The 82839-nt window shown below is 73.5% G+C and carries 80 protein-coding genes, 2 rRNA genes and 2 pseudogenes (1 of these 84 only partly in view); 40 read left to right on the forward strand and 44 right to left on the reverse strand.

Annotated features, from left to right (window positions below; all coding sequences use genetic code 11):
- Window positions 1-68: 68 nt before the first annotated feature.
- Window positions 69-1019 (forward strand): Gfo/Idh/MocA family protein, encoded by a 951-nt coding sequence (locus J2S41_RS20675; protein WP_310376434.1) that lies wholly within the window; start codon window positions 69-71, stop codon window positions 1017-1019.
- On the forward strand, window positions 1012-2088 hold the full coding sequence (locus tag J2S41_RS20680; RefSeq protein WP_310369609.1) for a zinc-dependent alcohol dehydrogenase: 1077 nt from the start codon (window positions 1012-1014) through the stop codon (window positions 2086-2088). The genes J2S41_RS20675 and J2S41_RS20680 overlap by 8 nt, the downstream gene beginning before the upstream one ends.
- A 46-nt stretch (window positions 2089-2134) precedes the next feature.
- On the opposite strand, the gene J2S41_RS20685 is transcribed toward J2S41_RS20680, so the two are convergent.
- On the reverse strand, window positions 2135-2557 hold the full coding sequence (locus J2S41_RS20685; RefSeq protein WP_310369610.1) for a MarR family winged helix-turn-helix transcriptional regulator: 423 nt from the start codon (window positions 2555-2557) through the stop codon (window positions 2135-2137).
- A gap of 86 nt (window positions 2558-2643) precedes the next feature.
- Here J2S41_RS20685 and J2S41_RS20690 point away from each other — a divergent pair, with 86 nt between their 5' ends.
- The 4 genes from J2S41_RS20690 to J2S41_RS20705 are packed head-to-tail and all read left to right on the forward strand — an operon-like array spanning window position 2644 to window position 4907.
- Window positions 2644-3348 (forward strand): dioxygenase family protein, encoded by a 705-nt coding sequence (locus J2S41_RS20690; RefSeq protein ID WP_310369611.1) that lies wholly within the window; start codon window positions 2644-2646, stop codon window positions 3346-3348.
- A 15-nt stretch (window positions 3349-3363) separates the two neighbouring features.
- Window positions 3364-4170 (forward strand): SDR family NAD(P)-dependent oxidoreductase, encoded by an 807-nt coding sequence (locus tag J2S41_RS20695; protein ID WP_310369612.1) that lies wholly within the window; start codon window positions 3364-3366, stop codon window positions 4168-4170.
- 32 nt (window positions 4171-4202) lie between these two features.
- Entirely contained in the window at window positions 4203-4496 is a 294-nt protein-coding gene (locus J2S41_RS20700) for an ArsR/SmtB family transcription factor (RefSeq protein ID WP_310369613.1), read from the forward strand.
- A complete protein-coding gene (locus tag J2S41_RS20705; RefSeq protein WP_310369614.1) occupies window positions 4497-4907 on the forward strand; it encodes a VOC family protein in 411 nt (136 codons plus the stop codon).
- Between the two features lie 181 nt (window positions 4908-5088).
- Here J2S41_RS20705 and J2S41_RS20710 read toward each other — a convergent pair whose 3' ends face one another.
- Together J2S41_RS20710 and J2S41_RS20715 are read right to left on the reverse strand one after the other, a co-directional pair.
- Window positions 5089-6237 (reverse strand): hypothetical protein, encoded by a 1149-nt coding sequence (locus J2S41_RS20710; RefSeq protein WP_310369615.1) that lies wholly within the window; start codon window positions 6235-6237, stop codon window positions 5089-5091.
- Between the two features lie 546 nt (window positions 6238-6783).
- Window positions 6784-7155 (reverse strand): hypothetical protein, encoded by a 372-nt coding sequence (locus J2S41_RS20715; RefSeq protein ID WP_310369617.1) that lies wholly within the window; start codon window positions 7153-7155, stop codon window positions 6784-6786.
- A gap of 268 nt (window positions 7156-7423) precedes the next feature.
- Here J2S41_RS20715 and J2S41_RS20720 point away from each other — a divergent pair, with 268 nt between their 5' ends.
- Window positions 7424-8656: a sulfite oxidase gene (locus J2S41_RS20720; RefSeq protein WP_310369618.1), complete on the forward strand. Its 1233-nt coding sequence runs from the start codon at window positions 7424-7426 to the stop codon at window positions 8654-8656.
- A 172-nt stretch (window positions 8657-8828) separates the two neighbouring features.
- On the opposite strand, the gene J2S41_RS20725 is transcribed toward J2S41_RS20720, so the two are convergent.
- Entirely contained in the window at window positions 8829-10355 is a 1527-nt protein-coding gene (locus J2S41_RS20725) for a PP2C family protein-serine/threonine phosphatase (RefSeq protein ID WP_310369620.1), read from the reverse strand.
- Window positions 10356-10467: 112 nt separating this feature from the next.
- On the opposite strand from J2S41_RS20725, the gene J2S41_RS20730 reads away from it, so the two are divergent.
- Window positions 10468-11214 (forward strand): AfsR/SARP family transcriptional regulator, encoded by a 747-nt coding sequence (locus J2S41_RS20730; RefSeq protein WP_310369622.1) that lies wholly within the window; start codon window positions 10468-10470, stop codon window positions 11212-11214.
- On the opposite strand, the gene J2S41_RS20735 is transcribed toward J2S41_RS20730, so the two are convergent.
- Complete coding sequence (locus J2S41_RS20735) at window positions 11184-14690, reverse strand: glycoside hydrolase family 9 protein (protein WP_310369624.1); 3507 nt, start codon at window positions 14688-14690, stop codon at window positions 11184-11186. The genes J2S41_RS20730 and J2S41_RS20735 overlap by 31 nt on opposite strands.
- Before the next feature lie 478 nt (window positions 14691-15168).
- Here J2S41_RS20735 and J2S41_RS20740 point away from each other — a divergent pair, with 478 nt between their 5' ends.
- The 4 genes from J2S41_RS20740 (at window position 15169) to J2S41_RS20755 (ending at window position 20372) form a co-directional block, all read left to right on the forward strand.
- Window positions 15169-17466 (forward strand): rhamnogalacturonan lyase, encoded by a 2298-nt coding sequence (locus J2S41_RS20740; RefSeq protein ID WP_310369626.1) that lies wholly within the window; start codon window positions 15169-15171, stop codon window positions 17464-17466.
- 209 nt (window positions 17467-17675) lie between these two features.
- On the forward strand, window positions 17676-18245 hold the full coding sequence (locus J2S41_RS20745) for a TetR/AcrR family transcriptional regulator (RefSeq protein ID WP_310369628.1): 570 nt from the start codon (window positions 17676-17678) through the stop codon (window positions 18243-18245).
- Between the two features lie 111 nt (window positions 18246-18356).
- A complete protein-coding gene (locus J2S41_RS20750; RefSeq protein ID WP_310369630.1) occupies window positions 18357-19505 on the forward strand; it encodes an acyl-CoA dehydrogenase family protein in 1149 nt (382 codons plus the stop codon).
- A gap of 90 nt (window positions 19506-19595) precedes the next feature.
- On the forward strand, window positions 19596-20372 hold the full coding sequence (locus J2S41_RS20755) for a flavin reductase family protein (protein ID WP_310376435.1): 777 nt from the start codon (window positions 19596-19598) through the stop codon (window positions 20370-20372).
- 345 nt (window positions 20373-20717) lie between these two features.
- Here the strand turns inward: J2S41_RS20755 and J2S41_RS20760 are convergent.
- Window positions 20718-21002 (reverse strand): annotated as a pseudogene (locus J2S41_RS20760) (glycoside hydrolase domain-containing protein); the annotation flags it as partial.
- A 118-nt stretch (window positions 21003-21120) separates the two neighbouring features.
- Window positions 21121-22251 (reverse strand): annotated as a pseudogene (locus J2S41_RS20765) (glycoside hydrolase domain-containing protein); the annotation flags it as partial.
- On the opposite strand from J2S41_RS20765, the gene J2S41_RS20770 reads away from it, so the two are divergent.
- Entirely contained in the window at window positions 22225-22728 is a 504-nt protein-coding gene (locus J2S41_RS20770; protein WP_310369633.1) for an RDD family protein, read from the forward strand. The pseudogene J2S41_RS20765 and the gene J2S41_RS20770 overlap by 27 nt on opposite strands.
- An 88-nt stretch (window positions 22729-22816) precedes the next feature.
- Here J2S41_RS20770 and J2S41_RS20775 read toward each other — a convergent pair whose 3' ends face one another.
- Both J2S41_RS20775 and J2S41_RS20780 read right to left on the reverse strand, forming a co-directional pair.
- The gene (locus J2S41_RS20775) at window positions 22817-24025 is read right to left on the reverse strand and encodes a DUF808 domain-containing protein (RefSeq protein ID WP_310369635.1); all 1209 of its coding nucleotides are present in this window, start codon (window positions 24023-24025) and stop codon (window positions 22817-22819) included.
- 90 nt (window positions 24026-24115) lie between these two features.
- The gene (locus J2S41_RS20780; protein WP_310369637.1) at window positions 24116-24529 is read right to left on the reverse strand and encodes a hypothetical protein; all 414 of its coding nucleotides are present in this window, start codon (window positions 24527-24529) and stop codon (window positions 24116-24118) included.
- Window positions 24530-24586: 57 nt separating this feature from the next.
- On the opposite strand from J2S41_RS20780, the gene J2S41_RS20785 reads away from it, so the two are divergent.
- A complete protein-coding gene (locus J2S41_RS20785; RefSeq protein WP_310369640.1) occupies window positions 24587-25714 on the forward strand; it encodes an NAD(P)/FAD-dependent oxidoreductase in 1128 nt (375 codons plus the stop codon).
- On the opposite strand, the gene J2S41_RS20790 is transcribed toward J2S41_RS20785, so the two are convergent.
- On the reverse strand, window positions 25708-26292 hold the full coding sequence (locus J2S41_RS20790) for an ATP-binding protein (RefSeq protein WP_310369642.1): 585 nt from the start codon (window positions 26290-26292) through the stop codon (window positions 25708-25710). The two genes, J2S41_RS20785 and J2S41_RS20790, sit on opposite strands and share 7 nt — an antisense overlap.
- Before the next feature lie 508 nt (window positions 26293-26800).
- Complete coding sequence (locus J2S41_RS20795; RefSeq protein ID WP_310369644.1) at window positions 26801-27643, reverse strand: CE1 family esterase; 843 nt, start codon at window positions 27641-27643, stop codon at window positions 26801-26803.
- A gap of 85 nt (window positions 27644-27728) precedes the next feature.
- Between J2S41_RS20795 and J2S41_RS20800 the strand changes: the two genes are divergently transcribed.
- The 3 genes from J2S41_RS20800 to J2S41_RS20810 are packed head-to-tail and all read left to right on the forward strand — an operon-like array spanning window position 27729 to window position 31240.
- Window positions 27729-28295 carry a TetR/AcrR family transcriptional regulator gene (locus J2S41_RS20800; protein ID WP_310369646.1) on the forward strand — a complete coding sequence of 189 codons (567 nt, stop codon included), beginning with the start codon at window positions 27729-27731 and terminating at the stop codon, window positions 28293-28295.
- 24 nt (window positions 28296-28319) lie between these two features.
- Window positions 28320-28901, forward strand: coding sequence for a MerR family transcriptional regulator (locus J2S41_RS20805; protein WP_310369648.1), 582 nt, complete (start codon window positions 28320-28322; stop codon window positions 28899-28901).
- Window positions 28898-31240 carry a VIT domain-containing protein gene (locus J2S41_RS20810; RefSeq protein WP_310369650.1) on the forward strand — a complete coding sequence of 781 codons (2343 nt, stop codon included), beginning with the start codon at window positions 28898-28900 and terminating at the stop codon, window positions 31238-31240. The genes J2S41_RS20805 and J2S41_RS20810 overlap by 4 nt, the downstream gene beginning before the upstream one ends.
- A 60-nt stretch (window positions 31241-31300) precedes the next feature.
- On the opposite strand, the gene katG is transcribed toward J2S41_RS20810, so the two are convergent.
- The 7 genes from katG to J2S41_RS20845 all read right to left on the reverse strand — a co-directional run bounded on the left by katG (window position 31301) and on the right by J2S41_RS20845 (window position 38689).
- Window positions 31301-33571, reverse strand: a complete 2271-nt coding sequence (gene katG / locus J2S41_RS20815; RefSeq protein ID WP_310369652.1) for a catalase/peroxidase HPI — start codon at window positions 33569-33571, stop codon at window positions 31301-31303.
- A gap of 23 nt (window positions 33572-33594) precedes the next feature.
- On the reverse strand, window positions 33595-34020 hold the full coding sequence (locus tag J2S41_RS20820; protein ID WP_374728259.1) for a Fur family transcriptional regulator: 426 nt from the start codon (window positions 34018-34020) through the stop codon (window positions 33595-33597).
- Window positions 34021-34076: 56 nt separating this feature from the next.
- The gene (locus J2S41_RS20825; RefSeq protein ID WP_310369656.1) at window positions 34077-35036 is read right to left on the reverse strand and encodes an alpha/beta hydrolase; all 960 of its coding nucleotides are present in this window, start codon (window positions 35034-35036) and stop codon (window positions 34077-34079) included.
- 10 nt (window positions 35037-35046) lie between these two features.
- Window positions 35047-35838 carry a hypothetical protein gene (locus J2S41_RS20830; protein WP_310369658.1) on the reverse strand — a complete coding sequence of 264 codons (792 nt, stop codon included), beginning with the start codon at window positions 35836-35838 and terminating at the stop codon, window positions 35047-35049.
- 82 nt (window positions 35839-35920) lie between these two features.
- The gene (locus J2S41_RS20835; RefSeq protein WP_310369660.1) at window positions 35921-36301 is read right to left on the reverse strand and encodes a hypothetical protein; all 381 of its coding nucleotides are present in this window, start codon (window positions 36299-36301) and stop codon (window positions 35921-35923) included.
- 2 nt (window positions 36302-36303) lie between these two features.
- Entirely contained in the window at window positions 36304-38148 is a 1845-nt protein-coding gene (locus J2S41_RS20840; RefSeq protein ID WP_310369662.1) for an EAL domain-containing protein, read from the reverse strand.
- Complete coding sequence (locus tag J2S41_RS20845; RefSeq protein WP_310369664.1) at window positions 38135-38689, reverse strand: RNA polymerase sigma factor; 555 nt, start codon at window positions 38687-38689, stop codon at window positions 38135-38137. Before J2S41_RS20845 ends, J2S41_RS20840 begins: the two co-directional genes overlap by 14 nt.
- A 281-nt stretch (window positions 38690-38970) precedes the next feature.
- Between J2S41_RS20845 and J2S41_RS20850 the strand changes: the two genes are divergently transcribed.
- Complete coding sequence (locus J2S41_RS20850) at window positions 38971-39153, forward strand: hypothetical protein (protein ID WP_310369665.1); 183 nt, start codon at window positions 38971-38973, stop codon at window positions 39151-39153.
- A gap of 61 nt (window positions 39154-39214) precedes the next feature.
- Window positions 39215-40042 (forward strand): ATP-binding cassette domain-containing protein, encoded by an 828-nt coding sequence (locus J2S41_RS20855; protein ID WP_310369667.1) that lies wholly within the window; start codon window positions 39215-39217, stop codon window positions 40040-40042.
- On the opposite strand, the gene J2S41_RS20860 is transcribed toward J2S41_RS20855, so the two are convergent.
- Genes J2S41_RS20860 through J2S41_RS20870 form a run of 3 tightly spaced genes read right to left on the reverse strand, consistent with a single transcriptional unit; the run spans window position 39957 to window position 42292 of the window.
- Window positions 39957-41402, reverse strand: coding sequence for a hypothetical protein (locus tag J2S41_RS20860; protein ID WP_310369669.1), 1446 nt, complete (start codon window positions 41400-41402; stop codon window positions 39957-39959). The genes J2S41_RS20855 and J2S41_RS20860 overlap by 86 nt on opposite strands.
- Entirely contained in the window at window positions 41399-41737 is a 339-nt protein-coding gene (locus J2S41_RS20865; protein ID WP_310369671.1) for a PadR family transcriptional regulator, read from the reverse strand. The genes J2S41_RS20860 and J2S41_RS20865 overlap by 4 nt, the downstream gene beginning before the upstream one ends.
- A gap of 57 nt (window positions 41738-41794) precedes the next feature.
- Window positions 41795-42292: a VOC family protein gene (locus tag J2S41_RS20870; RefSeq protein ID WP_310369673.1), complete on the reverse strand. Its 498-nt coding sequence runs from the start codon at window positions 42290-42292 to the stop codon at window positions 41795-41797.
- A 65-nt stretch (window positions 42293-42357) separates the two neighbouring features.
- Here J2S41_RS20870 and J2S41_RS20875 point away from each other — a divergent pair, with 65 nt between their 5' ends.
- From J2S41_RS20875 to J2S41_RS20895, 5 genes are all read left to right on the forward strand, one after another.
- A complete protein-coding gene (locus J2S41_RS20875) occupies window positions 42358-43266 on the forward strand; it encodes a phosphatase PAP2 family protein (RefSeq protein WP_310369675.1) in 909 nt (302 codons plus the stop codon).
- A gap of 75 nt (window positions 43267-43341) precedes the next feature.
- The gene (locus tag J2S41_RS20880; RefSeq protein ID WP_310369677.1) at window positions 43342-44256 is read left to right on the forward strand and encodes a tetratricopeptide repeat protein; all 915 of its coding nucleotides are present in this window, start codon (window positions 43342-43344) and stop codon (window positions 44254-44256) included.
- A gap of 157 nt (window positions 44257-44413) precedes the next feature.
- A complete protein-coding gene (locus J2S41_RS20885; protein ID WP_310369679.1) occupies window positions 44414-45400 on the forward strand; it encodes an efflux RND transporter periplasmic adaptor subunit in 987 nt (328 codons plus the stop codon).
- Window positions 45397-46083 (forward strand): ABC transporter ATP-binding protein, encoded by a 687-nt coding sequence (locus J2S41_RS20890; protein ID WP_310369681.1) that lies wholly within the window; start codon window positions 45397-45399, stop codon window positions 46081-46083. The genes J2S41_RS20885 and J2S41_RS20890 overlap by 4 nt, the downstream gene beginning before the upstream one ends.
- Window positions 46080-47348, forward strand: a complete 1269-nt coding sequence (locus J2S41_RS20895; protein WP_310369683.1) for an ABC transporter permease — start codon at window positions 46080-46082, stop codon at window positions 47346-47348. The genes J2S41_RS20890 and J2S41_RS20895 overlap by 4 nt, the downstream gene beginning before the upstream one ends.
- A 70-nt stretch (window positions 47349-47418) precedes the next feature.
- Here J2S41_RS20895 and J2S41_RS20900 read toward each other — a convergent pair whose 3' ends face one another.
- Entirely contained in the window at window positions 47419-48084 is a 666-nt protein-coding gene (locus J2S41_RS20900) for a TetR/AcrR family transcriptional regulator (RefSeq protein ID WP_310369685.1), read from the reverse strand.
- A gap of 108 nt (window positions 48085-48192) precedes the next feature.
- Here J2S41_RS20900 and J2S41_RS20905 point away from each other — a divergent pair, with 108 nt between their 5' ends.
- Window positions 48193-49131: an SDR family NAD(P)-dependent oxidoreductase gene (locus J2S41_RS20905; RefSeq protein WP_310369687.1), complete on the forward strand. Its 939-nt coding sequence runs from the start codon at window positions 48193-48195 to the stop codon at window positions 49129-49131.
- Window positions 49132-49367: 236 nt separating this feature from the next.
- Window positions 49368-49928 (forward strand): NADPH-dependent FMN reductase, encoded by a 561-nt coding sequence (locus J2S41_RS20910; RefSeq protein ID WP_310369689.1) that lies wholly within the window; start codon window positions 49368-49370, stop codon window positions 49926-49928.
- A 235-nt stretch (window positions 49929-50163) separates the two neighbouring features.
- Here the strand turns inward: J2S41_RS20910 and J2S41_RS20915 are convergent, their stop codons facing one another.
- The 4 genes from J2S41_RS20915 to J2S41_RS20930 all read right to left on the reverse strand — a co-directional run bounded on the left by J2S41_RS20915 (window position 50164) and on the right by J2S41_RS20930 (window position 52189).
- Window positions 50164-50358: a hypothetical protein gene (locus tag J2S41_RS20915; protein ID WP_310369692.1), complete on the reverse strand. Its 195-nt coding sequence runs from the start codon at window positions 50356-50358 to the stop codon at window positions 50164-50166.
- Window positions 50331-50546, reverse strand: coding sequence for a hypothetical protein (locus J2S41_RS20920; protein ID WP_310369694.1), 216 nt, complete (start codon window positions 50544-50546; stop codon window positions 50331-50333). The genes J2S41_RS20915 and J2S41_RS20920 overlap by 28 nt, the downstream gene beginning before the upstream one ends.
- 17 nt (window positions 50547-50563) lie before the next feature.
- The gene (locus J2S41_RS20925) at window positions 50564-51634 is read right to left on the reverse strand and encodes an NAD(P)-dependent oxidoreductase (RefSeq protein ID WP_310376437.1); all 1071 of its coding nucleotides are present in this window, start codon (window positions 51632-51634) and stop codon (window positions 50564-50566) included.
- A 183-nt stretch (window positions 51635-51817) separates the two neighbouring features.
- Window positions 51818-52189 (reverse strand): tautomerase family protein, encoded by a 372-nt coding sequence (locus tag J2S41_RS20930; RefSeq protein WP_310369697.1) that lies wholly within the window; start codon window positions 52187-52189, stop codon window positions 51818-51820.
- Between the two features lie 68 nt (window positions 52190-52257).
- Here J2S41_RS20930 and J2S41_RS20935 point away from each other — a divergent pair, with 68 nt between their 5' ends.
- The 3 genes from J2S41_RS20935 to J2S41_RS20945 all read left to right on the forward strand — a co-directional run bounded on the left by J2S41_RS20935 (window position 52258) and on the right by J2S41_RS20945 (window position 56664).
- The gene (locus J2S41_RS20935; RefSeq protein WP_310369699.1) at window positions 52258-52692 is read left to right on the forward strand and encodes a MarR family transcriptional regulator; all 435 of its coding nucleotides are present in this window, start codon (window positions 52258-52260) and stop codon (window positions 52690-52692) included.
- A gap of 18 nt (window positions 52693-52710) precedes the next feature.
- Complete coding sequence (locus J2S41_RS20940) at window positions 52711-53502, forward strand: SDR family oxidoreductase (protein WP_310369701.1); 792 nt, start codon at window positions 52711-52713, stop codon at window positions 53500-53502.
- A 168-nt stretch (window positions 53503-53670) separates the two neighbouring features.
- Entirely contained in the window at window positions 53671-56664 is a 2994-nt protein-coding gene (locus J2S41_RS20945) for an AfsR/SARP family transcriptional regulator (RefSeq protein ID WP_310369703.1), read from the forward strand.
- Here J2S41_RS20945 and J2S41_RS20950 read toward each other — a convergent pair.
- Window positions 56636-57118, reverse strand: coding sequence for a helix-turn-helix domain-containing protein (locus J2S41_RS20950; protein ID WP_310369705.1), 483 nt, complete (start codon window positions 57116-57118; stop codon window positions 56636-56638). The genes J2S41_RS20945 and J2S41_RS20950 overlap by 29 nt on opposite strands.
- Here J2S41_RS20950 and J2S41_RS20955 point away from each other — a divergent pair.
- Window positions 57117-57902: a class I SAM-dependent methyltransferase gene (locus tag J2S41_RS20955; protein ID WP_310369707.1), complete on the forward strand. Its 786-nt coding sequence runs from the start codon at window positions 57117-57119 to the stop codon at window positions 57900-57902. The two genes, J2S41_RS20950 and J2S41_RS20955, sit on opposite strands and share 2 nt — an antisense overlap.
- Here J2S41_RS20955 and J2S41_RS20960 read toward each other — a convergent pair.
- Window positions 57886-58506, reverse strand: a complete 621-nt coding sequence (locus J2S41_RS20960) for a DUF998 domain-containing protein (RefSeq protein ID WP_310369709.1) — start codon at window positions 58504-58506, stop codon at window positions 57886-57888. The two genes, J2S41_RS20955 and J2S41_RS20960, sit on opposite strands and share 17 nt — an antisense overlap.
- Before the next feature lie 89 nt (window positions 58507-58595).
- Here J2S41_RS20960 and J2S41_RS20965 point away from each other — a divergent pair, with 89 nt between their 5' ends.
- From J2S41_RS20965 to J2S41_RS20985, 5 genes are all read left to right on the forward strand, one after another.
- Complete coding sequence (locus tag J2S41_RS20965) at window positions 58596-59213, forward strand: TetR/AcrR family transcriptional regulator (RefSeq protein ID WP_310369711.1); 618 nt, start codon at window positions 58596-58598, stop codon at window positions 59211-59213.
- A 173-nt stretch (window positions 59214-59386) separates the two neighbouring features.
- Window positions 59387-59878 (forward strand): sigma-70 family RNA polymerase sigma factor, encoded by a 492-nt coding sequence (locus tag J2S41_RS20970; RefSeq protein WP_310369713.1) that lies wholly within the window; start codon window positions 59387-59389, stop codon window positions 59876-59878.
- The gene (locus tag J2S41_RS20975; RefSeq protein ID WP_310369714.1) at window positions 59862-60920 is read left to right on the forward strand and encodes a hypothetical protein; all 1059 of its coding nucleotides are present in this window, start codon (window positions 59862-59864) and stop codon (window positions 60918-60920) included. The genes J2S41_RS20970 and J2S41_RS20975 overlap by 17 nt, the downstream gene beginning before the upstream one ends.
- On the forward strand, window positions 60917-61828 hold the full coding sequence (locus J2S41_RS20980; RefSeq protein WP_310369717.1) for an ABC transporter ATP-binding protein: 912 nt from the start codon (window positions 60917-60919) through the stop codon (window positions 61826-61828). Before J2S41_RS20975 ends, J2S41_RS20980 begins: the two co-directional genes overlap by 4 nt.
- A complete protein-coding gene (locus J2S41_RS20985) occupies window positions 61825-62667 on the forward strand; it encodes an ABC transporter permease (protein ID WP_310369718.1) in 843 nt (280 codons plus the stop codon). Before J2S41_RS20980 ends, J2S41_RS20985 begins: the two co-directional genes overlap by 4 nt.
- On the opposite strand, the gene J2S41_RS20990 is transcribed toward J2S41_RS20985, so the two are convergent.
- A complete protein-coding gene (locus J2S41_RS20990) occupies window positions 62664-63386 on the reverse strand; it encodes a HEAT repeat domain-containing protein (RefSeq protein ID WP_310369720.1) in 723 nt (240 codons plus the stop codon). The two genes, J2S41_RS20985 and J2S41_RS20990, sit on opposite strands and share 4 nt — an antisense overlap.
- A gap of 89 nt (window positions 63387-63475) precedes the next feature.
- On the opposite strand from J2S41_RS20990, the gene J2S41_RS20995 reads away from it, so the two are divergent.
- The 4 genes from J2S41_RS20995 to J2S41_RS21010 all read left to right on the forward strand — a co-directional run bounded on the left by J2S41_RS20995 (window position 63476) and on the right by J2S41_RS21010 (window position 67163).
- A complete protein-coding gene (locus J2S41_RS20995) occupies window positions 63476-64453 on the forward strand; it encodes an ABC transporter substrate-binding protein (RefSeq protein ID WP_310369722.1) in 978 nt (325 codons plus the stop codon).
- On the forward strand, window positions 64450-65193 hold the full coding sequence (locus J2S41_RS21000) for a methyltransferase domain-containing protein (RefSeq protein WP_310369724.1): 744 nt from the start codon (window positions 64450-64452) through the stop codon (window positions 65191-65193). Before J2S41_RS20995 ends, J2S41_RS21000 begins: the two co-directional genes overlap by 4 nt.
- The gene (locus tag J2S41_RS21005; RefSeq protein WP_310369726.1) at window positions 65190-66209 is read left to right on the forward strand and encodes a FecCD family ABC transporter permease; all 1020 of its coding nucleotides are present in this window, start codon (window positions 65190-65192) and stop codon (window positions 66207-66209) included. The genes J2S41_RS21000 and J2S41_RS21005 overlap by 4 nt, the downstream gene beginning before the upstream one ends.
- A 222-nt stretch (window positions 66210-66431) precedes the next feature.
- Window positions 66432-67163, forward strand: a complete 732-nt coding sequence (locus tag J2S41_RS21010; protein WP_310369729.1) for an ABC transporter ATP-binding protein — start codon at window positions 66432-66434, stop codon at window positions 67161-67163.
- On the opposite strand, the gene J2S41_RS21015 is transcribed toward J2S41_RS21010, so the two are convergent.
- The 13 genes from J2S41_RS21015 to J2S41_RS21075 all read right to left on the reverse strand — a co-directional run bounded on the left by J2S41_RS21015 (window position 67153) and on the right by J2S41_RS21075 (window position 79743).
- Window positions 67153-68118: a Clp protease N-terminal domain-containing protein gene (locus J2S41_RS21015; RefSeq protein ID WP_310369731.1), complete on the reverse strand. Its 966-nt coding sequence runs from the start codon at window positions 68116-68118 to the stop codon at window positions 67153-67155. The genes J2S41_RS21010 and J2S41_RS21015 overlap by 11 nt on opposite strands.
- A 78-nt stretch (window positions 68119-68196) precedes the next feature.
- Window positions 68197-68853, reverse strand: a complete 657-nt coding sequence (locus J2S41_RS21020) for a response regulator transcription factor (protein WP_310369733.1) — start codon at window positions 68851-68853, stop codon at window positions 68197-68199.
- Complete coding sequence (locus J2S41_RS21025) at window positions 68853-70376, reverse strand: sensor histidine kinase (RefSeq protein ID WP_310369736.1); 1524 nt, start codon at window positions 70374-70376, stop codon at window positions 68853-68855. The genes J2S41_RS21020 and J2S41_RS21025 overlap by 1 nt, the downstream gene beginning before the upstream one ends.
- Window positions 70349-72343 (reverse strand): S9 family peptidase, encoded by a 1995-nt coding sequence (locus tag J2S41_RS21030; protein ID WP_310369737.1) that lies wholly within the window; start codon window positions 72341-72343, stop codon window positions 70349-70351. The genes J2S41_RS21025 and J2S41_RS21030 overlap by 28 nt, the downstream gene beginning before the upstream one ends.
- Window positions 72344-72587: 244 nt before the next feature.
- Window positions 72588-73460, reverse strand: coding sequence for an SDR family oxidoreductase (locus tag J2S41_RS21035; protein WP_310369739.1), 873 nt, complete (start codon window positions 73458-73460; stop codon window positions 72588-72590).
- Complete coding sequence (locus tag J2S41_RS21040; protein ID WP_310369741.1) at window positions 73457-74188, reverse strand: SDR family oxidoreductase; 732 nt, start codon at window positions 74186-74188, stop codon at window positions 73457-73459. The genes J2S41_RS21035 and J2S41_RS21040 overlap by 4 nt, the downstream gene beginning before the upstream one ends.
- Before the next feature lie 110 nt (window positions 74189-74298).
- Entirely contained in the window at window positions 74299-75108 is an 810-nt protein-coding gene (locus tag J2S41_RS21045) for an ABC transporter ATP-binding protein (protein ID WP_310369743.1), read from the reverse strand.
- Window positions 75105-76139 carry a FecCD family ABC transporter permease gene (locus J2S41_RS21050; RefSeq protein WP_310369745.1) on the reverse strand — a complete coding sequence of 345 codons (1035 nt, stop codon included), beginning with the start codon at window positions 76137-76139 and terminating at the stop codon, window positions 75105-75107. The genes J2S41_RS21045 and J2S41_RS21050 overlap by 4 nt, the downstream gene beginning before the upstream one ends.
- Entirely contained in the window at window positions 76136-77170 is a 1035-nt protein-coding gene (locus J2S41_RS21055) for a FecCD family ABC transporter permease (RefSeq protein ID WP_310369747.1), read from the reverse strand. Before J2S41_RS21055 ends, J2S41_RS21050 begins: the two co-directional genes overlap by 4 nt.
- Window positions 77167-78204: an iron-siderophore ABC transporter substrate-binding protein gene (locus J2S41_RS21060; protein ID WP_310369748.1), complete on the reverse strand. Its 1038-nt coding sequence runs from the start codon at window positions 78202-78204 to the stop codon at window positions 77167-77169. The genes J2S41_RS21055 and J2S41_RS21060 overlap by 4 nt, the downstream gene beginning before the upstream one ends.
- Before the next feature lie 84 nt (window positions 78205-78288).
- The gene (locus tag J2S41_RS21065; RefSeq protein ID WP_310369750.1) at window positions 78289-78927 is read right to left on the reverse strand and encodes a nitroreductase family protein; all 639 of its coding nucleotides are present in this window, start codon (window positions 78925-78927) and stop codon (window positions 78289-78291) included.
- A 34-nt stretch (window positions 78928-78961) separates the two neighbouring features.
- Window positions 78962-79324 (reverse strand): hypothetical protein, encoded by a 363-nt coding sequence (locus J2S41_RS21070; RefSeq protein WP_310369752.1) that lies wholly within the window; start codon window positions 79322-79324, stop codon window positions 78962-78964.
- Between the two features lie 38 nt (window positions 79325-79362).
- Window positions 79363-79743 (reverse strand): nuclear transport factor 2 family protein, encoded by a 381-nt coding sequence (locus J2S41_RS21075; protein ID WP_310369754.1) that lies wholly within the window; start codon window positions 79741-79743, stop codon window positions 79363-79365.
- An 85-nt stretch (window positions 79744-79828) separates the two neighbouring features.
- Between J2S41_RS21075 and J2S41_RS21080 the strand changes: the two genes are divergently transcribed.
- Window positions 79829-81121: a WYL domain-containing protein gene (locus J2S41_RS21080; protein ID WP_310369755.1), complete on the forward strand. Its 1293-nt coding sequence runs from the start codon at window positions 79829-79831 to the stop codon at window positions 81119-81121.
- 61 nt (window positions 81122-81182) lie between these two features.
- On the opposite strand, the gene rrf is transcribed toward J2S41_RS21080, so the two are convergent.
- Window positions 81183-81299: ribosomal RNA gene (rrf, locus tag J2S41_RS21085) — 5S ribosomal RNA — on the reverse strand.
- Window positions 81300-81387: 88 nt separating this feature from the next.
- Window positions 81388-82839 (reverse strand): 23S ribosomal RNA (locus tag J2S41_RS21090) (it continues 1625 nt past the right edge of the window).

Consider the following 82839-nt stretch of genomic DNA (forward strand, 5'->3'; position numbering starts at 1 on the left):
AGCGCCGGACCGAGCAGTGCAGTGCCGTACGAGTGCCGCCGAGGAGCGAGGAGACGCCGGTGACGAGAGTGGGACTGGTCGGTGCGGGTGGCGTGGCGCAGCGCCATGCGAGAGTGTTGTCGAGTCTGCCGGATGTGCAGGTCACGGCCGTGACCGACGTGGTCGCGGAGGCCGCCACGGCGCTCGCCGATCCCTATGGCGCGCGCGTGCTGCCGGACGTGGCCGCCGTGATCGACAGCGGCGTCGACGCGGTCTACGTGTGCGTTCCGCCGTTCGCGCACGGGCCCGCGGAGCGCGCCGTGGTGGAGGCCGGATTGCCACTCTTCGTGGAGAAACCCATTTCGCTGGATATCAGCACGGCCCAGGAGATCACGGACTTGGTCGCCGAGCGGAAGATCCTTACCGCGGTCGGTCACCACTGGCGCTACCTCGCGGTGGTCGAGCAGGCCCGCGACCTGTTGGCGGGCCGGGACATCCGGCTGGTCTCCGGCGCCTGGCTGGACAAGGTGCCGCCGGTCGCCTGGTGGCCGCTGCTCGGCAAGTCCGGCGGCCCGATCGTCGAGCAGGCCGCGCACGTGCTCGACCTGGCGCGCCACCTGGTCGGCGAGGTCACCGAGGTGACCGCGGCCGGCAACGGCACTCCCCCGGCCGAGGGCGCGGACATCGACGGCGCGACCGCGGCCGTGCTGCGCTTCGCCGGCGGCGCGGTCGGCACGCTGTCCGCGACCTGCGTGCTCGGCTGGAAGGAGCGCGCCGGCCTGGAGATCTACGCCGACGGCCTGGCGCTGCACGTCTCCGAGACCGGCCTGACCGTACGCGACGCGGACGGCACCCGCACGGTCGACAGCGACCCGGAGACCGCTCGGGTCGCGGTGGACCGCGCGTTCATCGCGGCCGTGCGCGGTGAGGCGGACGACGTGCGCGTGCCCTACCCGGAGGCGCAGCGCACGCACGCGCTGGCGCTCGCGGTCGCCGAGTCGGCCGCCACCGGCAAGACGGTGGTGACCGCGCATGCGTGACCGCAACCTGATCGTCAGCAAGCCCGGCCACCTGGAGATCGTCGAGGAGGAGGTGACGCCCGGCCCGTTCCGGGTGCGCACGCTGTTCAGCGGCGTCTCCGCCGGCACCGAGCTGAGCTTCGTCAAGAACACCAACCCCGCGCTGCACCACGGCTTCGACACCGACCTCGGCCTGTTCGGCGGGCCGGCGGACGACGCGTTCCCGGTCACCCGGCTCGGCTACATGGAGGTCGGCGTCGTCACCGAGAGCGATACGCCCGCGGTCACCACCGGCACCACCGTGGCCATGACGTACGGCCACCGCACCGGCTGGACCGGCGACCCGCTGCGCGACCGGATCGTGCCGCTGCCCGCCGACCTCGACCCGATGCTCGGCATCTACGCCGCCCACATGGGTCCGATCTGCGCGAACGGCCTGCTGCACGCGGCCGCCGCGCGGTTCGGCCCGGCCGTGCGCGGCCTGGACGACGGCGTCGCCGGCCTGCGCGTGGCGGTCACCGGCGCCGGCGTGGTGGGCCTGCTCACCGCGCTGTTCGCCCGCGCGCACGGCGCCGCCTCGGTGATCGTGCTCGACCCGTCGCCGGAGCGCCGCGCGATCGCCGAGTCGCTCGGCCTGGAGACGCTGGACACCGAGGGCGCCGACCCTGCGGTCACGCTGAAGACCCGGTGGCGGCACTGGCCCGGCGACCGCGGCGCGGACGTGGTGTTCCAGTGCCGGGGCCAGGCCTCCGCGCTCCAGCTCGCGCTGCGGCTGCTGCGCCCGCAGGGCACGGTCATCGACCTGGCGTTCTACCAGGGCGGCGCGGACGCGGTACGGCTCGGCGAGGAGTTCCACCACAACGGGCTGAGCCTGGTCTGCGCGCAGATCGGCCGGGTGCCGCGCGCGCTGGCCGGCTCCTGGGACCGCGAACGGCTCTCCGCCGCCACCGTGGACCTGCTCCGCCGCGACGGCGACGCGATCCGCCGGCACCTGATCACCGCGGTCGTCCCGTTCGACGAGGCCCCCGCACTGCTGGACGACCTGGCCGCCCGCCGCCGCCACGAGGTCCAGTCCGTCCTGTCCTTCTGAGTGCCGGCGTCGTGGCGTCCCGTCCGCGGGGCGCCACGACGCTCGCTCATTCCCGCCGCATCGCCGTCGTGAGCAGCGCGTGCAGCCGCCGCTGCTCGGCCTCGCCGAGCCGGGCGATCGGCGTCCGGGTGGTCGCGGCCGCCACCAGCCGCCGTCGCGCGGCCCGGCCGTCCTCGGTCAGGTGCAGCACCTTGGTGCGCCGGTCGCCCGGGTCCGGCTCCCGGGTCGCGTATCCGAGCTGCGCCAGCCGGTCGGCCAGGAACGTCACCGTGGACGGGTCGCAGCGCAGCGTGGCCGCCATCCCGCGCATGGTCGGCGCCGGCGCGGCCGGGTCGAGGTGCCAGAGCGCGTCGGCCAGCGCGTGAGTCAGCCGCAGCTCGGCCAGCACGTCGTCGATCGCCGCGTTGGTGGCGCCGTCCATCGCGTGCACCAGGCGCAACAGCTCGTAGGTCAGCGACTCCCCGTCCATCCCCACACAATACTTGAAAACTCCAAGCTTCTCCGCCATCATTCCGTATTACTTGGAGAGTCCAAGCTTTGACGCGAGGAGCCGATGTGCTGCCCGACCGCATCCGCCGCCGCCTGCTCACCTCGGTGCTGGGCCGCATCGACAACCGGGAGCGCATCCGCCGCGCGGCCGTGCTCGGCCCGGACCGGGCCACGGCGCACCAGGGCAACGGCCCCTACTACGTGCCCGGGTCGCCGCACCGGCGTGACATCCGCGAGGACCGCGCGGGCGTGCCGCTCACGCTGGGCATCCGGGTGGCCGCGACCGGCACCGGCGCGCCGCTGCCCGGCGCGACCGTGGAGATCTGGCACTGCGACGCGGACGGGATCTACTCCGGATACCAGCGCTACGGCGCCGACCGGTTCCCCGCGCTGGTCTCGCTGACGCTGCGCGCCTTCCGACCCTCGGACACGGCCCGGTTCCTGCGCGGGCAGCAGGTCACCGACGGTGCCGGGCAGGTCGAGTTCCGCACCGTCGTGCCGGGTTGGTACACGCCCCGCACGCTGCACATCCACGTCCGGGTCAGCCTCGCCGGGAAGCCGCTGCTCGGCACGGAGCTGTACTTCCCCGACGAGTTCGCCGCGCGGATCCAGGCGCTGCCGCCGTACGACCGGCGCGGGCGCGGACCGTACGTCAACGACCACGACATCGAGATCCGGCTGGCCGACGGCTCACCGGGGAGCTGGCCGGACGTGCGCCCGGACCCCGACGGCGGCCACCGCGCCGACATCACCCTCCAGATCGCCCGCTGACCGAGGAGTCTCACCGTGACCACACGTACCGCCGTCATCACCGGCGCGGCCGGCGGCCTCGGCCGCGCCACCGTCCGGCGGCTGCTCGACGCCGGCCTGCAGGTCATCGCCGTCACCCGCGACGGGGCGAGCCTTCCGTCGACTCGCACGCTGCACGCGGACCTCACCGACCGGGACGCGGTCCGCGCGCTCGCCGCCCGGCTGCACGACACCGCCGGCCGCGTCGACGTGCTGATCAACAACGCCGGCGCCGCGTTCGCCCGGTACGCGGCCACGCCCGACGGCACCGAGCGCACCCACGCGCTCAACCACCTGGCGCCGTTCCTGCTGACCCGGCTGCTGCTGGACGGCGGCACGCTCGCGCCCGGCGCCCGCGTCATCAACATCTCCAGCGACCTGGTCGGCCGCGGCCGCCTGGACGCCGCCCACCCGGACGTCACCGGCGCCTCCTGGCGGGACAGATACGCGCAGATCCCCGCGTACGGCACCGCCAAGCTGCTCAATCTGATGGCGACCACCGCGCTCGCGGCCCGGCTCCCGGACGGCATGACCGCCTACAGCGCCAACCCCGGGCTGCTGCGCACCGGCTTCAACGCCCGGTCCGGCGGCGCGCTCGCGGTCGCCGCGGCCGTCGGCGGCCTCTTCGCCACCGCGCCGGACCGCGCCGCGGCCTGGCCGGTCGCGCTGGCCACCGCCCCGGTCGCGCCCGCCGCCGGCCTCTACGTCAAGGGCCGGCCGGCCGCCCCGCCGAAGCCGGCCCGCGACCCGGACGCGGTCACCGCGGTCTACGAGCACACCGCACGCGCGCTCGGACTCCCTTGATATGCAAGTCACCACTTGCCTATCATCGGTTCGTGGACGACGATGAGGACGTCTTCAAGGCCCTGGCCGACCCGACCCGCCGCAAGATCCTCGACGAGCTGGCGGAGCGGGACGGCCAGACCCTGTTCGAGATCTGCGCGCGGCTGACCATGAAATACCAGCTCGGCTCGTCCCGGCAGGCGATCTCCCAGCACCTCGAGGTGCTGGCCGCCGCCGGCCTCGTCACCAGCCGCCGCGACGGCCGTTACAAGTTCCACTACATCGACACCGCGCCGCTGGACCACCTCACCGACCGGTGGCGCCGCCGCGACCCCGAGGAGACCTAGATGCGCATCACCATCACCAGCGTGCTCGTCCACGACCAGGCCGAGGCCGAGCGGTTCTACACCGAGGTGCTCGGCTTCGTGAAACGCCACGACGTCGACATGGGCGGCGGCGCCCGGTGGCTCACCGTCGTCTCCCCCGACGACCCCGACGGCACCGAGCTGCTGCTCGAACCGGACGGCCACCCCGCCGCCAAGCCGTGGAAGGCCGCGCTGGTCGAGGACGGCATCCCGTACACCCAGTTCTCCGTCGACGACGTCCAGGCCGAGTTCGAGCGCCTGCGCGCCCTCGGCGTCCGCTTCACCCAGGAGCCGATGAACATGGGCACGTTCAGCACCGCGGTCCTGGACGACACCTGCGGCAACCTGATCCAGATCATCCAGCTGCACCCGCCCACGGCGGAAACCGTTTGAGTTCCTCCCATTCCCACTCCCGGCGTGGTCCCGGCCCGCACGCTCCCGCGGGCCAACCTCGCGCCGTCTCCGCCGCCGCTCCGACGCCGCATCGGAGCCGGTCCCGCCGCACTCACCACGAGCCGCGACATCCGCTCCCCCGGCGCCGGCCGCGGCGCGAGCCGCCGGCTCCCGGCCGCGGTCAGCAGGAGGCGGCGGTGACGATGCCGGTGTAGGCGTCGAACTCGTCGCTGGAACCGTTGAAGACGACGCGGAGGGACGCACTGCCGTCCAGGGCGGAGCGGGGGACCTGCCAGCGGAACGTGGTGCCGGTGCGGGAGGTCTGCAGGCCACTGTTCTCGATCGGGTCCCAGCCCCACTCGGCGCTGTTCGAGCGCCAGTACGTGTCGTTCTCGACCATGTAGTCGGCGCCGAGCCGGCCCTCGATGTCGGGCACGTCGTAGCCGGTGGACGCGTTGCCGTCCACGTCGATGTAGGCGTGGTGCCACTCGAACGTGCCCGCCTCGAACGTGACGGCGAAGACCGCGGCGCTGCCGGTGGTGCACGCGGAGTAGCCGGTGATCGGGCCGTTCGCCGCCGCCGGGCGGGTGGCGGCCGGTGCCGGGGGCGGGGCGCCGGGCGCGGTACGGGACGGCGTCGGCCCGGCCGAGGCCGAGCGGGACGGCACCGCGGACGACGGCGCGGCGCTCACTGACGACGGCGCGGCACTCGGGGTGGCCGACGGCGTCACGATGGTGACCTGGCCGGTCGCGGGCGGGCCGAGCGTGTACGGCGGTTCCGCGACCGGCGCCTCCGGTACCGGCGTCGTGGGCGCGCGCCCGGACAGCGCGGCCGCGGTGATCACGATGACGCCGATCAGCACCAGCGGCACCAGCCACAGCCGCCAGCGCGGCGCCGGACGCGCACCGGGAACGGTCTCGGTGCCGGTCGCCGGCCGGCGGGGCAGGGGTTCCAGCGCGAGCGCCGGCTCGCCGGCCGGGCGGCCGTCCTCCCACAGGCCGACGGCCTCGGCCGGGGACGCCCACCCGGGCACGGCACCGGGCGACGTCGCGGCCGGCGCCCGGAGCGGCTGCGTCGCACCCGGCGAGCCGGCCGCCACGGATTGCGTGGCGGTCGAGTCGGCTTGCGTGGCGGTCGAGTCGGCGGCCTCGGGTGCGGTCGCGGCCCCGGGCATGGGTGACGCGGTGATCGCGGCGGTGGCCTCGGCGCTCGGCGTGGTCGCGGCGATGGCGGTGGCCTCGGCGCTCGGCGTGGTCGCGGCGATGGCGGTGGCCTCGGCGCTCGGCGTGGTCGCGGGGGCCGACGCGGGCGATGCGGCCGTCGCGGTCACGGACGGGGGCGAGCCCGTGGCCGGCTCCGCCGCCCGGGACGCGACGGCGGAGGCCGCGGACGCGGCTGACCTCGATGCGGCCCCTGACCGGTTGCCCGCCGGGGATTCCGTCGCCACCGCCGGATCCGCCGCCGGCACCACACCGCCCGGCACCGCACCGGCCGAATCCTCCGCCGCCGCCTCGAGCCCGGACGACTCCTCCGCCGTCCCACCGCCGCCGGGCTTCGGCCTGGCGCCGGAGGGCTTCGCCGGCCAGGAGGGGAGCTTCGGCGTACCCCAGGAGCCCGAGTCGTCGGGGGTTTCGGCGGGTCGGTCCGAGGGTGGCAGGCCGCGCAGCGGGATCGCGCGCTGGAACGGTGGACGGTGGTTCGCGTCCTGTTCCGAAGGGGGAACACCCGGTCCCGTCACGGGAGCGCCTCCGGCGTCACTGAGCAGCGGCTGTCGTCCGCCGGCGTGGTCCGCGAACCAGGACATGGTCGGGGTAGCACTGTGGATTGTCAATGCCGCGCGGGCGGGCGTGATCCGTGGCACGCCCACCCGGCCGGGTCAGACCTCGAGTTCCGCCTCGACGCGGCGCAGGCGGTGGCGGGCCAGGCCGAGGTTGGCCCGGGCGCGGTCCAGCACCATGTAGAGCAGCAGTGCCTCGCCGGGGCGCCGCGGCTGCATCAGGCGAATCAGGTGGTACTGGCTGTCGAGCGTGATGAGCAGGTCCTCGATGCCGTCCGGCAGGCCGAGCATCTCGAGCGTGCGGAGCTTGGCACGTACCACGTCGGTGTTGCCGGCCGCGGCGACCGTCATGTCCATGGTGCCGCCGCCCAGCACACCGAGCGTCAGGCCACTGGTGTAGTCGACGAGCGCGACGCCGATGGCGCCGTCGATCGTCATGGCTTCCTTGAGTGCGATGTCGATGCTGGCCATAGTTCTTCCCCGCTGGTTGCTTCGCCTTTTCGCGTCCGTGCGACTACCGTCCGTAAATAGATCTTGGAACGGTTCATCGCAGCCTCGCACGGCCCCCGCGAGCGGTGAAATCGGGACGCGAGAACTGCCCGTCCGTCCCCTCAGGACCGGATAACGACGTCGCCGGACACCGCGACGGCCGATGGCACGCCACTGGAAGATCTGGTACCGGACGGTTCCAGCCACCCGGATATTCCTATCTGACCTATAGATATGGTTGTCTGGCCCGATGGACGAGACGACATATGACCGGACACGGCTGGAGCAGTGGCGGGACGGACGGGCGAGCGGCCGGGGATTCACCCGCCGCGACCTGATCCGGCTGGCGACCGCCATCGGCGCCGGCGCCGCGATCGGCGCGGGCACGGCGGGCGAGGCGGCGCGCGCGGCGGCCGGCCCGATCGTCAAGCCGCTGCCGCCCGAACTGTTCACGGTGTTCGGCACGAACGCGGAGACCAGGTGGGACGCGCTGCGGGACACCGGCTACCTGGTGCCGGTGGACCGGTTCTTCGTGCGCAACCACACCAGCACACCGATCATCGACCCGGCCGCGTACCGGCTGAGACTCTTCGGCAGCGGGCTGCGCGCGCCCGCCGAGTTCGGCCTGGACCAGCTCAGACGGCTGCCGCGCAGCACGATCACGGCGGCGATCGAGTGCGCGGGCAACGGGCGCAGCTTCTTCACCACGCAGCAGGGGCAGAGCGTCTCCGGTACGGCCTGGCGACTCGGCGCGATCGGCGTCGGGCGGTGGCACGGCGTCACGCTCGGGACCGTGCTGCGCGCGGCGGGCCTGCGCCGGGACGCGGTCGACGTGCAGCCGCAGGGCCTGGACGCGAACTTCGTCAGCGGTGGCGTGGACCTCGGGCCGGTCCGGCGCCCGCTGCCGATCGCCAAGGCGCTGGACGACGTGCTGCTGGCCTGGGAGCTCAACGGCGCACCGCTGCCGCCGGACCACGGCGCGCCGCTGCGGGTGGTCGTACCGTCCTGGATCGGCATCTCGTCGATCAAGTGGGTCGGCGCGATCGAGGTGTCGGCCGAGCCGCTGTTCTCGCCGTGGAACACGCAGTTCTACCGGCTGTTCGGCGACGCCTACCCGGCCGAGGGCACGCTGATCGACGAGCAGGTGATCAAGAGCGCGTTCGAGCTGGCCTGGGACGCCACGCTGCCGCTGGCCGGCACCACGCTCACCGGACGATCCTGGTCGGCCAACGGCCCGATCCGGCACGTGGACGTGAGCACGGACGGCGGCACCACCTGGCGGCGCGCCCGCCCGGTCGGCCCGAACGTGGCCACGGCCTGGCAGCGGTGGCGGATCGACTGGGCCCCGGCCGCGCCCGGCCCGTACACGCTGGTCGCCCGCGCCACCGACGTCACCGGCGCGTCCCAGCCGGTGACGGTGCCGCACAACACGCTGGGATACCTGTTCGGCGCGCAGGTGCGCCACCCGGTCACGGTCGCATGAGGAGGTGCCCGGCCGCCCCCGAGGGCCGGGCACCCGGCAGCCGTGGCCGCCACCGACACAGCTTCGGCGGTACGGACGGCAACGGTCAACGGTTCGGGACGCCGGGACGGATAGAGCGCCTCTGACCTGCTGTGACGCCGCCGGGATGGGACGCTGGGAAGACGAGTGGTGGTCAGCGCACCACGGTCAGTGCGATGTCGTCCTCCGCGCTCCGGCCGTACCGGTCGAGCAGCAGGTCGCAGAGTTGTTCGGCGTCGAGGCCGCCACGGCCGGCGAGCGTGTCGGTGAGGTCGCGCAGCGACTCGTCGAATCCGGCGCCGCGGCGCTCGATCAGGCCGTCGGTGTAGAGCACCACCGCGGCGCCGGGTTCGAGCGTGACCTCGTGGTCCACCCGGACCGGCGCGTACGGCGTGCCGAGCAGGATCTCCGGGGAACGCCGCAGCAGCTCGGCCGCGCCGTCCGGGTGCAGCAGCACGGGCGGCGGGTGGCCCGCGTTCGCCCAGCGGAACGTGCGCCGCCCGGGCCGGTCCTGGACCTGCGCGAGCACCACGGTGGCGAACCGGTCGACGCCGAGCCCGAGCATGGCGTCGTTGAGCGTGGACAGGATGCGCGACGGCGGCCACTCCACGGTGTACGCGATGCCGCGCAGCAGGTTGCGCACCTGCGCCATCACGGCGGCGGCGCTCCGGTCGTGCCCGGTCACGTCGCCGACGGCCAGCGTGATCAGGCCGTCACGGACGACGAACGCGTCGTACCAGTCCCCGCCGATGTGCGCCTGCGCGATCGAGGAGTGGTAGCGGACCGCCACCCGCAGGTGCTCCGGCTGCGCGGCGCGGGTGAGCAGGCTGTCCTGCAGCGCCTCGGACATCGCCCGCTCCACCGACGCCAGCAGCCGTTCCGTCTCCCGGGCCTGGATGCGGTCCAGCGCCTGGGTGAGCGTGCCGCCGATCAGGCGCAGGAAGCCGTGGTAGTTCTCGTCGACCGGCAGGTACGGGCTGAGCCGGGCGGTGAACAGCCCGGCGCCGTCGCCGAGCTCGATCCGCGCGACCGCGCCGTCCGGTCCGGCACCGGCCTGCGGCTCCGGGTCATCGGGGGCGAGCGTGAGCGTGACGTCCGTCAGGTCGTCCGGCACCGAGCGCAGCACCGGCAACGCGCGGTCCAGCAGCGCCGGCCGGTCGTCCACGTCGGCCAGCCGCTCGTTGAGCCGGTAGAGCAGCGCCAGCCGGCGGTTGCCGATCACCTGCGCCGTGGTCTCCGACGCGATGTCGATCACGCCCTCGACCGCACCGTCCGGGCCGGCCACCGCGGAGTAGGAGAACGTGAAGAACGTCTCCTCGGGGTAGCCGTACCGGTCCATCAGCAGCCGCAGGTCACTGACCCAGGTGGCCTGCCGGCCGGTCGCGGCCTGGTCCAACATCGGGCCGACCGTGTCCCAGATCTCCGGGAAGATGTCCCGGGCGGGCGCGCCGAGCGCGGCCGGGTGCTTGTCGCCGATGACCCGCGCGTAGGCCTCGTTGTAGACCAGCACGTACTCCGGGCCCCAGAGCAGCGTGACCGCGAAGCGGGTGCGCAGCGCCATCCGTACCGTCGAGGTCAGCGTCGGGCTCCAGGACGAGACCGGCCCGAGCGGCGTCGCCGCCCAGTCCACGGCGGCATACGCCTCCCGCAGCGTGCCGGCCGACTCGAAAACATCATCCACCAGCAGAATCTAGCCGTCCCATTCCGTCGCGGGACGCACACCGGCGCTCCCCGCGTCCCGGACATCGACGGAATACCATGCCGGTACGTCGTCGATCGGGGGAACCACGGCAATGAGCGAAGCGCTGGAGTTCGGCGTGCTGGGACCGCTGCGGGTCTGGCCGCCCGGCGCCGACGCCACGCTGACCGCGCCACGGCTGCGCGGTCTGCTCACGCTGCTGCTGGTGGAGCCGGACCCGGTGCCGGTCGCGCAGGCCGGGCCGGCGTGCGGCGGGCCGGCCACGCCCGGGCCGGTACACGTGGCGGTACACCGGCTGCGCCGCTGGCTGAGCGCGCACGGCGGCCTCCGGCTCGACCTGACGCCGGCCGGCTACCGGCTGGACGTACCGGCCGAGGCGGTGGACGCGGGCCGGTTCCGGCGACTGGTCGCGGACGGGCGGGCCCGGCGGGACACGGACACGCTCATCGCGGCGCTGGAGCTGTGCCGCGGCCCGGTCGCGGCCGACGCGCCGCAGAGTCTCCGCCAGCGGTACGCCGTGCGCGCGCTGGACCGGATGCGCCGCGAGGTGACCATCGAGGTCGCCACGGCGTGCCTGGCCGGGGGGACGCCGTACCGGGCGCTGCCGCTGGTCGAGCGGATGGCCGAGGCCGCGCCGCTGGACGAGCCGGCCGCGTCGCTGCGCGCGCTCACGCTGGCCGCGTGCGGGTTGCAGGCGGAGGCGCTGGACGTGATCGACCGGACCACCCGGCTGCTCGCGGACGAGCTCGGGGTGGATCCGGGCCGGCACCTGGCGGAGGCGCGCCTGCGCGTCCTCCGCCAGGATCACTCTCAGTTGCCGTTGATCAGCCACATGGCGTAGTCGGGGCTGAACGTGCCGGCCGGGAGGTCGCGAATCCGCCCGCACGTCGCGCCGTCGGAGTCGCCCGGCACCTTCAGCCAGAGCAGCATCTCCGCGCCGGAGGTGTTCAGCCGGGAGGTGACGCCCAGCTTCACGCCGGCCGGGTTGCACCAGTCGTCCTTGTGCCCGTTGCCGTTGCGGCTGGTGTCGATCACGTACGGCTTGGCCGTGGCCAGGTCCGCGTTGATCGCGTTCGCGTAGGCGGTGGACTCCGCGGTGGTCCAGAAGTTGGACGTGTTCACCGCGAAGCCGTGCGCCCGCGCGATCCCGGCCTGGGCCAGCCGGTCGGCCATCACGTCGGCCGCGACCCAGCCGGCGTTGCCCGCGTCGACGTACGTCCAGGCCTGGCCGCCGAACGCGCCGACCGCGTGCGAGACCAGCCCGAACCGTTCGGTGACCTGGGCCGCGGTGAGGCAGTCGAGCTGGGTGACCGCGTCCGGCTCGATCACCACGACGGCCGGCCGGCCCGCGACGCCCGCACCGAATTCGGAGATCCATTGCCGGTACGCGGCCGCGCTGGCCGCGCCGCCGGCGGACTGGCCGTCGCAGTCGCGCTTCGGGATGTTGTACGCGACCAGGATCGGTACCTGCCCGGCCGCGGTGGCGCCGTCGACGTAGGCGTCCACCGCGGTCCGGATGTCGCCGCTCCAGTCGCCGAACCAGCGCGCGCCCGGCTTCGTGGCCAGCGTGTCGCGGATCGCCGGCATGCGCGCGTCCGCCGGGTTGTCCGCGACCCACCGCATCGGGTTGGAGTCCGGGTCGGTGTAGAAGCCGTTCGCGGCCGCGATCTGCGCCGGGGTCCCCGTGCCGGGCGGCGCGTCCCGGACGAAGTCGCCGGCCAGCGGCCGGTCCGCGCTCTGCCCGAACGTGAACCCGGCGACGTCGGCGTTGCCGGACGCGTTCGTGTTCCGCAGGAACCAGCTGTTCTCCGTCCGGAACACGCCCACGGTGTCGTCGCCGTCGCCGTCCCAGTCGCCGACCACGGGCTTGTCGCCGGTGGCGCCGTAGACGAACGAGACCTCCGGCGCGCCGCTCTCCAGCTTCTCGCGCAGCACGAACGTCCGCTGGGACGTGCGGTGGTAGCCGAGGCTGTCCTTGCCGTCGCCGTTCCAGTCGCCGACCAGGATGGTGTCCCCGGTGTCGCCGATCGTGACGCCGATCTGGGTGGCGCCGCTGCCGTGGTCGTTGCGGATTCGCACGTTCCGGTCGCCGGGCCGCCAGGTGGCGAACGTGTCCGTGCCGTTGCCGTCCCAGTCGCCGACCAGCGGCACGTCGGAACTGGACGCGTAGGACGCCTGGAACGTGTGGTCGTAGGCGCCGCCGCCACTGAACGCGTTGCGCAGGTGGACCATCCGGGACGACGGCACCCAGTAGCCGATGCCGTCCACGCCGTCGCCGTCCCAGTCACCGACGAAGCCCACGGCACCGGACGGGACGGTGGCCTGCGCGGTCGCGGTGCCGGTGGTCAGGCTGTCGCGGACGAAGACGGTGGACGCGGACGGGCGGAAGACGCCGATCGTGTCCCTCTTGACCGGGACCGGCTCCGGGCCGGTGCCACCCTTGCCGAGCAGCGCGAACGCGAGCAGGCCGGTGGCGGTGAAGTCGATCGCCGGTTCGTTGCTCATCCACGCCTCGGTCGCGTCCAGGAACCGCGCGCCGTTGCCGGTGAACGCCGCGTACGCGTCGGCGCCGTCCGCCGGGCAGTCGCCCAGCTCGTCCAGGTCGAACGTGTCCTCGCCGTTCGGCCCGTTGACCGCGGCGCCGGTCAGGATCGCGCCGGAGCCGGTGTGGCTGCCCTTGAGGTTGGCGACCTGGTGGTGCGGGCACCGCGGGAAGGTGTCGCCGACGCCGACGATCAGCGACACGCCCCACGGGTTGCCGCCCAGCGCCCAGTTCGCCTGCGACTGGGCGAACGCCGCGTAGGTGCTGGTTCCGCTGACCTCGTCGTACCGGGTGGCCTGGGCGATCAGGCCCAGCGTGTACGAGGTGGAGTCGTAGTTGGTGTACGCCGCGCCGGCCCGGAAGCGGTCGGCCTGCGCGCGGGCTACGGCCTCGTCCAGCCGCGCCGCCTGGTGGTCGAGCAGTTGCTCCGGCGTGACCGCGAGCCCGGTGGACTCCGTCTCGGCGATCTCCTCGGCCAGGTCGGGCAGCGCGATGCCGCCCACGTCGTACAGGTTGAGCGTGCCGCCCCCGTCGTCCATGTACTGGTCGGCCCAGAGCGCGGCCTCGGCCAGCCAGGTGACGGCGCGGCCGTCGCCGAGCGCGCGGGCGGCCCGGGCGAGTTCCGTCGCGCCGTACGCCATGTCGTCCTTCCAGGCCTTCTCCGGGTAGAACGTGTACGGGTACGCCGTGACCAGTTGCGCCGGCACGTTGGTGGTCTGCGCCTTCTGGTAGAGCAGCGCGGCCTTCGCCAGGTCCTGCGCCGCGCGGCCGGGGTCGCTGGTCGCGTGCAGCTGCGCGGAGAGCGCGAACGCCGCGGAGACCCGGCCGGCCAGGTTCGGGCTGATCCGCGCGCCGGGCGCGTTGGCGCGCAGGACCGGGCGGTAGCGCAGGTAGTACCCGTCCTTGCCGGGCTCGGCCCGGATCGCGTCGTCCGCCTCGGGCAGCCGCCACACGTCGTGGTCGCCGTCGAACGTGTCGTTGCCGCCGCCCAGGCCGACCTGGACGTAGAGCACGCCGTTGGTCTCGTCCCACATCTTGTCCAGCCAGGCCATGGCGTGGTCGATCTCCGCGGCGCGGGCCGGGTCGGCGCTGCCGGAGCGCTGCGCGACCTGGAGCGCGCCGGCCGCGTACGCCGTGGTGTGGGTGAACTTCAGGTAGTCGCCCGCGTCGAACCAGCCGCCGGCGACGTCGACCTTGGGCGCACCGCTGATCGGCGTCAGGTTGCCGGCGATCGCGTCGCTGCCCTCCTCGAACGTGGGCACGTGGTAGACGGTCGCGGACGAGTCGGCCAGGTGCGACGGGCGCCGGTCGAGCGCGCCCGGGATCACGTTCTGGCCGTCGCGCTGGGTCTGGAAGAACGTGCTCATCGCGCGCGAGACCGGCGCGTACAGGTCCGCCCGGCCGGCGATCTCGAACTCCGGCGAGGTGGTGACGCCGGAGATCTGGATCGTGTACCGGCCCGGGGTGGTCACGGCCGAGAAGTCGATCTCCGACACGCCGGTGTACGCGCTGTTCCAGCCGCCGCGGCTGGCGCCCGCCGTGCCGGTGCGCACGGTGGTGCCGTTGGCGTCGACGACCCGGAACGTGGCGCCGGCCTGCGCGGCCGTGCCCATCAGGTACGCGATCTTGGGCTGGCCGGTCTGGTAGCCGACCTGGTTGAGGCGGATGTAGGAGGTCACGGCCGCGGCGGCGGGTGACGGGGTGACGGTCAGGCCCCCGGCCGCGAGCAGCAGCGCGGCGGCGAGGGCGGTGGCGGTTCGTACCGGAGGTCTCATGGGTGTCCCCATTGCTCGGTGGACGCGGAAACGCTCACCTGAAGCTAGGAAGAGGGGACTTACCGGCGGCTTACCGATGCCTTTCCGGCTCGCACGGGCGCGGTGTCGCAGACCGGGACGCCCGCGCGCCGCACCACCGACCACTCCGGACAGCCGCGGGAGACTCCGGGATCACCGTCCGCCGGCTCGTGTCCGATCGGGCTCCACCATACCGGAGGACTCCGGAATTCCGGAGTCCTCCGGCGCCCCGGAACGCCGGAATTCCGGAGGAGATCACTGGTGGCCGATCACGGCCGGGCCGATGAAACGTTCGACATCGCCCTATAGACCGGCAATCCGGGCCTTGAGCCTCACCGGCGCCGCCCCGCCGCCGTTCACGTGCGTGAACGGCGGCGGCTTCATGGCGGCGAAACAGGCCCGAAACCTTGACAAGCACATCGAGCCATTCATAGCCTTCACAAAATTTTATCGTTTCACTGTGGCTGGAGACCCCGAGATGAGTCCTGGCACGACGAACCGGATCGCCGCGGCCTGCGCCGCCGCCGTCCTCCTATCGATAATTCCGGCATCCGCGTCCGTCGCCGCGCCCGGGCGCGGCGGCCCCCGGCTCGAACAGCTCGACCGCGGCCTGGTCGCCGCGTCCACGGCCGACGGGGTGTTCCTGAGCTGGCGCCTGCTCAAGAGCGAGGCGACCGGCCACTCCGCCACCGGGCTGACCGGCGTGAACTTCCACGTCTACCGGGACGGCCGGCGGATCGCCACGGTCACCGACAGCACCAACTTCCTGGACCCGGCCGGCACCGGCGCCTCGCGATACCGGGTCGCGGCCGTGTCCGGCGGGCGGGAGCGGGACCGCAGCGCGACCGTGACCGCGTGGTCCGCCGGCAGCTACGACCTGCCGCTGCGCAAGCCGGCCGACGGCGTGACACCGGCCGGCGAGGCGTACACGTACTCGGCGAACGACCTGAGCGTCGGCGACGTGGACGGCGACGGGCAGTACGAGTACGTGGTCAAGTGGGACCCGTCGAACTCCAAGGACGTCTCCCAGGTCGGGTACACCGGGAACGTCTACGTCGACACGTACGAACTGGACGGCACGCTGCTGCACCGCATCGACCTGGGCGTCAACGTGCGGGCCGGCGCGCACTACACGCAGTTCCCGGTCTACGACTTCGACGGCGACGGCCGGGCGGAGATGATGATCAAAACCGCGCCGGGTACGAAGATCACCCGCTACGCGCGGGACGGGCGCGTGCTGTCCGAGCGCCACATCACGATGCCGCGCGCGGACGTGCGGGCCGGATACCGCCACACCGACGACTACCGGCTCAGCGCCGCCGGCTACTACCAGCATCTGGTGGACATGTTCCTCGGCTGGCACGCGCACCCGGAGGTGGTCGCCGGGCGCTGGCCGGCCACGCTGGAGGCGGCGTTCGGCATCGCGCCGCGGTACGCGTACCCGCTGAGCCGCACGGACGCGGAGGCGCTGGCCGACCACTTCATCGACGTGTACGCACCGGCCCGCAGCACCCGCAACGCGTTGCGCGCGTTCCAGGGCTTCATCCTGGACGGCCCGGAGTACCTGACCGTGTTCGAGGGCGCGACCGGCCGCGAGCTGCAGACCGTTCCGTACAAGCCGGGCCGGCACGACGACGGCCTGATGTGGGGCGACTACGCCATGGCCCGGATCGAGCCGGGCAACCGCGTCGACCGGTTCCTGTCCGGCGTCGCCTACCTGGACGGCAAGCGCCCGTCCGCGGTCTTCGCACGCGGCTACTACACGCGCAGCACGCTGGTGGCGTACCGGTGGGACGGGCGGAGGCTGATCGAGGACTGGTACGTCGACAGCGGCTGGACGCCGATGACCAACCCGTTCAACGACTCCCCGCACGGCCGGAACGGCACCGACCCGGAGTTCGGCACGCTGACGACGCAGGGCTTCCACTCGCTGTCCGCCGCGGACGTGGACGGCGACGGCAAGCAGGAGATCGTGTACGGCGCCGCCACCATCGACGACGACGGCGACCTGCTCTACTCCTCGTTCGCCACGATGCCGCCGGGCAGCGCGGCGCCGGGGCAGAGCGCGCGGCTCGGTCACGGCGACGCCATGCACGTCACGGACATCGACCCGGACCGGCCCGGCCTGGAGATCTTCACGGTGCACGAGGGCGCCACGTCCGCGCCGTACGGCATGGCGATGCGCGACGCGCGGACCGGCGAGGTGCTGTTCGGCGTCTACTCCGGCCGCGACACCGGCCGCGGCATGGTCGGCGACGTGCTCCCGGAGTCGCGCGGCCTGGAGGTCTGGGCCAGCCTGCCCGGCGGCACCGACTCACTCGGCCTCTACACCGCCCGCGGCGTGGTCACACCCGGCCCGATCCCCGGCACCAACCAGAGCATCCGCTGGTCCGCCGACCTGACCACGCAGATCCTCAACGGCTCCGGCGACGCCGTCCCCACCGTCGACGACTGGAAGCGCGGCACGCTGCTCACCGCGGACGGCACCCGCGCCAACAACGGCACCAAGGGCAACGCCGGCCTGATCGCCGACGTCTTCGGCGACTGGCGCGAGGAACTGCTGCTCCGCACGGCCGACAGCTCCGCGATCCGCGTCCACCTGAGCACGGAGATCACCGCGCACAAGCTCTACACGCTGATGCACGACCCGCAGTACCGCGTCGAGGTGGCCCGCCAGCAGACCACCTACAACCAGCCGTCCCACCCCAGCTTCTACCTCGCCTCCGACACCGTCTGGTCCCGCGTCCCCCTCCCCTGACCCTCCCCTCCCTCCCCTCCCCCCTCTCCCGCGCCGATCTAGGGTTTGTTCCAGCGGTGTGATCTCCGATCGCGCGAACAAGTCCTAGATCGACGTCGAGCGGCGGGCGGCGGGGGGCCGGGGCCGGGCGGCGGGGCGGCGGGGCGGCGGGGGCGGGGGCGGGGCGGCGGGGGGCCGGAGGGCGGGGGCGGCGGGCGTATCGTGGGTGGGTGCGAGCGGATGCGGTTCGTAATCGGGTCCATATCGTTGACGCGGCGCGTGCGCTGATGGCGGCGAAGGGGACCGGCGTGACGCTGCGCGCGGTCGCCCGGCACGCCGGCGTCGGGACGGCCACGCTCACCCGGCACTTCCCCACCCGCGAGGCGCTGGTCGAGGCGGCCGTCGCCCGCCAGATCGACGTGTGCACCGAGGCCACCGAGCGGGCCGCGGCCGATCCGGACCCCTGGCGCGGGCTGAACGGCATGGTGGAGCGGATGTTCGACCCGCGGTTGCGGGACGGCGACCTCCCGGTGGGGGACGCCATCACCGGGCCGGACGGCGCCCGCGCGAGGCACAACGTCTGCGAGCTGACCCGCCGCGCCCAGGAGGCCGGGCAACTGCGCGCCGACTTCCGGCCGGCCGACCTGCTGCTGCTCACGACGGCCGGCGACAACCTGGCCGCGACCTCGCCGCCGGCGGCGCGCCGGCTGGTGGCGTACCTGTTGCAGTCGTTCGCCGCGCGCACCGCGCCGCTGCCCGACGCGCCCCCGATCGCGGTGCCCGGCACCGTCTCCGGATGACAACCGGAACATCCGCGCACCGGCGTTCATCACTTCCCGGCGGAACCGGGGTGGACGGCCGCGCCGCGATTAGCGTTCCTCCCGGTTGACCGCACACCGAGGAGAGAACACATGATGGATCTGGTGGCCCGCGTCCGCGAGCTGCGCCCCGAGCTGTCCGCGAACGGCTTCCGCGCCGACGCCGAGGGCACCGACGTCGCGGACAACATGCGGCTGATCGCCGAGGCCGGGCTCCACCGGCTGACCGTGCCGGCCGAGTTCGGCGGGCTGTGGGACGGCGGGCCGTGGGGCGCGCTGCGCGCGACGGTCGAGAGCATCGTGGAGGTGTCCGCGGCGGACGGCTCCACCGGGCAGTGCTGGAGCGCCACCGTGCTGGTCGCACGCCAGTTGTTCATGTCCGACCTGCCGTGCGAGACCCGGCGCCAGCTGGCCGGCGAGCTGCTCCGGGACGGCCGGCGCCTGGTGTCCTCCGCGTCCGAGGCCGGTGGCACGGGGCCGGTGACCGCGGTACGGGCGCCCGGCGGCATCGTCATCAACGGCACCAAGACGTTCAACACCAACAGCGGTGGCGGCGGCCGGGACCTGCTGCACGTGCGGTTCCTGCTGGAGGGCGAGCCGCACCAGGCGCTGGTCCGGCTGGACGATCCGGGCCTGACCGCCGCGCACGACTGGGACAACATGGGCCAGCGCGGCACCGAGAGCCAGACCATCACCTACCGGGACGTGTTCGTGCCGGACGGGTGGCATCTCACGCCGCCGGCCATCGACCCGTACCTGCTGAGCGCCGTCATGCTGACCCACGCGGCGCTGCTGCAGGGCCTGGGCGAGGGCGCGCACGAGGCCGCGGTCGGCTACCTGCGGGCCGTCGGCCGGTCCAGCATGCCGAAGTTCGCCGGCGCGCTCGAGGACCCGCTGCTGCACCGGCAGCTCGGCGAGATGTCCAGCGAGCTGGCCGCCGCGCGGGCGCTGCTGCTCAGCGTGGCCGCCGAGATCGAGGCGGGCGGCGCGGACCCGGCCGAGGTGGGCGTGCGCGGCTTCCGGTCGAAGGTGGCCAGCACCGCGGCGGGGCTGCGGGTGAGCTCGCGGATTCACGACCTGACCGGCGGGCGCGGCACCGCCAACCGCTACCGGTTCGACCGGTACTGGCGCAACGCCCGCGCGTTCGCCTCGCACGATTCGCTGGACGCGAAGATGGCGTTCATCGGTGCGTACGAGGTGTCCGGATCGCTGCCGGACCTCGCCGACTACCTGGCGGTCTAGGTGGACCCGACCGCGCTGCGCGCCGCCTTCGCCCGCTTCCCGAGCGGCGTCACCGCACTGTCCGCGCTGGTCGACGGCGCACCGGAGGGGATGGCGGTGAGCTCGTTCGTCCCGGTCTCGCTGGATCCGCCGCTGCTCGCGGTCTCGATCCGGCGGGACTCCCGCACCTGGCCGCTGCTGCGCCGCTCGCGCGGGATCGGCGTGAGCGTGCTGGCCGCCGGGCACGGCCCGCTGAGCCGGCGGCTCGCCGGGCCGGTGGACCGGTTCGCCGGCGTCGACTGGACCGCGGCGCCGTCCGGGGCGGTGCGCATCGGCGGCGCGGCGGCCTGGTTCGACTGCGCGCCGGCCGAGGAGGTGCCGGCCGGCGACCACGTGATCGCGCTGCTCGCCGTCCGCCGGGTCGAGTACGGCCGGGCCGTACCGCCGCTGGTCTTCCACGGCAGCGCGTTCCGCGAGCTGGCCCCGGAGGCGCCCGTGCGGACGCCGCCGGGCCGGGCCTGCATCGACGCGGGCCGCCGGGTCGCGCGCCGGTACCGGCTGTGGCGGTCAGCCGATCGCCACGTCGACGATGTGCATGATGCCGCGGTCGCTGCCCCGCGGCAGGATCACGGCGTCGACGGTCCTGGCCGGGTCGAGCGCGACCGGGTCGGTGGCGAAGACCCGGAACGTGCCCCCGCCGGCGGTGCCGTCGGCGTTGTTGCGGCCGGTGACGGTCAGCAGCGCGGTGTTGCCGACCGGGGCGGCCGCGGCCCAGTCGCCGAGGATCAGCGGGACGTCCTGGACCGTGCCGTCGGTGTAGACCACGTGGGCGGTGCCGGTGGCCGGGCCGTTCGTGGCCAGGCCGAGGAACGAGACGCCGCGGGCTGAGTGATCGGTCAGGTCGATGCGCTGGCCGTGCGGGATCCAGTTGTCCGGCGTGCCGGGCGCGGCGGTGGGCCAGGTGAACGTGAGGTCGCCGTGCCGCAGCGCCGCGCCCGGGGAGGCGCCCGCGGCGGCCAGCGAGTCACGGGAGTACGACCAGTCGCTCAGGTCCATCGAGCCCAGGTCGCCCCGGCCGTCCGGCGTGGTGCCGACGTTGTTGCGGGCGTCCATCCCGTCCAGGTAGGACGGTGGGACGTCCGCGGCGCCGGTGCCCCACGCGGTCGGCGTGGCGGACATGACGAAGCGCAGCTTGCCGCCCTCGCGGGCGAACTCGGCGCCGACCCAGGACGCGGTCCGCCGCTCGCCGTCCACGCGCAGGTCCTTGACGTAGCGCTTGCCGGCGGCGACGCCGGGCGCCTGGATCTCGATGTCCGCGCCGCCGCCGACCGGGCGGATGTCGATCCGGTCGAACATCGGCGCGTGCAGCACCAGCGTGCCGGTGCCGTAGATCGCCGGGTAGAAACCCAGGTGGGCGAAGACCAGCCAGGCGCTGAGCGCGCCCTGGTCGTCGTTGCCGGGCAGGCCGGACGGCGTGGTGTCGTACATCTCGGCGACCGCGCGGTACGCCACGTCCACGGTCTTCGCGGGCGCCCGCAGCCAGTTGTAGACCCACGGCGTGCCGAACGCGGGCTGGTTCGATCGCGTACTCCAGCACGCGTGACGTGGCGAAGTCGCCCTTCCGGTTCTCGATCAGGCCGGTCGCGAAGTACTGGTAGGCGTCCGTCCGCCGGCTCGCCGTCGCGGGCAGCCGCTGGGTCTCCACCATGGACCGCAGCGCGGCGACCCGGTCGTAGTCGGTGATCCCCATGTCGTCCAGCGTGGAGAGGATGACCTGCAGGTTGTCGCCCTGCATGCGGGACGCGCCGGGCGCCCAGCCGCCGGTCTGCTCGGTCAGCAGCACGATCGACCGGTTGATGTCCGCCGCCACCGCCGGGTGGGTCAGCGCGATCAGCTGCGCCTGGCCGCGGTACATGTCCCAGCCGGAGCCGGCGAAGTTGATGTTCAGGTAGAAGTGCCGGCCCGGCTCCACCCGGTGCACCCGCCCGTCGTAGCCCAGGTACTCGCCGTTGACGTCCTCGCGCACGTTCGGGTGCAGGAAGGCGTGGTGGAGCGCGGTGTAGAACTCGACCCGCCGCTCGTCCGTGCCGCCCTCGGCGTCGACCGTGCCGAGCGCCTTCTCCCACGCCTTCCGCGCGTCCCTCCGCACCGGGTCGAAGCCCTTCCGGCCCACCTCGGCGGTACGGTTCGCGGCCGCGTTGTCCACGCTCACGTAGCTGAAGCCGGTGCTCGCGGTCACGGTCGCGCCGGCCGGGAACGTGACCCACGCGCCGGTGTCGTGCCGGTGGTCGACGCCGGTGTCCGTGCCGCCCTTCTCCACGCGCGTCGCGCCCGCGGTCAGCACGTCGTCCCTCCACACGCCGTACGAGGCGAAGTCCGTGTCGTACGTGGTGGAGAAGGAGGCGCGGTAGTAGTTGCCGTTGTCGCAGACGTCCACGCCGTACATCCAGCCGGACACCGTGCGCGTCGCCGGATCGATCGTGACCGCGCTGCCGAACGTGCGGTTGTTCGGGCCGGACACGTCGAGGATCAGCGTGGCGTTCCCACCGAAGGCGAACCGGCTCACCGCGGTGCGCGTGGTCGCGGTCAGCTCCGTGGTCACGCCGTTGTCCAGCGCCACCTGGCCGAGGGCGAGCCGGTGCCCGCCGCCTGTTCGGACACGAAGTAGCCCGCCGAGGTTAGGAACTGAGCGGTCAGTGGGTATGAGTCCTCCGTCACCGTCCAATGGGGAGGATTTGAGATGACCACGACGGAATCGCAGTACCATGCCGCGCCGGCTAAGGCGCCCTGGGAGGAACCGTCCGCGACCACGCGCGACGTCAAGGTGACCGGGCGGCGGGTCGTCGCGAACCTGATCGACGGGTTCCTGATGGTGCTGGTCGGCGGCGGGTTCATGATGATGTTCGGGGTCGAGCGGAGCGCGGCCATGGAGACGGCGGGCACGGCCACGATGTGGACGATGTCGCCGGCCGGGACGCTGCTGTACGCGGCCTTCGCGATCGCGTACTACGTGCTGATGGAGCGCCTGGCCGGGCGCACGCTCGGCAAGATGGTCACCGGCATTCGGGTCGTGGACGAGGCCACCGGCGCGGCGCCGAGCTGGGGGCAGGCGGCCCTGCGCACCCTGCTGCGGATCGTCGACGGCCTGTTCGGCTACCTGGTCGCGTTCGTCGTCGTGCTCACCAACGACAAGCGTCGCCGCCTGGGCGACATGGCCGCGAAGACGCTGGTCGTCCGCTCCTGAGAAGCACGCGACGTCGATCTCGCGATTCTGACGAAGCCGCCCCACCACGGATTCTCGTGGCGGGGCGGCTCGCGTTCGGGGCCGTGGTTCAGGCGCCGGCCGGGTCCGCCGGCGGCGTGGCGTCCGGCTTGGCCGCCGGGGTGCCACCGGCCCTGGGCGCGGGATCGGTACCGGGCGCGGCGTCCGTGGCCGGCGCCGGGTCCGCGGCCGGCGCGGCGTTCGCGCCCGCCGTGGCATCCGTGCCGGCCGCCGGGTTGGCGCCGGCCGCCGCGTGCACGCCGGCCGCGGTTGCGGTGGAAGTACCGGTCCCGGCGGCGGAGGCGTCGGTGGCCGGGGCGGCGTGGGTGGTGCCGTGGCCGTCGCCGTGCGCGCCGGAGCCGTGCTTGGCGCGGTGGAAGGTGAAGGTCATGATGACGACGATCACCGCGCCGATGATCAAGCCCACGATGGCGCTGGCGATCGTGTTGACCAGCCAGCCGACCACGCCGCCGAGCGGGCCGGTCGCGTGGTGGGCGGCTTCCTCGATGTGGTGGACGGCGCCGTAGACCGCGTGCAGGCCGAGCTCGTCGGAGCCGACCAGCAGGATGTGGCCGCCGACCCAGAGCATGGCGGCGGTGCCGACGATGGTGAGCACGGTGAGCACCTTGGGCATGGCCTTGACCAGGCCGCGGCCGAGGGCGGCGACGGCGGTGCCGGAGCGCTCGGACAGGCGCAGGCCGACGTCGTCCATCTTGACGATGATCGCGACGGCGCCGTACACCGCGACGGTCATCAGCACCGCGACCACGCACAGGATGACCAGGCGGGAGACGAAGCTCTGCTCGGCGACCTCGTTCAGCGAGATCACCATGATCTCCGCGGAGAGGATCAGGTCGGTCCGGATCGCGCCGGAGATCAGCGTCTTCTCGTCCTTGAGCTGCTCGTCCTCGCCGTGCGCGCCGTGGCCGGAGACCTTCGCCCAGACTTTCTCGGCGCCCTCGTAACAGAGATAGGCGCCGCCGAGCATCAGGATCGGTGTGAGCAGCCACGGCACGAACTGGCTGAGCAGCAGCGCCACCACGATGATGATCGCCTTGTTGCCCAGCGACCCGAGCGCGATCCGCTTGATGATCGGCAGCTCGCGGTCGGCCGCGAGGCCGCGCACGTACTGCGGCGTGACCGCGGCATCGTCGATGACCACACCCGCGGCCTTCGACCCGGCCTTCGCGGCCGCCACGCCCACGTCATCGATGGACGCGGATGCCGCTCGTGCCAGCACCGCGATGTCGTCCAACAGGGCTGCTAGTCCGCCGCTCAAGACAGGTCCTTCCGATCGTCGTTCGCACGCTCTCGCCGACGATTATCCCTGCCCCGGGCCATCGCGGCGCGCCGGACGCCACCGGACGGCCTACTCGTCGCACCACCGGCGCACGCCGGGCAGGAGCGCGGCCACCACCAGGCCACCGGCGTAGAGCAGCGCGCCGGCCAGGAACACCGGGTCGAACTCGTCGATGACCGCGAGCGGCACCGCGACCAGCGCGCCCACCGCGCCGATGATGATCAGCCCCAGCCACGCCCGCCGCTTCCGGCGCCGGATCATCTCGGCGATGAGCACGAACCCGGCCGTGAGCAGCAGCGGCTGGAACGCGGACACGAAATCCGGGAAGCGCAGCGCCCGTCCGTTGATGTCGCCGCTGATGAGATCGGGCAGTGCGGTGAGCGTCAGGGCCACCGGCCCCAGCGACCAGGCCAGGATCACGCCGACGGCGATCCAGACGTTGCGCGGTACGACATTCCCCTCATAGGTGCCCAGTCCATTCACGGACTCGATTGTGATGCCCGCGTCAAGGACTATCCTGGACGCCTTCGGAGGTGGGTCATGGCTGGTACGGACGTCGTGATCGTGGGCGCGGGCGTCGTCGGCACCGCGCTGGCCGCGGCGCTCCGGCGGCGCGGGCGGAGCGTCACGCTGCTGGAGGCGGGCGAGCCCGGCGGCGGGACCAGCGCGACCAGCTTCGCGTGGATCAACAGTCACAAGAAGACGCCGCTGGACTATCACGCGCTCAACCTGCGCGGGGTCGAGGCGTGGCGGCGGATCGCGGCGGAGGCGCCGGACGCGGTCGCGTTCACCGGGCACGTGTCGATCGCGGTCGGGGAGGCGCACCGGGCGAGCCTGACGCAGCGCACCGAGCGGCTGATCGGTCTGGGGTACGAGGCACGGTGGGCGACGCCGGCGGAGGCCCGGGCCCGTACGCCGGTGCCGGTCCCGGACGACGCGCTGGTCGCGATCTTCGATGGCGAGGGCCACGCCTTTCCGCGCCGGTGGATCGCGCGGCTCGCCCCGGCGGTCACCCCCGCGCGGGCCACCCGGGTGGAGGCGCACGACGCCGGCGCCACCGTGCACCTCGCGGACGGCGGGCGGGTGCGCGCGGAGTCCGTGGTGATCTGCGCCGGCACCGGCACCGCCGAGCTGGTCGCGTCCGCGGGCGGTGCGCTGCCGCTCGTACCCCCGGTGGTGGATTCCCCGGCGTTCGGTTACCTGACGGACGTGGCCGCGCCCGGCCACGGCATCACCACGATCGTCAAGACCGACCGGCTCGGCCTGCGGCCGGGCGAGGACGGCACGCTGCTGGTGCAGGCCCTGGACCTGGACGGCACGGCGGACCCGCGCACCCCACCGCCCGCGACCGTCGCCGCGGAGATCGAGCGGCGGGTCGCCGCCGTGCTGCCGCACACGAGGCCGCGCGTCATCGCGGTCCGCGCCGGGCATCGCGTGATCCCGGCGGACGGCCGCACGGCCGCGGGCCGGATCGCGCCGGGCTCGCCGGTCTGGGCGATCGCCACGCACAGCGGCATCACGCTCGCGCCGTGGCTGGCCGAGGTGATCGCGGGCGAGCTGTGCGGCGGCCCGGCCGAGCCGCTGCTGTCCGCGTTCCGCCCGGACCGCTTCCACCACACCGGCACGCACGACGCGCTCGCCGCCCCGCGCGCGCCGGGCGATCAGTAGCCGCTGACCGGCGGGAGGCCGAAGTGCGCGATCACCCGCGTGGCGACCTCGGCCGGCTCCAGGCCGGTGTTGTCGATGCGGAGGTAGTCGGCACGGCCGTCGAAGCGGCCCTCGGAGCGCAGCCGATAGCGCTGGTCCAGGTCGAGCAGCTGCCGCCGGGAGGCATCGAGGTCGCGCCGGGACGGCTTCTCCGCCAGCCGGGTCGCGCCCTCGTTGCGGCGCAGCCGTTCCTCCTGACTGGCCTGAAGTTCCAGGAACAGCACGCGCCCGCCGCGCCGGCGGAACGGCTCCGCCAGCGCCTGCACCGCGCGCTCGTCCTCGGGCAGGTCGAACGCCCACACGTAGGTGAAGATCAGCCCGGGTAGGTCGCTGGCCGCCACCTCCTCGATGACGTCCCGGCGGAACCGGTCGACGAGCCGCCCGAACGGCGGACTTCCGAACGGGAAGAACCGCAGCACCGGCTCGATCGCGAGGTGATTGTGGAACAGCCGCAACCCGGTCCGCGCCGCGATCTCCTCGCCCACGGTCATCTTCCCGACCGCCGGCGCCCCCACGATGATCAGTAACGTCCCCGTCATGCCCAGACGCTAACCCGCCGCCCGGCCGCGGGGCGATCGGGTTCCCGGCGCCGGCGGACGCCGGAGCCGTTGCGCCGCGGCCGTACCGTCGGGCGCATGTCGGCGCGACCGCTGCTCGCCGTGCTTCTCGCACTGATCGCCGTGCCGCTGCTCGGCTGTGTCGGCCCGCTGGCCGGCGCCGGTGAGCCGCCGGAGCCGCGGAGCCGGATCGTCTGCTGCACCGGTTACGACGTCGGCGCGCTGGAGCGGCTGACCGGCACCACCGCGACCGTCGCGGCGCGGGCCGCCCGCCCGCCACCAGCACCGTCGCCTTCCTCACCGTGCTGCCGACGGCCGACACCCCGCTCGTCTGCGGCGGCAGCGCCGCCACCCCGGACCTGCTGGACCTCCGCACGGCGAGGTCGCCGGCTCCGGCACCGCCTGCGACTGAGGCGTCGTCCACCATGGACGGTGGGCGGCCGGTCGCCGTGCGGACTCGGCCGCAGCCCACTGCCCCGGTGACGGGCCGCTAGAACCCGAAGAAGTCCTCGATCGCCGGGCCGGTGTGCAGGTCGCGGGTGGTGCGGCCGATCAGGGCCGGCGAGGGGACCGGGCCGGGGATGGTGTGGCCGCCGCCGTGCACGGTGTAGAGGCGGACCGGCTCGTGGCCGTCCTGGTGGTGGTCGGTGCGGGTGACCTCGGCCGTGAGTGACGTGGTGACCGGTGCGGCCGTGATGCCGTTGCGGGCGGCGAAGTACGCGGCCGTGTCGGGGGCGGAGAGCAGCGCGCCGTGCGCGCGGAACAGGTAGCGGGCCCAGAGGGCGAGCTGGCCGCCGTCGTACGGCACGACCGGGTCGCGGGTACCGTGGATGATCATCACTGGGCGCGGCTCGATCGGCAGGTCGTCGTCCCGGAGCAGGAAGTTGTCCGGCGCGGGCTGGCCGGCCGCGATGACGGCACCGCCGGCGATCAGGTCGGGACGCTCGTGCAGCAGCCGGATCACCATGCCGCCGCCGTTGGAGTAGCCGACGGCGTACACCGGCCGGCCCTCCCCCACCCGGGACGCGACCGCGTCCGCGAACGCCACGTCGTCGATGCCGTGCGTGCGGGCCGGGAAGCGGCTGCCGGCGCGCGCGTCGTTCCAGTTGCCGCGGAACCCGTCGAGGTAGGCGACGGCGGTGCCGCGGACGGTGTCCAGCGCGTTGCCGGTGAACGCGCGGAACCGGGCCGCGTTCAGCCGGGAGCCGTGGAATGCGAGCAGCAGCCGGTCGAAGCCGCCCTCCGGCGTGGCCAGCGTGTAGGTCCGGGTCCGCCCGCCGGCCTCGATGGAGGCGCTGCTCAGCCGTACCGTGTGCGGATCGTCGGTCTTCATGTCGCGGCCCTTCGCCAACGAATTGGATAACTCATCCGCTTCAACGTAGCACGATCCGGATGGAACATCCGGTTATGCTCGTCTCATGAGCACGCCCCCGCTGCGCAAGGACGCCGCCCGCAACTGGCAGTTGATCGTGGACACCGGCCGTCGCTTCGTGAACGAGGGGGTCCCGCTCCAGCTCAACGAGGTCGCGCGCGCTGCGCCGGTCGGCGTGGCCACGGTCTACCGGCACTTCCCCACGCCGGAGGCGCTGCTGGAGACGATCGCGACGCCGAGCCTGGAGGCGCTGATAGCGCACGCCGAGCGCGCGCTGGCCGACGACGATCCGTGGCGCGCGTTCTCCGGCTACCTGGTCGCGGCGCTCGACGCGCAGCTCGACGACCCGTCGATGCAGCCGGCGCTGGCCACCGCCAGGCACGTGCTGCCACGCACGGACGAGTTGCTGGAGCGGCTGAACGCGCTGTCCGGCCGACTGCTCGACCGCGCCCGCGACGCGGGCCTGATCCACCCCGAGGTGACGCAGGCCGACATGATCCCGCTGCTGTGCGGCGTCATCTACGCCGTCCGGGTCCGGGCCGGCGCGGAGGACCGGCGCGCGGTCACCCGCCGATACCTGGAGATCATGCTGACCGGCCTGCGCCGCGGTTGACACTGTCACTATGACAGTGTCAGGATGGCGGGCGTGTGGACGATGGAGGAGCTGCTGGAGCGCGTGCGGGAGGCCCTCGCGGCCGAATATCCCGGCGCGCCCAACGGCCGGGTCCGCGAGCTGCCCGACCGCCGCGCCGTCCGGTGGTACGCGACGACCGGCCTGGTCGACCGTGCCACCGCGATGCGCGGCCGGACCGCGCTCTACGAGCCGCGTCACCTGCTGCAGATCGTCGCGGTCAAACGGCGTCAGGCCGAGGGCCACTCGCTGGCCGCGATCCAGGCCGAGTTGGCCGGCGCCACCGATGCGGAGCTGGCCGCGCTCGCGCGCGTACCCGCCGGCCTGCTGACCACCGACGGCCCACCGGCGGCGGACGACGCACCGGTCCGGCCGCGGTTCTGGGCCACGCCGCCGGCCCCGCCGGCCGATCCCCCACCATCCGGCCGGTTGCGGGAGGTGGGGGGCGTCGCGCTGGGCGGTGGCGCCTTCCTCCTGCTGCCGGTACGCCCGTCGGCGCGCGACCTGGAGGACCTGACCGACGCCGCCCAGCCGCTGATCGACCTGCTCAAGGCCCGTGGCCTGCTATCAGATGGGGGAACCGCATGACCGCCCTGCCCGTCGTCCCGATCGCACCGCCGCAGCCGCAGCCGGACGCCGGTCTGGGGGCGCTCGGCACCCGACTCGGCAACCTGCCGCTCGACCGGCTCGACGTGCGCGCCTCGATCAGCGGCCTGGTCGCCCGCACGGTCGTCACCACCGAGTTCGTCAACGCGTTCGCCGAGCCGCTGGAGGCGACGTACATCTTCCCGCTGCCGGACCGCGCGGCCGTGACGGGCATGACCATGACCGCGGACGATCGCACCATCGAGGCGGACCTGCGTGAGCGCGGCGCGGCCCGGGCCGCCTACGACGCCGCGATCGGCGCCGGGCAGCGCGCCTCGATCGCGGAGGAGGACCGGCCGGACGTGTTCACCATGCGCGTCGGCAACATCCTGCCCGGCGAGCGCGTCACCGTGACACTGTCACTGACCGGCCCGCTGGCGTGGGAGGACGACGCGGCCACGTTCCGCTTCCCGCTGGTCGTGGCGCCGCGCTACATCCCGGGCGCGCCGCTGCCCGGCGAGCAGGCCGGTGACGGACGGGAGCGGGACACCGACGCGGTCCCGGACGCGTCCCGGATCACGCCGCCGGTGCTGCTGCCCGGCTTCCCGAACCCGCTGCGCCTGTCCATCGGCGTCACGATCGACACCGCCGGGCTGCCGCTCGGCGAGGTCCGCTCCAGCCTGCACGCGGTGACCCACCAGGACGGGGAGATCTCGATCCGGCCGGGCGAGCGCGCGGACCGCGACTTCGTGCTGCGGCTGCCGTACGCGGGCTCCGGCTCCGGGGCCGTGTTCGTGCCGGACGCCGACGGCGGTACGTACCAGGTGATCGTGCTGCCGCCCGCGTCGGAGGCGCCGCCGCGGCCGAAGGACGTGGTGCTGCTGCTGGACCGGTCCGGCAGCATGCACGGCTGGAAGATGGTGACCGCGCGCCGAGCCGCCGCCCGGCTCGTCGACTCGCTGACCGCCGCCGACCGGTTCGCGGTCATGACGTTCGACAACCGCGTCGACCGCCCGGCCGCGCTCGGCGACGGCCTGTCCGCCGCGACCGACCGCAACCGCTTCCGCGCGGTCGAGCACCTGGCCGCCGCCGGCGCCCGTGGCGGCACGGAGATCCTTGCGCCGCTGCGCGCCGGGTTGAGGCTGCTGGCCGACGCCGGCACGGAGGACCGCGACCGGGTGCTGGTGCTGATCACGGACGGGCAGGTCGGCAACGAGGACCAGATCCTGGCCGAGGCCGGCGGGCTCGCGTCCGGGGTGCGCGTCCACACGGTCGGCATCGACCGCGCGGTCAACGCCGGGTTCCTCGGCCGGCTGGCCGCGACCGGCGCCGGCCGCTGCGAGCTGGTCGAGAGCGAGGACCGCCTGGACGAGGCGATGGACCGCATCCACCGCCGCATCGCGGCCCCGCTGGTCACCGGCGTGACCGTGTCCGATGTGGAGCTGCGTCGCCCGGCGGCCGTCTTCCCGGGCGTACCGCTGGTCCTGTTCGGACGGTCGGTCGGCGCCGTGCCGGCGGCGCTGACCGTGCGCGGCCGCACCCGCGACGACGCGGAGTTCACGCTGGACGTGCCGGTGCGGCGCGCCGACGAGCCCGCGGTGACCGCCCAGTGGGCCCGCGGCCGGCTGCGCGAGCTGGAGGACCGCTACACGATCGGCGAGGTGGACCTGGAACCCGAGATCGTCGCCACGTCGCTGCGCCACCGGGTGCTGTGCCGCTTCACCGCGTGGCTGGCCGTGGACACCCGCGTGGTCACTGAGGGCGGCCAGGCCCGCCGGGTGACGCAGCCGGTCGAACTGCCGTCCGGCTGGGAGGCGCCCGTCGCGGCGCGGCCGGCCGGGCCCGTGCGGCTGGCCGCCGGCAGCCCTCGGCTCGGCCTCAGCGCCGCCGGCGGCTTCCGCGGCGCCCACGCCGCTTCCTACGACGCGGGCCCGCCCCCGGCACCGTCCGCCACCGGCGGGTTCGGCGCGGTCCCGCCGCCGTCGCCCGCGTTCGCCCCGGCCGTGGCCGCCGCCCCGACCGGCCACGGCGGCGGCGCCTCGCCCGCGGACCTGGTCACGTTCGCCCGCACCGAGGCCGACCGGCTGCGCCGGTCCGCGGACCTGTCCACGATGGAGCGCCGCGACCTGCTCGACGACCTCGGCACCCGCCTGCACGCCGTGCTCACCGGCGTCCCGGAGTCGCGGACCCGCCCGCTGGCCGAGCTGGCCCGCCTGCTGCTGCGCGGCATCGGCGACCTCGACACGCTGTGGTCGGAGTCGCTGCGCCTGCTGGACGCGTTCGCGGCCGGCGACGGCGACACCCCGGAGACGCCGCCGCGCAAGCCGTTCTGGAAGAGGTAGGTCCCCGGCAACGCGAAACGGGCCCGGCCGAGTGGCCGGGCCCGTCACGTCAGGCGGAGATCACTTCAGGTCGAAGCGGTCGTTGTCCATGACCTTGACCCAGGCCTTGACGAAATCCTCGACGAACTTCTCGCGGGCGTCGGCGGAGGCGTAGACCTCGGCCAGCGCGCGCAGCTGGGAGTTGGAGCCGAAGATCAGGTCGACCGCGGTGGCGGTCCACTTGACCTCGTCCGTGGCCAGGTCGCGGATCTCGTACACGTGCTCCTCGGTCTCCGACGCCTGCCACTTCGTCCCGGGGGACAGCAGGTTGGCGAAGAAGTCGTTGGTGAGCACGCCGGGGCGCGAGGTGAGCACACCGTGCCGCGAGCCGCCCACGTTGTTGCCGAGCGCGCGCAGGCCGCCGATCAGGACGGTCATCTCCGGCGCGGTCAGGTCCAGCATGTAGGCGCGGTCCACCAGCAGGATCTCCGGCTGGGTCTTCTCGCCCGGCCGCAGGTACTGACGGAACGCGTCGGCGCGCGGCTCCAGGACCGCGAACGACTCGACGTCGGTCTGCTCCTGGGCGGCGTCCGTGCGGCCCGGGTGGAACGGCACGGTCACCTTGATGTCGGCGTCCTGGGCGGCCTTCTCGATGGCGGCGCCACCGGCCAGCACGATCAGGTCGGCGAGCGAGATCTGCGCGCCGCCGGCCGCGTTGAACTCGGTCTGGATGCCCTCCAGTGTGCTCAGCACGGTGGCGAGCTGCGCGGGCTGGTTGACCTCCCAGTTGCGCTGCGGCTCCAGCCGGATGCGGGCGCCGTTCGCGCCACCGCGCTTGTCGGTGGAGCGGAAGCTGGCGGCCGACGCCCACGCGGTGGAGACGAGCTGGGAGACGGTCAGGCCGGAGTCCAGCACCTTGGCCTTGAGCGTGGCGATGTCGTCGGCGGAGACCAGCGGGCCGGACACGGCCGGGACCGGGTCCTGCCAGAGCTGCGCCTCGGGGACCCACGGGCCGAGGAAGCGGCTGACCGGGCCCATGTCACGGTGCAGCAGCTTGTACCACGCCTTGGCGAACGCGAGCTGGAACTCCTCGGGGTGCTCCAGGAAGCGGCGGGAGATCTTCTCGTACGCCGGGTCCACGCGCAGCGACAGGTCGGTGGTGAGCATGGTCGGCTTGTGCTTCCGGGACGGGTCGTGCGCGTCCGGGATGATCGCCTCGGCGTCCTTGGCGACCCACTGCTTCGCGCCGGCGGGGCTGGTGGTCAGCTCCCACTCGTACCCGAAGAGGATCTCGAAGAACCGGTTGCTCCACTGCGTCGGCTTGTCGGTCCAGGTGACCTCCAGGCCGGACGTGATGGTGTCGCCGCCCTTGCCGGTGCCGTGCGTGTTCAGCCAGCCGAGGCCCTGGGCCTCCAGCGGCGCGGCCTCCGGCTCCGGGCCGACGTGGTTGTCGGCCGGCGCGGCGCCGTGGGTCTTGCCGAACGTGTGGCCACCGGCGATGAGCGCGACGGTCTCCTCGTCGTTCATCGCCATCCGGCCGAACGTCTCGCGGATGAAGTACGCCGCGGCCAGCGGGTCGGCGTTGCCGCGCGGGCCCTCCGGGTTGACGTAGATCAGGCCCATCTCGGTGGCGCCGACGCCCTCGGACATCTCGGCGTCGCCGACGTAGCGCTCGTCGCCGAGCCAGGTGTCCTCGGGACCCCAGAAGATCTCCTCCGGCTCCCACACGTCGACGCGGCCGAAGCCGAAGCCGAACGTCTTGAAGCCCATCGACTCCAGCGCCACGTTGCCGGCGAGGACGAGCAGGTCGGCCCAGGAGACCTTCTGGCCGTACTTGGCCTTGACCGGCCAGAGCAGGCGGCGGGCCTTGTCCAGGTTGGCGTTGTCCGGCCAGCTGTTCAGCGGCGCGAACCGCTGACCGCCGTCGCCGGCGCCGCCACGGCCGTCCTGGATGCGGTACGTACCGGCGGCGTGCCAGCTCATCCGGATCATCAGGCCGCCGTAGTGACCGAAGTCGGCCGGCCACCAGTCCTGCGAGGTGGTGAGCACCTCGGTGATGTCCCGCTTGAGCGCCTCGACGTCGAGCTTGGCGAACTCCTTCGCGTACTCGAAGTCGTCGCCGAGCGGGTTGCCCTTGGAGGAGTGGGCGTGCAGCACGGACAGGTCGAGCTGGTTGGGCCACCAGTCACGGTTGCTGCGCGGGCGCCCACCGGTCTTCGGCGTCGGCGAGTCGATCGCCGGGTTCTCGCTCTCGCTGCCGCTGGCGGTCACCGAGTCGTGCGCGACCGGGCAGCCGGCCGCCTCCTTCTCGTCCACGCCCTGCGCGCTGGAGGGTGCGTTGTCCTGCGTCATCTGATTCCTTCCGAGCTGGCGAATCACGGGGCAATGCGGTCAGCCGCGCAGTCGGGGCAGACGCCCCAAAAGACGACCTCGGCCTCGTCGACCACGTAGCCGTGGTCGTCCGAGGCGGTGAGACAGGGGGCCTGGCCGGCCGCGCACTCGACGTCCACGATCGCGCCGCAGGAGCGGCAGACGAGGTGGTGGTGGTTGTCCGCCACCCGGGTCTCGTATCGGGCGGTCGCGCCGGCCGGCTGGATGCGCCGGACCAGGCCGGCGTCCGTGAGCGCACGCAGCACATCGTAGATCGCCTGGTGGGAGACCATGGGCTGGTCGGCCCGGACCAGGGAGATCACGGTGTCGGTGTCGACGTGCGGGTGGTCGCGCAGCGCGGCGAGCACCGCCATCCGGGGACGGGTCACGCGCAACGAGGCCGCCCGCAGCTGCGCCGCGAAGTCGGACATCACGCGGATGACCTTAGGCCACTAGATTGGAATCATTCAAGTTTCGGCGAGACGCGTCACCGGGAAAAATGCCACGCGGCCCACTCGTCGAAGCGGCGAAGCACCGAAGCGCGCACGTCCGGCGCGGACAGGGTCAGATCGTGCAGTGCGCCCGGAAACCGGACGAGCGTGACGCGCTCCCCCAGCATCGGCCCCCACCGCCGGATCTGGCCAACGTCCAGCACGATGTCGGTGCGGTGGATGTCCTCCGGCGGGTCGGACAGCCAGTTGAACGACCGGTCCGAGGAGCCGACCAGCACCGGCACGCGCAGGCCCAGCCCGCGGCGCACCCGCCGCTGCGCGGCCCGGATCGCGGCCAGCCAGCCGAGCCGGATCGGGTGCCCGCGCGCCGGCTTCATCAGCAGGTCGTACGCCCACTCGCCGCCCAGCGTGGCGTGCGTGGCCACGGCGAACGCGTCGCTGGTCGGGTGCGGCATCACCGCGTGCGGCGCGAGCCGGGCGACCGCGGAGACCACCGCCATCGCCGGGCGGCGCAACGCCCAGGGCAGCGCGAAGTCCAGGAACGGGCTGTTCAGGAACGCGCCGCGGACCGGGCCGTCCGGCCGGTCGGCCGCCCACACCGCGCCGATCAGCCCGCCGGTGGAGTGCCCCCAGACCAGCACCTCGTCCACGCCGTCCGCCCGCATGTGGGCCACGGCCGCGTCCAGCTCCGGGTAGTACTCGGCCAGCGACCGGCAGAAGTTCGCCGACTGGTGCGGCAGCAGGCTCCGCCCGTACCGGCGCGGGTCCAGGCCGTAGACGTGCCAGCCGCGGGCCGCGAGGTGGTCCACGACGTGCGTCTGGAAGAAGTAGTCGGCCAGCCCGCCGAGCATCAGCACGGCGCGGCGGCCGTCGCCGTGGTCCGCCCAGCGGCGCACCAGCGTCGCGACCAGCGCGCCCTGCGCGTCACGCCCGCAGTCGAGGACGAACCGCTCGTACGGCGCGCCGAGCAGGTCCGTGCCGTCGGGTCTGAACACCGGAACCAGGCTACCGGCCCGACGGTACGATCGTCCCGTACCGGCAGGACGCGGCCACCCGGTCCAGGCGCGCGGCGCCCTCGGCCTCGTCCAGGCCGAGGCGCTCACACAGCTCCCGGTGCCCGTCGACCAGCGGGCCGGTCACCTCGCGCGCCTCGTAGTCGGTGCCCTCCAGCTCCACGGACAACTCGTCCCAGACCTGCAGCGCCTCCTCCACCAGCTCCAGCGCGGCCGTGGTCGCCGGGTACTGCAACAGGATCTCGGCCTCGTCGACCAGCCGGAGCCCGGCCTCCCACGCGTCGTCGCCGGACGCGGCGTCGATCGCGGTGCGGAAGTCCTCCAGCCCGTGCGCGGCCGCGTCCACGTCCAGCAGGCCGGCCTCGCCGAGCAGCCGGACCGCGAAGAGCCGGTCGCGCACCGCGGTCTCCACCACCAGCGCGGCGACCTGCCGGCCGGTGAGCCGGCGCAGCGCCTGCAGGTAGCGCGCCTGCTCCGGATCGGCCGGGTCCGGCCCGGGCGGCGTGGCGGAGGCCAGCAGCGGGAAGTGCGCGTCGATCGCGGTCAGCGCCAGCGCGACCGCGTGCGCGCACAGCCGCTGACCGGCCGCGCAGTCGCAGTCGCCGCTGAACGCGCCGTCCACGATGCCGACCCAGGTCTGCACGTCGCCGACCTCGGCCAGCACGCCGCCGCCGGAGGACTCCAGGTCGCCGACCGCGCCGTCGGACATGAGCCGGTCGGCCGCGCCGGCGACCTCGGTGGGCACGGAGTCCCGGAAGGCTTGGATGTCGATGCGTACCGCCACGGGCGATCACCCTACCGGCGCGCCCGGGCCGCCGATACGGGTGATCGGCGACCAAGCGACCGGACGGCACGGTTGGACACGGTCACCCCGGCGGGCGGAGCAGTTCCAGCTCGATCTCGTCGAGCACGTCGAGCGCGTGCCGCAGCGGGTCGCGCATGCGCATCACCTCCTCCTGGCCCAGCGTGATCGTGTCCGCGGTGTCCAGGAACAGGCCGGCCGCGTGGTCGACCGCGGCGAGCCGGTCGTCCAGCGGGACGGCCGGCCCGCACAGCGTGCGCAGGGCCGTGACGTGGTCGTCGATGCGCAGCGTCAGGCGGTCGCGGAGGATCGGCTTCGCCGAGGACAGCCAGTGCCACCACCCGATCGTGAACGTGAGCGTGGCCGCGTACTCCCGCAGGACACGGCGTTCGGGCGCCAGCGCGGCCGCGTGCGCGGTCCACCAGGCGGCCAGCGGATGCGTCATGCTCAACCCAGCTTCGAGATCGGGCGGAGGTCGAGCTCGATCTGACCGCCCGGATCGGCCATCGGCACCGGCCGTCCGATGTGGAATCCCTGCGCGAAGTCCACATCGTAGCGTCGCAGCAGCGCGGCGGTCTCGTCGTCCGGCACGCTCTCCGCGGCGACCCGGATGCCGAGGTCGTGGCAGATCAGCGTGAGCCGCTCGACCAGCGCCTGGTCCGCGGGCGTACGCGCCAGCCCGGTGATGAACCGCCCATCGATCTTCACCAGGTCGACCGGCAGCGTCCGCAGGTGCAGCAGCGACGCGTGCCCGGTGCCGAAGTCGTCCAGCGCCAGCTGCGCGCCGAGCTGCCGGATGCCGGTGGCGAACGCCAGCGCCTCGTTCCGGTTCTCGATCGCGGCGGTCTCGGTGATCTCGAACGTCAGCCGCCCGGCCCGCACCCGGTGCCGGGTCAGCGCGCGCGTCACGTGGTCGAGCAGCCCGGGGTCGGCCAGCGACCGGCCGGACACGTTGATCTGGCAGTGCGAGTCCAGCGCGCCCTGGCCGATCAGCTTGATCGCGTGGTCGATCACCCACCGGTCGACCGGCAGGATCTCGCCGATGCGCTCCGCGGTGTCCAGGAACGCCCACGGCGGCACCGGCTCGCCGGACTCACCGCGCACCCGCAGCAGGATCTCGTGCCGGGTGACCCGGTTCAGGTCCAGGTCCAGGATCGGCTGCGCGAACAGCGCGAACCGCTCGTTGGCCACCGCGCGCTGCACCGCGCTCCGGCTGCGCCGCAACCGGATGTCGCCGCGCGCCGGGCCGGGCGCGATCCGGGCCAGGTGGCCGCCGCGCCGGGCCTCGCGCGCCGCGTGCTCCGCGTCCAGCAGCAGCTCGAACCCGCTTGCCTCGGCGCCGCGGGCGAACCGGACCGCGCCGGCCCACGCGTTGACCCGCACGGCCGCGCCGCGCAGCGAGAACAGGTGGCTGCGCACCCGCTCGACCGCGGTGACCGCGACCCGCTCCGCCTCCGCGGCCGTGGTGGTGCCGCGCAGCAGCACGCCGAACAGGCCGGGCGCGGCCAGCCCGTGCATGGCCCGGACCGGGTTCACCGCGGTCAGCAGCCGCCCCACCTGGGCGGCCAGGTCGTCGCGATCGCCGTCGCGCAGCGTGACCGGCGCCGGCTCCGCCGACACCACGAAGACCACCCCGTCGGCGGTACGCCGGGCGCGGTCCACCTCGTCGATCAGGTACTCCCGCGCGGGCAGCCCGGTGGCGGCCTCACGCGCGCCCAGGTCGGCGCAGAGCATCTCCTCGCGCACGGCCTGCCGGGCGCGCTCCCGCCGGGCCAGCTCCGGGCCGGTGACGTCCTCGCAGGTGGCGACGATGCCGTCGGCCAGGATCTCGATGAGCGCGTGCACGTAGCGGACCGTGCCGTCCGGCCGCCGCGCGCGGAACGTCACCTCGGCCGGCCGCGTCTCCGTCCACGCGTCCTGCACCGCGGCGGTGATGGTGACCAGGTCCTCCGGGTGCGCGCACGCCATCAGCGCGGTCAGGGTGAGCGGGTCCGCGGTGGCCGCGGGCCGGCCCAGGATCTCGGTCATCGCCGCCGACCAGGTCAGCGCGCCGGTGCCCCGGTCCCAGGCGACGACACCGAGTCCGGCCAGGCACGCCGCGCGGGTGATCCGGGCCAGTTCGTCCTCGGGCGCGGTCAGCGGGTCGGTCAGTTCCGCCTCGTCCGGCGGCGGCGCCGCGGCCTGGCGCCGGTGGTCGAGCAGCACCTGCCGGGCCACCCGGCGGAAGCGCATCTGCTCCAGCGGGCTGGGCCGGTGGCCGGACGCGAGCCGCAGCACGTCATCGAGTCGCATCCGGATCACCGCCCAGCGTCTCCTCGGCCAGTTCCTGGAGCCGGCGGCGGGCCGCGTGCTTGTAGAAGCGCACGCTGGTGTCGGCGAGCCCGAGGATGCGGCCGATCTCCGGGTTGGAGAAGCCCTGCTCGGACAGCGCGAACACCTGGGCCTGGCGCGGTGGCAGCCGGTCCAGCCAGTACCGGCGCAGTTGCTCGGCCTCCCAGGAGTCGGCCGCGGTGACCATCCCGCCGGGCAGTTCCTCGGGCAGCACGGTCTCCCGGCCGGCCTTGCTCTTCTCCCGGCGCAGCACGTGGTGCGCCGTCTTGATCACCCAGCCGAGCGGCGCCTCGAACCCGCGGATCTCCACCCACCGGCGCCGCGCGATCAGGTACGCCTCGTGCAGCGCCTCACGGACCAGGTCGGAGTGGTCGCCGCCGAGCCGCAGCACGCTCTCGGCCCGCGCGTACGTCTCCTCGATCAACGCGTTGCACTCCGCGTCGTACTGGTCGTCGAGGCGTTCGCCCTCGTCCCATCGGGCGGCGTGATTCGACTGGCTCACGCCGCCCGCTCCCCCAGCTCGATCATGATTTCCCCCCACGGAAAGTCGTCCCCGTTCGCATATAACTCTCTGTGGGGGCCGGAATGTAGATGCCGCTCGGCCGGATTTCTTTTGCAAGATCTGCGATCACGCCATTGAACTGCGCTTTCTCCGGTAAATTGCCACAATTACGCAATGCGCATGCATACTTGCCCTGCGTGCTTTCATGCACGGTAAGTAACTTAAAGTTGTCACGCCAGCACATTGCGTGGGCATTGCATCCCATCGATAGCGTCGATGCCATGGACACACTGGACCTGACCGACGCCCCGCCCGCCGAGCCGGACCCGGAACAGCCCACGCCCACCGATCCACCCGCACCGGCCGACCCGCCGAAGCCGACCGACCCGGACTGGCCGGAGGAGACGCCGCCGCCGCGCACCGACCCGGACTGGCCGCCGCCGCTGTCCGAGCCGGAGCGGTGACCGGCCCACCGCGTCCTGAATCGCGCCGCCGACCAGGAAGATCGTCGCTTTCCGGGCGTTCATGATCCCTGCCGAGTCGTCCGTGTCACCACCGGTGGCACGGACGACGGGATGGACTCGGACGACTGAGCCGATCATCGAGGCGGACGCGGTGGGCTTCGCGGCCCGGGCCGGTGTTCCGGCGCTCACCGGCGTCTCGCCGGCCGTCCACGGCGGACGGAGCGTGGCGCTGGCCGGCGAGTCCGGCACCGGCGAGACCACACTGCCGCGGCTGCTGCTCGGCCAGGCGCGGCCGACGACCGGCGAGATCCGCTTCGACGGCGCGCCGCTGCACCGCGGCCGGCTGCGCGACTACCGGCGCGCTCGACCCCACCAACCGCGTGAAGATCATCGACCCTGGGCCGTGAGATCCCACCGCCGGGCCGTGACATCGCGCCAACGGGCCGTGAGACATCGAGCCGCCGGGCCGCCATGCCGTGAGATCGCCTGGTGCGCCGCGCTCGCGGCCGGAGGTGGTGGCGCGGTGCGGGCGGCGGCGGGTGCGGGAGTCGCGTGGTTCTCGGTGACCGGCGGCGGCACCGGCTCCGATGCGGTGGCGGAGCGGCGGCGGAGACGCCGCGAGGTTGGCCCGCGGGAGCGTGCGGGCCGCGACCACGCCGGAAGCGGGAAAATGGGTCCCCGGTGTCGTCTCCGGGCCGGGCCGGGCCGGCCAGGCGGGCCGAGCCCAGCCGGAAGCGGGGACGCTTCGGCACGAGGGCGCCGCGTGGTCCGGCCCGCGGGCGGGGCCGGACCACGGGCGGGTCTCAGACCTGCCGGACGGCGACGACGCCGGGGAGGCCGGAGACCTCGTCGACCAGGAGGTCGAACATGCCGGGGGTGGTATAGCTGACGTCGAACCACAGGCTGCTCTCCGGCTCGCAGCCGACGGTGAGCACGGAGTCGCCGGCGGCGCGCTGGTTGCCGAGCCAGGCGGCGGCGCCGCCGGTACGGCCGATGGCGGCTTGGAGCAGGTTGCGCTCGTCCTGTGTGGAGGCCGGGTCGACGTAGACGCGGGCGTCGGTGCTGGCGCGGGCCTCGGCGGCGGTGAGCGGCTTCGGTGTGCCGTCCGGGGCGCAGGAGCCGGGGCCGCCGGTGAACGCCATGACCGCGCCGGCGGCCAGGAGCACGACGCCGCCGGCCAGCGTGAGGCGGGCCCACCAGCGTCGCTGCACGCTCGCGGCGGCGCGGCGCCACCAGCGGTGGCGGGCGATCCGGCCGCGCAGTCGGGCCAGCGGGAACGGCGGCACGCAGGCGGCCAGCAGCACCGCGGTGACGGCCAGGAAGATCAGCAGGAACGTCGGCAGCGCGGTGAAGTCGTAGAACAGTGGACGCCAGAACGGGTAGATCGGGGGTGTGCCCGGCTCGGGGCGCCACCACAGCCGCACCGCCTCGGTCATCAGCAGCAGCACGCCGAGCAGCGGGAAGACGGCGATCAGGCCGGCGATGGCGATGAGGCCGGCGGCGCGCTCGGCGCGGCGGCTGACCCAGCCGAAGACGCCGAATGCGACCAGCGCGCCGAACGGGGCGCCGGCGGGTGCGGCCCACCACATCCAGTCCGGCGTGGCGCGGCTGAGCGAGTAGGCCGCGCTGCCGTCCGAGTCGTACCAGGGCACGCCCGGGAAGTACCAGATCTCGAACTGGAGCACCAGGCCGTCGCGCTCGGCCCAGAACTGGCGGGCGCCGGTCTCGGTGGTGTCGATCGCGTGCACGGTCCAGCCGGTGGCCGCCAGGCGCGCGTGGACGCCGGTCGCGTACTCGGCGACCCGGCGGGTGGCGTCGGTGTGCTCGTCGATGGTGTAGCGCTGGTAGCCGTGCACGATGCCGGCCTCGGCGTCCGGCTCGGTGGTGAAGTCCGGCACGTCGCCGCCGCCGTAGACGCGGATGCCGGGGAAGACCGTGTCGCCGATCTCGGCGGCGGCCACACCGCTCGGCAGCGGCGGCACGAACGTCCACGCCAGCTGCGTGGCCAGCACCGCGCCGGTGAACGCACCGAGCAGCATGACCACCAGCGCGACCGGTACGACCAGCGGGTTGCCGGCCCACCCGAGCCGGGCGCGCGTGCCGTGCCACAGGATGTCGGCGGCCTCGCGCGGGCGCGGCTGGCGGGCGCCCAGTTCCTCCTCCGCCTCGGCGAGCGTGTCCAGCAGCTCGTCGCGGCGCCGGCCGGGCGGGAAGGCGATCGCGGCGAGCCGGTGGCGCAGGGGTGTCACCAGGCGATCCGGTGCGCATGCCCGAGGCGGCGGCGGGCCGCGAGCTGCGCGGCCGAGGCCTCGGCGGCGCGGCGCAGCCGCTCGCTCTCCGTCTCCAGCGCGGCCTCGCCGTCGCCGGTGAGCCGGTAGTAGCGCCGGCTGCGCCCGCCGACCACCTCTTCCCGGTCGACGGCGATCAGGCCGTCGGCGGCGAGCCGGTCCAGCGCGCCGTAGAGCGTGCCGGCCAGCAGCCGCACCCGGCCGTCGGAGAGGCGCTGGACCTCGCGGATGACGCCGTATCCGTGCCGGGGCGCGTCGGCGAGTGCGGAGAGGATCCAGAGCGTGGCTTCGTGCATGCCGCCAATATAAAGAGGCTCTGACTATAAGAGCAACTGTATATTCAGAGCTTCTGACTATGGCCGGACCGGCGCGCTGCCGCGGCCCTCGGCGCGCCCGCTCAGCTCCGCGTCGAGCGTCTCCTGGGCGACGCGCATGACCTCGGCGTAGCGCGGCTGCGCCAGCCGGCGCCACATCTCCTCCTCCGGCACCTCCGCCACCCGGGCCACCACCCACCAGATGTTGCCGAACGGGTCGCGGATCCGGCCGCCGCGCTGCCCGAACGCGTCGTCCGCGAGCGGCGTGACCACCCGGGCGCCGGCGTCGACGGCCCGGGCCACCGCCGCGTCCGCGTCCGGTACGAACACGCGCAGCAGGCTCGGCATGCGCGGCCACTCGGGACGGCGGTCGAAGGCGAGCACGACCGTGTCACCGACCCGGACCTCGCCGTGCCCGATCAGGCCGTCCTCGGTGCGTACCCGGGCCAGCTCCGCGCCGTCGAAGGCGGCCACGACGAAATCGATGAGGGCGCCGGTGTCGTCCGTGACGACCCAGGGCGCGACCGTGGTGTACATGGCGCCGACGCTAGCCTCGTCAGCGGTCAGCGCCTGTCCGCCGCGCGATCGGGCAAGATGGACCGATGAGCATGACCACGATCATCAGCGTCGCGCTGGCGCTCCTGACGGTGCTGGTCGCGTTCGGCGCGGTGCTGGCCGGCCGGCCCGCCGCCCGGTGGCTGCGCGACGCCGAGCGCGGGCGGACCGCGCTGGCCTGGCTGGGCACCCGGTTCTCGCCGAGCCTGCTGGTGACCGCGGCCGGCGCGCTGCTGGTGGCGACCCTGATGAACGTCTTCCTGGAGATCCTGGACGCGGTCATCGAGCGCGACGACCTGAGCACCATCGACCGGCCGGTGATCGCCTGGGTGGCCGAGCAGCGCGAGGCCTGGCGCGACACGCTGGTCATCGGGCTGACCGACATCGGCGGCTGGGTGCTGCTCACGCTGCTGCTGGTCGCGGCCGCGGTCACGGTGTCGGTGCGGCTGCGCTCCTGGCGTCCCGTGCTGATCGCGGCGCTGGCCGGCGGCGGTGGCGGGTTGCTGGTCGCCGCGATCAAGGCGCTGATCGCCCGGGACCGGCCGGACCCGCTGCTGCGCGCGATCGTGGAGCACGGCTTCTCGTTCCCGTCCGGGCACGCGACCACCTCGGTCGTGGTGCTCGGCACGGTCGCCTGGCTGGTGTCGTCCACCGTCGCGTCGCACACCGTCCGGGCCACCGCGTGGGTGGCCGCCGGGCTGCTCGCGGCCGGCATCGGGCTGTCCCGGATCTACCTGGGCGTGCACTACCCGACGGACGTGCTGGCCGGCTGGATTCTCGGCGCGGCCTGGCTGACCACGGTCGCGCTGGCGGACCGGCTGCACGCGCTCCGGCCGCGCCGGCACGGCCCGGCGCCGCTGGCCCGCCGCCCGCGCACGGTCCTGGTGGTCGCCTCGGTGCTGGCCTTCGCCGCCATCCTCGCCTCGGTCTGGATCATGGTGGCCGTGGAGGACTGACCGCGTCCGTGCAATTCCCTCTCGCGCCACATGGTGTCCGTCTCGTGCTCAGCTCGCGCCGATACCGTGATCGTCATGTGGCGTCGTCTGTTCTCGCGGCACCGTGACGGACACCGGCCGCTCGCCGCCCAGGCCGACGCCACGGCCGCCCGCGGCGACCGGCTCGGCCGGGAGGGCCGCTGGCAGGCCGCGTCCGCCGTCACCGCCGAGGCCGTCGACATGTACCGGCGGCTCGCCGCCACCGACGACGAGGCGCGCGGCAAACTCGCCGGCACGCTGGTCAGCCTCGGTGAGTGGCTGGCCCGGGAGAGCCGCTTCCCGGAGGCCGCCGACGCGGACGCCGAGGCCGTCGCCATCCTCCGCGAGCTGGCCCCCCGCTCCGCGCAGGCCCGGCGCGGGCTGGCCGCCGCGGTCAACAACGCCGGCGTCCACCTCGGCCAGGCCAACCGCTGGCCGGCCGCGGTCGAGCTGGGCCGGGAGACCGTGACGCTGATGCGTGGGCTGGACGAGGAGCAGCCGGGCGCGTTCACGGCCGAGGTGGCGCTGGCGTACCTGAACCTCGGCACCCGCCTCGACGCGCTCGGCCTCGACCAGGAGAGCCTGGAGGCCAAGCGCGAGGCGGTCGCGCGCCTCACCCGCCTGGTCCAGGACGACCCGGCGCTGCTGCCGGAGCTGGCCCGCGCGTGCACCACGCTGGGCCCGACCGCCGCGCGCCTGCACCTGCTGGACGAGGCCGTCGCCGCGGCCCGGGAGGCGATCCGCCACTACCGCGCGCTGGCCGCGGAGGAGCCGCGCGCGCACGCGGACGGGCTCGCCGGGAACCTGGCCAACCTGGCCATGTTCCTGCGCGACGCCGGGCGCCGCGCCGAGGCGTACGCCGCGGTCGACGAGTCCATCACGGTCTACCGCAGCCACCCCGGCATGACGTCGTCGGACGCGGCCCGGCTGCAGCACCTGCTCCGGCTCCGCGCGGAGCTCGCCGACTTCTGATCCCACCGGTACGGCCGGGGCCGATACGGAAAGTGACGGCCACCGGAGGAGGATCGACGCGTACCCCACCGGATTGCTGTGGTCTTGTAAGGTCTCCCGGGCCGGGACATCGATGAGACCCGGCTACCATTCAGTCACTCTCGGTGATGGAGGACATGTGGGTAGACGCTGGCTGCCGGCCGTCGGGGCACTGATGATGGCCGTCGCGGGATGCTCGCTTCCGTCGGGCGAGGAGACGGATACGCCCGTGCTGGAGGCGCCGGGCACGGTGCTGACCACGGTGCAGGCCACCCGGCAGGACGTGAACAACGCGATCAGCCTGACCGGCAAGGTGACGATCGACCCGGTGTTCGGCATCGCGGCACCGATCGACGGCGAGATCCGCTACCTGGATCGGCAACCGGCGACCGAACCGGCCACCGCGGACCTGTGGGTGGCGAGCGTCTGGAAGGGCGGCGAACCGCACGAGGTCAACATCCCGGCCGGATCCATCCTGGCCGGACGCCTGCTCGCGGACGGCGCCACGGTCACCGCCGGCATGCCGGTCGTCTCCGCCACCCGCGCCGGCTACGGCATCGTGGCGGAGATCGCCAGCGAGCACGCCTACCGGGTCGCGGACACCGTCGACACGGTCAAGGCGCAGATCAAGAACGGTCCCGGCCCGTTCGACTGCAAGCCGCTCGGCGCGATCGCGGCACTGCCGGCCGGCACGATCCCGGCCGCGCCCGACCCCGAACCGGATCCCGAGACCACCGGCGCCCCGGCGCCCGAGGCCGGGCCGCAGCAGCAGGCCGGCGGGTCCGAGGCCACCGGGCTGCGGCTGGTCTGCACCGCACCGGCCGACGTCAAGCTGATCAACGGCGTGGAGGTGACGCTGGAACTGGTCACCGGAAAGGCGACGAACGTGCTGGTCCTGCCGGTCGAGGCGGTCGCGGGCACCCAGGGCAAGGGCAAGGTCGACATCGTCGACGGCGAGCAGCAGCGGCGTACCGTCGACGTGGTCCTGGGCCTGACCGACGGCAAGGTCGTGGAGATCAAGTCCGGGCTCAAGGGCGACGAGAAGATCGCCATCCCGGGGCCGAACCTGCCGGAGGCCCAGCAGACGGCCGGACCGGAGGTAGCGATCCCGGGAACGCCGCAGTGACCGCGCTGATCGAGCTGGCCGGCGTCACCAAGACGCTCAAGGGCCAGCAGCGGCGCACCATCCTGCACGGCGTCGACCTGCGCGTGGACGCCGGCGAGAGCATGGCGATCGTGGGCCGGTCCGGGTCCGGCAAGAGCACGCTGCTGAGCATTCTCGGGCTGTTCGACCGGCCGGACGGGGGCAGCTACCTGCTCGACGGCCGCGAGATCAACCGGCTGCCGGAGCGCCGCGCCGCGAAGCTGCGCAGCTCCCACTTCGGCTTCGTCTTCCAGCGCTTCTTCCTGCTCAAGCACCTCACCGCCGCGCAGAACGTGGCGATGGCGCTGGTCAACGGCCAGGGCTGGCTCCCCCGCCGGGAACGCCGCCGCCGCGTGCTCGCCGCGCTCGACCAGGTCGGCATCGCCCACCTGGCCAAGAACCGGCCGGCCAAGATGTCCGGCGGCGAGCAGCAGCGCGTCGCGATCGCCCGCGCACTGGTCCGCGAGCCGCGCATCCTGCTGGCCGACGAGCCGACCGGCGCGCTGGACACCGAGACCGGCACCGCGGTCATCGAGACGCTGCTCGGCGCCACGCTGCGCGGCTGCGCGCTGGTGCTGGTCACCCACGACCGCGACCACGCCGCCCGGATGGGCCGCATCTGCGACCTCACCGACGGCGTGCTGACCGAGCGGGTCCGCGCATGAGGCGGCTCTCCGGGCGCAACCGGTCCGCGCTGATCATCGGCATGCAGGGCATCCGCGCCCGCAAGCTGCGCACGCTGCTGTCCATGGTCAGCCTGTTCCTCGGCATCCTCGCCGTGGTCGCGGTCCAGGCCGGCGCCAGCATCGCGGAGCGCGCGCTGCTCGCCGACATGGAGCTGACCGCCGGCCTGGACGGCACCCGGGTCGCCGACATCTACGGCGGACCGCCCGGCACGGTCGGCGTGGTGACCGACACGGTCGACGGGCGGACGGACGCGGTCGCGCTGATCCAGGTGTCGGCCGTGATCGGCGAGTCCGGCGTCAGCCCGATCCAGCCCGGGCCCAGCGGCGGCTACGAGGACGCGGTCACCGAGGGCCCCACCGACTTCTGCCACCAGCCGTCCCCGGCGGGCGCGTGCCCGCCGATCGGCCGCGCACTGTCGGTGAACCTCAACGCGCTCACCGGCGACGTGCGCGCGTTCCGGCCGTACCGGCACCTGAGCGGCGAGTGGCTGTCGTTCGGCACGGTCCCGGCGATGTCGCCGCGGATCGTGCTCAACAAGGAGGCCGCGGCCGCGTTCGCGCTGTACCCGGTGCCGGCCGCGCTGCGCATCGAGGGCGGCACCGGCGACGGCGTGACGCCGCAGTTCGTGGGCGTGGTCGACGACGGCTCCGGCTGGCCCCAGGCGTACGTGCGGATGGACGAACTCTCCGCGTGGACCGCCACGGACAGCGCCGGCATCCAGGTGCTGCTGGCCGGCCAGACCCCGGTCGAGCAGGTGCTGGGCACCAAGCTGCGGGCCAAGGGCATGGAGCTCGGCGTGTACGAGGTGCAGTCGCGCGAGGACTTCAAGCAGCAGATCGACCTGATGCGGCTGCTGTTCCTCGGCCTCTCCGCGTTCGTGCTGCTGATCGGCGTCGCGGGCGTGCTGAACGTCGGCCTGGCCACGGTCGGTGAACGCGTGGAGGAGTTCGCGCTGCGCCGCGCGGTGGGCACGCCACGATCACTGCTGGCCGGCATCGTGCTCGCCGAGACGCTGCTGACCGGGCTGCTCACGGCCGCGGCCGCGATCGGTTTCGCGGCCGGCGCGCTGAAGGTGGCGACGACCGTGCTGGGTTCGTCCGACCCGTTCCTGGCCGGCCTGCAGTTCCCGTGGGAGGCGGCGGTGGCGGGCATCATCGCGGGCCTGGTGGCGGGCGTGCTCGGCGGATTCGTGCCGGCCCTGCGGGCGGCCCGCATCCCGATCGCCACGGTCATGCGTGCGTAGCCCTCGTCCCTTTGAAGGCGGCCCTCGTCGTTCCGGCGACGAGGGCCGCCGCGTTTTCCGGCTTCTCCGGTCAGGGGCGCGGTAGCACGCCCAGCAGGGTCGCGGTCAGCGCCTGCGTCAGGTAGTCCTTCGGGTCCAGGTGCAGGCGGGCCAGGTCGGGCTCGGCCTGGTAGGCCGCCCGCAGGCTGGGCGGGGGCGTGCTGTACGCCGGCAGCGCGCCGGCCGTGAGCATGGTCTGCAGGCTGAACAGCGTCGCGTTCTCGCCCAGCTCCGGCAGGTGCTCGCGGATCAGCGCGGTCATGGTCGCCAGGCGGTCCAGGGAGGCGCGCTTGTAGCGGGCGACGACCTCGACGGAGACGTTGTGCTCCAGCACGCCGCTCTGCGCGCCGAAGAGGTCGCACATCACCATGCGGCCGGAGAGCGAGCGGCTGAGGATCTCGGCCAGCACCGCGGCCCGCTCGGCCATCGGCCGGTTCCCGTCGATGCCCGCGGCCAACTCCCCCGCCAGCTCCGCCAGCCACTCCCCCAGCAGGTGGTCCAGCAGTTCCAGCAGCACCGCCTCGCGGGACTCGAAGTAGCGCAACACGTTCGGCTTCGCCAGGCCCACCCGGCGGCTGAGCTCGTTCAGCGTCACCGCCGCGACCGGCATCTCGTCGAGCATCGTCGACGCCATGTCGAGGATCGCCTTCCGGCGGATCTCCCGCTGTTCTTCGGTTCGCGCCCGCTGGAACGTCACGATCGCCATCCTAAGTTACGTACCCCCGGTACGTTGACATCGTACCGGGGGTATCTTATCGTCGTAGCAGCAAGATACCTTCGGTACTTTACAGGGCGAGGAGTCGACATGAGCGAGCAGTGGACGACGGCGAACATCCCGGACCAGCGCGGGCGGACGGCCGTGGTGACCGGAGCCAACACCGGACTGGGGTACGAGACCGCCAAGGCGCTCGCCGCACGCGGCGCGTCCGTGATCCTCGCCGTGCGCGACGTGGAGAAGGGCGAGCGGGCCGCGGCCGGCCTGTCCGGCGACGTGACCGTGCAGGCGCTGGATCTGACCTCGCTCGACTCCGTCCGCACCGCGGCGGCGGCGCTGCGGTCGCGGCTCGACCGGATCGACCTGCTGATCAACAACGCCGGCGTGATGTACACCCCGAAGCGGACCACCCGCGAAGGCTTCGAGCTGCAGTTCGGCACCAACCACCTCGGCCACTTCGCGCTCACCGGGCTGCTGCTCGACCTGATGCTGCCCGTGCCGGGCTCGCGGGTGGTCACGGTCAGCAGCACCGGCCACCGCATCCGGGCCGCGATCCACTTCGACGATCTGCACTGGGAGCGGTCGTACAGCCGGGCCGCCGCCTACGGTCAGTCCAAGCTGGCCAACCTGATGTTCACCTACGAGTTGCAGCGCCGGCTCGCCCCACACGGCACCACCGTCGCGATGGCCGCGCACCCCGGCCTGTCCAGCACCGAACTCGCCCGCCACAGCCCCGCGGCCCTCCGCCTGCCGCTCACCTGGCTCGGGCCGGTGATCACCCAGACCCCCGCGATGGGCGCGCTGCCGACCCTGCGCGCCGCCACCGACCCCGCCGCCCTCGGCGGCCAGTACTACGGCCCGGGCGGACGCGGCGAGATCACGGGCCACCCCCGGCTGGTCACCTCGAGCCCGCAGTCGTACGAGGTGGCCATCCAGCAGCGGCTGTGGGCCGTCTCCGAAGACCTCACCGGCGTGACGTTCCCCCGCGTCGAGCCGAAGCGGCTTTCCGGACTGGCGCTCGCCGGGTAACGCGCGCGGCACGCCGAATGCAGCTCCCACCCGCGCATCACCGCCGATCTCGGCCCAGCCGCCGAGGTCGGCGCGCGGTCACCCCGCCTACAGAATCCTAGGAGGCTGGATTGATTTCTGTGGGCCTCGTCTCGTGCGGCGCGATTTTATTGATGCGTCAACCATCTGTAGGCACGATCGTGGAAGTCGTCGTTTGTCGCGGCGACAGAACAACCGCCTTCAGAGGAATCATGGACATGATCAAGATCGGCATCATCCTCGGCAGTACCCGGCCCGGACGTAACGGCGAGGCCGTCGCGAAGTGGGTGTTCGAGCTGGCGCAGAAGCACGGCGGCGCCGAGTTCGAGCTCGTCGACCTGCTCGACTACGACCTGCCGCACCTCGACGAGCCGATCCCGGCGTCGGCCGGCCGGTACCAGCAGGAGCACACCCGCCGGTGGGCCGCCAAGGTCGCCGAGTTCGACGGCTACGTGTTCGTCACGCCGGAGTACAACCACTCGCCGTCCGGCGCACTGAAGAACGCGATCGACTTCGTCTACAACGAGTGGAACAACAAGGCGGCCGGGTTCGTCTCCTACGGCTCCGCCGGCGGCACGCGCGCGGTCGAGCACCTGCGCCTGATCATGGGTGAGCTGCAGGTCGCGGACGTGCGGGCGCAGGTCGCGCTCTCGCTGTCCACGGACTTCCAGAACTGGACCGTCTTCACGCCGGGCGCGCACCACGAGGCGACCGTGAACACCATGCTCGACCAGCTCATCGCCTGGTCCACCGCGCTGGCCCCGGTCCGCGCGGCCTGACCACCGCCCCCGCGGCCGGTCCGGGCCGCGTGTCTCGCTGCCGGCTCCGGTCCCGCAAGCGGTGGACGATGGTCCGAGCGTTCCGCCCCGCCGTGAGTGGCTATCCCACTTACGGCGGGACGGTGGCGCCGATCTGCCGCACAAGCGGGCGTCACGTGTGTGACCACGGTCGCGTCCACCGGCACGAAGACCTGCGCGCCCAGATCTTCGGCTATCCGGACGCGCCGCTGTTCTCTCACTGCTCGCGGTAGCGGGACGCCAGCGCGGGGCTCTGCCCGTCGAAGGCGGCCAGGTCTGCGGCGAAGACGGCGTCGAGCAGACCGGTATCCGCCACGCCCGGCGCGACCACGACCTCGCCCAAATCCAGCCCGCGCAGGCCAGCGGTGACCACGTCGTCGGCGCTCATCCGCGGCACTGCGCTGAGGTCCATGCCCTGGCGCGTGGGTGTACGCCGCGTGAACCGCCGACGTTCATCGCCCGCGACCGCTCGATGAAGGTGGACGCGGGCCCCTCGAACCAGGACATCGCGATGGTCGCGTCGGCGGTGCAGCAGTCGGCCATCTCGTCGAACAGCCCGCGGTCGCGGCTCTGGCGCTCCCGGAGGACGAGGGCGGTCACCGCGCCCACCGGCGAGTTCACGAGGCCGCCCGCGGCCCGGCGGCGGTCCGGGGAAGGCTGCCGACCAGCGCCGGCAGTCCGCGAGCGCCCTCGTGGGCCCGCGCCACCACCGCGCCGGCGTCCAGCCCGGCCTCGTCCATGGCCGCCGCGAACAGGTCGACGTCCAGATCCTCGACCGCGGACAGGTGCTGCACGGTGTCCGGGTTGACCATCTCGCCCAGTAGGGTCAGGGCGCGGCTGGTTCCGCTGCCCAGCCGCAGCGCCTCGACCAGGCGATCCGGGTCGGCGCCGGCGGCCGAGGCCAGCTTGACCACCTCGCCGATCGTGGCCTGGTTGAGGATGAGCAGGACGTTGTTGAACAACTTGGCGGTCTGCCCGGCGCCCACCGGTCCCATCGGCACGACGTTGGTGGCGAAGGCGGCGAGGACCGGGCGGCACCGCTTCAGCGCCTCGTCCGGCCCGCCGGCAAACACCGTCAAGGTTCGGGCCTCGGCGCCCGGGCGCCCGCCGCTGACCGGGGCGTCGACGTAGACCGCACCCGCGGCTGCGCACACCTCGGCCAGGTGCCGGCTGCTCTGCGGCGTCCCGGTTCCGTGGTTGACTACAATCGTTCCGGGCCGCGCCCCGGCCAGCAGGCCGTCGGAACCGTCGGTGCCGTTGGTGAGCAGCCGCAGCAGGTCCTCGTCGGTGCTGACGCACACGGCGACGATGTCGCAGGCGGCGGCGAGCTCGGCGGGGCTGCGGTGCACGGTCGCCGGGGTGTCGCGCAGCGCCTCGGTTGACGCCGCCCGCCGAGCCCACACGTGCAGGGCGAACCCGGCCTCGGCGATCGCAACCGCCATGGGCAGTCCCTGATCGCCCAGCCCGATGAAGCCGACGGCGGTGCCGGCCGGCGATGCGGTGGAAGCCATGCGTTTCTCCTGTCGTGAACCTCGTGCGACCAGAGTCGCTCGTCGGTGCCGGAGCAGGCAGTGCCGCGCCTTTCCTGGTCTTGCGAGTCCCAGGCACCGGTGGCAGGCACGTGCCCACCCGGTCCTGGCGGGACGCGGCCAACACCGAAGACGTGCCCTTAAGACCTGCTCGCGCAGCGCTTAAGGGCATGTCACGGGCGGCTGCGCCCCGGCGATGCGGGATTGCCGCGCGGCTCGACCACGCCGCGCGGCCGAACGCGCTCCACGCGGGTCCCCGAAGGCGAGGCCGGCCGCTTTCGGGGCCGCTGCGGTTACTCCCGTGCGGGCCGGGCGCCCGCCACCCGTACCGCCGGTGATGGGTTATTGGATTTTTCCGCCGGAGGCGGAACGGCCCTCGCGGGAGCCGATGAAATCGATGGTCACGCCGTCGCGAACGTGGTCGCCGAGGACGCCGGCGATCGCGTCGGTCACGCCGGAGGCGAGCGCCGCGATCATCTCCGGGCGACCGAAGGCGGCCTCCTTGATGCCGAACGTGACGGCCGGCGCGGGGGCGGTCGCGGGCACGCCACCGATGCCCCAGCGGCCGGCCGGCACGCCGTTGAGCCGCACGACCGCGATGTCGCGCGCCCAGGGCCCGTAGACCTCGGCGACCGCGTCGGTCAGCCGGGCGATCAGCGCGCTCTCCCGGCCGGCCAGGTCGGACTCCAGCACGTCGACGCTGAGGTGAGGCATTACCATCCTCCTTGGTCACTTTGACGTCAAATTAGCTTTGATGGCAAACGTATTGGAGGCGCCGTCCCATGTCAACGGACGACGAGGTGCGCGAGCTGCTGCTGGTGATGCCGCGGATCGTCGGCCGGATCAAGCGAATCCCGGTCCCGGAGGCGCTGCGGTCGCTGGAGCTGGCGCCGCGCCACCTGTCGCTGCTGTCCATGCTGCTGCTGGACGGGCCGCAGACCGTGTCCGAACTGGCCGCGTCGCTCGGCGTCGCGCCGACCACGGTGAGCCTGATCATCGGTGACCTGAGCCGGAAGGGCGTGCTGGCCCGCCGCGAGGACGAGGCCGACCGGCGCCGCCGCATCGTCGACATCTCGCCGGAGAGCCGGCCGGCGATCACCGCGTGGCTGGCCCGCGGCGGGCAGGCGTGGCGGGAGGCGCTGGCGCCGCTCACCGCGGAACAGCGGCGGATCGTGGTCGAGACCATGCGACGGTACGAGCGGGCGGTCGGCGACTGATCGCTATACAGTGCTGCGATGAGCCGCACCGCGCTGGTCACCGGATCATCGTCAGGCATCGGCCGTGCGACCGCCGAACTGCTGGTGGCGCGCGGCTACCGGGTCCTCGGCACCAGCCGCGATCCGGGCGCGCAGCGGCTCGGCGGCGTGGAGTTCCTGCCGCTCGACCTCAGCGATCCGGCCTCCGTCGAGGCGCTGGCGCCGGTGCTGGGCACGGTGGACGTGCTGGTCAACAACGCGGGTGAGAGCCAGTCCGCGCCGCTGGAGGACCTGCCGGGCGACATGCTCCGGCGCCTCTTCGAGGTCAACGTGTTCGGCCCGGTGCGGCTGGCCCAGCTGGCGCTGCCGGGGATGCGGGCGCGCGGGCACGGCCGGGTGGTCATGGTCGGGTCCATGGTGGCCTCGTTCCCGCTGGCGTACCGGTCGGCCTACGTCGCCTCGAAGGCCGCGATCAAGGGCTTCGCGAGCGCGGCGCGCCACGAGTTCTCGCCGTTCGGCGTGTGGCTGACCACGGTGGAGCCGGGTGCGATCGCGACCGGCATCAGCGGGCGGCGCACCTCCTTCGTCGCGCCGGACTCGCCGCACCGGCGCGACTTCGAGACCATGCTCGGCGCGCTCGACCGCAACGAGCGGGCGGGCACGCCGCCGGAACGGGTCGCCGCCACGATCGTGAAAGCCGTCGAGGACCGCCGGCCCCGCGCACGGTACGCCGTGGGCAGCGGCGCGCCGGCCGTGTTCGCGTTGCGCCGCCTCGCACCGGCCGCGTTCGTCGAGCGGGCCACGCAGCGGCGCCACGACCTGCGACGTTGACGCGTATAGCGTTCGTATAAGCGCGGTGACGGACGATCGGGGGACAACCGGTTCGGTGCGACACGGGGCGTACCCGCATCGGCTGGCACATAACGCGCACGCCGCTCGGGCGAGGGGGACCGGGCGGCGTGTCGTCATGCCCGCGTCCGTGACTATAGTCTGGCCTCGATGCCAGCCTCACGCGTGCGTTTCCGGATCCTGGGCGGTGTGGAGCTGTGGGTCGACGAGGCACCGGCCGCGCTGCCGCGCCCCCGGCACCGCGCGGTCCTCGGCTACCTGTTGCTGAACGCGAATCGCGTGGTCACGGTGTCCGCGCTGACCGAGGCGCTGTGGGGCGGTGCCGCGCCCGCCACCGCCCGCAACCAGCTCCAGGCCGACGTCTCCGCGATCCGCCGGGCCGGTGGCGGCGCGCTCTTTCTGCTCAGCCGCAGCGGTGGATACGTGCTGGAGGCCGGCCCGGACCAGCTCGACCACCTGCGGTTCACCGCGCTGACCGGGCAGGCCCGGGGGGCGCCCGCGGCCGAGCGGGTGCCGCTGCTGCGCGAGGCGCTCGCGCTGTGGCACGGCCCCGCGCTCGCGGACGCGGCCGGCGCCTATGTGGACGCCGCGCGGCTGCAGCTCGGCGAGGAGCGGCTAGCCGCCTGCGAGGATCTCTACGAGGCGGAGCTGGAGCTCGGCCGGCACCGCGAGATCGTGCCGGACCTGACCCGCGCGGCCCGGGACGAGCCGACCCGGGAACGGCTGTGGGTCACGCTGATGCTGGCACTGCACCGCTGTGGCCGCCGCGCCGACGCGCTCGCGGCGGGCCGGGAGCTGCGCCGGTTCCTGGCGGACGAGCACGGGTTGGAGCCGGGCCCGGCGTTCCAGGAGGCCGAGCGGCTGATCCTGCGCGAGGAGGCCCCGCCCGCGGAGCCCGGGGTGCCCGCGCTGCTGCCACCGGACATCGTGGACTTCACCGGCCGGGCCGCCGAGGTCGCGCAGCTCGACGCCGCGCTCGCCCCGATCGGCCGGCCGCTGCCGGTCGTCACGATCACCGGGATGGGCGGCGTCGGCAAGACCACGCTCGCGGTGCACGCGGCGCACCGGGCGGCCGGCGACTACCCGGGCGGGCAGTTGTTCGCCACGCTGCGCGGCACCGACCCCCGCCCGGTCGAGCCCGGCGACGTGCTGGCCCGGTTCCTGCGCGCGCTCGGCGTGGACGAGCGCGCGATCCCGATCGATCTGACCGAGCGCGCGGACGCGTACCGGTCCCGGCTGGCCGGCCGCCGCGTGCTGGTGCTGCTGGACGACGCGGCCGACGAGGCGCAGATCCGCCCGCTGCTGCCCGGCGACGGCTCCTGCACCGCGATCGTCACCAGCCGCGCGGGCCTGGACGGCCTGGAGGGCGCGCGCCGCGTGCAGTTGGGCGTCTTCTCCGACGAGGAGGCGACGTCGCTGCTGGGCCGCGTCGCCGCGCCGCAGCGGGTGGCGCGCGAGCCCGCGGAGAGCGCCACCATCCTCCGGCTGTGCGGGCGGCTGCCGCTGGCGGTGCGGATCGCCGGCGCGCGGCTGCGCTCCCGGCCCGGCTGGCCCATGTCGCGGCTGGCCGTCGCGCTGCGCGACGAGCAGCGCCGGCTCGATCATCTGGTCGCCGGCGACCTCGCGGTGCGTACGTCGATCTCGTCGAGCTACCGCGCGATCGGCGAGCCGGGGCGGCGGCTCGCCCGCCGGCTGAGCCTGTTCACCGTGCCGGACTTCCCGTCCTGGCTGGCCGCGGCCGTGGCCGGCGTGCCCGCGGCCGAGGCGGAGGACCTACTCGAACGGCTCGTCGACGCGCACCTGCTGCTGGACGCCGGCACCGACGCCACCGGCGCCGGGCGATACCGCTTCCACGATCTGGTCCGCCTCTACCTGCGCGAACGCGCACTCTCCGAAGAACCGTCCGGGGGGACGGACGTGCTGCGCGCCGGCTTCGGCGCCTACCTCGGGCTGGCGCAGCGGATGGCCGCGCTCATCCCCGGGCCCTGCTACGCGGCGATCCACGGCACGTTCCCGGTCGTACCGGTGACCGCGTTGGACGACGTGGACCCGATCGACTGGTTCGCGGTCGAGCGCCTGTCGCTGCTGGCGGTGGTGCGGCACGCCTGCGACGCCGGTGAGATCGAGGCCGCGTTCGACCTGGCCGGCTGCATGGAGAAGTACTTCGACATCCGCGGCATCTACATCGACTGGCGGTCCACCAGTGACTACGTGCTGGCCGCCTGCCGCGCCGCCGGGCACCGCCTGGGCGAGGCCGTCATGCTGCGCGGCCTGACCGAGCTCGCGGCCTGGCACGAGGTGGACCACCCCGGCGAGGCGATGGACCGCATGCTCGCGGACGCGGAGCAGACCGCCGCGCTGTTCGCCTCGCTCGGGCACGGTCCCGGCCTGTCCGACGCGGCCGTGATGAAGGCGTGGGCGCTGGCCGCGAAGGGCGAGTACGGCCCGGCCGCGTCCGCCGCCGAGCTGGCGATCCGGCTCGCCGAGGAGCACGACCACCTGGGCGGGCAGGCCCGCGCGCACGTGGCCAGCGCGGTCGTGCACGGCGAGTCGCTGAAGCTGGAGGTGGCCGAGAAGCACCTCGCCGTCGCGCTGCGGGTGGCCCGCGAGGTCGGCAACCAGCGGTACGTCGCGACCGTGCTGCAGTTCATCGGCGTGCTCAACACCCGGGCCGGGCGCAACGACCTGGCGATCACCGCGCTGGACGAGTCGCTGCGCGTGCTGCGGCGGTACCAGGACCGGTACGCCGAGGTGCTCACGCTGCTCACGCTGGCCCGCGCGCATCTGCCCGACCCGTCCTCGCGCGGATACGCCACCGAGGCGCTGACCATCGCGCGCGAGTACAACCTGCCGCACCACACCGCGGACGCGCTCGGCGTGCTCGGCGCCGTCGAGCTCGCGGACGGCAACCACCGGAGCGCGGTCGACCACCTCTCCGCCTCGGTCCGGCTGTGGCGGCAGCGCGGGTGGGGCACGTTCCTGGCCGACGCGCTGCGCACGCTCGGCGACGCGCGGGCCGCGATCGACCCGGAGGCCGCGCTGGCCGCGTGGCGGGAGGCCCGGGACATCTACGCGGAGCTGGGCCACACGCCGAAGGTGGCGGAACTGGACGCACTCATCGACCGGCAGGTCGCCTGCCGCTGACCCGCCCGGGCCGCCGCTGCGCCGCCGCCAGGATGCGGCGGAACGTCGGGCACTCCAGGTGCCGCGGCGCCGGGCAGGCCGCGGCGTGCCGGAGCCCGTCGCGCAGCACGGTCAGCCGGCGGATCGTCCGGTCGAGGTCGTCCGCGCGGGTGCTGAGCAGCGCCCGGTCGATGGCCGGCTCGCCGTCCGGCCCGAACATGCCGGCGATCTCGTCCAGCGTGAAGCCCGCGTCCCGCCCGATCGCCACCAGCGCGAGCCGTTGCAGCACGTCGTCCGTGAACTGCCGGCGCAGCCCGCGGCGCCCGGACGACGCGATCAGCCCCTTCTCCTCGTAGTAGCGCAGCGCGGACACGGTCACGCCGGAGCGCGCGGCGACCTCCGCGATGTCCAGGGTTGACCTCAAGTCCGCCTGAGGTGACACGGTGATCTCCCCTTGATCGTCGGAGGTCGTCATGGACACATTGTGGAACGGGCGGGCCGGTGACGCGTGGACGCGGGCACAGGGCCTGCTGGACGCGCTCTTCCTGCCGCTGGAACGGCTCCTCGTCGAGCCGGTCACCGGCGGTGACGTGCTGGACGTGGGCTGCGGCACCGGTGCCACCACGGTCGCCGTGGCCCGCCGGGCCGGCCGGTGCACCGGCGTGGACGTCTCCGCCCGCATGATCGAGGCGGCCCGCGACCGCGGCTGCCCGGAGGCGACGTTCATCGTGGCGGACGCGCAGGAGCATGCGTTCGTACCGGCGTCGTTCGATCTGGTCATGTCCCGCTTCGGCGTGATGTTCTTCGCCGATCCGGTGCGCGCGTTCGCCAATCTGCGCCGCGCCGCCCGCCCCGGGGCCGGGTTGCGGTGCCTCGTCTGGCGCTCGGCCGCCGAGAACCCGTTCATGACCACCGCGGAGCACGCCGCCGCCCCGCTGCTGCCCGGCCTGCCGCCGCGCCGGCCCGACGGTCCCGGTCAGTTCGCCTTCGCCGAACCGGACCGGGTCTCGCCGATGCTCCGGGAGGCCGGGTGGCGCGACGTCGCGTTCACGCCGGTGGACGTGGAGTGCGCGATGCCGGAGAGCGAGCTGACCGGTTACTTCACCCGTCTCGGCCCGGTGGGGCTGGTGCTGGCCGACGCGGACGAGGCCACGCGCGCCGCCGTGGTGGAGGCGGTCCGGCCCGCCTTCGCGCCGTACGTCCACGCGGACGAGGTGCGGTTCACGGCCGCCTGCTGGTTGCTCACCGCCGTTTCATGATCACCAGTCCGGCGCGGATGAGCCCGAGCAGGAGCGGGTAGACGGCCGCGCGCTCGGCCAGGCCGATCAGGATGCCGGCGCCCGACATCAGCACCGCGAAGAAGACACCCAGGCCGACCAGGCCGAGCACGCCGAGCACGACCAGCGGCCGGCCGCCCTCCCGGGCCGGCCCGATCCGGCCGAGCAGGATCACCAGGACGTTGCCGCCGACGATGGCCGCGAACGCGCCCAGCCCGTGGTAGTCGCCCGCGGCCGTCTCCTCGCCGGAGCCGGGGAAGAACGCGAGCAGCACGCCGCCGGCGGCCAGCACCGCGGCCATCAGGATCAGCGGCCAGCGCCGCCGGGCCGGCAGCAGCGTGACGCCGGCCAGGGCCGCGATGCCGAACAGAAAGAAGCCGGCGTTCATCACCCAGGCCAGCGGCGAGTACATGAACTGCCCGAACGCCTCGGCCGGGCCGCGCACGCCGAGGTTGCTGATGAAGTGGTGCGTGTAGCTGTACGGCGGGTCGGTCCACGCCGCGGCCGCGATGAACTCCGCGCCGAAGAAGATCGCGCCCGCCGCCACGAGCGCCGTCCCGGCGGCCCGCGTCCTGATGTCCGTCATGCTTCCCTCTCCCACGTTCGCTGTATCCGGATACGAAACTGTAGCGGGATACAGTTTTGTGGTCAATCCAGGTTCGGTAAGGTGGCCCGGTGGACACGCACGCACCGATCGGCCGGCGGGAACGGAAGAAGGCCGCCACGCGCGCCGCGATCGTGGACGCCGCGACGGCGCTGTTCCTGGAGCGCAGCTTCGACGACGTCACGGTGCGGGAGATCGCCGACCGCGCGGACGTCTCCCCCACCACCGTGTTCGCGCACTTCCCGCGCAAGGAGGCGCTGGTCTTCCACCACGAGGAGGCGCAGCACGAGCGCCTGGTCGCGGCCGTGCGCGACCGGCCGGCCGGCACGTCCGTCTCCGCCGCGCTGCACGCCCACTTCCGCGCCGAGCTGGCGGGCATGGACCTGGACCGCGAGGGTGCGTCCGGCCGCCTGTTCGCGCTCATCGACCAGACGCCCGCGCTTCAGGGCTACGCGACCCAGATGTGGCTGCGCCGCGAGGACGCGCTGACCGCCGCGCTCACCGACGAATTCGGCCTCCCCGAGCCCACGCCCGAGCTGCGCGCCTACGTCCGCTTCGCGCTCCAGCTCGAGCTCCTCGCCGACACCGACCCCGACCCCACCGCCACCCTCGACGCCGGCTTCCGCCTCCTCGACCACGGCTGGAACCACTACCTGACCCAGCGGTCACCCCACACCGACCCCGCGTGACCGCCGCCGCGCCCGTGGCGCCCGGTCCGTGACGGAACTGTGAAGGTCCCGGGCGGATGTGGTGCGTCCGGGTGTCCGCAGGCCGTTCGCCGCCTACCGTCCGAGGGCGAAACAGCAGCGTAGAGGCCCTGTCACAGATGGCGGGGCGGCGGTGCTCCAAGGGTGTGGAGGACATGGTGAGGGCCGACCTGGAGGAGATCTTCCGGGATGCCTACCCGAGGGTCGTGTCGGTCGCGGCGCGGGTGCTGGGTGGCCGGGACGAGGCGGAGGACGTGGCGCAGGAGGTGTTCCTGTCGTTCGGCCGGTCCGCGGTGCCGGCCGGGGAGGCGATCGGATGGCTGTGCGTCGCGGCGGCGCACACCGCGCTGAATCATCTGCGCTCCGGCCGCCGCCGCGCGGCCCGGGAGGCGGACGAGGTGCGGGCGGATGCGGCGCCGGACGTCGCGGACACGGTCGTCACCCGGGAGGAGCGCCGCCGGGTGCGGGAGGCGCTGGCGAAGCTGCCGCGCAAGCAGGCGATCGCGCTGGTCCTGCGGCACAGCGGGCTCAGCTACGCCGAGGTCGCGGCCGCCCTCGACCTGTCCCCCAGCAGCGTCGGCACCACCGTCCGGCGCGCCGAAACCGCTCTGCGCAAGGAGTTGATCCGTCATGCGTCATCCCTCTGAGGGCATCCTGCGGCGGCTCGCCGACGAGCCGTCCGCCATCACCGACGCGGACCGCGCGCACGTCGCGGACTGCCCGCTCTGCCGGGACGACCTCGCCACGGTACGCGACGAGGCCGCGCTGATCGGCGCGGCGCTGCGGACCGGGGCCGTCCCGGACGTCGACGCGGGCTGGCGCCGGCTGTCGACCGCGTTCGCCGCGCCGATGACGGCCGCGGAGGCGGTCCGCGCGGAGACCGGGCGGACTCGCCGGGCGCTGCGGCGCGGCCCGCTGGTCGCGGTCGCCGCCGTGGTCGCGGTGCTCACCGGCGCCACCGCGGCCGTGGCCACGGACTGGCTGCGCGTGTTCCACACCGAGGAGATCGCGCCGATCACCGTCAGCCAGGCGGACCTGCTCGCGCTGCCGGACCTGTCCGCGTACGGCGACGTCGAGGTCACCGAGGAGCCGCACGTGCGCGAGGTGGCCGACGCCGCGGCCGCCCGGGAGGCGACCGGCCTGGCCGTCCCCCGGGTGGACGCGCTGCCGCGCGGCGTCGGCGGCGACCCGGCCTACCAGGTGGGCGACCGTACCACCGTGATCTTCACGTTCGAGGCCGGCGAGGCCGGCGGGCCGACGCCGCCACCCGGCCTGGACGGCAGCCGCTTCCGGCTGACCGCGGGCCCCGGCGTCGCGGCGGTCTGGGCGGAGGACCGGGGCGTGCCGTCGCTGATCGTCGGGCGGGCCGTCGCGCCGGTGGCCTACGCCGACTCCGGCGTCGACTTCGCGACCGCGCGCGACTACCTGCTGTCGCTGTCCGGCCTGCCCGAGGACGTGGCCGGGCAGTTGCGGCGGTTCACCGGCGACGGTACGACGCTGCCGCTGCACGTCATGGACGAGAAGCTGACCAGCGCGCCCGCGGACGTGAACGGCGTGCCGGCCACCGTGATCACCTCCCGGGACGGCGTGCTCGCGGCCGCGGTGTGGGTGGAGAACGGCGTGGTCACGGCCGTGGCCGGGTCGCTGAGCGCGGACGAGGTGCTGACCGTGGCGCGGGGCCTGCGGTGACCGCCGCGCTCACCGCCGGGCCGGTGACCGCCACCAGCCCGGCCGTCTGGGCGGACGGGCTGCGCAAACGCTACCGGCGCCGGGTCGCGGTGGACGGGGTGTCGTTCACGGTCGGCCGCGGCGAGGTGCTCGGCCTGCTCGGGCCGAACGGCGCCGGCAAGACCACGGTGATCAAGATGCTGCTCGGCCTGGTGCACCCGGACGCGGGCGAGACCATGCTGCTCGGCCGCCCGTCCCGCGACCCGCGCTCCCGGGCCGCGGTCGGCTACCTGCCCGAGCTGTTCCGCTACCAGCCGTGGCTGACCGCGGCCGAGGTGCTGACCCTGCACGCCCGGCTGGCCGGCACCCGGGACCCGGACCGGGACGTGCTCGGCGCGGTCGGGCTCGCGGACCGCGCGGGGGACCGGGTCGGCGGCTTCTCCAAGGGCATGCAGCAGCGCCTGGGCCTGGCCGTGGCGCTGGTCGCCCGCCCGGAGCTGGTGGTCCTGGACGAGCCGACCAGCGCGCTCGACCCGATCGGCCGCGCCGACGTCCGTGACCTGCTGCTGGCGCTGCGGGAGCGCGGCGTGGCCGTGCTGCTCAACTCGCACCTGATCGGCGAGGTGGAGCGCGTCTGCGACCGCGTCGTCATCCTGGACAAGGGGCGGGTGGCCGCGTCCGGCACGCTCCCGGAGCTGCTCGGCGCCCGGGAGCTGCGGCTGCGCCTGGACGCGGTCGGCGACGCGGCGGCGGCCCGGCTCGGCCACGTGACGGCCCGGGACGGGGACTGGTGGACGATCGCGCTGCCGGACGACGTACCGGCGCTGATCTCTGATCTCGTGGGTCTGGGTGTGCGCGTGCACGCGGTCGAGCCCGGCCGGATCAGCCTGGAGGACCGTCTGCTCACCATCCTGCGAGGGAACCGATGACCACCGTGCTCACCGTCGCCGCGCTGACGCTGCGGGAGGCCGCGCGCCGCCGGGTGCTGCGCTCGCTGGCCGTGCTGACGATCCTGCTGCTGTCGCTCAGCGCCTGGGGGTTCACCCGCATCGACGCCGAGTTCGGCGGCCTGACCAGCGGAGAGTCCCGGTTCGCCGCGTCGCTGGTGCTGAACCTGGTGATGTTCGGCCTGAGCCTGATCGCGGCGCTCGGCACCGCGTTCCTGGCCGGGCCCACGCTGGCCGGCGAGACCGAGTCCGGCATCGCGCTGGCCATGCTGACCCGGCCGGTGCGGCGCGCGTCCGTGCTGTTCGGCAAGTGGCTCGGCCTGGTCGCCTTCGGCACCGGTTTCGTGGCCGTGGCGGGCCTGGCGCAGTTGCTCATCGTGCTGGTCACCACGGGCTACTGGCCGCCGTCGCCGGTCACCGGCCTGGCGCTGCTGGCCGCGCAGGCGGTGGTGCTGCTCACGCTGGGCCTGCTGCTGTCCACCACGATCTCGCCGATGGCCTCCGGCATCGTCGCGGTCGGCCTGTTCGGCGCGACCTGGATCGCGGGCGTGATCGGCGGGCTCGGCGCCGCGCTCGGCAACGACAGCGTCCGCCGGATCGGCACGGTCTCGCAGGCGATCCTGCCCACGGACGGGCTCTGGCGCGGGGCGATGAACGCCTTCCAGGACCCGTCGCTGCTCGCCGGCTTCAGCGAGGCGTTCGAGGGCCATCCGTTCCTGAGCGCCGCGCCGCTCACCCCGGCCTACCTGGGCTGGGCCGCGGTCTGGACCGTGCTGATCCTGTCCCTGGCCGCGCTCGCCTTCCAGCGGCGGGACCTCTAGACCCTTCGCGGGTACGGCGTCCGCGCGCGAAGATCGTCGATGATCTTCGCCGCGGCGCGGTCCGGATCGTCGCCCACCGACCGCAGCACCGCGACCACGTCCGTCACGTGATGCGGCCGGTAGACGTTCGTCTCCAGCAGGATGTCCAGGGTGAACCGTTCACAGTAGAGGGTCGGCTCGAACTCCGCCGCCCGCGCGAGGAGCAGGTCGGCCACGCGCAGCACGAGCGCGTCGCGGGCCGCGCGCAACGCCGGGTCGCACTCGGTGAGCGCGGCCGCGATGCGCCCCTTCTCGTCGTCGAACTCGCGCAGGTGCGGCGCCAGCGCCGGCTCACGCAGGAATCCGGCGGCCTCGAAGAGGTGCTCCTTGACCACGCCGGACTCGAACGCCGCCAGCATCAGCGGCCACGCCCGCCGGTCACGCCGGCGGGCCAGGCCGTGCAGCGCGTAGGAGCGGACCGCCTCGTCCCGGTCGTCGACACGCGCCCACAGCGCGGCGCGCACCTCCGGCCCGTCCCGGTGGACCAGGTGACTGAGGCTGAACGTCGCCCAGTCGCGCACGCGGACGTCCGGGTCGGCGGAGAGCGCCAGCAGCTCCGCGACGCCGGCCGGATTCTCGTCGTCCATCTCCGTCGCCAGGTGCTCCGCGGCCCACAGCCGTTCCCCGGGGTCCGGGTCGCGGGCGGCGGCGATCAGCGCGGCGAGCGTCGCGTCGGTCATGGCGGCATCCTGCGCCGGAGCCCGCGGCCCGGCAACCGGATTCCACCCGCCGTGCCGATCAACGTTGAACACGTGCTAGCTTGCCCGTCATGAAAACCGTTGTCATATCCGTTCTGCTGGTGACGCTCGGCGTCACCGCGGGATGCGCGCGTACCGAGGGCGAGGCCGCACCCGCGGCCAGTGCCGCCACCGTGACCAGTTGCGGACTGCCGCTCACCGTCCCGGCGCCGCCACGGCGGGCGCTCGCGCTGGAGCAGAACGCCACCGAGATCCTGCTGACGCTCGGGCTCGCGGACCGGATGGCCGGCACCAGCTACCAGACCGACCCGGTGCTGCCGGAACTCAAGGCCGGCTACGACGCGGTCCCGGTGCTGGCGAAGCTCTACCCGAACCGCGAGACCGTGCTCCAGGCGAAGCCGGACTTCGTCTACTCCACGTTCACATCCGCCTACGCCACCGACGCGGCCGGGCCGCGCGCGGACCTGGGCAGGCTGAACGTGCCGGCGTACCTGTCCCGCTTCGCCTGCGAGGACCCGGCCACCGGCGAGGCGGCGGTGAGCTTCGACGGGATCCTCGCGGAGATCGAGGAGATCGCCGGCATCTTCGGCGTGCCCGACCGGGGCGCGCGGGTGGTAGCGGACCAGCGGGCGCGGCTGGCGGCCACGGCCGGCGCCGGCACCGCGGGCACCAGCGTGCTCTGGTACTACTCCGGGACCAGCACGCCGTACGTGGCGGGACAGCGCGGGCTGCCGGCCGCGATCAGCGCGCACCTCGGCGTCACCAACGCGTACGGCGACGCCACCCAGCCCTGGCCCGCGGGCAGCTGGGAGGAGATCGCGCAACGGAACCCGGACGTGATCGTGCTGGCCGACCTGACCCGCGGCGGCGACGGCGACAGCGCGCAGTCCAAGAAGGACTTCCTGAGGGCGAACGCGGTCACCAGGGAGCTGGACGCGGTGAAGAACGACCGGTTCGTCACGGTCTCCGGCTCGTCCATGGACCCGTCCGTCCGTTCGATCACCGCGGCGGAGCAGCTCGCGGCCGGCCTCAAGGAGCTGACCCGGTGAGGGACCTGCTGACCGCGTGGGACCGCCAGCAGGAGGCGTACATCGCGCACCGCGAACAGCGCTTCACGGTGATGCTGGAGGTGCTGGAGCTGGTGCACGGCGACGAGTTCACCGTGCTGGACCTGGCGTGCGGGCCGGGCGCGATCTCCGACCGGGTGCTGGCCGCGTTCCCGAAGGCCCGCGTGGTCGCGGTCGACCACGACCCGATCCTGCTCACCGTGGCGCGGGGCGCGCTGGCCGAGCGGCACGGCACCGACCGGATCACGATCGCCGACGCGGACCTGGCCGCGCCCGGCTGGGAACGCGCGCTGCCCACGGGCATCGACGCGGTGCTCAGCTCCACCGCGCTGCACTGGCTCTCCCCCACCGAACTGTCCGCGGTCTACGCCACCGCGGCGACGCTGCTGCGGCCCGGCGGCGTGCTGCTCAACGCGGACCACCTGCGCTACGGCGCCTCCCACCCGACGCTGCGCGACGTCGCCGAGCGGCACGACGCGCGGACGCAGGCCGCGGCCTTCGCCGCCGGGACCCTCGACTACCAGCAGTGGTACGCCGAGGCCGCGCGCCGGCCGGAACTCGCGGCGCTGACCGCGGAACGCGCGGCGCGGTTCGCGGACCGGCCGCCGCAGCCGCTCGCGCCGCTGGCGTTCCACCTGGCCGCGCTGGAGGCGGCCGGGTTCGCCGAGACCGGCACGGTGTGGCAGTACCTCGACGACTTCGTGGTCTTCGCCCGCCGATGACCGGCCCGATACGGCACTCGGCCGTGCTGGCCGGCGCGCTGGCCGCGCTGCTGCTCAGCACGGCCGGGGCGGTCGCGGTCGGCGCCGCGGACCTGACCGTGCCGCAGGTGCTGCGCGCGCTCGCCTGGCACGCGGGACTGCCGGTCACGCCGCTCGACCCGCTGACCGACAGCATCATCTGGGACCTGCGTACGCCGCGCGTGCTGCTGGCCGCGCTGGTCGGCGCCGGGCTGGCGGTGTGCGGCGCGGTGCTGCAGGCGCTCACCCGCAACGCGCTCGCGGACCCGTACCTGCTGGGCATCTCCGCGGGCGCGTCGACCGGCGCGGTGGCGATCCTGGTGTTCGGCTTCGCGACCGGCGCCGCGGCGCTGTCGCTGGGCGCGTTCGCGGGCAGCGCGGCCGCGTTCGCGGTGGCGCTGGCACTAGCCGGGCGCCGCTGGACCGAGCCGTCCCGGATCCTGCTCGCGGGCGTGGCGGCCGGCCAGCTGTTCTCGGCCGCCACCAGCCTGATCGTGGTGTCGGACGCGACCGCGCAGGCCACCCGCGGCATCACGTTCTGGCTCCTCGGCTCGCTGACCGCGGCGTCCTGGGCGTCCGTGGCGCTGTGCGCGGCGGTCGGCGCCGCGGTGCTGCTCGCCTGCTGGGCGGCAGCGCCGGCGCTGGACGCGTTCACGTTCGGCACGGACGTGGCGCAGTCGCTGGGCTTCTCCCCGGCCCGGGTGCGCGCGCTGCTGTTCACGGCCACGGCCGTACTGGCCGCCACGCTGGTCGCGGCGAGCGGCGCGATCGGGTTCGTCGGCCTCACCGTGCCGCACGCGGCGCGCGCGCTGGCCGGGTCGCGGCACCGGGTGCTGCTGCCGGTCTGCGCACTGACCGGCGCCATCTTCCTGATCTGGGCCGACACCGCGGCCCGTACCGTCTTCGCACCACAGGAGGTGCCGGTCGGCGTGGTCACCGCCCTGATCGGCGTCCCCGCGTTCGCGGTGCTGCTGCGCCGCGGAGGGAGCCCGGCATGAGCGAGCTCGCGAGCGAATCATCGGCTCAGCGCCGACCACCACGCGACCGCAGCATCGAGGGCAGCCCGGCATGAGCGAGCTCGCGAGCGAATCATCGACTCAGCGCCGACCACCACGCGACCGCAGCATCGAGGAGAGCCCGGCATGAGCGAGCTTGCGAGCGAATCATCGACTCAGCGCCGACCGAGACCCGATCGCGGCATCCGGGCGGAGGGGATCATCGTGCGGGTACGTGGGCGCGTGCTGCTCGGCGAGGTCTCGCTGGACGCGCCGGCGGGGGCGGTGACCGGGCTGCTCGGCCCGAACGGCTCCGGCAAGTCGACGCTGCTGCGCGTGCTGGCCGGGCTGCGCCGCCCGGACGCCGGCACCGTGTTGCTGGACGGCGTGGATCGTGCCACGCTGCCCCGGCGCGCGCTGGCCCGGCGGATCGCGATCGTCACCCAGCACGTGCCGTCCGATGTGGATATGTCGGTGTTGGACGTGCTGCTGCTGGCGCGCATTCCGCACCGGCCCGCGCTCGCACCGGCCACCGTGGACGACGAGCGCCGGGCCGAGGACGCCCTGGCCGCGGCCGGTCTGCCCGGCATCGGGCACCGCCGCTGGTCGCGGCTGTCCGGCGGCGAACGGCAGCGCGCCGATCTCGCGCGGGCGCTGCTCCAGGACCCGGATGTGCTGCTGCTCGACGAGCCCACGAACCACCTGGACATCCGGCACCGGCTGGCGCTGTTCCACCGGCTGCGCGGCTCCGGCCGGACCGTGGTGGCCGCGCTGCACGATCTGGACCTGGCCGCCGCGTTCTGCGACCGGATCGCGCTGCTGCACGATGGCCGGCTGGTCTCGGCCGGTACGCCCGCCGAGGTGCTCACGCCGGCGCGAATCCGTGACGTCTACGGGGTGGAGGCGGAGGTGAGCGCGGGCGACGACGGCCGCCCGCGGATCCGGATCACACCGTGACGCCGCCGAACCCGGCCGCGGCCAGCAGCCGGTTCGCCCGGTTGTGCCGGTCGGCGAGCAGCAGCCGCACCAGTTCCACCGTGTCGGCCGGCAGCCGCGGCACGGCCCGGCGCAGCGGGCGCGGGTCGGTGCCGAGGTCGGCGGTGGCCGAGACGTGGCGCAGCGCCGCGTACGTGACCCCGGCCGACGCCAGCGCCGCCGCGCCGTCGTAGGGCTGCTCGTACAGGTGCGGGTAGTAGCGCGACAGCTCGTGCATCGCCATCAGGGCGAGCAGCGCGTCGTCCGTGCCGGGCCTACGGCGGCCGTGCTCCCGGGCCTGCTCGCGTGACTCCAGCATCAGCCACACGAACGGCTGCGGCGCCAGGTTCGGCCGGGCCGGCGCCACGATCGCCAGCAGCGGGTTCCGCCAGAGCGGCACGCGCGGGTAGCGGGTCAGGCCGATCAGCATGTCCCGGATCCGGTGCAGTTCGCGCGGCACCCGGTCGGCGCGGCGCAACGGCCGGTCGTGTTCCAGGCTCTCGCGCAGCGCCGCGACCGGCACCGCGCACGCGGCGAGCAGCTCGGACGCCCGGTTGCCGTCGTCGTCGAGCAGCGCGAGCAGCAGGTCGCGGGAGTCGCACACGTCCCGGCCGTGCGCGGTCGCGGCCCGGCCGGCCCGGCGCAGCGCGTCCGCCGCCGCGGCGGTGAAGTCGGCCGGCGTGCCGCCCTCGGCGACCACGATCGCGACCGGGCCGCCCCGGTCGTCGCTGTGCCAGCCGGCCCGGCGGCGCCGGTAGACGGAGTCGGCGACCGTGCGGGTGACGTCCGCCGCGTGCAGGATCTCCCGGGTGCCCGCCGCCGACGCGAGCCCGACCAGCAGGTTGTCCGTGCTGATCGGCTCGTCCGTGTCCGCCCGCAGCACCGCGAAGCCGAACACCGGGAGCACGTCCGAATCCTCGAGCAGGATGTTCTCCATGACCTGAGTACAGCACCGCGCCGGACCCGCTCACGTCTGCCGAAAGTGCGAACGCGCCTCTCCCGGAAGTGGGAGAACTCAGTCCAGCAGGCCCGCGCGCTGGGCGAGCATCGCGGCCTGGACCCGGTTGTCGCAGCCGATCTTGGTGAAGACGCGGTAGAGGTGGGTCTTGACCGTGCCCTCGGTGACGAAGAGCTGCGCGCTGATCTCCGCGTTGGACAGCCCCTGCGCCAGCAGGATCAGCACCTCGCGCTCCCGGCCGCTGAGCGACTCCACCCGCGCCAGGTCCTCGCGCGGCACCGCGGGCGCGGCCGGGAGCCGGTTCAGGACCTGGCGGGTGACCCGCGGGGAGAGGAACGCGTCGCCGGCCGCGGCCGCGCGGATCGCGTGCGGCAGCTCGTCCGCGGCGGAGTCCTTGAGCAGGAAGCCGGCCGCGCCCGCGGTCAGCGCCTGGGCCACGTAGTCGTCCTCGCCGAACGTGGTGAGCATGACCGCGTGCACGGCCGGCGCGGTGCGGCGGATCTCGCGGAGCGCGGCGAGGCCGTCCAGCACCGGCATGCGGATGTCGAGCAGCACCACGTCCGGGCGGTGCAGCAGCGTCAGGTCGATCGCCTGGCGGCCGTCGCCGGCCTGCGCGACCAGCTCGACGTCCCCCGCCGTGCGGAGGATCGTCTCGATCGCGGCGCGGACCAGGCGGTCGTCGTCGGCCAGCAGCACTCGGATGGGCGCGTTCATCACACCGTCTCTCGGTCCAGGAACTCCTGCTTGTCTACCAGCACGCCGTCACGGAAGCAGAACCGGTAGACCCGGTCCGCGCCGTCCGCGTCGAGCAGGGACGCCCGGTAGTCGACGCAGTCCGCGCCCGGCACGGCACGCCCGCCGGTGGCGTCGGTGACCGCCGCGTCGGCGTCCGGGAGCAGGTCGCGGACCTCGCGCTCGGCCTGGCCGACCCGGACCGCGTCGTACGTCTCGCGGTCGACCACCACGACCGCCATGCTGAGCCACATCCCGGCGCAGCAGAGCGCGAGCACGGCCGCGATGCCGACCGCGGTGGCGGCGAGCGTGAGCCGGGAGCGGCGGCGGTCGCGCTCGACGAGCTCGGCGAAGTCCGGGCCGGGCGGCACGCCCGCGGTCGGCGGCGACGACGGGTACGGCAGCGTCGCGGCCAGCCGGAACCCGCCGTCCGGCGTGGGGCCGTGGTAGAGCATGCCGCGCGCGACCCGGACCCGTTCCGCCAGGCCGAGCAGCCCCTGGCCGGACGTCTGCCGGACCACGCGCCGGCCGGCCGTGTTGGTCACGCCGGCGACCAGCGCGTCCGGCTCGTAGCGCAGCGACACCACGATCCGGCCGCCGTGCGCGTGGCGCAGCGCGTTGGTCACGCCCTCCTGGATCACCCGGTACGCCGCGTGCTCGATCAGCGGCGTCAGCGGCCGGGCCGTACCCTCGCGGATGATCTCGATCTCGGCGCCGGACGACCGCGCGCCCCGCGCCAGTTCGTCCAGCCCGTCCAGCGACCGGACCGAGGGCTGCTCGTCGTCCTGGCCGAGCAGGCCGAGGATCTGCCGCAGCTCGGTCATCGCGGCCGCGGACGTCTCGCGCAGCAGCTCCGCGGTCTCGTCGTCGTCCGCCGGGCGCCGCATGCCGGCGTACAGCGAGATCAGTGTCAGCTTGTGGCCGAGCGAGTCGTGCAGGTCCCGGGCGATCCGGGTCCGTTCCCGCGCCCGCGCCGCCCGGGCCACCTCCTCCTGCTGGGAGTGGAGCTGCACGTTGCGCCGGTGCATCGCGTCCAGCAGCACGCGCCGCCGCCGCACGGCCCGCGCCACCCCGGCCGGGATCAGCGCGAAGAGCGCGAACAGCGCCGACGTGGTGACCAGCGTGGCCGGGTCGAGCGGGCCCTCCCACCACTGGACCGCGCCGACGAACGCGGCCCAGCCGCCGGCGAGCCCGGCCGCCACCTGCCAGGTGCTCGCGGCCCGGTAGGCCAGCGAGGCGCTCAACACCACCAGCAGGAACGTGTTGGGCCCGCCGGTGGCCAGGCCGACCAGCGCGGCGGCCAGATAGGCGGGCAGCGGATAGCGCAGGCGCGACAGCACCAGGACCGGCGCGGTCGCGACCTCCAGCCAGGGCGCGAGCGGGTGCACCGGCTCGGTGACCGCCGCGACCAGCACCACGGCGGTCACCAGCGCGGTCAGGCCGGCCTCGTAGGCCAGCCGCCAGCCTCCGGCCGCTCTCAGCCGAGCAGCGACGGCCGCTGCCATCGCTCGCCCCCGATGTGCTCGGCGAGGAACGCCAGCACCGTCTCGTACCAGATCACGCTGTGTCGGGGTGTGAGGATCCAATGGTTCTCATCCGGGAAGTAGAGGAAACGGTGGGCGGCGCGTGACCGTGACATCAGGTCCCACCAGAGGCGGAGACCCTCGCCGATCGGTACGCGGTAGTCCTTGTCGCCGTGGATGACCAGCATCGGCGTGCTGATCGCGTCGGCCGAGCGGTGCGGCGAGTGCGCCTCGGCCATCGCCTCGGTCATCTCGCGGGTCCAGTAGTACGACGCGTCCGTGGTGCCGGCGAACTGCTCCAGCGACCACAGCGACGCGTGCGTGACGATCGCGGCGAACCGGTCGGTGTGGCCGGCGATCCAGTTGGCCATGTAGCCGCCGAACGAGCCGCCCAGCGCGGCCGTGCGGGTGGCGTCGATGTCCGGGCGCGCCTCCGCCGCGTCGGTGATCGCCATCAGGTCGGTGTACGGCGCGTCGCCCCAGCGGCCCCAGCCGCGCACGATGAAGTCGCGGCCGTACCCGGTGGACAGCGCCGGGTCGGGCAGCAGCACGGCGTACCCGCGGGCGGTCAGGATCCACGGGTTCCACCGCCACGACCAGGAGTTCCACGACGCCTGCGGTCCACCGTGGATGAACACCGCCAGCGGTACGGGCGCGTCCGCGCTCGCGCCGGCCGGCAGCGCCAGCCAGGCGCGGACCGGCGTGCCGTCCGCCCCGGTCGCGGTGACCTCGGTCAGCCGCCCCGGCACGGCCGGCGTCTCCACCGGCCCCCGGAGCGGCTCGGCGGCGCCGCCGTCGATCGGGACGCGGACCGGCGCGGGCGGCGTGTCCATGGTGGCGCGCAGCGCGTAGATCCACCGCCCGTCCGGGGAGATCTCCACGTCGGTGTAGGCGCCGTCGTCCGGCGTCAGGCGGGTGACCGTGCCGTCCGCGACCTCGACCCGCCACAGCGGGGCGCGGCCGGCGTCGTCCGCGATCACGATCAGCGCGGTGCCGTCCGGCGTCCAGCGGACCGAGTGCGGGCGCCGGTCCCAGCCGGCCGTCAGGTCCTCGACCTCGCCGCCGGCGGCCGGCACCACGGCCAGCCAGACGTCGCCGGGGTCGTCGGCCGTGGTGCGGCGGTGCACCACGACCGCGACGCGGGTACCGTCCGGGGAGAGCCGGGGGCCGTCGTACTCGTGGTCGTCGTCCGAGGCCAGCGTGCGGCGCTCACCGGAGGCCACGTCGATCGCGACCACGGTGGAGCGGTGGCCGGCCACGTTCCAGGTGCTGACCAGCGTGTGCCCGTCGCGGCCGAGGTCCCAGCTCGCGTTGTCGTCCAGCGCCGAGCCGACGTGCCCGGTGAGGTCGCGCAGCTCGCCGTCCTCGACGTCCGCCCTGGTCAGCAGCCGGGTACGGCCCGGGCCGAGGTCGTGGTCCCAGTACCGGACCGGGAACTCCTCGTGCAGGATCGCGGTCACGCCCGCGTCCTTGCGCCGCTTCCGCAGTTCGCGGTCCGCCTCCAGGTCCGCGGACGACGGCAGCAGCGCGGAGCCGAACACCAGCCCGCCCGTGTCGGAGACGTGCACGCCGCGCACGCCGCCCGGCGGCCGGGCCACCACGCGGGCGTCACCGCCGCCGGCCGGCTGCCGCCACAGCGCGGCGGTCTCGTCGTCGCCGTTCCCGGTGGCGTCCGGCTCCGGCCGCGTCGAGACGAAGAGCAGGTCGCCGCCGGGCGTGAAGCCGGCCGCGGACTCGCCGGCCCGGCTGCGGGTCAGCCGCCGGGCGGGCCGTTCGCCGTCCGGGTCGACCTCCCAGAGCGCGGTCACGTACCGGTTCTTCTCCGGGTCCGGGGTGGCCACGCCGACCACGATCCGGCGGCCGTCCGGGGACAGGCGCAGCCCGGACACCCGGGGCAGCGCAGCGTAGGCGGCGAGGTCGGCGAACGGGCTGTCGGTATCCACGATCATGGAGCCTTACTATCACTCCGCCGCGCTTCCGGGTGCCCGGGACGGCCGCCGGCGCTCCGCCACGAACGTCATCAGCCTGCCCACCAGGTAAATGCCTACCGCGATCACTTCTGCCATGCCCGGAAGTCTGCCGGTGCGGGCCCGGTCCGCGCGTCTGCGGGAAGTGAGGTGGGCGGTGCGACTTTCGTTGACCCGGCGCACCGGGGCCGGTCCCCCGTTCCCGGCGGGGAACCGGCCGTGGCGCTCAGACCGCGGGGCCGAGCAGGTCGGCGAAGCCGAGCGTGCGGTAGAACTCGCGGCGCACCCGGTCACCGACGCGGAACACCTCCTCCGCGCCGTCCCGGGCCGGGTCCAGGTAGACCCGGAACGGCCGCGCGCCCTTCGGCAGCCCGACCACGCGGGTGATCTCGCGCGCCACCTCCGACGGGTCCGCGTCCGGCGGCGACTGCTCGGCCTGCCGGGCGAGCAGGTCGTCGATCGCGGAGCCGTAGAGCGCGGTGTACTCGTCCGCGACCGCGGTGTCGTCCGGGTGGCCCGCGTGCGCGTAGTGGTTCGTGCCGGTGGTGAACGAGCCCGGCACCATGATCGTGCTGTCGATGCCGAACCGGGACAGTTCCGCCGCGTAGCTGACCGCCAGCGAGTCGAAGCCGGCCTTGGCCGCGAAGTACGGCGCCAGGTACGGCGGGGTGCCGCCGCGGGCGCTGCTGGATCCCACCCAGACCAGCAGGCCGTCCCGCTGCCGCCGCAGGTGGGGCAGGGCGGCCCGGTTGACCCGCTGGGCGGAGAGCACGTTGACGTCGTAGACCGCGGCGAGCTGCTCCGGCGTGAACGCCTCGGCCGGGCCGAGCGTCATGTGGCCGGCGTTGTGCACCACCACGTCGAGGCGGCCGTTCTCGTCGATGATCCGGGCGATGGCCGCGTCCACCGAGTCCTGCGCGGAGACGTCCATCTCCAGCGTGTGCGTGTGCTCGGCGTACCCGTCGAACTCCTTGGCCGCGTCCTGGTTGCGGCCCTCGGTCTCGCGCATGCCGGCGTAGACGGTGTGGCCGGCGTCCGCCAGCGCCCGGGCGGTCATGGCGCCGAAGCCGCTGGACGCACCGGTGACGACGATGATCATATGATTCCTCCGTTCACGCGGACGATCTGACCGTTGATCCAGCGGGCCGGGCCGGCCAGGAACGCGACGACCTCGGCGGTGTCCTCCGGCGTGCCGAGCCGCTCCAGCGGCGCGGCGGACGCGAACCGGTCGATGGTCGCCTGGTCCTTGCCGTCCAGGAAGAACGACGTGGCGGTCGGGCCGGGCGCGACCGCGTTCACGGTGACGTCCCGGCCGCGCATCTCCTTGGCCAGCACGCGGGTCATCGCCTCGACGCCGGCCTTCGCGGCCACGTACCCGCTGTAGGTCTCGTGCGCCAGCCCGACCACGGACGACGAGAACGTGATGAGCGCGCCGCCGCGCCGCAGCTTCGGGGCGGCCGCGCGGGCGACCAGGAACGTGCCGCGCACGTTCGTGTCGAGCATGCGGTCGAAGTCGTCCAGGCTCAGCTCGGTGAGCGGTGCCAGGACCATGATGCCGGCCGTGTTGACCACCACGTCCACGCCGCCGAAGGTCCGCTCCGCGGTCTCGAAGAGCGCGGTGGCCTGGTCGGCATCGGTCAGGTCGGCGCGCGCGGCGACGGCCCGGCCACCGGCGGCCTCCACCGCCTTGACCGCCTCGTCCGCCCTCTCGCGGTTGCCGGCGTAGTGGACGAGCACGCTCATCCCGTCCGCGCCGAGCCGTTCCGCCACCACGCGGCCGATGCCGCCGGAGCCGCCGGTGACGACCGCGACCCTCTGGTTGTCCATACTGCCTCTCCCGGGTTACGGGCGGCCGAACTGCCGCCACGACCGGAAGTCCCCGGTGGCGAGGAGGATCAAGAGCCGCGCGTTGCGCGCCTCGGGCCCGGGATTGCGGCTCAGGCGGTCTCCGCCACGTGGTGCCGGCCGAGCGGCAGCATCAGCGGCTTGCCCGAGGTCGGGTCCACGATGATGCGGCTGTCCAGGCCGAACACCGCGCGCACGCAGTCCTCGGTGAGCACGTCCGCGGGCTCGCCGGCCGCGTGCACGGTGCCGGCCGCCAGCGCGATCAGGTGGTCGGCGTACCGGGCGGCCATGTTCAGGTCGTGCAGCACCATCACGATCGTGGTGCCGCGCGCGCGGTTCAGGTCGGTGAGCAGGTCCAGCACCTCGACCTGGTGGCTGACGTCGAGGAACGTGGTGGGCTCGTCGAGCAGCAGCACGTCGGTCTGCTGCGCCAGCGCCATCGCGATCCACACGCGCTGCCGCTGACCGCCGGAGAGTTCGTCCACGGACCGGTCCGCCAGGTCCGCGGTGTGCGTGGCGTCCAGCGCGGCGGCGACCGCGAGGTCGTCCTGCTTCGACCACCGGGACAGCACGCTCTGGTGCGGGTGCCGGCCGCGGCCGACCAGGTCGGCGACCGTGATCCCCTCCGGCGCGATCGGCGACTGCGGCAGCAGGCCGAGCGTGCGGGCCAGTTCCTTGGCCGGCATCCGGTGCACCGCGCGGCCGTCCAGCAGCACGTGCCCGGCGCGCGGCGGCAGCAGCCGGGACATCGAGCGCAGCAGCGTGGACTTGCCGCACGCGTTCGCGCCGACGATCGCGGTGATCTTGGCGGGCGGGAACGTGAGGTCGAGCCGGTCGATGACGACGCGGTCCCGGTAGCCGAGCGTGAGCCGCTCGGCCCGGATCGAGTGGTCGGTGGTCACAGCGAGCCTCCGGCCCGGTTGGTACGGATGAGCAGGTAGAGCAGGTAGGGCGCGCCCAGCACGCCGGTGACGACGCCGACCGGGTAGCGGATGCCGAGCGCGTACTGCCCGGCGAAGTCCGCGACGAGCACCAGCAGGGCACCGATCAGCGCAGACGGTACGAGCAGGGAGGTGCCCGGCCCGACGATCCGCGCCGCGATCGGCCCGGCCAGGAACGCCACGAACGCGATCGGCCCGCACGCCGCGGTGGCGAACGCGATCAGCCCGACGGCCGCGACGATGAGCAGAATCCGGGTGCGCTCCAGCCGTACCCCCAGCGCCGCGGCCAGGTCGTCGCCGAGTTGCAGCGTGAACAGGTCGCGGCCCTGGCCGAGCAGGACCGGGCCGAGCACCGCGAGCGCGACGGCCACCGGCACGGTCTCGCTCCAGCTGGTGCCGTTCAGGCTGCCGGTCAGCCAGCGCAGCGCCTCCTGGAGGTCCCACTGCGACGCGGTGGACAGCACGTACGAGGTGGCGCTCTCCAGCATCGCGGCCATGCCGATGCCGATCAGCACCAGGCGCGTGCCGGCCACGCCGTCCCGGAACGAGAGCAGGTAGATGACCATGGCGACGGCCAGGCCGGCCGCGATCGCGACGGCGGACGTGGCGGCCTCGCTCAGCTGCAGCGTGACGATCGCGAACGCGGCGGCCGCGCTGGCGCCGGAGCTGATGCCGATGACGTCCGGGCTGGCCAGCGGGTTGCGCAACATGGTCTGGAAGGTGACGCCGCCCAGGCCGAAGCAGCTGCCGGCCAGCAGTGCCAGCGTGGCCCGGGGCAGCCGCAGCGTGCCCACCGTGAACGTGGCGCCGGGCACGGTCTCGCCGAGCATCACCCGGAACACGTCGTCCGGTGGGTAGAACGTCTTGCCGAACATCACGTTCACCGCGTACGCCGCGACGACCAGCCCGCCGAGCACACCGAGCACCAGGCGGCGGCGCAGCGCGCGGCGGGCCCGCCCGCGGGTGACGGCCTCCAGGGTCGTGGTGCTCACAGCTCGCGTACCTTCTGCCGGCGGACGATGTAGATGAAGAACGGCGCGCCGATCAGCGCGGTGATGATGCCGACCTCGATCTCCTGCGGCCGGTCGACCACGCGGCCGACCACGTCGGAGAGCGTGAGCAGCGACGCGCCGAGCAGCGCGGCGAACGGCAGGATCCAGCGGTGGTCGAGCCCGATCAGCAGGCGGCAGACGTGCGGCACGATCAGTCCGACGAACATGATCGGCCCGGTGACCGCGGTGGTGGCGCCGCAGAGCACCACCGCGCCGAGCGCGGCGACGCCGCGTGCGACCGCGACCCGCTCGCCCAGGCCGGTGGCCAGTTCGTCGCCGAGCGCCAGCGAGTTCAGCGGGCGCGCGGAGAGCAGGCAGATGACGAAGCCGGCCAGCAGGAACGGCCCGACCTGGCGGATGCTCTCCCAGCTTCCGCCGCCGACGCCGCCGATCTGCCAGTCCCGGAACATGTCCGACACGTCCGCGCGCGGCAGGATGACCGCGCTGATCAGCGACGCGAGCGCGGCCGTGGTGGCGGTGCCGGCCAGCGCGAGCTTGAGCGGCGTGGCGCCGCCGCGGCCGAGCGAGCCGACCGCGTAGACGAAGACGGCGGAGACGGCCGCGCCGGCGATCGCGACCCAGCTGACCGCGACCGCGGAGGTCAGGCCGAACGTGGTCATGCCGACCACCACCGCGAGCGAGGCGCCGGAGTTGACGCCGAGGATGCCGGGGTCGGCCAGCGGGTTGCGGGTGACGCCCTGCATGACCGCGCCGGACACGGCCAGCGCGGCGCCGGCGATCACCGCGAGGAGGGTACGCGGCACGCGCTTGAGCACCGCGGCCTGGTCGATCGTGTCGGAGCGGCCGGCCACGCCGTCGACGATCGCGGACCAGCCGACGGTCCGGGAGCCGAACGCCACGGACGCGAGCAGCACCAGCGCCAGCACGGCCAGCGCGGCCAGGAACCACAGCAGCCGGACGCGGGCCGGACGCCGCAGCGAGGCGACGTCCGGCTCTCGAACTTGCGTCATGACACCTTGGCGGCGGCGTCGGCGAGCAGCTTGACGTAGTCGCCGACCACGTACGGCACGGCCAGCGGCGTAGGGTTCGCGGCGGCGCCGACCGTGGACGTGCCGACCAGCGCGACCACCGAGCCGCGCTGCACCGCGGGGATCTTCGACAGCAGCGGGTCGGCCTGCATCTTCTTGACCATCTCGGCGTCGCCGTAGGTCACGATGATGTCGACGTCGGCCAGCTTGTCGACCTGCTCCGCGCTGACCGACAGCGCGAACTGGTCGGTGCTGGCGGACAGCTCGGCGATGCTCGGCGGCGTGGTCAGGCCCAGGTCCGCGAAGTACGCGCCGCGCGTGTCGTGCGTGGTGTAGAAGCTGAACTTGCTCAGGTCGGTCTGGTCCACGTGCGTCATGAACATCGCGGACTTGCCGGCCAGCGCCGGGTACTTGGCGATCTCGGTCTTGATCCGGCCCTCGATGTCCGCGATCAGCGCGTCACCCTGTGCGGAGAGGCCGAGCGCCTTGCTCTCCAGCTTGATCCAGTCCCGCCACGGCGTGGCCCACGCCGTCGTCGGGTACGCCACGGTCGGCGCGATCTGGCTCAGCGTGTCGTAGTCCTGCTGGGTCAGCCCGGAGTACGCGGCGAGGATGACGTCCGGCTGGGTGTTAGCCACCGCCTCGAAGTCGATGCCGTCGGTCTCGTCGAACAGCACCGGGGTCGCGCCGCCGAGCTCCTTGATCTTGTCGGAGGCCCACGGCAGGTAGCCGTCCCCGTCCTCGTCCGCGAAGTTGGCCTTGGCCAGGCCGACCGGCACGACGCCGAGCGCCAGCGGGACCTCGTGGTTGGCCCACGCCACGGTGGCGACCCGGACCGGCTTGGCCGGGATGGTGGTGGTGCCGAGCGCGTGCGTGACGGTGAGCGGGAACGTGTCGCCGGCCGGGGCCGCGGAACCGCCGGCCGCGGGGGTCTCTTCGCTATCGGACCCACAGGCGGTCAGGGCGACCGCGGCCACGGCCGCGACGACCCCGGCCAGAAACCGGTGTGATCGCATAAGGGGACTCCACTCTTGCTCAGTAAGGGATGCCTAACCTAACACCTCCCTGCGTACGGCCATGATCAACCCCCTGGTTTGTGATCACCATGTGTCCCAGTGAATGACCTCGTCGGGCGCGGGGCGCTCGGCCGGCTTGAAGTCCGTGCCCTTGGTGAACGCGAGCGGCGTCAGCACCGCCTGGGCCACGGTGTCGTACGGGATGCCGAGGATCTCCGCCACGTCGCGCTCGCGCGCACGGTGCATGGCCGTCCAGGCGGTGCCGAGCCCACGCGCCCGGGCGGCCAGCATGAAGCTCCACATCCCCGGCATGATGTTGCCGACGCTCGCCTCCGCGATCGCCCGGTTCGGCCCCTCGACGCAGCCGAGCACCAGCACCGGCGCCTCACCCATGTGCTCGCCCAGGAAGTCCGCGGACCGCGCCACCCGGGCTTGCACCCGGTCCCGCTCCGGATCGCCGGTCGGGTTGCCCGGGTAGCCCGGCGACGCCCGGTATCCGGCGTAGACCTGCCGGTAGACGTCGCCGAGCGCGCGCCGCTTCGCCTCGTCGCGCACCACGACGAAGCGCATGGTGACCACATTGGAGCCGGACGGCGCCTGGAGCGCGAGCGCGACGCACTCGCGGATCAGGTCGTCCGGCACCGGCCGGGTCAGGTCGAGGCGCTTGCGGACCGCGCGGGTGGTGGAGAGCAACTGATCGGGATCAAGATCGAGCAGGGTCATACCCGCACGATAGACCTGAAGACCAGCGGATCTGTCACCCGGCGGACCATCCGGCGTCCTTGCAGGCGGCGGCCAGCGCGTCCGCACTGTCCGTCCACTCCTGATCCGAGTCGTTCGCGTTCCGGCCGAGCGCCGACGCGCTGTCCGCGATCCGCGAGTTGTCGGTACGGCGCGCGGACGCCATCACCTGGTCCGCCAGCGACAGACGGGTGCGCTTGTCGTCCGCGTCGTCCCGGCCGTTCGCGAAGTCCGTGCACGCCTGCCGCGCGGCGTCGTCCAGCGGGCCCGGCTCGGCACCCTCCGGCGACCGGCCGGCCAGCAGACCCCAGGCCACGGCCGCGGCGGCGATCACCAGGATGATCACCATCTGACGACTGGGCTTGAACTTCAGCTTCACCATCTCAACGTAGCGGGTGAGGCGCCCGCGGGCCGGTTTCACTCACGGTCTGACGCCTGCGCCTGCGCCCGCGCCTGCGCCTCGGTGAACGGCTGCCGGTCGAAGATGGTGACCGCCTCGCGGATCAAGCCGTCGCGGATGACCAGGCGGTCCGCGCCGCGACTCACCGCCACCGGCTTCGTCCGCGTCACGTAGTGGACGGCCGCGCCGTCCTCGCCGCCGTACACGGCGGTGATCTCGGCCGCGGTCATCAGACCCATGAACCGCTCCAAAAATCCACGGTACGCCGCCGCGCCCTCGAACCGCCCGGACGGCGCGTCCAGCACCACGTCATCCGCCACGAAGGCCATGGCGGCATCCAGGTCCCGGCCCATCCAGGCCGTGGCGTACCGCTCGGCGACGGTGATGTTCTCGGTCATGATCTCTTCCCTCTCTCGTGCGTCACGGGAGATGATGCCGCCGATACATGACACCCTCCGTCGTGTATTTCCTCGGAGGCACGCCATGCGCTCGGACCGGCTGCTGTCGCTGCTCCTGCTGTTGCAGGCGCACGGCCGGCTGCCCGCGCCCGAGCTGGCGCGGCGCCTCGAGGTGTCCGTCCGCACCGTGCTGCGCGACGTGGAGGCGCTCTCCGCGGCCGGCATCCCGGTCTACACGGAGCGGGGACGGCACGGCGGCATCGCACTGCTACCCGGCTTCCGCACCGACGTGACCGGGATGACCGCGGACGAGGCGCGGGCCCTGTTCGTCATGCTGACCGGCAGCACCCACGCCTCGCTCGGGCTCGGCGCCGCGGTCGGGTCCGCGCTGCGCAAGATCATGGCTGCGCTGCCCGCGCCGCACCGGGAGGCGGCCGACCTGGTGGCGCGCCGCATCATCGTGGACCCGGTGCGCTGGCGCACCGCCGCCGCGCCCGCGGCCGGCCTGTCCACGCTGCAGGAGGCCGTGTTCACCGACCGCCGGCTGCGGCTGCGCTACCGCTCCGGCGACGCCCCCGCGCCCACCGATCGGATCGTGGACCCGTACGGCTTGGTCGAGAAGGCCGGCGTCTGGTACCTGGTCGCCGACCGCGACGGCCACCCACGCCTCTACCGCGCGGACCGCGTCGTCGCCGCCGAACTTCTCGACCAGCCGGTACGCCGCCGCACCACCACCCTCGCCGACGAGTGGTCACGGTTGCGCGCCCGGGTGGAGGACTTCCCGGGCGGCCTGACGGTCCGGGTACTGGTGAAGGCCGCATCCCTGGCGCGATTCACGCTGCTGCACCGCGCGGAACTGGTCTCACCTCCCCCGTCCGCCAACGACTCCCCCTCGCCGCACCTCGACGGCGACCGGCCAGTCTCATCCTCACCGCAGCTGGACGGCGCCGGCTCGGTCTCGCCCTCGCCGCACGCGGACGCGCCGCAGGCGGACGGCGCCGGCTCAGTCTCGCCCTCGCCGCAGGCGGACGCGCCGCAGGCAGACGGCGCCGGGCCGGTCTCGCCCTCGCCGCACGCGGACGCGCCGCAGGCAGACGGCGCCGGGCCGGTCTCGCCCTCGCCGCACGCGGACGGCGACGGGCCGGCCTCGTCCTCCCCGCACGCGGACGGCGCCGAGCCGGCCGCGTCGCACGCGGACAGCGAGCGGCCGGTGCTGCTGGAGCTGCGTTTTGCGACGGTGACGGCCGCACGGACGTTGCTGGCCTTCGGCACGGATGTGCGGGTTTTGTCGCCGGCCTCGGTGCTGGCGGATCTCGCGGCGGTGTCCGCCGCGACTGCCGCGCATTACGCCTCGCCGGCGGAGCCCGGCAATGGCTGACTGAATCACCCGGAAAACACATCAGGGCCACCCCGAATGGGGTGGCCCTGATCATGAAGAAGTCCGGCGGTGTCCTACTCTCCCACACCCTCCCGAGTGCAGTACCATCGGCGCTGGAGGGCTTAGCTTCCGGGTTCGGAATGTGACCGGGCGTTTCCCCTCCGCTATAACCGCCGTAACACTATGAACATATCAACCGGAAATAGGTCACGGTTGTTTGCTCAGACATCACACAGTGGACGCAAACATCAAAAGTTTTGAAGACTGTAGTCAAGTCCTCGGCCTATTAGTACCGGTCAACTCAACACGTTACCGTGCTTACATCTCCGGCCTATCAACCCAGTCATCTACTGGGAGCCTTACCCCAACAAGTGGGTGGGATACCTCATCTTGAAGCGAGCTTCCCGCTTAGATGCTTTCAGCGGTTATCCCTTCCGAACGTAGCCAACCAGCCATGCCCATGGCAGGACAACTGGCACACCAGAGGTTCGTCCGTCCCGGTCCTCTCGTACTAGGGACAGCCCTTCTCAAGTATCCTACGCGCGCGGCGGATAGGGACCGAACTGTCTCACGACGTTCTAAACCCAGCTCGCGTACCGCTTTAATGGGCGAACAGCCCAACCCTTGGGACCTGCTACAGCCCCAGGATGCGACGAGCCGACATCGAGGTGCCAAACCATCCCGTCGATATGGACTCTTGGGGAAGATCAGCCTGTTATCCCCGGGGTACCTTTTATCCGTTGAGCGACACCGCTTCCACACGCAAGTGCCGGATCACTAGTCCCGACTTTCGTCCCTGCTCGACCCGTCAGTCTCACAGTCAAGCTCCCTTGTGCACTTACACTCAACACCTGATTGCCAACCAGGCTGAGGGAACCTTTGGGCGCCTCCGTTACCCTTTAGGAGGCAACCGCCCCAGTTAAACTACCCACCAGACACTGTCCCTGAACCCGATAAGGGCCCGAAGTTAGATACCCAGATCAACCAGAGTGGTATTTCAAGATTGCCTCCACCCGAACTGGCGTCCGAGCTTCACCGGCTCCCACCTATCCTACACAAGCCAACCCAAATACCAATGTCAAGCTATAGTAAAGGTCCCGGGGTCTTTCCGTCCTGCCGCGCGTAACGAGCATCTTTACTCGTACTGCAATTTCGCCGGGCCTGTGGTTGAGACAGTGGGGAAGTCGTTACGCCATTCGTGCAGGTCGGAACTTACCCGACAAGGAATTTCGCTACCTTAGGATGGTTATAGTTACCACCGCCGTTTACTGGCGCTTAAGTTCTCAGCCTCGCCCCGAAGAGCTAACCGGTCCCCTTAACGTTCCAGCACCGGGCAGGCGTCAGTCCATATACATCGTCTTACGACTTCGCATGGACCTGTGTTTTTAGTAAACAGTCGCTTCCCCCTGCTCTCTGCGGCCATACCACGCTCCACCCGCAAAGGGGCTTCACGCGTCCGGCCCCCCTTCTCCCTAAGTTACGGGGGCAATTTGCCGAGTTCCTTAACCACAGTTCACCCGTCGCCTCGGTATTCTCTACCTGACCACCTGTGTCGGTTTAGGGTACGGGCCGCTAAGAACTCGCTAGAGGCTTTTCTCGGCAGCATAGGATCACTGACTTCACCTGAATCGGCTCGGCATCACGTCTCAGCCTACATGTGTCACGGATTTGCCTATGACACGGCCTACACGCTTACCCCGGCACAACCACTCACCGGG

This window comes from Catenuloplanes atrovinosus (assembly GCF_031458235.1).
Lineage (GTDB): Bacteria > Actinomycetota > Actinomycetes > Mycobacteriales > Micromonosporaceae > Catenuloplanes > Catenuloplanes atrovinosus.

What these genes read in the sequence shown, in the direction of transcription:
- J2S41_RS20680 (WP_310369609.1), top strand. Translation starts at nt 1,012, where the DNA reads ATGCGTGACCGCAACCTGATCGTCAGCAAGCCCGGCCACCTGGAGATC.
- J2S41_RS20685 (WP_310369610.1), bottom strand. Translation starts at nt 2,557, where the DNA reads ATGGACGGGGAGTCGCTGACCTACGAGCTGTTGCGCCTGGTGCACGCG.
- J2S41_RS20705 (WP_310369614.1), top strand. Translation starts at nt 4,497, where the DNA reads ATGCGCATCACCATCACCAGCGTGCTCGTCCACGACCAGGCCGAGGCC.
- J2S41_RS20715 (WP_310369617.1), bottom strand. Translation starts at nt 7,155, where the DNA reads ATGGCCAGCATCGACATCGCACTCAAGGAAGCCATGACGATCGACGGC.
- J2S41_RS20720 (WP_310369618.1), top strand. Translation starts at nt 7,424, where the DNA reads ATGGACGAGACGACATATGACCGGACACGGCTGGAGCAGTGGCGGGAC.
- J2S41_RS20730 (WP_310369622.1), top strand. Translation starts at nt 10,468, where the DNA reads ATGAGCGAAGCGCTGGAGTTCGGCGTGCTGGGACCGCTGCGGGTCTGG.
- J2S41_RS20735 (WP_310369624.1), bottom strand. Translation starts at nt 14,690, where the DNA reads ATGAGACCTCCGGTACGAACCGCCACCGCCCTCGCCGCCGCGCTGCTG.
- J2S41_RS20750 (WP_310369630.1), top strand. Translation starts at nt 18,357, where the DNA reads ATGATGGATCTGGTGGCCCGCGTCCGCGAGCTGCGCCCCGAGCTGTCC.
- J2S41_RS20755 (WP_310376435.1), top strand. Translation starts at nt 19,596, where the DNA reads ATGGCGGTGAGCTCGTTCGTCCCGGTCTCGCTGGATCCGCCGCTGCTC.
- J2S41_RS20770 (WP_310369633.1), top strand. Translation starts at nt 22,225, where the DNA reads ATGACCACGACGGAATCGCAGTACCATGCCGCGCCGGCTAAGGCGCCC.
- J2S41_RS20785 (WP_310369640.1), top strand. Translation starts at nt 24,587, where the DNA reads ATGGCTGGTACGGACGTCGTGATCGTGGGCGCGGGCGTCGTCGGCACC.
- J2S41_RS20790 (WP_310369642.1), bottom strand. Translation starts at nt 26,292, where the DNA reads ATGACGGGGACGTTACTGATCATCGTGGGGGCGCCGGCGGTCGGGAAG.
- J2S41_RS20795 (WP_310369644.1), bottom strand. Translation starts at nt 27,643, where the DNA reads ATGAAGACCGACGATCCGCACACGGTACGGCTGAGCAGCGCCTCCATC.
- J2S41_RS20800 (WP_310369646.1), top strand. Translation starts at nt 27,729, where the DNA reads ATGAGCACGCCCCCGCTGCGCAAGGACGCCGCCCGCAACTGGCAGTTG.
- J2S41_RS20805 (WP_310369648.1), top strand. Translation starts at nt 28,320, where the DNA reads ATGGCGGGCGTGTGGACGATGGAGGAGCTGCTGGAGCGCGTGCGGGAG.
- J2S41_RS20810 (WP_310369650.1), top strand. Translation starts at nt 28,898, where the DNA reads ATGACCGCCCTGCCCGTCGTCCCGATCGCACCGCCGCAGCCGCAGCCG.
- katG (WP_310369652.1), bottom strand. Translation starts at nt 33,571, where the DNA reads ATGACGCAGGACAACGCACCCTCCAGCGCGCAGGGCGTGGACGAGAAG.
- J2S41_RS20820 (WP_374728259.1), bottom strand. Translation starts at nt 34,020, where the DNA reads ATGTCCGACTTCGCGGCGCAGCTGCGGGCGGCCTCGTTGCGCGTGACC.
- J2S41_RS20835 (WP_310369660.1), bottom strand. Translation starts at nt 36,301, where the DNA reads ATGACGCATCCGCTGGCCGCCTGGTGGACCGCGCACGCGGCCGCGCTG.
- J2S41_RS20840 (WP_310369662.1), bottom strand. Translation starts at nt 38,148, where the DNA reads ATGCGACTCGATGACGTGCTGCGGCTCGCGTCCGGCCACCGGCCCAGC.
- J2S41_RS20850 (WP_310369665.1), top strand. Translation starts at nt 38,971, where the DNA reads ATGGACACACTGGACCTGACCGACGCCCCGCCCGCCGAGCCGGACCCG.
- J2S41_RS20855 (WP_310369667.1), top strand. Translation starts at nt 39,215, where the DNA reads ATGATCCCTGCCGAGTCGTCCGTGTCACCACCGGTGGCACGGACGACG.
- J2S41_RS20865 (WP_310369671.1), bottom strand. Translation starts at nt 41,737, where the DNA reads ATGCACGAAGCCACGCTCTGGATCCTCTCCGCACTCGCCGACGCGCCC.
- J2S41_RS20870 (WP_310369673.1), bottom strand. Translation starts at nt 42,292, where the DNA reads ATGTACACCACGGTCGCGCCCTGGGTCGTCACGGACGACACCGGCGCC.
- J2S41_RS20875 (WP_310369675.1), top strand. Translation starts at nt 42,358, where the DNA reads ATGAGCATGACCACGATCATCAGCGTCGCGCTGGCGCTCCTGACGGTG.
- J2S41_RS20880 (WP_310369677.1), top strand. Translation starts at nt 43,342, where the DNA reads ATGTGGCGTCGTCTGTTCTCGCGGCACCGTGACGGACACCGGCCGCTC.
- J2S41_RS20895 (WP_310369683.1), top strand. Translation starts at nt 46,080, where the DNA reads ATGAGGCGGCTCTCCGGGCGCAACCGGTCCGCGCTGATCATCGGCATG.
- J2S41_RS20905 (WP_310369687.1), top strand. Translation starts at nt 48,193, where the DNA reads ATGAGCGAGCAGTGGACGACGGCGAACATCCCGGACCAGCGCGGGCGG.
- J2S41_RS20910 (WP_310369689.1), top strand. Translation starts at nt 49,368, where the DNA reads ATGATCAAGATCGGCATCATCCTCGGCAGTACCCGGCCCGGACGTAAC.
- J2S41_RS20915 (WP_310369692.1), bottom strand. Translation starts at nt 50,358, where the DNA reads ATGGACCTCAGCGCAGTGCCGCGGATGAGCGCCGACGACGTGGTCACC.
- J2S41_RS20930 (WP_310369697.1), bottom strand. Translation starts at nt 52,189, where the DNA reads ATGCCTCACCTCAGCGTCGACGTGCTGGAGTCCGACCTGGCCGGCCGG.
- J2S41_RS20935 (WP_310369699.1), top strand. Translation starts at nt 52,258, where the DNA reads ATGTCAACGGACGACGAGGTGCGCGAGCTGCTGCTGGTGATGCCGCGG.
- J2S41_RS20940 (WP_310369701.1), top strand. Translation starts at nt 52,711, where the DNA reads ATGAGCCGCACCGCGCTGGTCACCGGATCATCGTCAGGCATCGGCCGT.
- J2S41_RS20945 (WP_310369703.1), top strand. Translation starts at nt 53,671, where the DNA reads ATGCCAGCCTCACGCGTGCGTTTCCGGATCCTGGGCGGTGTGGAGCTG.
- J2S41_RS20955 (WP_310369707.1), top strand. Translation starts at nt 57,117, where the DNA reads ATGGACACATTGTGGAACGGGCGGGCCGGTGACGCGTGGACGCGGGCA.
- J2S41_RS20950 (WP_310369705.1), bottom strand. Translation starts at nt 57,118, where the DNA reads ATGACGACCTCCGACGATCAAGGGGAGATCACCGTGTCACCTCAGGCG.
- J2S41_RS20960 (WP_310369709.1), bottom strand. Translation starts at nt 58,506, where the DNA reads ATGACGGACATCAGGACGCGGGCCGCCGGGACGGCGCTCGTGGCGGCG.
- J2S41_RS20970 (WP_310369713.1), top strand. Translation starts at nt 59,387, where the DNA reads ATGGTGAGGGCCGACCTGGAGGAGATCTTCCGGGATGCCTACCCGAGG.
- J2S41_RS20975 (WP_310369714.1), top strand. Translation starts at nt 59,862, where the DNA reads ATGCGTCATCCCTCTGAGGGCATCCTGCGGCGGCTCGCCGACGAGCCG.
- J2S41_RS20985 (WP_310369718.1), top strand. Translation starts at nt 61,825, where the DNA reads ATGACCACCGTGCTCACCGTCGCCGCGCTGACGCTGCGGGAGGCCGCG.
- J2S41_RS20990 (WP_310369720.1), bottom strand. Translation starts at nt 63,386, where the DNA reads ATGACCGACGCGACGCTCGCCGCGCTGATCGCCGCCGCCCGCGACCCG.
- J2S41_RS20995 (WP_310369722.1), top strand. Translation starts at nt 63,476, where the DNA reads ATGAAAACCGTTGTCATATCCGTTCTGCTGGTGACGCTCGGCGTCACC.
- J2S41_RS21005 (WP_310369726.1), top strand. Translation starts at nt 65,190, where the DNA reads ATGACCGGCCCGATACGGCACTCGGCCGTGCTGGCCGGCGCGCTGGCC.
- J2S41_RS21015 (WP_310369731.1), bottom strand. Translation starts at nt 68,118, where the DNA reads ATGGAGAACATCCTGCTCGAGGATTCGGACGTGCTCCCGGTGTTCGGC.
- J2S41_RS21020 (WP_310369733.1), bottom strand. Translation starts at nt 68,853, where the DNA reads ATGAACGCGCCCATCCGAGTGCTGCTGGCCGACGACGACCGCCTGGTC.
- J2S41_RS21025 (WP_310369736.1), bottom strand. Translation starts at nt 70,376, where the DNA reads ATGGCAGCGGCCGTCGCTGCTCGGCTGAGAGCGGCCGGAGGCTGGCGG.
- J2S41_RS21030 (WP_310369737.1), bottom strand. Translation starts at nt 72,343, where the DNA reads ATGATCGTGGATACCGACAGCCCGTTCGCCGACCTCGCCGCCTACGCT.
- J2S41_RS21035 (WP_310369739.1), bottom strand. Translation starts at nt 73,460, where the DNA reads ATGATCATCGTCGTCACCGGTGCGTCCAGCGGCTTCGGCGCCATGACC.
- J2S41_RS21040 (WP_310369741.1), bottom strand. Translation starts at nt 74,188, where the DNA reads ATGGACAACCAGAGGGTCGCGGTCGTCACCGGCGGCTCCGGCGGCATC.
- J2S41_RS21055 (WP_310369747.1), bottom strand. Translation starts at nt 77,170, where the DNA reads ATGACGCAAGTTCGAGAGCCGGACGTCGCCTCGCTGCGGCGTCCGGCC.
- J2S41_RS21060 (WP_310369748.1), bottom strand. Translation starts at nt 78,204, where the DNA reads ATGCGATCACACCGGTTTCTGGCCGGGGTCGTCGCGGCCGTGGCCGCG.
- J2S41_RS21065 (WP_310369750.1), bottom strand. Translation starts at nt 78,927, where the DNA reads ATGACCCTGCTCGATCTTGATCCCGATCAGTTGCTCTCCACCACCCGC.
- J2S41_RS21075 (WP_310369754.1), bottom strand. Translation starts at nt 79,743, where the DNA reads ATGACCGAGAACATCACCGTCGCCGAGCGGTACGCCACGGCCTGGATG.
- J2S41_RS21080 (WP_310369755.1), top strand. Translation starts at nt 79,829, where the DNA reads ATGCGCTCGGACCGGCTGCTGTCGCTGCTCCTGCTGTTGCAGGCGCAC.